The following is a 111,652-nucleotide window of genomic DNA, read 5'->3' as shown; positions in this document are numbered from 1 at the left end:
CTGATGCTCGTGGCCCAGATGGTGCCCGGAATCATCATGGCGATGGGCTTCTACGCCATCTACCTGAACCTTGGGTTCATGGAGTCCGTGCCCGGCCTGATCGTGGCCGACTCCACCCTCGCGGTGCCGTTCGGCGTGCTGATCTTCACCGCGTTCATGAGCGGGATCCCCGGGGAACTCCTGCAAGCCGCCCAGATCGACGGCGCCGGCCCGGTGCGCACCTTCTGGTCGATCGTGCTGCCGATGAGCCGGAACGCCGTCGTCACCGTGTCGCTGTTCGCGTTCCTGTGGTCCTGGTCCGACTTCGTCTTCGCGAGCACCCTCGACAACGGCGGCACCAACCAGCCGATCACGCTCGGCATCTACCACTACATCGGCAACAACAACCAGCAGTGGAACGCCATCATGGCGACCGCCGTGGTGGCCTCCGTCCCCGCCGCCCTGATCCTGATCCTCGCCCAGCGCTACATCGCCGCGGGCGTCACCTCCGGAGCGGTCAAGGACTGACCGCCCGATGCCGCCCGCCGCCCGCCGCTGCCCGCGCGACCCCGACCCCGACCCCGACCCCGACCCCGACCCCGATCAAGAAGTGAGCTCTGCCTTGACCGACATCGCCCACGGCCCGACGTTCGCCCTTGAGGACATTCCCTTCAGCCACTACGGGTCCTGGTTCAACCTGTCGCCGGTCACCGCACTGCACACCCGCACCCGTGACCTGCACCTGGTCTCCCACAAGAACGGCATGCACGCCGTCCTGCGCCTGCTGCCGGTCGTTCCCGACACCGGCAGCCGGGCGCCGGCCGCCTGGCATCCCACGCCCGGCCTCCTCACCGTCGCCGCCGCAGAAGGCCACATCGAGTTCGCCTACGAGACCGCGGACGTCCTTCGCGTACGCGGCCGCAACCTGTCCCTCGTCATCACCCCGGCCGAGGGCAAGCTCACCCCGTTCACGGGCACCTATCTCTACCGCGACCCGGTCGACGGCTCCTACCAGTTCAGTTCCTACGAAACCGGACGCCGCTACCGCATCACCCTTCTGTCCGGCGCCTTCGCGGACGTTGCCGGAGCCGAGGCGCTCGCCGAGGCCGACCGACGCCTGACCCTCCACGGCGCGCCCGAGTGGGAAGCCGTCATCGAGGAGATGGACAGCGCCCGCGTCCCCTACGCCACCACCGGCGACTTCGACACGGTCACCGACCGCGCCCGGACCGGCTTCCGCTCCTTCGCGCGGCCGTTCACCGGCCCCCTCACCGGCACCGCGCCGGCCGCCAACCTCGCTGCCTACGTCCTGTGGTCCGCCACGGTCCGCCCCGAGGGCTTGCTGAAGCGCCCCGGCATCCTGATGTCGAAGCACTGGATGGACAAGGTCTGGAGCTGGGACCACTGCTTCAACGCCCTGGCAGTGGCGGCCAGCTCCCCCGAACTCGCTTGGGACCAGTTCCAGTTGCCGTTCGACCACCAGGACGAACGCGGAGCCCTGCCGGATTCGGTCACGCACTCCGAAGTCCTCTACAACTTCGTCAAGCCGCCCATCCACGGCTGGGCCCTGAACCGCCTGCGCGCACGCCTGCCACAACCGCTGGCCGGACAGCAACTCACTACGGCGTACGAGCGGTTGAGGAACTGGACCCGGTTCTGGCTGGACGCTCGCCGCGTCCCGGGCTCAGCCCTGCCGCACTACCAGCACGGCAACGACAGCGGCTGGGACAACGCGACCACCTTCGACTCCCGTCGCCTCGTCGAGGCTCCCGATCTGGCGGCGTTCCTCGTCCTGCAGCTCAAGGAGCTCGCGAGGATGGCCGTCGAGCTCAACCGACCGGACGAGGCCGACGAGTTCGCGGTCCTCGCCGACGCCGTCCTTGCCGCCCTGCTCGACCAGTTGTGGGACGGTGACCGGTTTCTCGCCCGTTCCCCGCACACCGGCACCACCACCCGCAGCCGCAGCCTGCTGGACCTGATGCCGATCGTGCTCGGGGAGCAGCTGCCCCCGTCCATCAGCGCCAAGCTCGCGGACCGCATCCGTGGCCACCTCACCGACCACGGCCTGGCGACCGAGCACCCCGACTCCCCCTGCTACGAGGCGGACGGCTACTGGCGCGGCCCGATCTGGGCGCCGTCGACCGTCCTGATCGAGGACGGACTGCGTCGCGCCGGCCACACCGACCTCGCTGACGAGGTCAGCGCCCGCTTCCGGGTGCTGTGCGAGACCTCAGGCTTCGCCGAGAACTTCGACGCCCGCACCGGCGCCGGACTGCGCGACCGCGCCTACACCTGGACCGCCGCCGCCTACCTCCTCCTGGCGGAGGCCCACACCCGTCGCAACTCAGCCCAGCCCGTGCTCGGCTGAGCCGTCCACGCCCCTCCCGGCGAGCCATCGCGTACGCCCGGACACCCCAGCTTCCCGAGCCGCCCGGCCCGGGGCCCTCCACCCACCTTGGGAGAGCACCATGCGCCTGAGTCCCCCCGTGCGTGCCCGTGCCAGGATCAAGAGCTGGCTCGCGGTCGGCGCGAGCGCGGCCTTGCTCCTGATGGCGGCACCACCCGCAGCCCACGCCGCCACCGAGACGCTCAGCGTGGATCTGTCATCAACGGCCGGACCCATGACCGGCGTCGGCCAAGGCTTCCTGTACGGCCTGAGCCAGGACGGGACCTCCCCGGGCGACAACTACCTACAGCCGCTGAACCCCACCATGATGCGCGGCGGCGGGGCCCGCATCGCCGGCGATGGCTGGATCGGCGACGGCTACAAGCCCGGAGCGGGCTACCAGGCGCGCATCAACTCGATCCTCGCCCAGGTCAGGCGCACGACGCAGGCGCCGTACCACGCCGAGTACGTCCTGATGCTCAGCGACCTGTGGGGCGCCGACCTGACGCAGCCGAGCAACGCCCTCTACCCGTGCGACAACGGCGACTGCTCGAACTGGATCACCTTCGTCGACGACACCGTGGCCGCCATGCAGAACGCCGGGGTCACGGTGACGTACGAGCCCTACAACGAGCCGAACGGCTCCGGCTTCTTCCCGCCGGGGATCGGCACGCAGTACTGGCAGATGTGGAACAGCGCCGTCAAGGAGATCCGGCGACTCGCGCCTTCCGCCCGCATCGAGGGCCCCGCGTTCGCCGGCGGCGTGACCAGTTACTACCAGACGTGGATCCAGACCGCGCAGGCGGCGGGCACCCTCCCGAACGTGATCAGCTACCACTACGGCGATCCGGTGCCCCAGGCCGCCCAGGTCAACAGCTACCTCGCGGCCGCCGGCATCACCGGTATCACCCAGTCGCAGAACGAGTACATCCCGCTCGGTGCCGAGAACGCCGCCTACACGGCCTGGAACCTCGACCGCCTCGCCCAGTCCGGCATCGCCTCCGCGGCTCGCGGGGAGTGGGACAACTGCTGCGCCTCCGGCGACCTCGGCACCGTCCTCACCCACAGTGGCGGGAGCCTGGTGCCCAGCGGGCAGTACTGGGCCTACCGCGCGTACGCCGACCTGACCGGGACTCGGGTCTCCGCCACGGGCAGCGGGAACACGGCCGTGACCGCGGCCGTCGACAGCAACAAGAAGCAGGTGGCGGCGCTGATCGGCGACTCCGGCGGCTTCGTCGGACAGGCGAACGTGTCCATCAGCGGATTCGGCGCTGACCCGTGGCTGATCTCCGGCGGCACCACGCACGTCGAGCTCGACCGGATCCCGAACGTCGCCTCGCTCAACAGCCCCGAAACCGTGTACAGCGGCAACGTCACCGTCTCCGGCGGCTCCGTCACCGTTCCCGTCACGCTCGGCGACGCCGACGGCGCCTACGTCCTGTTCGTGACGCCGCCCGGCTCGGTGTCCTCCGACACGACGACCGACGACACCGCCACCTCGGGCACGGACCACTTCGGCTACGACTCGACCTGGGGCACCGCCGCCGGCGTGCCGGACCTGCACCAGGGCACCGCCCACTGGAGCAACACCACCGGCGGCGCCGCGACCTACACCTTCACCGGCAGCGGTGCGACCATCTGGGGCGTCAAGGACGTGGACCAGGGCATCGCGGGCTTCTCCGTCGACGGGGGCCCGGTGACCTACGCCGACGACTACGCCTCGACCCGCACCGCGCAGGCACCGCTCTTCTCCACCACGGGGCTGGGCGCGGGAACACACACCGTCACGATCACCAACGCGGGCACGAAGAACGCCTCCAGTGCCAACGACACCGTGGCGATCGACTACGCCACCGTCACGCCGAACATCACCACCGCTGATGACGGCACGACCTCCGGCACCAACGCCTTCGCCTACGGCGGCACCTGGGGGACGGCCACCGGCGTCGGCGACCTGTTCGAGGGAACGGCCCACTGGAGCAACACGGCTGGATCAACCGCGACGCTGACGTTCAACGGCACGGGAGCCGTCGTCTACGGCGTCAAGGACGTCGACCAGGGCATCGCCACCTACTCCGTCGACGGCGGCCCTGCTCACAGCGTCGACGACTACAGCGCGGCCCGCGTTCCCGGGGCGAGCCTGTTCAGCGTCTCGGGTCTGACCTCCGGCACCCACACCATCACGGTCACGGTCACCGGGACCAAGAACGGCGCCAGCTCGAACGACATCGTCGCGCTGGACTCCGCGACCGTCTTCTGACACGGGATCAGCGAGACGTCCACCCCTGGTCGGGGCGGCCCACCGCACCGGCGGCCCCGACCGGCTTCCTGAGCCCCGGGGACGATCAGGCCCGGGCACCGTCACCGCACCCCGAGGAGCCGCACGATGAGCCCACTCACCGCACCTCCCCGTCCGACGACCGGCACCGGACGACGAACGGTCTCGATCGCCGTCGTCCTGCTGGCCACGCTGGCCACGACCCTGCTGCCCGCCGGCCCGTCACAGGCCGCCGACACAGGCGTCACGGTCGACTTCGCCACCACCGCAGGCACCCCGACCTACCGCGCCTCGGGCACCCTGTACGGGATGACCCCTGACGGGTCACTGCCGCCGGACCACTTCTACACGGACATCAAGTGGCACTCCGAGCGGGCCGGCGGCGCCCAGCTCAACAGCGGCGGCTACGCCACCAGCCTCGCCGACTACCAGACCCGCTGGAACGCCACCCTCGCCCAGTACAAGCGCACCACCGCCCTCGGCGGCACCTTCATCCTGCTCCCCCACGACCTGTGGGGCGCCGACGGCACCACCAACCAGGCCTTTCCCGGCGACAACGGCGACTGGACGACGTTCGACGCCTTCGTCAACCAGCTCTTCTCCGATGTCAAGGCCAACAACATGACGGTCCAGTGGGACCTCTGGAACGAGCCCAACGGCCAGAACTTCTGGGGGCGGCCGGAGAGCCAGTACCTCCAGATGTGGTCCCGCTTCTACGCCGACGTCCGTGCCAGCTTCCCCGGCCAGCTCATCGTCGGCCCCAGCTACTCCCAGAACCCCGCGAACAACACCTGGTGGCAGGCCTACCTCCCCTACGTCAAGACCCACAACGCCGTCCCCGACATCTGGAGCTGGCACGCCGAGGCCGGTGACCCCGTCGCCGACGCCGCCGCCATGGACGGCCTGCTTGCCTCCTACGGCCTCACCAACCAACGGCCGTACCAGATCAACGAGTACGCCACCCGCGCCCAGCAGAGCCCCGGCGGCGGCGCCTGGTACATCAGCCGCCTTGAGCGGGCCGGCGTCGACGGCCTGCGCGGCAACTGGGGCTCCGGCCTGGCTCTGCACGACTACGAGGCCAACCTGCTCACCAAGAACAGCGCCGGCCAGTACCTGCCGCGCGGCGAGTGGTTCATGTACCGCTACTACGGCTCCCAGACGGGCAACGTCGTCAACCTCGTCCCCGGCGCCAACACCGACGGCTTCGCCACCAAGGACAACACCGCCAGGAACGCCAAGGTCCTCATAGGCAGCAACGGCAACACCGGCAACATCACCGTCGCCCTCAACCGACTCGACACCACCTCGGTCGTGGAGAACGGCCAGGTCCGCGCCGTCATCCAGCGTCTCCCCGACGCCAACGGCGTCGCCGGACCCACCACCGTCTCCGACACGGACCTGACCGTCAGCAACAACGCCGCGTCGGTGACGCTCCCCTACACCAACGCCACGGACGGCTACACCATCACCCTCCTACCGCCCTCCAACACCACGATCTCCACCGCCGCCCTCAGCGAGAACAGCCTCCAGTGCCTGGACGACACCAACCTCAGCACCGCCAACGGGACCCAGTACCAGCAGTACTACTGCGAGGGCGGCTACCAGCAGATGCTCGACCTCAAGCCGGTCGCCGGACGGGCGAACACCTACACCGTCGTCAACGAGCACAGCGGCAAGTGCCTTGACGTCTCCGGCGCCTCCACCGCCGACGGCGCCGCCGTCATCCAGTACAGCTGCAACGGTGGCACGAACCAGGAGTTCACGCTCAACCCGGTCACCGCGCTCGGCAACAGCCAGGACTACCAGCTGGTCGCCGTCCACAGCGGCAAGTGCGTCGACGTCAGCAACGTCTCGAAGACGGCCGGAGCCACGATCCACCAGTGGACCTGTGACCCGGCGAGCAACCTGAGCACCAAGAAGAACCAGGTCTGGCGCCTGACCGGCAAGGCGTGAACCAACCACCCGTAACCGTCTACTGACGGCGCATCACGCCTCCGGGCCGGACACGTGCCCCCGGCCCGGAGGCGCACTGCGAGGGTGTCACACCGCCGTGAAGGTCCACCGCAGGTTGGTGCTGCCGTTCCCGGACCACTGCTTGGTGGGAGAGCCGGAGGGAACGCTGCCGCCGCCGTCCAGGACGAGTCCGGTGGTGCGGTTGGCGACGCTGTACCGGCCGTCACCTTGGTGGATGATCTGCCACTGCTGGTTGGTGCCGCCGTTCCACGGCGCTTCCATGGCCGCGGCGCCGTTGCTCGTGGCGCCCCACCCGTCGACGGCCATGCCGTTGGTGCGGTTCACCAGCTTGTAGTAGCCGTTGCCGAGTTCGACGGCCTGCCATTGCAGGTTGGTGCTGCCGTTCCAGGTCCACTGCTTCAGAGCGGAGCCCGAGGCGACGTTCCCGCCGCTGTCCAGCACCAGCCCGTCGGTGACGTTGGTGATCCGGAACCAGGTGCCCGGGTTGAACTGCACCTTCATCGAGGCGACCGCGTCGTTGTTGCCCGTCGTGCGCAGGTCGGCGTTGTCCGCGGTGAAGGTCCAGGCCGTGCCGGTGTAGTCGTCCCCGGAGTAGCCGATGATCTGGTACCCGGGAGTCAGCCGCAGCGAGGACAGGCTCATGGCGGGCAGGCCGGCGAGCGCCAGCTGGTCTGCGGTGTAGTTCCCGATCGCGAGCACGGCGCTGGGACCCGAGTAGTCGACGTCCTGGTAGACCACCGCCCCGGCGAGGGGCTGGAGGGAGGGGATCTGGCCGGAGAAGGTGAGCTTCAGCACGTACGCCAGGGCGGTGAACGGCGCGGAGGCGGACGGCAGGGTCACGTGCAGACCGGCGGAGTCCTGCGTCGGTGCCGGCAGACCGGTGTAGGTGCCGGCGGTGGAGTCGAGCAGTTGCACGGAGGTGAGTGAGCCGAGGTTGATCCGCGAGGAGCTGAGCGTCGACACCGTCAGCGAGCTGCCCGGCCAGCCCAGCACGGTCGCGTACAGGACGGTGTCGTCCTTGCTGCGGGTGAAGCGGATGTCCTGGGCGGTGCCGGCCTGCGGGCCGGTGAACGCGCCGCCGCCCATCTTCGTCGGGCCCTCCCCGTAGGCGGTCCAGGCCCGTGTCGCGTAGATCGACTCGCCGAAGCGGCCCAGGTAGTCGCCGATCCCGAGCAGGACGTCCTTCTGGGCCAGGGGGATGGTGCCGTCGGCCATCGGGGCGATGTTGAGCAGCATGTTGCCGTTCTTGCTGACCCGGTCGATCAGCGAGTGCAGCATCTGCTGGGTGCTGTAGTAGCCGATGCCCGTGGTGTAGCACCAGCTGGAGCTGGAGATGCTGTCGTCGGTGAGCCAGTAGGGCGCGGTGATGTCGGCCGGCCCGCCGCGCTCGAAGTCGAAGACCTCGCCGTGGCTGTCGTAGCCGTCCTTGTAGGTCGCCACGACCTCGCGGCCCCAGGACTCGGCCTGGTTGTAGTAGTAGGACAGGAAGTTCAGCCGCTGCGTCTCGTCGACCTTGCTCAGGTCGAAGTCCTCCCACAGGATGTCGGGTTGGGCGAGGTCCACGACCTCCTTCAGCTTGTCGTACCAGAGCTGGTTCTCCGCCGTGCTGCCGAGCTGACCGTAGAGCTTCTGCAGGCTCGGGTCCGACTGGGCCGGCACGTGGTCGTAGTAGCCGTTGAAGTTGAAGGCGTGGTGCATGGCCACCAGCAGCTTCAGGCCCTTGGCCCGGATGGCGTCGGCGAACAGCTTCAGCAGGTTGAGTTGGGGACCCTTGGCCGCCGAGTTCCACTCGTTGACCGTGCTGTTCCACATGGAGAAGCCGTCGTGGTGCTCGCTGACCGGGCCGGCGAACCGGGCTCCGGCGTCGACGAACAGCTGCGCCCACTCGTCGGGGTCGAAGTTGCCTCCGGCCGACTTCAGCTTCGGCGCGAACTTCGTGAAGGTGCCGTGCAGGTCGTTCGCACCGTTGATGAAGTTCTGGTACGGCCACACCGACGGGTCGCCGTACGTGGCGATGTGGTGCTGGTTGGCGTTGCTTCCGCTGATGAACATGTTGCGCGGGTACCACTCGCTGTCGTAGGCGGGGACGCTGAAGACACCCCAGTGGTGGTAGATGCCGAACTTGGCGTCCTGGAACCACTCAGGGGCCGCCGGATGCTGGTCCACCGAGGCCCAGGACGGGGTGTACGTGGTCGGCGCGGCCTGGGCGTCGGGGGCACCGAACGCACTGCTCGCGACCGCGGCAGCGACCACTCCGGTGGCGCCCATCAGGAACTGCCGTCTGCCCAACATGGAGAACCTCCATCAACTGCGGCCCTGGCGTTCAGCGTCGGCACGCCGGGCGGCCGGGCTGCCCGGCCGGCGGGGGGATCAGAACGCGGCGAGCACGGGGGTGGGAGCACGCGTTTCGCCGATGCGGGACGAGGCGTCCCTGGTGTCGCCGCATCGGACGTCACGGACGAATCTCGGGCACATGACTCGCCCGCGTCAACAGGTGTGCAGAGATATTGATGGGATGGATCTGCGCGCCGTGAGCCACTCGGCACCCACTCCCGGGGGACGTTCCTGCACTGTCCAGGAAACTTCGTCCTGACTCTGGACAGCCCTTCTCGCCGCCCTCTATAAACATCCCATCTCTTTGATGATGACGTACAGCTGACGCACCGTCGAAACCGTCTCCCGCTTCGGGACCAGCGAGGAAGCAGATCGATGAGACTCAAGCCCGTCCTGTGCAGCACTGCCTCCGCGCTCTGCGCACTGGCACTGCTCAGCGCCTGCAGCAGCGGCTCCACCCCCGCTTCGTCCAGCAGCGCGCCCCTGGTCGGCGTCGACTACCCCCGCTCCGACACCGACTTCTGGAACGCCTACATCAAGTACACGCCCCAGTACGCCGGACAGCTGGGCCTGTCGCTGAAGACCACCAACTCGCAGAACGACGTCGCGACTCTGGCCGCCAACGCGCAGACGCTCATCAGCGAGGGTGTGAAGGGCATCGCGATGGCGCCCCAGGACACCGCCGCCATCGCGCCGACCCTGGCGCAACTGGAGGCGAGGAAGATCCCCGTCGTCACCATCGACACCCGCCCGGACAGCGGCAACGTGTTCATGGTGGTGCGGGCCGACAACCGCGCCTACGGCGAGAAGGCCTGTCAGTTCCTCGGCACGAAACTGGGCGGCAAGGGCAAGGTCGTCATGTTGGAGGGCGGCCTCGACTCCATCAACGGCCGCGACCGCACCGAGGCGTTCAACGACTGCATGAAGACGAGCTACCCCGGCGTCCAGGTGCTCGGGGAGGCCACCAACTGGGACGGCGCCGTCGCCGCGCAGAAGCTGCAGACGGACCTGATCGCCAACCCGGACATCAAGGGCATCTACATGGAGTCGAGCTTCGCCCTGTCCGGCACGCTCCAGGTGCTCAAGCAGAAGGGGCTGCTCGTGGCTCCCACGGATCCGAAGCACGTCTTCATCGTGTCCAACGACGGCATCCCCGAGGAGCTCAAGGACATCGCGGCCGGCGACATCGACGCCACCGTCTCCCAGCCCGCCGACCTGTACGCCAAGTACGCCCTGTACTACCTGAAGGCGGCGATCGCCGGGAAGACGTTCACACCCGGCAGGACCGACCATGACAGCACCATCGTCCAGGTCCGTCCCGGTCTGCTGGAGGACCAGCTCTCGGCTCCCCTGGTCACCGCCGACGGCGGCACCTACGGCGGCCTGCCCAGCGTGAAGAGCACCGACCCCTCCCTGTGGGGCGACAACCTCGGCTGACTGGCCGATCAGGAATCCAACGGCTCACGAGGACAAGGCGGTTGTGATGAGCGACAGGGAGCGGGACGCGAGCCCCGCGCCCGTCGTCGAGGCGACGGGCATCGTCAGACGATTCGGTCCCACCGTCGCCCTCGACGGCGCCCGGATCACCATCAGGCCCGGTGAGACCCACGCACTCGTCGGCCGCAACGGCGCCGGCAAGTCGACACTCGTGTCGGTCCTCACCGGTCTGCAGGCGCCCGACGAGGGTGAGGTCAGCTTCGGCGGCGCCCCCGCCCCGCGCCTCGCGGACCGCGACGCCTGGCGACAACGCGTGGCCTGCGTCTACCAGAAGTCGACGATCATCCCCACCCTGACCGTCGCCGAGAACCTCTTCCTGAACCGGCACGAGCGCGGCCGTGGTCGGCTGATCAACTGGCAGGGCCTGCGGAAGCAGGCCCAGGAGTTGCTGTCGACCTGGTCGGTGGAGGTCGACCCGCAGACCCTGGCCGGCGATCTGAGCGTGGAGCGGCGTCAGTTCGTGGAGATCGCGCGGGCGCTGTCCTTCGGAGCGCGGTTCATCATCCTCGACGAGCCGACCGCCCAGCTCGACGGCGCCGCGATCAACCGGCTCTTCGACCGGATCCGCGACCTGCAGGCGCAGGGCGTGACCTTTCTGTTCATCAGCCACCATCTCCAAGAGGTCTACGAGATCTGCGACATGGTGACGGTGTTCCGCGATGCCAGGCACATCGTGACCGCGCCGGTCACGGATCTGCCCCGCGCCGATCTGGTCGCCGCGATGACCGGCGAGGCGGCGGTGGACCGGCTGCAGGTGCGGTCGAACACCCCCGACCGCAGCGCCACATCCGCGCTGTCCGTGCAGGCGCTGGGGCGTGACGGCGCCTACCGTGACGTGACGTTGGAGGTGGGCGCCGGGGAGATCGTCGGACTCGCGGGCTCCGCAGGCAGCGGTCGCACCGAGGTCGCAGAGACAGTCGTGGGTCTGCGGACCGCCCACACGGGCGAGGTGGCGATCGCCGGGAGCCGCCCGCGGCCGGGCAGCGTGCCGGCCGCGCTCGCCGCGGGCGCCGGTTTCGTCCCGCAGGACCGGCATCACCAGGGGTTCGTGCCGGACATGTCGATCGCCGACAACACCACCCTGTCCGTTCCTCACCGGCTCGGCAGCAAAGGCTTCCTCAGCCGTCGCCGACGGGACCGGCTCGCCGACAGCATGATCGAGAACCTGGCGATCAAGGCGCCCGGACCCCAGCTGCCCGTGTCCGCGCTGTCGGGCGGCAACCAGCAGAAGGTGGTCATGGCTCGCGCTCTGGCGGACGATCCGCGCCTGCTGGTGCTGATCAACCCGACCGCGGGCGTGGACGTGCGGTCCAAGGAGTTCCTCCTCCACAAGGTCGAGGAGACCGCCGAGTCCGGTGCCGGAGTGCTCGTCGCCTCCGACGAGCTCGACGACCTGCGCATGTGCGACCGGGTCCTGGTGATGTTCCAGGGCCGGGTGACTTCGGAGCTGGCCCGCGGCTGGCACGACCACGAACTCGTGGCCGCGATGGAAGGAGTGGACCTCGATGCCTGAAACCGTCCTGACGGACCCAGCCGCCACGACCCGGGAACCGGGGCCCAGGCGCGTCGCGCTGCTCGGCGGCCGGATACCGCTGGCCCGTCTGCGCGATCTGGCCCTCGTCCCCGCGATCGTCGTCATCGCGATCGTCGGCCAGATCGTCAACCCAGTGTTCCTGCAGGCCGACAACCTCATCAACGTCCTGCAGGCCATGTCCGAGATGGCCCTGCTGGTCCTCGCCCAGACGATGATCCTCATCGTCAAGAAGATGGACCTCTCATTGGAGTCCACCATGGGCCTCGCGCCAGGTGTGGCGGCCTGGCTCGTCGTCCCGGTCGGCGCGGGACACGGACTCGGCCTGCTGCCCGGCGCCTGGGCCATCCCGGTCACCCTCGCCGTCGGCGCGCTCGTCGGCGTGATCAACGCCCTGCTGATCATCCGCTTCGGCCTCAACGGATTCATCGTCACCCTCGGCATGCTGATCGTGCTGCGCGGCGTCCTCACCGGCATCTCCGGCGGCCAGACCTTCTTCCAGCTGCCGAACTCCATGCTCTACATCGGCACGGCGGAGTGGTTCGGGATGCCCGCCTCCATCTGGATCTGCCTGGTCCTGTTCGCGTTCGCGATCGTGGTGCTCGGCTGGACCGGCTTCGGCCGCTCCCTGTACGCCATCGGCGGCAACATCGACGCGGCGAAGGCGGCCGGCATCCGGACCGAGCGGGTGCTGTGGATCGTGATCGTCACCGGCAGCGTGCTCGCGGCCCTCGCGGGCCTGATGTTGTCGGGACGGCTGGCCTCGGTCGCCTCCGCGCAGGGCAACGGCTACATCTTCACCGTCTTCGCCGCCGCCGTCATCGGCGGGATCAGCCTGAACGGCGGCAAGGGCACCATGTTCGGCGCGTTCTGCGGCGTGCTGCTGCTCTTCATGATCCAGAACGTGCTCACCCTGGCGGGTGTCCCCGCGCAGTGGATCGGCGCGCTCAACGGCCTGATCATCCTGGTCGCCCTCGCCATCTCCCGCATCACCGGCGGCAAGGTCCAGGAGTGACCAGGGCGGGCCACCCACCGCCGACCTCCGCCGCGTTCCCGTCCCGTGGCCAGGGACCGACTGCCCTTGCCCCTCACGGAAGTTGCCGCCGTTGCCCTCACCTGTGCCCTCCTCCGCCCGCATCACCGCCCTGGACGTCCTGGACGTGCGGTTCCCCACTTCCGAACACCTCGACGGCTCGGACGCGATGAACCCCGAGCCCGACTACTCCGCCGCCTACGTGGTCCTGCGCACCGATGCCGGCGACGGACTGGAGGGCCACGCCCTCGCCTTCACCACCGGACGCGGCAACGACGTCCAGGCCGCCGCCATCGCGGCCCTCGCGCCGCACGTGGTCAGCCTGTCGGTGGCGGAGATCTGCGGCGACCTCGGGGCGTTCTCCCGCTCCCTCGTCCACGACCCTCAACTGCGTTGGCTGGGCCCCGAGAAGGGCGCCATCCACATGGCCACCGGGGCGGTCGTGAACGCCGCCTGGGACCTGGCGGCCAAGCGCGCGGGTCGGCCCGTGTGGCGCTTCCTCGCCGAGATGTCGCCCGAGGACCTGGTCGCCCAGGTCGACTTCCGGTGGCTGAGCGACGCGCTCACCCCCGAGGAGGCTCTGGAGATCCTGCGGCGCGCCGAACCGGGCCGCGAGGAGCGCGTCGCGGAGCTGCTGGAGCGCGGCTACCCCGCCTACACCACCACCCCGGGCTGGCTCGGCTACTCCGACGAGAAGCTGGCCCGCCTCGCCCGTGAGGCCGTCGCCGACGGCTTCACCCAGATCAAGCTGAAGGTCGGCGCGTCCCTGGAGGACGACGTACGGCGGATGCGTGTCGCCCGCGAGGCGGTCGGCCCGGACATCCGCATCGCCGTCGACGCCAACCAGAGATGGGACGTCGCACCGGCGATCGAGTGGATGCGGGCACTGGCCCCGTACGACCCGTACTGGATCGAGGAGCCCACCTCCCCCGACGACATCCTCGGCCACGCGGCCGTCCGCAAGGCACTGAGTCCCATCAAGGTCGCCACCGGCGAGCACATCGCCAACCGGGTGGTCTTCAAGCAGCTCCTGCAGGCGGGCGCGGTGGACATCGTCCAGATCGACTCCGCGCGGGTCGGCGGCGTCAACGAGAACATCGCGATCCTGCTGCTGGCGGCGAAGTTCGGCGTGCCGGTCTGCCCCCACGCCGGCGGCGTGGGGCTGTGCGAGATGGTCCAGCACCTGTCGATGTTCGACTACGTCGCCCTCTCCGGCACCGTCGAGGACCGGGTCATCGAGTACGTCGACCACCTGCACGAGCACTTCGTCGACCCTGTCCGCATCGCCGACGGCCACTATCTCGCCCCGGGCCTGCCGGGGTTGAGCGCGCAGATGCACCCGGGCTCACTCAAGGAGTACGCCTACCCCGACGGCCCGGTCTGGAGCGCCCGTGTCTGACGGCAAGGCCTTCGTCGAAGCCCACCGCCACGTGTGGGATCCTCAAGGGCTGATCAGGTCGGACGTGCCCGCGGCGAACGGGCCCGGAAGGAGCGCGCGGTGTCTCTGACGGACAAGGCCATCGTGCAGATCCGGGAGCTGATCCGCACCGGGGCTCTGCCGCCGGGCTCGAAGCTCCCGCCGGAGCAGGAGCTGGCGGCCCAGCTCGGCCTTTCCCGCAACCTCGCGCGGGAGGCCGTGAAGGCGCTGGCGGTCGCCCGGATCCTGGAGGTCCGCCGGGGCGACGGCACCTACGTGACCAGCCTGCAGCCGAGCCTGCTCCTGGAGGGGCTCGGCGGCGCCGTGGAACTGCTGCAGGGCGACTCCGCCGCGCTGCTGGACCTCATGGAGGTTCGGCGGCTCCTGGAGCCGGTCGCCACCGCCCTGGCCGCCACCCGGATCTCCGACGAGCAGCTGGCCGAGATCCAACGGCACCTGGACGCGATGCGCGAGGCCCGTGACGACGTGGAGGGGCTCAACGCCCACGACGCCGCGTTCCACCGCGCCGTCATCGCGGCGACAGGGAACGAGACCCTGCTCACTCTCCTTGAGGGCATCTCCGGCCGTACCTTGCGCGCCCGGATCTGGCGTGGCCTGGTCGACACCGAGGCCTCGGACCGCACCCTGGCCGAACACGAGGCGATCTTCAACGCCCTGTCCGTCCGCGACGCCTCCCTCAGCCAGGCCGCCGCACTGCTGCACGTCAGCAATACCCAGCTGTGGCTGAAGGAGCACCTGCGGTCGGGAGAACCCCTCCCGTGGGGCTCGACGGCGGAGAAGTGACAGGAAGGTCCGCCCGGCGAGGCCTGCCGCGCGCTACGTGTTTCCGGGTGGAGTCCCGCCCGCGTGGGCTGGCGAACGCACGGCGACGCGCTCGTCGTGGACGAACAGCGCCAGTCCCAGCGTGAGGAGGCCGACAAGGGCCCACAGTGCAAGGACACCCCCGGTCGCTGTCAGCAGGCCGCCTCCCAGCGCGCCGGCGAGAAAGGCAGTGATCACGAGGGCCAACTGGCGCGCTCGGCGCGCCGCTTCCCGGTCGCGATCGACGACCGCCGTGCAGGCGCTCTGGATCGCGGTCCGGAGGTTTCCCGTCGTCATCGTGGTGTTGTACGCGGTGTCCACCAGCTTTCGGAAGGTGGAGACCTGCACCGAGGCGACGAAGGCGATCACGACCGTGACGACCAGGTCCGGGGTGTCCACCGGCATCAAGGCGACGGCGGCGAGCACCACGATCTCCAGGGCGAGGGCCGCGCGGGCCGGCCAGCGCACGAAAGCGGCCACGCCGGGCCGCTTCAGCGTCTCCGCGACGACCACGCCCAGGACGAAGGCCAGGATCGCGGGCAGGTGACGGAGGGCCTGTGTCCACTGCCCCCGCGCGACCGCGACGCCCAGCAGGACGACGTTCCCGGTCTGCGCGTTGGCGAACACTCCGCCGTGGCCGACGAAGGTGTAGGCGTCGAGCGCCCCGCCCACCAGTGCCAGCAGAACGCCCAGTCGCACGGACTGCGATGTGGGGAGCGCCGGCTCCGGAGCAGTGCGCCGCACTTCACGGATCATCTCGCCCTGAAGACGCAACTCGACTGGCTCCTCGTGCAATCCCGACGGCTTCTCCGTGCGGTGCCTTCCACAGTGAGTGACGACAACGTGAAGTACAATCTCGGAAATCTATACGGGTATTAAGCTGAACTGAACGACGGAGGTGGCCGCGTGCTCGACGTCCGGCGCCTCCTGCTCTTCGCGGAGGTCGCCCGTCGTGGCTCGGTGACCGCGACCGCGCGTGCGCTCAACTACACCCCATCAGCGGTGTCGCAGCAGGTCAGCCGCCTGGAGGCGGAGGCCGGCCAGCCTCTGCTGGAGCGCCGTGCGCGGGGCGTGACCCTCACCGACGCCGGGCGCGCCCTGGCCGAGCGCGCAGAGCGGATCGAACGGGAGCTGCGGGCCGCGGACAACGAACTCGCCGACTTCGCGGGACTGCGCGCGGGCACTCTCCGTGTCGGCACGTTCCCCACGGTGGCCGCCTCCCTCCTCCCGGCCGCCGTGATCGCCTTCCGCGAGGCACACCCTGACGTGCGGCTGACGGTGCGCAGTGACCGCATGGCCGGACTGTGGTCGATGCTGGAAAGCCGGGAGATCGAGCTCTCCCTGATGTGGGACTACGACTGGTGCCGCATCGACCGCGAGGACGCCGTCGTCACGCCGCTCCTCGACGACCCTCCAGCCCTCCTCGTCAGCGACCGGCACCCGCTGGCGGGTCGACCCTCAGCGGCTCTCGCGGAAGTCGCGGGCGATCCGTGGATCACGCGCGCCGAACAACACCCGGTCGCGGAGGCCCTGGACCGCAGCTGTCGTGCCGCCGGCTTCGAGCCCCGGATCGCCTACGAGGCCCACGACTACCAGGAGGCCCAGGCCATGGTCGCCGCCGGTGTCGGCGTCGCGCTCGCCCCGGCGCTGGCCCTGGAGGGCATCCGCCCCGGCGTCAGCGTCCTGCCGCTGGAGCCGCCCGCACCGGTGCGCCGCATCCTGCTGGTCCGCATGTCCGACCACTCGCTCACCCCCGCCGCACAGGCCTTCGCCGCTCTCCTGCGCGACCACGCCGCCACCCGCGCGCTCTGAACAAGACCTCGGAGGTTCGCGAGGTCAGGCTGGGGGAAGCTGCGGCAGGGGACGGGAGGCGATCTCCGTCGCCTCGTCACCCGGCAGTCCGAACATGCGCAGCAGGCGGGCGGCGAGCTGGTCGGTGACGTTCACGACATCCAGGTCGGGGCGGTTCTCCAGGAGGTGGAGCACACCGAGAAGCGCGCCACCGGTCATGGCCACGGCGGTCTGCGGGTCGTCGATGTCCAGGCGCTCGCTGTCGGAAGCCGCCTGCAGGTCACGCATCGCCTGCGGGGCCAAGCCACCCTCGGCGGTCAGGTAGGACATGCCGGTGCGCACCAGGATCCTGGCCATCTGGCGATGGGTGTGCTGCAGCCGTCCGGTGAGGCGGACGCTCGCGGCGAAGACCTCCGCCGGATCCCCGAGGTCGCCGACGACGGAGTCCAGCAGGGCGCCGTACTCGTCCAGGGTGAGCGCGACGGCCTCGTCGAACAGCTCTTCCTTGCTGGTGAAGTGGTTGTAGAAGGAGCCGAAGCCGACGTCGGCCGCGTCGGTGATCTCCTGGATGCTCACGTCCGCCCGTCCCTGTTCCGCGAGGAGGCGCTGCGCGGCAGCGACCAGCGCGGCCCGCGTGCGCGCCTTGCGTCGGTCCAGTCGATTGAGGGACTGCCCACCGGCAGCGCCCTGTCCGTCGGTGCTCATGCCGCCCATGATAGCGGTCGACTCACTTCTGATTATTTCATCAGCATTGACGACTCTTGACGAATAGGGTTGCCTGGAGTGATGATTTCATCAGAACTGACCCAAGCCATCACTCTTCCACCCTGCAAAGGCGCACCGGTGACCCTGACGCCCGCAACGGACCTGCTCTGGCCCGCCTGCACGAGCCCTGCGGATCTGACCGCCATCGAGGCCGTCCCGTTGGACGAGCGCGGTCTGCCCGCCACCACGTACGACGCCGTGCTGCGGGCCGCACGGCTGTGGCCCGACCGCCCGGCTCTGACGGTGTTGCCGGACGCCGCGCGCTTCCTGGAACCGGTCACGGTCACCTTCACCCAGCTGCGCGACCAGGTGCACCGCACGGCCAACCTGCTGCGCTCGCTCGGCGTCACCCGCCAGACCGCCGTGGGCCTGCTCTCGCCCAACACCGCGGAACTGCCCGCGGCCCTCCTGGCCGCCCAGGCCGTGGGAGTCGCCGCCCCCGTCAACCCGGACCTGGCCCCCGAGCACGTCGAGGAGCTGCTGCGACGCGGTGGCGCGCGGGTGCTGATCGCGGCGGGGCCGCAACTGGATCCTCGGGCCTGGGCCACGGCCCGTCATGTCGCCGCCGCGCTGCGCCTGGAGGCGCTGCTCGCCCTCACTCCCACCGCCGCCGACGCTCCCCGTCCCCAGCTGGATCCGGTCGACGGCGTGCGGGTGGGTTACCTGTCCGAGTCGTCCGCGGCGCATCCGGCCGACCGGCCCGCCGACGTCGAGGCGCCGACGGCCGGGGACCTCGCGGCGTACTTCCACACCGGCGGCACCACCGGCACGCCCAAACTCGCCGCTCACACACACGCCAACGAGATCGCGGACGCGTGGATGGTGACCGTGAGCGCGCCGCTGGACGCCGACGCGGTGATGTTCGCCGCGCTGCCGCTGTTCCACGTCAACGCCCTGGTCGTCACCCTGCTGGGCCCGCTGCTGCGCGGCCGCCCGGTGGTGTGGGCGGGGCCGCTCGGCTACCGCGATCCCGAGTTGTACGGCGTGTTCTGGAAACTGGTCGAGCGCTACCGCATCGCCGCCATGTCGGGCGTGCCGACGGTGTACTCCGTTCTCGCGACGGTGGCGGTCGACGCGGACATCTCCAGCCTCCGGTTCGCCGCCGTCGGCGCCTCGCCACTGCCGCCCGCCGTACGCGACGCCTTCGAGCGGCACACCGGCGTCCAACTGTGCGAGGGCTACGGGCTGACCGAGGCGACCTGCGCCTCGGCCGTCAGCCTGCCCGGCCAACTGCGATCCGGCACGGTCGGCCGGCGCCTGCCGTACCAGCAGATCAAGGCGGTGCGGATCGATCCGGACACCGGCGACTGGCAGGACCTGCCGCCGGGCGCCAGCGGGAATCTGGCCGTCAGCGGCCCCACCGTCTTCGCCGGCTACGTGGCCGAGCACACCTCCGGCGGGCCCCGCCTGGACACCGGCGGGAAGGTCCGCGACGGCTGGCTGGACACCGGCGACGTGGGGCGCGTCGACTCCGACGGATTCGTCAGCCTCACCGGACGCGCCAAGGACCTGATCATCCGCGGCGGCCACAACATCGACCCGGCCGGGATCGAGGACGCCCTGCTCGACCACCCCGAGGTCACCGCGGCCGCGGCGGTCGGGAGTCCCGACCCGCACGCCGGCGAGGTGCCCGTCGCCTACGTCGCCCTCGTCCCCGGCGCCCGCGTCGGGCCGGCTGAACTGCTCGCCTGGGCCACCGACCGGGTTCCGGAGCGTGCCGCCGCCCCGCGCGAGGTGCACGTGATCGACGCGATCCCGCTCACCGCGGTCGGCAAGCCCTACAAGCTCGACCTGCGCCTGGACGCCGTCCGCCGCGCGGTCCATACCGAGCTGGCAGCCCAAGGAGCCTCCTGCGAACCGGAACTGATCGTGTGTCGGCCGGACGACGGTGCGGTCCGCGTGGTGGTGCCCTCCCCCGCAGAAGACCCGGTCCGGCGCAGGGTCGCCGAAGCACTCGACCGCTACGCCCTGACCTGGCAGTACGCAGACGACCGCTCACACGTGGGGAGAACACCGTGAGCCGCATCGACGTCCACCAGCATCTCCTGCCCCCTGCCTACACCCGGTGGCTCCGGTCGAAGGGCGTCCACGCGCCGGGCGGCCGCGAACTGCCGCGGTGGACCCCGCAGCAGGCCGTCGCCCTGATGGACAGCTACGCCGTCGACACGGCGGTGCTGTCCCTGTCCACCCCCGGCACCTGGCTCGGTGACGGCGCCGAGGCGGCCGCCATGGCCCGGCAGGTCAACGAGTTCGGGGCGGAACTGGTGAAGGACCGCCCCGACCGCTTCGGGTACTTCGCGACCGTCCCGCTGCCCGACCCGGACACCGCCCTGAACGAGGCCGCCCACGCGCTGGACGAGCTGGCGGCCGACGGCGTCGTCCTACTCGCCAACACCGACGGCGTCTACCTGGGGCACCCCGACCACGATCCGCTGCTGGCGGAGCTGGACCGCCGCTCGGCCGTCGTGTTCGTCCACCCCTCCGAACTTCCCGCGCCCCCGGTCCCCGGCCTGCCGCCCTTCGCCGCCGACTTCCTTCTCGACACCACCCGCGCCGCGGCCAGCCTGGTACTGCACGGCGTCCCGCGCCGCTACCCGAACCTGAGGATCATCCTGTCCCACGCGGGCGGTTTCCTGCCCTACGCCGCCCACCGCATCGCCGCCGCCCTGATCGCCGAAACGGGCCGCGGCCACGAGGAGATCCTCGAGGACCTGCGCAGTTCCTGGTTCGACACCGCGCTGTCCGGCAGCCCCACGGCGCTCCCGAGCCTGCCGGCCTTCGCCCGCCCCGAGCGGGTGCTCTTCGGATCCGACTGGCCCTTCGCGCCGGAGCTCGCCGTCGCCCATTTCACGGGTGAACTGGACCGCTACCCCGGACTCGACGCGGCCGGCCACGACGCGATCGACCGGGACAACCCCCCCCCCTTGTTCCCCCGCCACACCTGAGCCGTCCCCACCCGTGAGCCGCCCCCCACCCGCCGGCCGCGAGCCGCCGCACCCCTGGAGCTCTCTCGTGAACGACATCGACGTCCCCGTCCTCATCGTCGGCGGAGGCGGCGCGGGGCTGACCGCCTCCATGCTGCTCAGCCGCCTCGGTATCGAGTCCCTGCTGGTCAGCGCCTGGCCCACCACGTCCATGCTGCCCAAGGCCCACGTCCTCAACCAACGCGCCATGGAGATCATGCGCGACGCGGGCGTGGCCGAGACGATCTACGCCGCCTCCGCTCCGGCCGAGCAGATGTCCCACACCGCCTGGTACGTCGGCCTGACCGGCGACAGCGAGGACCACGGGCGCAGGGTCGCCAAGATGGAGGCGTGGGGCGCCGGCGGGCACTCCCCCGCGTGGCTCGCGGCAAGCCCCGAACGTCAGGCCAACCTGCCGCAGATCCGTCTGGAACCCCTCCTGCGGGCGCGGGCCGAGGAACTCGCGCCCGACCGGGTCCGCTTCCACCACGAGCTGACCGCTCTCACCCAGGACGACGACGGCGTCACCGCCGTCGTCACGGACCGCGACACCGGCGAGAGCTACCGGGTGCGCGCCCACTACCTGCTGGGGTGCGACGGCGGCCGGACCGTCGGCCCCGCCGTGGACATCGCGCAGGAGGGCGTTCGCGACCTCGCCCGCGTGGTCTCCTGCCACCTCTCCGCAGACCTGTCCCGCGCGGCCGGTGACCCGGACGTGCTGATCCGCTGGCTGTGGCTGCCCGACCTCGGCATCCCCGGCGTCCTGGTGCCCATGGGCCCCGACCACTGGGGGCCCGACTCCGAGGAGTGGGTGTTCCACCTCAACTACGGGGCCGAGGACACCCGCGCGCTCGACGACGCGTCCGTGCTCGCCGACCTGCGCAAGGCCCTCGGACTGACCGAGGACCAGGTCACGGTCCACATGATTTCGCGCTGGTCCCTGGAGGGAGTCGTCGCCGACGGCTTCCGCCGCGGCCGCGTCCTCATTGCCGGCGACGCCGCCCACCGCCACCCGCCCACCGGCGGCCTGGGCCTGACCTCCGCCATGCACGACGTCCAGAACCTCGTCTGGAAGCTCGCCGCCGTCCTGAACGGCCACGCCGGTGACGCACTGCTCGACACCTACGAGGCCGAACGGCGCCCGGTCGACGCCACCAACGTCCAGCGCTCGCTGGAGAACGCCATGAACCACATCGCCGTCAACGCGCTCTTCGGCGGCGGTCCGCAGGCGGACACCGAGGAGAACTGGAAGCAGGCCCGTCGCCTGTGGAGCGAGGACCCGGCCGACGCCGCGTTCCGCCGCGCCTTCCTGGCCGCCGTGGCCGCCCAGTCCATGGAGTTCAACGAGCTCGGCATCGAGTTCGGCTACATCTACGACTCCGCGGCCGTCGTGCCCGACGGCACCCGGCCCCCGGACAACCCCGACCCGGTGCGCATCTACACGCCCGCCGCCCGCCCGGGCCACCCGCTGCCCCACGCCTGGCTGGAGGACCTCGACGGCCAGCGCATCGCTCTGGCCCGTCTGGTCCGTCCCGGCCGCTTCCTGCTGATCGCCGGTGAGGAGGGCCACGCCTGGTGCGAGGCCGCCGAGAAGGTCGCCGCACAGGACGGGCCGCCGATCGACGCGGTCCGCGTCGGGCACCTCGACGGCGACTTCCGCGACCCGCGCTCCACCTGGACGGCGGCGCGGGGGCACACCCCCGGCGGCGCCGTCCTGGTGCGCCCCGACCGCTTCGTCGCCTGGCGCGCCCACGGCCACGGCACCGACCCGGTCGCCGAGCTCACCACCGCTCTGGACGCCCTCCTCGCCCGATAGGACCGACCCGACGGCACAGTCTGCCCCGGTCCCCCACCGAGCCAGACCTCTCACCCACGAGGGACACCCGCCATGGACCACACCCCTTCCCCCACCGCCACGAACGACGTCCACCAGGGCCTGCACAGCGAACGGGGCGCTCTGCGCGGTGAGCACCACGGCCGCAGTCGCGATCCGTTGATCAAAGTCGCGGACCTCGCCTGGCTGGAGTTCGAGAAGCCGGACCTGGACCGGGCCGAGGCGTTCGCCCGCGACTTCGGCTTCGCCGTCGCCGCACGCACCCCCGACACGCTCTACCTGCGGGCCACATTCCCCGGATCCGCCTGCGTGGTCATCCGCGCGGGGCGCGCGTCCCGGTTCGTCGGCCCGGCGTTCCGCGCCGCCGAGGCCCGCGATCTGGACCGACTCGCGAGCGCCACCGGCCGGTCGGTGCGCGAGCTGCGCGACCTCACCGGCGGGCGGGTGGTGGACCTGCTCGACCCGTCCGGCATCCCGGTCCGCGTCGTGCACGGCCTGGAACAGCTGCCCGCGCTGCCCGAACAGCGGCCGCTGATTCTGAACTTCGGTACCGCGCAGCCCAGGACCGACACCACCCAGCGTCCTCCCCGCGAGCCGGCCAGGGTCCAGCGACTTGGCCACGTGGTGCTGTCCACCCCGGTGTTCGTCCGTGCGCTGGACTGGTACCTGGACACCCTCGGGCTGATCGTCAGCGACTTCCTGTTCCTCGACGGCCAACGCGACCGTGGGCCGACGATGGCGTTCCTCCGCTGCGACCAGGGCAGCGTCGCCGTCGACCACCACACCCTGGCCATGCATCTGGGCCCGGGCACCGGCTACGTCCACTCCGCCTACCAGGTCACCGACCTCGACGCCCTCGCCGCCGGCGGGGAGTACCTGGCCGAACGCGGCTACAGGCGCAGTTGGGGCATCGGCCGGCACATCCAGGGCAGCCAGCTCTTCGACTACTGGCGCGACCCGGACCGCCTGATGGTCGAGCACTTCGCCGACGGCGACCTGTTCTCCTGCGACGTCGAACCCGGCTGGGCCGCGATGTCCGCGTCCGGCCTGGCCCAGTGGGGGCCGCCGGCCACCCGCGACTTCCTCGGCTCCAACCCCACTCCCGCCCTGCTGCGCGAGGCCCTGTCGGCCCTGCGCGCGGACAACGAGATCGACCCCGCCCGCCTGCTGGGCCTGATGAAAGCGATGAACTCGTGAGCACCAACATCCTGCGGACCGCCGACGGCTGGTTCGTCGTGCGCGGTGACAGCGCCGTGGCGATCGACACCAAGGCCGCGACGACCGCCGAACTGCTCGCCGACCGCGTCGCCGTCGCCCAGGCGGCCGACTCCCACGACATCGGCACACCGGTGGCGGACCTGGTGCCGCTGGCGCCGGTCACCACCCCCTGCCGGGTCGTCGCCCAGATGGTCAACTACCGCAGCCACGCCCGCGAGTCGGGGTTCACCGGCGAGATCCCGCCGACGTTCTTCCGCAAGGCATCCGGCTCCGTGTGCGGGCCGAGCGAGGCCACCGTGCGGCCCCCGCACGTGCAGTTCTTGGACTACGAGGTGGAACTGGGCTTGGTCATCGGCGCGCCGCTGCCGGTCGGCACCGTCGTCGAGGAGCAGGACCTGCCCCGCTTCGTCGCCGGCCTGGTGCTGTGCAACGACGTCAGCGCCCGCGACGTGCAACTGACCAAGGGCCAGTTCTACGAGAGCAAGTCCTACCCCACCTTCACGCCCGTCGGCCCCTACCTCGTACTGCTGGACGAGCAGGACTTCGCGCATCTCCAGGACATCCGGCTGCGCCTGTGTGTCAACGGTGAGATGCGGCAGGACCGGACCCTGGCGGACATGATCACCCGCCCGGCCCGGGCCCTGACCGTGCTGTCCCGCTTCCAGGCCCTCGAACCGGGCGACCTGCTGCTGACCGGTACCCCCGGCGGCACCGCCCTGCAGGCCCCGCCGAAGCCGGTCGAGAAGCTCGCCGCCCTGCTGCCCCCGCGGATCAAGTGGAAGGCGTTCTTCAACAGCCAGCGCAAGAACCCCCGCTACCTGCGCACCGGCGACCAGGTCACCGCCACCGCCGCCACCGCCGACGGGCGGATCGACCTCGGCGAGCAGCGCACGCCCGTCACCGAGGGGCAGGGACACGGCCGATGACCACCGTGCGAGCCGCCGCCGCGGCACCCGTGGTGATCGTCGGCGCCGGCCCCGTCGGGGTCACCGCCGCGATCCTGCTCGCCCGCCGGGGCGTGCACACGGTGCTGCTGGAGCGCCACCGCGACGTCTACCCCCTGCCGCGCGCGGTCGCGATGGACGACGAGGTCCGCCGCATCCTGCAAGCCGTGGGCGTCGCCGAGCCGTTCGCGACCATCACCCGACCCGCCAACGGCCTGCGCCTGCTCGATGCCCGCCACCGCGTGTTCGCCACCTTCCGGCGCGACGGACTCGGCCGCCACGGATACCCGCAGACCAGCCTGTTCGACCAGCCCGAACTCGAACGGCTGCTGCGCCAGGCCCTGGCCGACCACCCGGAATGCGAACTGCGCGGAGGCGTCGAGGTCACCGGTGTGGAGCAAGCCCCCGACCAGGCGTCCGGGGCTGGGCTGGTGCGGGTGACGGTGCGGCCCGTCGACGGCGGCCAGAGCCAGGTGGTAGGGGCGCGCGCCGTACTGGGCTGCGACGGAGCCAACAGCATCGTCCGGCAGGCCATCGGTGCGAACTGGCAGGACCTGCGCTTCGAAGAGCGGTGGATGGTCGTGGACGCGCGCACCGACCTGCCGGTGCGCTCCTGGGAGGGCGTCGACCAAGTATGCGACCCGGCCCGCGCGGCGACCTTCATGCGCATCGGCGAGGACCGGTACCGCTGGGAGTTCCGCCTGCTCGACGGGGAGCACCCCGGCGAGACGGTGGACGCCGAGCGCGTCCATAGCCTGGTACGCCCTTGGGTGCACGTCACCGACCCCGACTCGTTCGAGATCCTCCGGGCGACCGGCTACACCTTCCGAGCCAGGATCGCAGACCGCTGGCGTCTCGGACGCGTCTTCCTGCTCGGCGACGCCGCCCACCTGACTCCGCCGTTCATCGGCCAGGGCCTGTGCGCGGGCCTGCGCGACGCCCACAACCTCGCCTGGAAACTCGCCCTCGTCCTCGACGGCCGCGCCGACGAACGCCTGCTGGAAAGCTACGAAGCCGAACGCAAGCCCCACGCCCGGCAGTTGATCCGGCTCGCCGTCGCCATGGGCTGGGCCATGACCGGCGGCCAGGACAGGGCCGCCGCCCTGCGCCGCCGCGCGGTCGCCGCCGTCTGCCGCATCCCGGGTCTGACCAACAAGATCAGCCGCGACATGAGCCCCGCCCTCACGCCCGGTCCCCTGGTCAGGCGCGGCGCATGGGAGTTCCGCTCCCTGGTGGGGCGGCCGTGTCCCCAACCCGAAGTGACCGTCGAGGGACTCCCGACACGACTGGACGACGTGCTCGGCGAGGGCTTCGCTCTGCTCTGCTCAGCACCCCCCGGGGCCTCCGTCAGAGCCCTCGCTGACTCACTCGGCGCCCGCACCGTCCGCCTGAACGGCTACCCGCTCCCCGGCGAGACCGGTGTGCTGGATGACGGCACGCTGACCGCCTGGCTGAACCGGTCCCGCGCCGACGCCGTCCTGCTGCGCCCCGACCGGGTGGTGCTCGACGTCGTACCGCGATGCGGCGGTGCGCTGCGCGACGCACCGACCTGGGCCGCGCTGCTGGGCACGACCCGAGTCGCTCCGCATCGCCTCGCCGAACCAGGAGCGGCGCGACGCGGACCGAATACTCCATCAACGACACCCACAGCCGCACCTCACTCACCGCCATCAAACTGCAGCGCCCGGACGGAACCGGCGGCTGGCTGCGCCACTTCATGCACTACTACCGCCTGCCGGAGATCACGACCATGATGGAAGGAGCCCGGCGGTTTCCCGTAGCCATCCGCGAAGAACGCGGCGGACGCGTGACCGACACGTTCGACGAGCACGAATCCGAAGGCATGGTGATCATCGCTACCCGTGCCTGACCGCATGACCGCCCCCTGGAGCCCGTCCATGCTCGCCGCGCCGAACGTCAGTTCCCGGCTGTTCTTCGGTGCGGTGTCCGGCGCGTCAGGGGACTGTGACCGCGACGCCCGGCAGGGCCAGGCGGACGTCGATGTCGGGGGCGATGCGGGCGACGGCGTCGGCGTAGTGGCGGGGGTCCTGGTCGCCCTTGGTGATCATCCGGTCGCCGAGCCGGCCGCTGTGGAACGCGTAGTGGTGCGGCACGGCCAGGGTGGGCCGGAGCACGGCGGTGAGTGCGGCGGCGTCCTCGGCGTTCATGACGACCTGAGCCAGGTTCATCGGCCGGATGCAGAGGCCGTTGACCGGGAGAATCGCCAGGTCGATGGGGCCGAATCGCTGTGGGATCGCGTCCATTTCGGGCACGCGCAGGGAGTCGCCGCCGAAGAAGACGGTGCGGCCGTCGGCCTGGATCACGAAAGTCACCTCGTGGACGCCGTGCGCGCCCGGGGTGGCCGTCACGGTGAGACCGGCGACCGTGGTCGACTCCCAGGCCTCGATGGCCCGGATGTCACGGAAGCCCTTTCCCCGGGCGAGGGTCGCGACGGTGCCTGGCCCGATCAGGGGTGTGGCCAGGTCGAAGCCCGCGGCGACGAGAGCGTCGAGGTCGCAGTGGTCGTAGTGCTCGTGGCTGACCACGAGCGCGTCGATCGGGCCCAGCGCGTCGGCGGCCAGGTGGAGGGGCTCGCCCGGGTAGTAGGTCTCGGTCTGGGTGAACCACGGGTCGGTGAGGATCCGGATGTTCCCGATCTCGATCAGCTGGCAGGCGTGAGCGATCCGGGTCACGGTCAAGGGGGTGCGCATGGTGGACTTTTCCCTTCCTGGGGTGGAGGTCATCGGCCGAGGTCGAGCAGGGCGCCGAGGAGTTCCTCGGGCGTCTCGACCTGCGGCAGGTGTCCGGTGCGGGGGAGCAGGGTGAACGTCGCCATCGGGATGGCCGCGGCGTAGGCGCGGCCGTAGGCGGGGGTGACGATCCGGTCGCTTTCGCCCCACAGCACAAGGACCGGCACGTGCAGGTCGCCGAGCCGTCCCGCGAGCGTCGGGTCGGACATCGTGGGACCGGTGTAGCCGATCAGGGCGCGCACGTCCGGACTGGGACCGCTGTCGTTGCCGCTCTCGTTGCCGTCGGCCTTCGGCGGCACGGGCGCCTTGCTCGGGTCGTGGAAGGAGTGGGCCTTGAGCTGCGCCGGGGTCAGGCCGGTGACGTCGGTCGGCGGGTGGCCTTCCACCTCGATGCCGACGCCGTCGATGATCACGGCGCCGCTGACGCGGGGGCTGCCCAGCAGGGCGATCTCCGCGGCGAGCCAGCCTCCGAAGGAGTTGCCGACCAGCGTCACGTCCTGCAGGTCGAGTTGGTCCAGCAGCGCGACATAGGCGCGGGCCAGTGCGGTGACGTCGGTCAGCGCGTCCGGCTTCGGCGTGCCGGCGAAGCCGGGGTGGGTGGGCAGCAGGACCCGGGAGTGGGTCCGCTCGGCCAGCAGGTCGGCGAAGCCCGCCATGGTCGCCGGCCCGCCGCCGCCGTGCAGGAGCAGGAACGGCCGGGTGCGGTCGCGGTCCTGGAGCGTGATCTCGGCCGGGCCGCCGGATTCGACGTCGACGGTGCGGGTGCGGGTGGGCCGGAGAGTGCCAGCCGGTACGGGAGTGCTCATCGTTCCAACTCTCTTCAAGGGGTTCGCGGGGTCCACAGCGAGCTATATAAGGAACCTTAGATCAGGTTCCTTATATACGCAAGCTGATTGTTTCTGGGTTACGATCTCCCCCATGAAGCACCGCCGCCCCGCAGAGGTCGCCCTGGCCGTCAAGCGCCTGCAGTACCGCCACCACCGCGCGTTCAGCCGCGCCCTGGCCCCGCTCGGACTCTCCCTCGTGCAGTGGGACACCCTCCGGCACCTGCACCGGCAGCCGGACGCCTCACTGCACGACCTGGCGGTGCTGACCTTCCAGACCGACCAGTCCTTCGGCTCCCTCGCCGCCCGAATGGCCGACCGCGGCCTGATCGAACGCGTCCCGGGCCCCGGGCGGGCGGTCAGGCACCGGCTCACCCAGGAGGGCGAGCGCCTGCGCGCAGCAGGACAGGACGTGGCCGACGCCGTCCTCGAGTCCTCGTTCAGCGCCCTCACGCCCGCCCAGATCGACCAGCTCGGCGACCTGCTCGACGCCGCCCTCGGCCCCGACCCCACCGCGTAGCCACACCCCGGCACACAGCCGGCCGATCCCCGCACGCGAACAGGCAACGCACCGAACACAGGCTGGTCGCGATCGTCTCAGTTGTCACGAAGCATGTCGGTCAGCTTCCCGGGAGGTTGTCCTCGCCGGTCCGCCGAGCGGTTCGTACAACTTCCTGACGATGTCGGCGAGTTGGCCGGTCCACCCGAGTTCCCGCGCAGACCGTCACCGGCTGCTCCAACCGCACCAACGCCGACGTCTCCGCCGTCGCCAACCCGCCACCGGCGTCGCGGTCTACGACACCTACCAGGCCATCGGCTGGAACGTCTGCGGCGGCGGGGGTGGCCGTGGGCGCTGGGTTAGAGCGTCCGCCAGTAGGCGTTGAGCTGGGCTATCGGATGCGGGGCTGCGCGGGCGGGTGTCTTACCGGTGGGTATGCCAGGTCGTCGGACCAGGCTACGACGGTGATGACGTCCGTGCCTCAGGTAGAGGACCGCATCGCCGCCGCTCACCGGGGGCCGTGCCGCTCTGCCTCAATGCGACGATGAGCCTGAGGAACTGCACTGAGGAACTGCACAGGGAGCGGGACCCGGCCAGAGCCGTCGGATGGCGCGCGGAGGCGGCCCTGGTGGCCTTGCGACGCATCGTTCAGCGGCCCATGGCGGAGTACAGCCGGCTACCGGTCTTCGAGTCTCAAGTCCGGATGGCAAGGGCGAGAACGGTATCGATTGCGACTTCGAAAGGACGCGTACTCCGTTGCACCTGGGCGAGGAGCAGTCCCCCTTGCAGGGCGGCGAGCATAGTGGTGGCGAGGGCGTCCGGGTCGATGCCGGGTGCGAGCTTCCCGTCGGCGTGAAGCGACCTGAGTCCTTCGCTGATGGCAGCTGACCATCGCTCGAATCCGGCGGCGATGAGGGCTCGGGCCTCGGGGTCGCTCTCGGCGAGTTGGCCGCCGAGCGAACCGAGTGGGCAGCCGCCCTTTGCCTGGCTGTGCTTCACCCCGGCGATCAGCATGTCCCGCCAGGCTGCGACTCCGTCTTCACTGCTGAGCGCCTGCCGATTGTGATTGACCAGGGTGTCGGCCTGGTGGTCGATGACCGCCTGCAGGAGCTCGTTCTTGTCGGGAAAGTAGTGGTAGAGCTGCGAGCCGCTGACCTCCGCTGCCCCTTTGACGTCTTCCAGGGTGGTGCCCGCGACTCCGCGCTCGTGGATCAAGGCCGCAGCCCCCTCCACGATTCGGCCGCGGACGCGCTCGCCCTTCGCGGTGAGTCGCGGCCGGTCGCTCGTCTTGTTCGCCATGCATCCATGGTAGCGATTCTGAGTTTGACAGCCCAGTCTGGCCAGGGTCAGACTGAGTTGCACAACCCACTTTGAGGGCTGTGGGACTCGCCAACGCAGCACCGGTCCCGCGAATCAGCATGAGCCGTTCCACCTGATCAGCCCTGCAGAAGATGAGAGGGAATCCCGATGAGCACACTCACGGGAAAGACCGTGATGATTACGGGCGCCAACGTCGGGATCGGCAAGGAGGTGGCCCGGCAGCTGGCTCTGCGACCGGAGACGGCCCGCATCTACTTGGCCTGCCGCAACCGAGACCGGGCGACAACGGCAAAGGCCGACCTCGAAGCCGTCACCGGCCGGCGCATCTTCGACATCGTCGTCATGGATGTCGCCGATCTGGGCTCGGTGCGAGCCGGCCTTGCTGCCGTCGACGGATCCGTCGACGCGTTGGTCATGAACGCCGGCGTCATCGGCCCGCGGTCGATGGAGTTGACCGCTGACGGGGTCACCAACGTCTTCGCGACGAATGTTCTTGGCCACGTCGTCCTCCTCGAAGGACTCCTGACCGAGCGGCGGCTCGGCCAGGTCGCGGTCCTCGCCGGAAGCGAAGCAGCCAGGGGGCTTCCGATGTTGCGGATGAAGCGGCCGTCTTTCGCCTCAACCTCTGCCGATGAACTCGCCGCCGTCATCGACGGCAGCTACTTCGCCGACGGAAAGACCGACTTCAACCTCGCCTTCGGGCAGGCCAAGTACATCGGGGCCCTCTGGATGGCCTACCTGGCCCGCAAGCACCCCGACCGCCGCTTCCTCACCGTGAGCCCCGGCGCCACCACCGGCACCCAGGCCTCCAACGACATCGCCCTACCGCTGCGCCTGGCGTCCAAGTACGTCCTGCCCGCCCTGGGGATCTCCCACAAGCTTGAGGTCGGCGCGAAGCGACTGGTCGACGGCGTCACCGACCCGACCCTGTCCAGCGGCGTGTTCTACGCCAGCGCGGCCAACAAGCTGAAGGGCCCCCTGGTCGACCAAGCGAACATCTTCCCCGACTTGGCCAACCCGTCGTTTCAGGACCACGCCAACGAGGCCATCCACCGCTTCATCGTGTAGAGCGTCGGCCAGTACGCCAGAACGGAGAGGATGGCACGACGGAGACGGGTTTGATGATCATGGAGTTGCCTGCGCTACGTGACCATCTGGGGGGTTCGTGTCCGTCGTGCCCGCGTCCATCATCGACCCGATCCGTGAGGAGTTCCTGAGGCAGATCCCTGCCCGGCCCGATTCGCACCCGCTGGGGTGCCACAACCCGCGGATCGCGGACGCGGTCGTGTTCGACCGGCTTGTCCTGGCGCTGGTCTCGGGGATGGGCTACGAGCGGGTCGCTGACCGGGCCTGTTCGGCGACCACGATCCGCCGGCGGCGGGACGGGTGGATCGAGGCCGGCGTCATCGGCCACCTGCTCCTCGCGGTACTGCGAGCCTACGACCAGTGGCGGACGCTCTTACAGGGCGTCGATCCAGTCGCCGATACGGGCGGCCGCTCGGGTGAGGAGATCGGAGTCGTGCAGGGTGTTGGCCAGCAGGGCGCTGCCCTCGTAGGCGGCGAGGAGGTCGACGGCGAGGTCGTGTGCGTCCGGGCGCCCGAGTGCGTGGAATTGCCGCTCGGCCCATTCGATGGGCAGGCGCATCAACTCGGCGGCCAGGCTCGGCTCGCCTGGTCGTTTGTCCAGTTCGGAGCAGAGGCTACCCAGCGGGCACCCGAACCGGGCAACCGCCTCGCCCTGGGCGACGAACGCCGCGACGAGGGCCTTGAGTCGGCTCTTCGGGGAACTGTGCCGGGATTCGATCTGACCGAGGGTGGTCCGGATCTGCTGGGAGTGAGCGTCGATGACGGCCGCGACGACGTCGTCCTTGGTCTTGAAGTAGTAGTAGACGCCGCCGACGGGGACGTCGGCGGCCTTGGCGATGTCCGCGAGCGTCGTGGCTTCGACTCCCTGTTCGTGCACCGTCTGGACGGCGGCGGCTACGAGTCGTTCGCGCTTGCCAGGCCGCCGGTCGGGTGTGGCTGCGCGGCGGGGGAATGTCTGATCAGTCATGCTGGCTCTTGAACTGGGGGGCGTGGTCGGTTCGAGCGGTGACTGGGGCGTCGGCGGCGGTGGCTTCCACCCTACGGGAATGGGCGGACGCGTTCCGAGGGGCGGCCAACCCTGAGGCCGGCGCGTCCAGCCGGGCCGGCTGGGCGTTGACCATGACCAGCGGGGCGGCCTCGCGGGTGTTGCCGACGCGCAGGGCCAGCAGGGCCGCGGCCGCCATGAGGATGCTGCCGACGACGAGGGCGCGGTGGTATCCGGCGTCCGCCGCCACCAGGTGGTCCATGTGAGCGGCCGTCAACTGGTTGGTGCGGGTGACGGCGACGGCGGAGAGGATCGCGAGGCCCAGGGCGCTGCCGATCTGTTGTGAGGAGTTCAGCAGTCCTGCCGCGAGGCCCGCCTTGTCGGCGGGGACGCCGGCATTGGCGGCCGCGGTGATGGAGACGAAGACGGCGCCCGCCCCCAGCGACATCACCAGCAGTCCGGGGAGCAGGTCGCTGGTGTAGGTGCCGTGCAGGGGCAGCCGCGAGACGTAGGCGATCCCGGCCGCGGCGATCAGGCAGCCGGCGACCACCACGGGACGGGTTCCGATGCGCCTGATCAGTTGCGAGGCGACGGCTCCCGACACGGCGAATCCCGCGGTGATGGGCAGGTAGGCCGCACCTGCTCGAAGCGGCGAGTAGTGCAGGACCTCCTGCATGTACAGCGTGGCGTAGAACAACAGGGAGAAGAACCCGGCGAAGGCGATCAGCTGGGTGAGGTCCGCGGCAACCAATCCCTTCACGCGCAGGATCGCGAAGGGCACCACCGGGTTGCGGCTACGCAACTCGTTGAGGACGAAGGCCGCGACCAGCACGGCGGACCCGGTCAAGATGGCCACGGTCTGGACCGACCCCCAGCCGACGACCGGGGCCCGCACGAGCCCGTAGACGAGCATCAGCATGCTCCCGGTGACCAGCACGGCCCCGGTCGAGTCGAAGGCAGGTCTCTTGCCCCTGGCGGCGGGGTCCTTGGCCAGCAGGACGATCGCCCCGATGACGACGACCGCGCAGATCGGCGGGTTCACGAAGAACACCCAGCGCCACCCCGGCCCCTGCGCGATCACTCCTCCGAGGAACACTCCGGCCGCGGCCGCCATGCCGCTGACGGCACCCCAGACGCCGAGCGCGGTGTCGCGGTCCTTGCCCTCGCGGAAGCTCGTCGTCAGCTGCGACAACGCTGCCGGGGCCATCAGCGCCGCGCCGACACCTTGGGTGAGACGGGCGGCCACCAGGAGGCCGGCGTTGTCGGCTCCTCCTGCGGCCAGTGACGCGAGGGCGAAGACGGCCAGGCCCCACAACAGCAGCCTGCGGCGCCCGAGCAGGTCGCCGAGGCGTCCCCCGAGGAGGAGGAACCCGCCGTAGGTGAGGATGTAGCCGCTGGCCACCCACTGCAGGTTCTGCTGGGTGAAGTTCAGGCTGTGCTGGATGGACGGCAGGGCGACGTTGACGATCGCGGTGTCGACGATGTCGAGGAACTGCACCGCGCACAGCAGCAGCAACGTGATCAGGCCGAGTCTTGAGCGAAGTGCAAGGCGCGAATCGGCGGGCGCGGGGGTGATTCCGTGGACGGTCTCCATATCCGGATGCGCCTTCAATGAGACTGAGTGAGTTGACTCACTCAGTCTGCTCGCAGAAGACGCCTTGGTCAAGGAAGCGTCGAGCTGCCCGCTGCGGAGCTCGGGGCGGTCGATGGCCCTCAGGGCGTCGTCGGCGCGCCATTGAGCCGTTGTTCGGCCCAGACGGTCTTGCCGCACTCGGCGTAGCGGATGCCGTCTGCCGCTGCTCGCGAGCAGCCCGGCTGCGCAGCAAGTCCTCGAAGGGCGTTGTACCGCCGGACGGCGCGCGCTCCCCCGGCACGGCGGGGACCCTCTTCGGCCGGGCCCCCTCCAGCGGCGGAGCCAGGCGGGCTCGGGGCATGGATCGCGGGCGCCGTCCGCGCCCCGACCACGACGCATCGCCCCCCTTCGGGCAGGCGGCAGGCCCGTGCGGGGGCGAGCAGGTCCGCCAGCAGGTCCATCCCCGGACCCGGGTCAAGGTCCACCACCAGCCGGTCCGCCACCTTCGGTGCAGCCGCACGCCACAGCACCGTGTGGAACTTGCCAGTCAGGTTCGCCGCCCACACCAACGCGGCCTGCGAAGGCGCTTGGCGACGACGAAGGCTGGGGGCTCGAATTTCGCTGAGCCGTCTTCCGCACCTACGGCGATAGAATCGGGGCGTCTTGTGATGTCGCGGCAGGGTTCGCCCGCCCGGCGCCCTGCCGTCCCGCGCCACGCGTGGCGACCAGACGGCGCCACGGACCCGTCGAGCCCGTGGTCGCCCAGTGGGTTCCGACGAAAGGGGCGCTGATGTACGCCCGGACCGTGTACGCGGTCGGAGACCCGACCAAGATCGACGACGCACTCGAAACCTTCTGCAACGAGGCTCCCAAGCTCCTCGCGGACTCGCCCGGATTCCGGTCCTACGGCCTGTTCGCCGACCGGGACCTCGGCAAGATCGCAATGGCCTCCTGGTGGGAGACCGAGCAGGACCGCAGCAACAGCGACGACCACCTGGCCGAACGGCGCGCCGCCATGCTGACGCCGTTCGCGGACAGCGTCCTGGTGAACAACTCCGAAGTCGCGGCCTTCCGGCAGAGCCCGAAGATCGCCGAGGCCCGTGCTTTCCAGCTGGGCCGGTTCATGATCGAGCCGTCCCGCATCGACGACCTGATCGCCCTCTTCACGAACGCAGGCCTGCCCCGGTTCGAGGCACTGCCCAATTTCTGCGGCTCGGCCCTGTTCGTCGACCGCGACCGGGGGGCCGGTGCAGTCGGCGTGCTGTTCACTGACAGCGCGAGCCTGAAGGCCGCCCGACCCCAGCAGAGCGTCGCCCGCCGTCAGGCCGTCCAAGAGACCGGCCTGCAGGCGGTCGCCCTTGAGGAATTCGAGGTGGTCCTGCTGGAGAACAACCCCGAGAACCCCCAGTAGCTCCGGACAACCCCCGTGGTGCAGGCCCCAGGGTCGGCACCACGACCAGGGGTGGATCCCGACTCGGCAAATCAGGACGTGACGAACCGTTGTCGCTGTCGCGGCCCTGCCAGGCGGCGACCCGGCCGGTGCCGGCTTCGCCTGCCGTCAGCCTCTGCGGCCCGGGCCCTCACGCGTCCCGGCCCGGTTCGACCAGAAGGTAGCGCGACCCCCGCGCCCGATAAAGCAGGGCATCCCACCCCGCGCGGTCGAGCACGCTGGCGGCTTCGCCGAGCCGGGCTTCCCCCGCGTCGACAGGCCGCTCGCCGCGGCGGTGCCGCCACACGACCCGGACCAGGACCGGGTCGTCCTGGCTCAGCTGAACACCCTCGTGCGCAACGGCTCCCTGGTCGTCGACTTCGCAGAACGAGATGCCGGCGGCCTCAAGCGCCAGAGCGACGGCCTGCAAAGGACGGCTCCTCTCCCACGGAGCTGGCAGCTCTGGATGGTCGGGCTGCAGCATCCGGCGGATCTGGACCAGCGAGGCCCAGGCCGCGTCGACCTGCCGCGCACGGTCCGTCGCGGCCGGGTCACCGGGATGCTCGTGGCCGGTGCGGGCGGCGAACCCGGAATCAGTCATAGGGCTCCAGGACCGAGTACATTGCTGACGGCCCGCTCATCGATGGGCCTGTTTCCGTCAGGTGATCGCGCCCACGCGGGTCGTGGCCGCCTCCGCCCTCGCGTAGGCCCAGGCCATCTCCACCGGCTCCGCCTCACCCCGGACCGCGTCCAGTCGCCGCACGAAGTATGCCTCCTCCCCCACGCACAACACCTCCAGGCGCCGCCCAGGAGCCCCGCTCTCCAGTAGGACGTCGCCCTCGGAGTAGCGGGGCGACTCGGTCCGTCCTTCCGCGGTCACTGTCGGCGGCGTGGGCCGGATCGTGATGACGAACTCCCGCTCGTCCACGCTCACGACGATCCGCCCCGGCTCCGCGACGTCGGCCTCCGTGCGCGCCCCGCGCAGCAGGTCGTCGTCGATGATCGCGTCCGCGACCAGCATGCTCAGCGCGCGTACGTCCTCCAAGATGGTGGTGCTCATCGCCCGCTCCCAGAAAATTGACGGTCCTGCCCGCATCCATCCTCCACCGTCATGCCGCAGACGTCTCAGACGAGGGCAAGGACGCGCCGAACACCCCAACCCACTCGGCTTCGGGAACCTCACCCGCGCCTGCTCGCTTTGTACACCGCCGCCCAGCCCGCCAGGGCGGTCACCTCAGCCACGCCCCCGGGGCGGAATCGACCTCGCCCAGGCCGTGGCCTTCGCCGCCCTCACCGTGGACCAGGTGGCCGAGCACGTCGACGTCCTGGTCGCCGCCGACTGACTCACCGACACCGCCGTCGGCGACGGCCAGCCTGTCCGGCCTGCTCACCGACCGCGCCCTGCCACGCGGCAGCCGGCCGTAGGCCTTCACCCCCGGCGCGACATCAGAAGCGGGAGCCGAGTGGCCCCGGGGGACTGGAGTGGTGACGCGCAGTGCGCTTGTTCCGAGGAGCTCCCGGTCGGGGCGGCGGGAGATCCGCAACAGCATGGTGCTGTCGGCGCTGGCCGCGGGGGCCGGCGCCGTCGATGCCCTCACTCTCCTGGCGATCGGTCATGTCTTCTTTGGCGACGGCAAACTTGGATGTGATCGCTCTGCCTGAAGTCTGGAACGGACTGCCTGAACTGGGTCATCCCCGCAGCCCTGCTGGTCCCAGCGGCGCGCATCACTCGCTGGTATCCCCTACGCGAGGGCGCAGGACAGCCAGGCGCGCACGGTCTGATGATCGGATGAGCTGGATCGGAACACCCGGTCGGCCGATGGGCCCCGGGCCCTGCGGGACAGCTCGTTTCGCTGCAGTCAGCGTGGGCGGCGGTGGCGTCCGGTGACGCTGCGGCGTGTGGCGGTCAAGGTGGCGGCCAGGAGCAGCGGGACCAGGAGCAGGATCTCGGCGGGGGTCATCGCCGGCTCCGCTGCTTGTTCGTTCGCAGGCGGCATGGGGCGGTCGGTCGCGTCATTGGGGCCAGGTTCCGGTCAGCCGTTTGACGGTGGTGGCGCCCGCACGGCCAACGGCGGCCTTGGCCAAGGCGAATACCGCGCCCTGCAGGGCCGCGGCCGCCAGCACTTCGCCCCAGGAGCGGTCGGGTTCCGTCGCGACGGGCGGCTCGCTCCCGCCGGATGCCGCGCGCCACACGCGCTTGGTCACCGCTCCCGCGGCAGCGCCGGCGGCGAGGCTCAGCAGCAGCCCGACGGGCTTGTACGCCAGCTTGACCGCGTTCATCGCCTGCTCCCATTCCTCGCCCGCCGTGACACCGGTGGTGGGCGGGAGCCGCACACGTGTCCGGCTCCCACCCCGCACCGGGGTTGCGCTGAATCGTGCTACCAGCGGTACCAGCGGCCGCGGGATTCACCCGCGCCGCGGAAGAAGAACCCGGCAACCCACAGCACCAGCACCACGATCGCCACCCACCAAAGGATGTGCACCGCGAAGCCGACCCCGCCCAGCAGCAGGGCGAGCAGCAGAACCAACAGCAAGGGACCCATGTCGTATCCCACCTCCTTGAAGCCGCATCTGCCCCCGGACCGCCCGGGCATGCGCGCCGTGTCGCAGCCGGTCGTGACCCGTTCGGCCCAGCCGGGTGCGTGCACTGCGCCTCGGCGGGTTAGACGAGAGGGGACCGAGCACCCGCGCACCGACGGAGAGGGGACTCGTGGGCAGGAACACCAGAAGGCAGCCGAGGGCCGAGACGCTCGCGAACGCGGCTGCCAGCGGCGTCGACACCCTCGTGGCGCACTCCGATCAGGCGGCGCACACGGCCCGTGCGGTCGCGGCCATCGGTATTCACAAGGCCCAGGGCGCCGCGGGATTCCAGGATGTGGCCTCGCCCCCGGCGTCGGCCTCGTCGACCGCGCCCGCAACCTGCTCACCGCCCGCGGACTCTAGCCGCCCCGGCCCGTCAAGGGCTCCCCGGGCCGGGGCGGACGAGGCCGAGACGGCTTTGCGAAGATCGACGGCACCCGCACACCGCCTGGACGCCGTTGGCCGCCAGGCGGCCCTGGAGCCGGCGGCCTGACCGGCTTCGATTCCCGGCGCGGCACCGCACCGTCCGGCGCGCTGGTGCGATCCACAATCGGTTGAGGGTGCTTCGCAGGAAAGTGGGTGCGGTGGCGTGAACGTGTTTGAGCGGGCGCTACGGGCGGTGGACGGCTGGCAGCAGCGCCGCCGGACTCCGGGGCTGGTATTCGGGGTGATCAAGAAGTTCGGTGACGACCGCGGTGGGCAGCTGGCCGCTCTGATCACCTACTACGGCTTCGCCGCCCTGTTTCCCCTCCTGCTGCTGCTGACCACATCCCTGGGCTTCTTCCTGCGCGGGAATCCTCAGCTTCAGCAGCGAGTACTGAACTCCGCCCTCGCGGACTTCCCCGTCATCGGCGACCAGCTGCGGACCAACGTGCACTCCCTGCACGGCAGCACCTGGGCCGTGGTCATCGGGGTGCTGGGGCTGCTCTACGGCTCTCTCGGCATCGCCCAGACCCTGCAGTTCGCCATGGCGCAGGTGTGGAACATCCCCGGCGTCAAACGGCCCGGCTACTTTCCGCGCCTGGGCCGCTCGCTCGCCCTGGTCGCCGTGCTCGGAGTCGGGCTGCTGGCCTCCTCTGCAGCCACCGGCGTGGTCGCGTCCATCGGCGCGGGCCCTGCCGTCACCGTCGGCGGCCTGGCAGCCTCGGTGGTGGTGAACACCGGCCTGTACCTCGCCTGCTTCCGCATCCTGACCCCCAAGCAGATCCACTGGCGCTGCCTCGTACCCGGCTGTCTCTTCGCCGGACCGGCCTGGACGGTCCTGCAGGCCTTCGGCGGCGTCCTGGTCGCCCACCAGCTGCGGCACGCCACCGCCGTCTACGGCCTGTTCGGCACCGTGCTCGGCCTGCTGTGGTGGATCTACCTCGGCGCCCAGCTGACCGTCTACGCCGCCGAAGCCAACGTCGTCGTCAAGCGACGCCTGTGGCCCCGCGCCATCGTGCAGCCCCCGCTCACCGAAGCCGACCAACGCGTCCTGGACGACATCGCCGAACAGGAAGAACGCCGCCCCGAACAACACGTCGACAGCCGCTTCCCAAGCGAATCGCCGGACTCCGACACCTGACTCGCCCCAGGGGCGCCGCCCCCCGGCCCGGCAGCGGCTGATCCGGCTCACCCCACCACAGCGACGCCCACTCCAAACGGACGCGCGGGGCTGGCACGGCTGAGAACGGACATGAGGCCGACGTGAGCCGGCCCGCGCCCCAAGCCCGACGACCACACCAGGAAAGCCGGTGTGACCCGGAACCCGGGCCACACCGGCGACGGGGCCGCGCCCCAGGAGGTGGAGCCGAGCGCGGCCCCCAGCCCGGCGTCCCTCACACCAGACCACAAGCGCCTAACCTCCCCCGCCCCACCCAAACGCCGAATCCCTGCTCGTGCACCATCCGGGCAGATGTGCCTACCTGTTGGACGTCTTGAAGACGGGGGCCGGCTGCCGTTGGGGTCGCCCGGCTTGCCGGTCTCTGGTCAGCGGGGGACGCGGTGACGAGGTCGGGGTGCTCCTCGACGGCCACCGGCTGGGAGTACTCATGCAGGGAGGCGGACGTCACTGGGGGGCTGGTGGCGCAGGACCAGGTAGCGGCCGGCTTCGGAGCCGGGGCAGATGCACTTCTTCGGCTGTGTCTCGGCAGGGCCTTCGTCCACGCAGACCCACCCGGGACGCTGATCGCGTCCGGTGACCCGCCGTCTGGTGGGTGAGAGTCCACTCACCCACCAGTGGGTCAGCCCTGGCCGTCAGCCACAGTCGTCATTGTGGTCGCCCCGCTGCTCCTGCCGCCCGGCCTGGTCCTGGCCGCCCATGTGCTGGTGCCAGGCCGAGCCGTCCGTGTCCAGGCCGTGGTGCTGCTCGCCGTGCTCGACACCCTCCTCGCCGTTGGAGCAGCGGTTGCCGAACGCCGGGTTCAGCGCGCCGACCACGTTCACGGAGTTGCCGCAGAGGTTGATCGGGATGTCGACCGGGACCTGGATGAGGTTGCCGGACAGGAAGCCGGGCGAGTTAGCCGCTACCCCGTTGGCGACCGCCCCGTCAGCGGAGGCGACGCCCGAGGCGCCGAACAGCGCTGCCCCGGAGACTGCCATCAGAGCCAGTGCCTTGCGGATGCTGTGCACGTTTCGTCCTTCGAATCGAATACGTCGGATACCGGTGCTGGTGTTCCCGGCAACCCATGACGTGGACCATTCGCCGCCGAGCGGGCGTTGGCCGTCTCCTGCTCGCTGACTTCACCCGCGCGGTCCATGACCATCGCTCACCTGCCCCAATCTCTCTCGCACGCCCAGCATCTGCGCCGAAAGCTTGTGTGAAGGTGCGCCTGGTCCTCGCTGAGCGAGTCTCTCGGGCGGCCGACTGCGGGCCCCCGGCACCCACACCTGGAGGGGTCCCGTATGCCTTCCCGAGGCAGCGGTCACGGAGTGTGGGGTGACTTGCCACGGAGCCCGGGGCGTCACGAGACCGGGGCTGGCTCCCATCAGCCGTCAGTCACCGGGCGTTGCCTCACTCCCACGGGTGGCCTCTGGACACTGTCGGGGGATCTGACCCATCCGCCCCGGCGCCGGTGCCGAAGGAGGGTCAGATGCCCGTGACGAGCGGGCAGCGAAGGAAGAGAGATGGGGCGTGATGGGCGAGGAGCACATCGACACCCGGTTGCTCGCGGAGCTGACCGAGCAGTCGCAGGACCTGAACAGCGATGCGGTGCGGATCACCCGTGAGGCGCTGGACGACTTCGCGCAGGGGCAGGAGCCGCGGCGGTGGTGGCAGCGGCGGGGCACGACGGCCGCCGTCGCCGGTGGCGCGGTGCTGCTCGGTGCCGGGCGCGCGGCGGCCGCGAGCGGCAGCGGTGATGACGTGATGGCGCTCCAGACCGCCGCGTCGATCGAGAACCTGGCGGTGAGCGTCTACACCACCGCCGCCGGTCTGCCGTTCATCAAGGACGGCAACAAGACGGTCGCCGCGTTCATCGCGAAGACGACGAGCCAGCACCAGGCCCACGCGCAGGCGTTCAACGCCGCGGCGACGCAGGCGGGCGGGAAGGCGCAGAACAGCCCGGACCCGAAGTACGCGGCGATCGTGAAGCAGATGCTGCCTTCGATCAAGGGCCCGGCGGACGTGGTGAAGCTGGCTATCACGCTGGAGGACGTGGCGGCGCAGACCTACACCAAGAACGTGGCGCTGGTCTCGGACCCGCAGTTGCGTAAGCTGTTCGCCTCCGTCGCCCCGGTCGAGGCGCAGCACCGTGCCACGCTGCTGGCCGTGCAGGCCCTGCTTGCCGGCGGCGCACCGCAGTTGATCACCATCCCGGTGGATCCGGCCAAGCTGCCGGCGGCGGCTGGCAGCGTCGGGTTCCCCGACGCCTTCTACCCGACCAAGGACGCGTCGCCGATCAACGAAGGAGCCGTTGCGTGAGCGACAGCCGTGGCGGCTGGGAGCTGCCCATCAGCGAGCGCGAGCTCACCCGACTCACCCGGGACCTGGCCGAGGCCCACCAGACCTACCTGCCGGCCATGCATGCCTCCGCAGCCGAGCTGACCGAGCAGATCCGCGACCAGCGGGCCGCCGAGACCCGCGGGGAGGCGCCGCTGCCCGGCACCGCGTCGCGGCGCCGGTTCCTGCTCGGAGCCGGCGGCGTCGCGGCCGCGTTCGCACTGGCCGCCTGCTCCAGCTCCGGAAAGACCACGTCCGCGGCGGGCGCGAGCGGTGCCGCGGGCGGAGCCGGATCCGGCTCGCCGGGGAGCATGTACACCGGAGACCTGCAGGTCGTCGCGCTCGCCACCGCGCTGGAGAACCAGGCCGTCGGTGCCTACACCGCCGCGCTGGCCGCGGCGAGGGCGGGCAAGCTCGGCACCGTCCCGCCGGCGGTGGGCACCTTCGCCCAGACGGCGATGAGCCAGCACGCCGACCACGCCAAGGCCTGGAACGCGGTCCTGACCGGCGCGGGCAAACCAGCCATCAACGACGTCCCGCTGTCGAACCAGCCTGCCACCTTGCAGGCCCTCGGTGCGGTCACGGACGTCGGCGGGGTCGCGAAGCTGGCGCTGATGCTGGAACAGCAGGCCGCGGAGACGTACCTGTTCGCGACGTACAACGTCACCAGCCCGGGCGGGATCGCCACGGCCGCGTCCATCGCGCCGGTCGAGGCGATGCACGCCGCGATCCTCAACTACGTCCTGGGCCAGTACCCGGTCCCGGATGACTTCCTGCCCGTCGACGAGGCCGCCTCCCCGAGCCTGCTCACGGTCTAACCCCCAGATCGGGCCGGACTCCTGTGGGCAGAGCCGGCCTCCGGTGGCTGCCGCCTTCCTGTAGTGCGGCAGCCCACCACCCCCCTCGGCCCCCTTTCCACCACCCGATTTGGGAGTGCTCCCCATGGCGCAGCGCCATGCTCGCACCTGCACGCTTCGCACCGTCTGTGCGGTCACCGCGACGGTTCTCGTTCTTGTGCTCAGCGCCTGTTCCGGCAGCGGGCACGCCGCCGCGTCCCCTTCGCCTCCCGCGGCTGGCACCACCGAAGGGACGGGCGGAGTGACGGCGACGGGCAGCGCGCGGATCGTCGTCGACAACTTCGCGTACCAGCCGATGGCACTGACCGTCGCACCTGGGCAGACGGTCACGGTCGTCAACCACGACTCCACCGCCCACACCCTGACGGCCACCAGCAACCACGCCTTCGACACCGGGCGCATCGACGCAGGTGCGACCGGCAGCTTCACCGCCCCGACGACGCCCGGAAGCTACTCCTACATCTGCACGATCCACCAGTTCATGCACGGCACCGTGACGGTCCGCTGATGATCACCGGCCGGTCCCTGAACGGCGCCGTGCGGCCACGATGAAAGCACGGATGCGCGACGGTCTGATCCGGATGCGCGACTGCCTGGGGGTGACCGCATGACCAGCGCCGACCTGCACATGCTCGCCGGAGCGCACGCGCTCGGCGCGCTCGAGGACCACGAGCGCAGCGCGTTCGAGGACCACCTGACCAACTGCGAGGCGTGCTCGGCGGAGGTGGGCGAGTTCCTGGCCACTAGCGCCCGCCTGGCCCTCGCCTCCGCGGAGCCTCCGCCCGCGGCGATGAAGCATCAGGTGCTGCACCGCATCGCCCAGGTACGGCAGGAGCCGCCCAAGGTCGACCTGCCCGCACCGCGCCCCCACCGCTCCGCGTCCGTGGTCAGCCGCGGCACCGCTTTCGCGCTCGCCGCGAGCATCGCCGCCGCCGTCGGGCTGGGCTGCGTCGCCGCCTGGCAGTACACGCAGGCGCAAGACGCCCGCCACCACGCCGCGCAGACAGACGCCCAAGCGGCGCAGATCGCGGCCGTGCTGTCGGCGTCCGACGCCGAAACCGTGGTCGGCAACGTCGGCGGCGCCGGCCAGGGCGCCCGGGCCGCCGTGGTCGCCTCGCGCAGCCAGAACAGGGCCGTGTTCCTCACCACCGGCCTGCCGGCCCTTCCCTCGGGCAAGACCTACCAGCTGTGGTTCAACGACGCGGGAGCGATGCGCCCCGCCGGCCTGGTCGCCCCCGGAGCCGCCAACCAGACGGTCCTGCTCAAGGGCCCGATCGGCCCGGCCCAGGGCATGGGCATCACCGTCGAACCCGTAGGCGGATCGGTCCACCCCACCACCGCCCCCATCGCACTGATGACCTTCCCCACCTGACCCCTCAAGCGCCCGCGGCGGTTCGACCGCGGCGTTGGCACCGCCTCCTGAACCCGCCACCGAACCGGGGCCCCAGTTCACCCCCCGCGCTGGGATGCCCGACCACGTCCGCCCCTCCGCCCCTCCCGCGGTGCCGGACTATCCGAAGGGGCGAATCCCCCTCCCGCCGCCGGGACCCACCGCGACCCATCCAGACACGGATTCGCACCGAATCATCCGTGACGGACTCTCGAGGAGGCCTCCCAATCATGTGGAGCCGGAGCAAAGACCTACTGACGTGCCAAATCACCGCCGTGCAGATCGACGACCATTGCGTGCCCGCCCGGATCGAACTCGACTACACCAGCAGCAACGCCTACGCGGTGAGCCTGCACCTGGTGTCTCCGCGCCCGTGTACCGCCCCGGAGTGCTGGGAATTCGCCCGCGATCTGCTGGCCGAGGGCATCACTCAACCGGCCGGCCTCGGCGCCGTACGCGTACGCCCGCTGACCCAGGACTGGATCACCCTCGACTTGGTCGACGCCCACGGTTCCGCGATCCTCGTCATCGCCACCGATGACATGCGGGCCTTCCTCGGACAGACGTACCGACTGGTTCCCCCAGGACAAGAATCCTTCACCCTGGACTGGGACGACGCGCTACGGCAGCTCACCCGCTAGCACCCGCGGCCACACCGCGCCCCGGTCTACGACGGCCGCGAACTCAACGCCGCGTGCTCCAGGCCCAGCCCGACTGCTTGCAGCGGCCGGGCCGCTCCCGTGACGTTCGACGTCGAGCAGGGCCAGAAGGGTCCGCAGGCCGCGAACGTCGTCCGTGGCTGACAAAACGTCGCGACAGGCTCCGGCGTCACCACGGTGAGGTCGGAGCCTCCTGCCCTGTCTGCGCTGCCGGTCAGCCCCAGTAGCCCGCCGTGCCCCCGCATCTGTGGTAAGTGCCGGAGCTCCACAGGGCATTGCCGGAACCGTCGTAGATGACGAAGTTGCCATCCACCTGCACGATGGCCTCGTAGGCGTTCGGAGTGTTGGTGTTCCACGCCGGGGTCTGGGACCCCGTGGACTCGTTGAAGTTCCAGATGGTCATGTTGCCGTTCCTCTGGAACTGCACCTTCCTGTAGTTGGACGACTGCTGGCTCCAGCTCAGGTTGGTGCCTGTGGCCCAGACAGCGCTGCCATCCGCGACGCAGTACAGGACAAGGTTGCCGTCCGTCTGCATCTTGAGCGTGATGGTGGGGCTGTGCCACTCCATCGTGGAGGGGGTATTCGAGTTCGGGTAGAAGGTGTCGTTGAAGTAGATGGTGGTCTGGTTGTTGCAGCCGCTGCCGCCGGTGCAGCCGATGGTGGCGCTGGCGGTCCCTGCCGCGGCGAACATGGCGCCGCCGGCGAGCGTGAGTGTGGCGGCGGCCATCGCGGCGGCCCGCCGGGTACGGAGCTTGAGCATCGTCGAGTCCCCTTCACGTTGAGCGAACGCGTGTCCGCGTGCGCCTTGCCCGAGAACGATCCGCCGCCGGCTGGTGTTGGGGCCAACGATTCGGGTCTGCCCGAAACGAGCCTGCTTGCGATGCGGTCCCCCGGTTATGGGCCAGGACGCGGTGCGCGTCGGCCCCGAACTCGACGGTGCCTTCCAGCGCGGTCCACACGGTCACGTAGCGCTCGATCTCGGCGGCGCCGACCGGGCGCAGCTCGGCGCCGATCGACTCGACCATCACGAGCGCGTCGTCGTAGATCCAGAAGCCGTGAGACGGCACGACGGGCGCCCCGCGACGGTACTCAGCCCCTTGCGGTCCAGCCGCTGGAGGTGCTCCCCCTCGCCGCCGTATTCGGCGGCGGTTCCCGGACGACCGGTTGTCGCGACGCCCGCCTCCTGTGGCGCGGCGGGGTGAGCAAACCCCTGCTGGGTTCGATCACCGATCACCTGGGACGCCGCCCGGAGCGGAACTCCCCGCCGTGCGGCCGGTGCCGCGCCGGGCGACGGCCGCACGGCTCCCGATGCCCACTGTCTACCGGTTGACGGGCCGTCGGCGGAGTTTCGCCCCGGCAGCCGCCCCGCCCGACGGCGTGATCGCGGGCCGGCGCGAGGCACCCGAAAAAATCTTCGCGGTCGGGGCAACCTTTCCGGGGGCGGTGACAACTGGGTGGTGTCCGGACAAGCGGTCTGGTCACAGGCACGGCTGAAAGAGAGCATCGACATGGCCCCTCGCCCATCCACGTCGCCGGAGGCGTCGCCCGGCGGCCGCGCCCGCCATGGTCGCGCGTCGTTCCGCTCGCTCCTTCCTGGGCAGCGGCAGACGCGTCGCGGCCTTCGGCTGTACCGGCGTCGGAGTTTCTGGGCGGCCGTCAGCCTGGCGGTCGTGGGCGGCTCCGTGGTCGCGATCAACACGGCCTCAGCGGACACCGTGGACACGAACGCCTGGTACGTGCTGGTCAACCACAACACCGGCGAGGCCCTGGACGACCTCGGCTACGCCACGAACGACGGTGCTTCGGTGGTGCAGTGGAGCCGTACCGGCGGGACCAATCAGCAGTGGAAGTTCATCGACTCGGGTGACGGGAACTACCGCCTGCAGAACCGGAACTCCGGCAAGGTGCTGGACGATTACCAATGGTCGAAGACCGAAGGCTCCCAGCTGGTGCAGTGGCGAGATCTGAACGGCGCCAACCAGCAGTTCCACCTGGAGAAGTCGCCGGACGGCTACGTGCGTCTGATCAACCACTTCAGCGGCAAGGCGGTCGAGGTCCCGCTCGGCTCCAAGGCCGATGGGGGCCACATCGCCCAGTACCACGACTGGAACGGCGCCAACCAGCAGTGGCAGCTCGTCCCGGCCGACAGCGTCAGCGGCACCGGGACCCCGGGGAACTCCGGCAGCAGCGCCACACCCACCGCGCCCGCCACGCCGAGCGGTACCCGCCCGACGTCGGCGCCGCCGACCTCCGCGGGCGGCGGCAGCTCGGCGAAGCGTTTCATGGGCAGCAGCACGGTGCTCATCGGCGGCTCGATGTCCGACGCCTCGGCGGCCGCCGCGCCGTTCGACGTGCGGTACGCCTATGTGCACAGCCAGCCCGCACCCTCGTCGGACTACTACTCGGCAGCACGCTGCCACGACGGTTGGTCGGGCTGGTGGGGCTGCTGGAACGGCAGCACCACGGCGCCCGGCACCTACGTGACCTGGCGGGACAGCGTGGCGGCCCAGGCGACGTACAAGGGCAGCCCGCGTCCGCAGAAGATGCTCTGGACGTGGTACTCGCTGCGCGACCTCGGGGACGCGGCGGGCCAGGGCGACGGCCCGGGCGAGGTTCAGGCCATCAACAGGGCCGACCTGCTCACCCGGTACCTGAACGACTACCGCTTCTTCCTCCAGAAGATCGGCACCTCGCACGACATGATCGACCTCGAGCCCGACTTCTGGGGCTACGTCCGGTCGCTCGGCGACCCGCGCCAGGTGGCCGCGCAGGTCACGGCCGCGGACCCGACGGACTGCGGATCGCAGCAGAACAGCGCCGCCGGCCTGGCCCAGTGCCTGATCTCGATGGCGCACAAGTACGCGCCGAACACCGCCGTGGGTATGCACCTGTCCTGCTTCGACTGGCAGCAGAACACCCCGCAGTGCGTCAAGGACTACGCCCACCTCGGCGCCCAGAACGCCGACTTCCTGGCCACGGACGTGTCGGACCGTGACGCGGGCTGGTACGCGCAGCCCGCCCACGGTGGCCTCGACAAGTTCTGGAACGACCAGAAGGCCGCCGCCCAGCTGGCGTTCTACAAGACGATGGCCGAGTCCGTGGGCAAGCCGGTGGTCCTGTGGCAGATCCCCGTGGGCAACATGGCGCAGAACAACACTCTCAACCACTACCAGGACGACAAGGTGGACTGGTTCTTCGCGCACATGGACCAGGTGGCCAACGCGCACATCGCCGGTCTGCTGTTCGGTCCAGGACAGCAGGAACAGACCTCGGTCGAGACCGACGGCGGAAACCTGATCAGGAAGACGATCGCCTACGACAACTCGGGCGGTGTGGCCCTCAAGTAGGGGTGCGGTGCGGACCCGGCCTCGCCCGCTTTGACGGGGCCGGGTCCGTTCACTTCGTCAGGCCGAGGACTGCTCGGCCGGTGTCCAGCGCTGTCGTCAGTGGACCACGGCCGGAGCGGACGTGACGCAGCAGACCACTGTGCTCGCCCCCATTTCCCACCCGACAACGGGTTTCTCCCAGAACTCGGCAACCTTGACGGCCCCGGCGGCAACTGAGGGGTAACCGGGGCCGAGACCAAAGCCCACTGAGTCAGAAGGACAAGTCCTTGCCAGATCAGAACCGCTCTCATCGCCGCCGTCCGGCAACCCGCCGTGCGCTCACTGCCGCCGTGGTCCTCGCCGCGGCAGCTGCTGCCGTGCCGCTGGTCGCCCAGGCCTCACACACGTCGAACCCCGGCACGCTGGGTGCGGCGGCGGCCGGCAGCGACCGCTACTTCGGCACGGCCGTGGCGTCGGGCAGGCTCGGCGACTCGACGTACTCCACCATCCTCGACCGGGAATTCAACATGATCACCCCGGAGAACGAGATGAAGTGGGACACCACCGAACCCTCCCGCGGGTCGTTCAACTTCGCCCCCGCCGACGCGATCGTCAGCCACGCCGCCGCCCACGGCCAGCGCATGCGCGGACACACACTGGTCTGGCACTCCCAACTGCCGAGCTGGGTCAGCTCCATCACCGACGCCACCACCCTGCGCAGCGTGATGGACCAGCACATCACCACCGAGATGACCCACTTCAAGGGGAAGATCTACGCCTGGGACGTGGTCAACGAGGCCTTCGCCGACGACGGCAGCGGCTGGCACCGCAGCTCGGTGTTCCAGAACGTGCTGGGCGACGGCTTCATCGAGGAGGCCTTCCGTACCGCCCGCAAGGCCGATCCCTCGGCCAAGCTCTGCTACAACGACTACAACATCGAGAACTGGTCCGACGCCAAAACCCAGGGCGTCTACCGCATGGTCAAGGACTTCAAGTCCCGTGGCGTGCCCATCGACTGCGTCGGCTTCCAGAGCCACTTCGGCGCGAGCGGCCCACCGGCCAGCTTCCAGACCACCCTGTCCTCCTTCGCCGCGCTCGGCGTGGACGTCCAGATCACCGAACTCGACATCGCCCAGGCCTCCCCCACCGCTTACACCGACACCGTCCAGGACTGCCTGGGCGTCGCCCGCTGCGCCGGCATCACCGTGTGGGGCATCCGCGACAGCGACTCCTGGCGCACCGGTGAGAACCCGCTGCTGTTCGACGGCAGCGGCAACAAGAAGCCCGCCTACACGGCGGCGCTCAGCGCCTTGGACAGCAGCAGCGGCACCGGCGGCGCCACACCGGGCGGGGACATTGCCTCCGGCGCCGTCTACACGCTCTCCAACCAGGCCGCCGCCGGACGCGTTCTCGACGAGTACCTGGGACAGAACGGCAACGGCACCCCGCTCCAGGTGTGGGACGCCAGCGGCGCCTCCAACCAGCAGTGGCGAGCCACCAAGATCGCCGACGGCTCCTACACCCTCACCAACGTCGCCAGCGGTCGGGTCCTGGACGAGCCGGGCAACCAGACGGGCAACGGCACCAGGATGGAGGTCTGGGATTCCAACGGTGGTGCCAACCAGCACTGGAAGGCGGCCCGGAACAGCGACGGCTCCTACACTCTGACCAACGTCGCCAGCGGCCGGGCCCTGGAGACCCCCGGCAACCAGACCGCCAACGGCGCCACCGTCCAGGTCTGGGACTCCAACGGTGGTGCCAACCAGCACTGGACCTTCAGCCCCTCCGGGTCGTCCATCCCGACGACGCCCGCACCGACCGGCGGCACGTGCGCCCTGCCGTCGACGTACCACTGGACCTCGACGGGTGCGTTGGCCCAGCCGGCGAACGGATGGGCCTCGGTGAAGGACTTCACCGACGTCGTCTACAACGGCAAGCACCTCGTCTACGCGTCGAACGTGTCGGGCTCGTCGTACGGCTCGATGATGTTCAGCCCCTTCACCACCTGGTCGGACATGGCGTCCGCGCGCCAAACCGGGATGGGCCAGGCCGCGGTCGCGCCCACGCTGTTCTACTTCGCCCCCAAGCACCTCTGGGTGCTGGCGTCCCAGTGGGGTGCGTCGCCCTTCGTCTACCGCACGTCGAGCGACCCCACCAACCCGAACGGCTGGTCCGCGCCGCAGCCTCTGTTCACCGGCAGCCTCCCCGGTTCCGGCACCGGCCCGATCGACCAGACCCTGATCGCCGACGGCCAGAACATGTACCTGTTCTTCGCCGGTGACAACGGCCACATCTACCGGGCGAGCATGCCGATCGGGAACTTCCCGGGCAACTTCGGCTCGTCCTACACGACGGTCCTGAGTGACTCCACGAAGAACCTGTTCGAGGCGCCCCAGGTCTACAAGGTCCAGGGCCAGAACCAGTACCTCATGATCGTCGAGGCCCGGGGGGCGAACGAGCAGCGCTACTTCCGCTCCTTCACCGCCTCCAGCCTGAGCGGCTCATGGACCCCGCAGGCCGCCTCCGAGAGCAACCCCTTCGCGGGCAAGGCCAACAGCGGCGCCACCTGGACCAACGACATCAGCCACGGTGACCTGGTCCGCAACAACCCCGACCAGACCATGACCATCGACCCCTGCCACCTGCAGTTCCTCTACCAGGGCAAGGCCCCCACAGCGAGCGGCCCCTACGACCAGCTGCCGTGGGAGCCCGGCGTCCTGACCCTGCAGCCCTGACGGTCCCGACAGCTTTCTGCTGTCATCATGCCGCGCCGAGGGCCCCGGCCGCGCGGTGGTCGGGGCCCTGGCCGGCCGGCACCGCGGTGACCGCCGACCGCCTCCTGGACATCCTCCTCGACGGCCTTCGTCCCCGAAGGGAAGGGGGCTGAGCCGGCCGCGCTGGCCCTGGAACGTAGTGAGTTGGCAGCGACTCCGGAGGCTGAACTGGAAGAGCTCACCGGCCTCTACGTGGCAAAGCGACTGACTGGTGAGCTCGCGCGCGCAGTCGCAGTGCAGCTGACGAAGCACGACGCGCTGGCCGCGCACGCGGAAACGGTACTCGGCATCGACCCGGAGGAACTGACCGATCCGTGGCATGCCGCCGGCGCCTCGTTCCTCGCTTTCACCGTGGGGGCGTTGCTGCCGCTCCTGGCGATCGTCCTGCCGCCCTCGTCCGTGCGGGTGCAGGTGACGATGGCCGCAGTGATTGCCGCACTCGTGCTGCCGGGGTGGCTCAGCGCGCGGCTGGGCGGGGCCAAAGTGGGGCCGGCGGTGGGCCGGAACGTGCTCGGCGAGGCCATCGCGATGGGCATCACCTATGCGGGCGGGGCGCTCCTTCACGCCGCACGATGACCCGATCGCCCCGCACAGGGGCGAACGGTGGACCGAGACAGGGAGGCGATGCGGGGACGTTGCAGGTGAGGCCTTGGCCGCCGGTGAGGGTTGGGCTGCGGTCACGGGTTAGACGCTTGTCGCTGGCATTCCGCTCGTGTGACTTTGACGGTGAGGTGCATCCGCATGGTGATCAAGAAGCTGCACGAGATGGGGTTGAAGTCCGAACGCGCCTACAACGCGGGCCTGGCCTCGATCGGCTTGTCGTTCACGTCCGTCCTGGATGGCGTCGGTCAAGGCCGAGGCCGCCGGGACGGATCGGGCCGACAGGTGGGAGATCTTCGTGGGCGAGTAGGAACCCACAGTCCTGTGCCTGGACCTGGCGCTGTTCCCGTACGAGCAGGCCACTCCGACAGCGCCTGACCGGTGCGGCCTGACACAGAGTCCGGAACGCGTTGCGCCGCGCCGCCCGTGCGGGCCCGAGCCCGCGTTCTGGGCGGCCGACCGACCCAAGCCGAAAAGGGTGATCATCATGACGGACAAGGCAACGGACGCTGGCGCCCGTCAGCGGCCGGCCGTGAGGCATCAGCGGCCCGAGGGAGTCAACGACACGCAGGTGAGCGCCCTGGGCAAGGTGTCCGAAGCCCTGGAAACCACGATCCGGGCCCGGGGGCACCTTTACTCGTTCCATCAGCTGACCGGTCATGCCGACCTGCTGCTGGACCAGGCCGTGAGCGAGCTGCGCGAGGCCGGCCACCAGGACCTGGCCGACCTGCTGGAAGAAGAGATCATCGGGCGCAACGTCCTCGACGGGCGCTGGACCTTCCAGATCGTCGAAGAGTACGACCAGACCTACTACGAGCCCTTCGTCCAGGCCGAACGCACCATCCGCGAAGAGATCGCCCCGGGCCGCACCCACGTGTACGAAGCCGAGATGAAAGAGGGCCGGCGCACCGCCGGCCATCCCCAGCACACTGCCCGCCCCCTGTGAGCCCGCGACTTGATGCTGGACGATCACGGCCTGGCAGCCGCGCAGCGCGGCGGCGGGCAGGATGGCCGATGCGTCCGTGCGGGATCTGCGCGCAGCCTTGCCGTTGACGGCCAAGCGGGTCAGTGCCTCGCCGGGTTCGTCCACCGGGTCGGCGGAGTACCGGCCGAGCCAGGCGCCCACGGCGTGGCCGCCCGGACGTGCGAGGAAGTCGTCCCAGCGTGGAGGCGTTCGGCGAGCTGGAGGCCAGCCCGAGCTGTCCGCGCAGGCTCGAGTCGGTATCGGCGGCGTAGCGGGCGATGGTGGGCTGATATGCCGGCTATCCGACCGGTCTCAGCGCCCGCGCGAGCGCGTCGACGGTCACACCGACGATCGCCCGGAGTTGCTCCGGGCTCGATCCGGCCCTGCCCATCACCGCGAGAGACTGGTTCACGGCCGCTACATGTACGGCGAAGTCCTCGGCGTTCTCGTCGGACATTCCGCCGGCCTTCAGTGCGGTGCGCAGGCGCGGGCGCTGGAGGCCGAACAACTCTTTGACGCGCTCTGCGACGCTCGGGCTCAGCGCCGGACTCGCCATGACCGACTGGGCCATCAGGCATCCGTCGGGAACGGCGGGGTCGGCGATGCGCCCCAGGGTGACGTCGAAAAACGCACGGACGGCGGCGACGGGGTCCTCGGCCGCGCACGAGAGGGCGGCATCGAACTTGTCGCCGTAGCGCGTGGCGTAGCGATCCAGGCAACGAAGGAAAAGCGCGTCCTTGTCGCCGAGCGAGGAGTAGATCGAGCTGCGGTTCAGGCCGGTCGCCCGGGACAGGTCGTCGAGCGAGGTGTCAGCGTAGCCGGAGCGCCAGAACTGGATCATCGCGGCGTCGAGCACCGTGTCCATGTCGAACTGCTTCTTGCCTGCCATGCGACCCATCCTCCCATCTTGGACTGATCAGTTCAAGACGTGCTAGCGTCGAATCACGGTCCAGCCGCCTCGATGGAGGATTCCCATGACCAACCCCGTCCCCGCCCTGCCCCTGCAAGACCTGGCCGGATTCACGCACCGCTGGGTCGACGCCGACGGCGTCCGCCTGCACGCCGTCGAAGGCGGCCGGCCGGATGGACCGGCCGTCGTCCTGCTCACCGGGTTCCCGCAGACGTGGTGGGCCTGGAGAAAGGTCATGCCTGCTCTCGCCGATCGGTTTCGGGTCATTGCGATCGACCGGCCGGGCCAGGGCAATTCCGAGCACCCAGAGCTCAGCTACGACACGCACAAGGTCGCCGCGCTCATCCAGGCCGCCGTGCACGCTCTCGGCGTGCGGGACTACTGGCTCGCCGGGCATGACATCGGCGCCTGGGTGGCCTTCTCCCTCGCCCTGAACTACGAGAGCCGACTGCACGGGGTCGCGCTGCTCGACGCCGGAATTCCCGGTATCACCATGCCGGAAGCGATCCCTCTCGACCCGACCGTGGCGTTCAAGACCTGGCACTTCGCGTTCCACGCGGTGCCCGATCTTCCCGAGACGCTGATAGCCGGCCGCGAGCGGGAGTACATCAGCTGGTTCCTGAAGACCAAGTCCCTCGCGCCCGACGCGTTCGAGGAAGCAGAGCTCGACCACTACGGCGCAGCCCTGGCCGTCGATGGCGGCCTGCGCGCCGGCCTCGCCTACTACCGCGACGCCGCCGAGTCCGCGCGCAAGAACCGCGCGGCACTCGAGCAACGGCGACTGACCGCGCCCGTCCTCGGAATCTCCAGCAGCCACGGTTCGATCCCGGACATGGCGGCGTCCATCAGCCCGTGGGCCGAGAACGTGACCGGCGTCATCGTGCCCGACGCCGGTCACTACATCCCCGAAGAGCAGCCCGAGGCCGTCGTCGCCGCCCTCACCGACTTCTTCAGCAACCCCTCGCCGCGTTCACCGAGTTGACCGACCGCCTCGACCACGCCCGCAGAACCCGGCGCTGACAGCGCACCCCGCACCCCGCACCCCGCACCCGGAGGGTCCGCGTCTACCAGGCGAGCGGCGCGGTGTCGCGGAAGAAGCCGCCGCGTGGTCCGTTGTCGGGGAGGGTGGCGGCCCAAACGACCCCCTGGGCGCTGTCCTGGACCGACCGGGCGCCCATGGTTTCCGCCCCCGGCCAGGTGGCGGTCAGGTCGGGGCAGACCGCGTTGACCACCACAGAGGTGTCGGCCAACTCGGCGGCGAGTGTGGCGGTGAGAGCATTGACTGCGGCCTTGCTGATGCCGTACGAGGCCGCAGCGCCCTTGCGTGCAGTGAGACCGAACTGCGGATCGGCGTGGGAGCCGGCGCCGCTGGAGATGTTCACGATGCGCGGGTGGGGACTTCGGCGCAGCAGGGGCAGGAGGGCCTGGGTGAGGCGCCAGGTTCCGAACAGGTTGACGTCGAACACTCTTCGGGCGGCGTCCAGGTCGGCGCTGGTGGCCTGTTCGGTCCAGTCGACGTAGGCGGCGGCGTTGTTGACCAGGATGTCGAGGCGGCCTGGATTGTCGGCGAGAGCCGCAGCGCAGACGTCAACGGTGTCGGGGGCGGTCAGGTCCAGGCCGTGGGGCAGCGCGTGCAGCCCGGGGTGGTGTTGGGCGGCTTCGGTCGCGTGCTCGGGTTTGCGTGAGGCGATCCAGACCTGGGCACCGGTGTCGGCCAGCTGGCAGGCGACTTCGAGGCCGAGGCCTCGGGCTGCCCCGGTGATCAGGGCGACGGGTGCGTCGGCATCGTCAGGGTTCATGACCGGCTCCCTTTGGTACGGTACGGTCCGTATCATTAGCTTCATGGTCACACAGACGCGGGTCCGGCGCAGCCGGGAGGAGCGCGAGCAGATGGTGCTCGACGCTGCGCAGCGGTTGTTCTACGAGCGCGGCGTGCACGAGGTCGGGATGGACGAGTTGATCGGCTCCAGCGGTGTGGGCAAGGCGAGTGTGTACCGGCTTTACCCGACCAAGGCGGAGCTGATCGGCGCCTACCTGGACCGCCTGTCCGACACGATCCTCGCGTTGATCGACGACGAAGCGGCCCGCCACGACCCCGCGGCGGCCTTGCACGCGGTCGTCGACGCGATCGCACAGGACCTCGGACAGCCCGGGTTTCGCGGGTGCCCATTCAACAACGCGAGTATCGAGTTCCCCGAGCCGGGCCATCCGGCTCGGCGGGCCGCCCGCGACTACCGTGCCCGGCTTCGCGAGCGGCTTCAGAGCCTGGCCGCCCGCTGCACGGACGACGAAACGGGGCGGGCACTGGGCGACGAGCTGGCCGTCCTCATCGACGGTTGCTACACCAGCGCGGCCCACCTCGGCCCCGACGGGCCGGCCGCGGCCGGCCTGCGTCTGGCGCACCGGCTCATCGACGACCACGCGAGCGGACCGACGACACCATGAGCGACAGCTACGAGCACCTGACCGTGACCTCCCGTCAGGAACTTCGGTCCTGGCTCGCGGCCCACCACGCCACCTCACCGGGCGTGTGGCTGGTCACCTGGAAAGCCGGCAGCGGCCACCCTCGGGTCCCCTACGCCGACATCGTGGAGGAAGCCCTGTGCCAGGGCTGGGTCGACAGCCGCCCGCGAGCTCTCGACGACCAGCGCTCCCAGCTGCTGCTGACCCCGCGAAGGGCGGGCAGCAACTGGTCGCGCGTCAACAAGCGCCGCATCGAACTCCTGAGTGCGCAGGGGCTGATGCAGCCCGCAGGGACCGCGGCGGTCGACCGCGCCAAAAAGGACGGAACCTGGACCGCCCTCGACGCGGTCGAAAACCTCCTCGAACCCGACGACCTGCGCACTCTCCTCGACGCCGAGGCCGCCGCACGCGCCAACTGGAACAGCTTCCCGCGCTCCACCAGACGCGCCATCCTCGAATGGATCACGGCGGCCAAGACACCGGCGACCCGCGAACGCCGCATCCAGCAGACCGTCGCCGAAGCCGCCGTCGGACGACGCGCGAACCAATGGCGCCAGCCCAAGGGCACTTGATCCAACGGAGTCCCCCGCCGACAAGCGCGTATCCAGCGGCTCGTCACGTGCTGACCTTGTTCTCGCTTGCAGCCTCTTGGCGACCGCACCAGGCCCCAAAAGCTCGCCTGCATGAGGGGCGATGGCCGGAGAAGCGGCCACCGCACCCCGGCAGGTCAGGCCCTCACCGGCAGCGCCTCAGCGGTGGGCGGGTCCAGAGCGACCCCGCCGGCCGTCGGCCCGAGCGTGGCTGCGTCTACAGGTCCTCTTCCGCGCGGATGGCCTCTTCCAAGGCCGTGCGTGCGTCGCGGTCTCTTCCTTCCTTCTCTTCAAGCATCGCCGTGGCGAGCGCGTCGAGCTTGCGTTGGATCGCGTACTCGGCCCGGCGTTCGGAATTCTTCAGCAGCGCGAGGAGCAGCAGGGTGACAGCGGTCATGACGTCGCCCGCGGCGAGTTGCGCCGCGAGCGACATGCCCAGCGCGTGGACGGCGACGAACGCCGCGACCAGCAGTACGCAGAATGCGGAGAACAGGCGAGAGGCAGTGAAGTTGGAGGCGTGTTCCGCGAATTTCTCGAAGCCGGCTCCGTTCCGGCCGTCCCGGTCCGATGGATGTTTGACATACATGGCACGCCGTTACCCCGGTGTCGTGGTCCCACGCGGACGGCACAGACGTGTGACGTTGTTCATGATCACGACTACCGGCTCGTGAAGGTCCTTACCGGGCACTCGTTCCATACCCCCCGCGCACACCCGGTGCATCAGCTCATTCCGAAAAACTGCGCGTTCAGGTGACCGCTCAGCCGCCCGTCGGTGGCTGGCCCGGTCACACGGCCGTCGCCTCAGATCGCGCTCCAAGCCCGTGCGGCGACTGCTCGGCGCACAGCCTCCCAGGACAAGTCGCAGCACCGGGGCGTCCGCCGTCGCTTCGAGCCGTCCGCGGTCCAGACGTAACGCGGTGAACGCCATGCCCCCAGCGTCTCGAAGGAGACGACGGCACGGAGGTCCGACAGTGAACCGTCAGGAGTGGTCGGCCTCCAGGAGCGCGCTCGACTGCGAGGTCGGGCGGCTCCTGGTCAGTCAGAGCTGCCCCGGAGCCGCTGCCGTGTGTCAGCGATCCGCCGCCGCACGGCAGTGTTGGGTGACACCGCAGGTCGAATCCCAAATGCTCGGCCACGGCGGGGACTTGGGGTGTGACCTATGGCGATCCTCACGTCCCCGGCCTTGCGGTGGCCCGGTAGGGGGCGTTGGATCCAACGGGTCCCTCAGTTGATGAACATCGCGACGTCTTCGTTGTGCGCGGCGCTGGGCAGGCTGCCGGCGTATCCCGGGGCGATGGGTATCCCGCAGTTCATGTTGTCCGGCGGGGGCGCGGGGACACAGATGTTCCACGATAGGGAGGTGTTGTTCACGACCGAGGCCGCGTTCTTGTAGACGGTCTGGCCGTAGCCCGAGCCGTTGCCCCAGTCCCGGAAGAAGTACTGGCTCAGGTCGCTGAACGAGCCAGGGCTCCAGTGCTCGAACGATCCCCAGCCCACGCCGGGAGAGTTGTAGTACAGGCAGAACGATCCGGACGGGCAGGCCTCTGCGCCGCCTGGCCCGGCGGCGTAGGCGGGCGTGGTCGTGCCGAGCAGCGTCACGGCCGCCGCGACGGCGAGGGCCGAGGCAAACCCGGTGGTGCGGCGGCTCAGTTTGATGGTGCGCATGTCTCCTCCGGTTCTGTGGCATTGCGCGGGTGGCAGCAGTCGTGCTGATTCACGAGCTGTACATCGACCACTCGGCGTTGGCGATGCCGCTCGGGAGGACGCCCGCGTAGCCCGAAGCAACGGTGTCAAGGACGGTTCCGTGGGCGCTTGTGGCGTTGTAGATGGTGAGTGTGGTGGCGGTGTTGTTGACAACGGACGCGGCGTTGCCGCCGACCCGGACGCCGTACCCGGATCCGTTGCCCCAGTTGCTGAAGGCGAACTGGCCCAGGTCGTCGTATCGGCCGGGGCTCCAATGCTCGAAGGAGCCCCAGCCGTACTGGGGGGAGTTGAAGTACAGGCAGATGCTGCCGCTGGGGCAGGACTCGGCACCGCCGGGGCCGGCGGCGTAGGCCGCACCCGACGTTGCGAGGAGCACGGCCGCCGCCACACCGGTTGAGGCGATGCCGATCGAGAACGTTCGTTTCATGGGGTCTCCCGTGGTCGGTGCTGATGACCTGCTGGACCGCGTGTGAGAGCGCGTCAGCCCCAGAGGTGCGTATCGTGGTTCGCTGCCTCGTTGAGCGATCCCGCATAGCCCGGGACGAAGTTGACGTGCCCGCCCGTGTCCGTGGTGACCTGCACGTATTGGCCGGTGTTGTTGACGATCGAAGCGGCGTTGTCGGCGACCACCTGGCCGTAGCCCGAACCGTTGGCCCAGTGAGCGAACAACTTGCCGGACAGGTCGGTGTCGACAGGAAGCGTCCAGTTCTCGAACGAGCCCCAGCCGTTTCCCGGCGAGTTGTAGTACAGGCACACGCTCCCGCTCGGGCACGTCTCAACGCCACCTGGGCCGGCGGCGAATGCGCCCCCCGTCGCCATGCCCATCGCACCGAGAGCCAGTGCACCTACCGTCGCGAGCCTCGCCGAAAGACGTCCGATCCTTGCGCGCATAGAGCTTCCCCTCGGAGATTACGGTGCGTGAGTGCACAGGGGCCGAGCCGCGATCGCGCCCCTGCCGGGGCCCGACGACCAGCAACTGACGCCGTGGTTCCACGATCGACTGAGGGCACCCCGGCGACCAGGCTTTTGCGTGAGCATGCAAAAGGTCTGAGGTTGGGCAGCACCGGCAGAGGTGAGGGTGAGCGGGCGTCAGTCGGAGTCGAGTGCGAGTGCCACGGCGACGGCGACGGCGACGGCGACCGGGAAGGTGAGCACATACGGCTGCGGCTCTTCTCCATCCGCGGCCCAGGTGGTCACCACCTGGCCGGCGTCGCGCCTCCGCCCGGCTCGCCACTGGCCCTGTGCAGGGTGATCATCACCGCGTTCGAGCGGTTTCAGGCGCTGGCGAATCCGGGCCGACCAGCGACGACGCCCCACCGCGACGGCACACCCCGTGCCGGACCCCGACGCCCGGCGGCACGTCGGCCACGCCGGTGGGCATCGACCCGCGCGGGGACCGCCGCCCTGCACGCCGTCGTCCGAGAGGGGGCGAGTCGCGCTCAGGGCAGGGCAGAAGCTCCTGGGGCGGCCGGGCCGGGAGCACCGCCTCGGTACACGCCGCACGGGAGGAGCGAGGGATGCAGTTCCGTATGGTCGAGGAAAAGGCGGGGCCGGGCGAGCACGGCGACTGGCACATGGTCCGCGGCGACGATGTGCGGCCGCCCGATCGACGCGACCGGCCGCGAGCTGCCGCCGGACGACTGGGGAAGCCCGGAAGCGACCCCGTTCTGCCGCCGTTGCGGCTCGACCTACCTGCACGAGGTGAGCTGACTTCCCGTGAGCCGGGACAGCCCGAGCGTCACGCGCCCCTCTCGCCACCCGCGTCGGCGAGAGGCACGGTCTGGTTGAACCTGAGCCCCGCGCGGTCGCCGAGGGTCGAGGGTGGTGAGCCGGTCCAAGAAGTCTGTGCCCAACCGCAGTCGGGCTTCGGCCCCCGCTGCTCCAGCGGGGCTGTGCCGGGTCCGGGGTGTCGGGCAGGAGGCGACTGACCAGGGACAGGGCACGGCCCGTCGTGACGGGCGGAGGCCGTGCAGCCGGACCAGTGTTTCGCGGCCGGGGTCAGCACCGGCTCGGGGCGCCGTGCCAGTGCGGCGTCGACGATCGCTGTCGACGATCGCTGGCGCGGGCGCGTTCGGCGCTCATCGACCGAGCCGACAGGCACGCGGAGGCAGCGAACCAGGCGTCCTCGCGTCGTCGGTGGTCGCCGCGGAACCGGGCCGCTTGGTGCGATCCGGTGCGCATCAGGCCTGCTTCGCTCCGCCGAGTCCATCGTCGCCAGCGGGCCGACCCGGATGCTGCCCGCATTGTTGACGACCACGTCCAGGCGTCCGAACCGCCCTTCGCCGTGGGGCAAGCGATGCGGGGCGGAAGCCGCACCGGTGTCGGCTTCCGCCCCGCTCCTGGGTTCCGTCGGCTACCAGCGATACCAGCGGCCGCGGGATTCACCCGCGCCGCGGAAGAAGAAACCGGCGACCCACAGCACCAGCACCACGATCGCGACCCACCAAAGGATGTGCACCGCGAACCCGACTCCGCCCAGCAGCAGGGCGAGCAGAAGAACCAACAGCAAGGGACCCATGGTTTATCCCACCTCCTTGAAGCGCGTGTGCCCCCGGAGCCGCCCGGCATGCGCCTCGTTCCCCGGCACGCGGATGACCCGTTCGGCCCAGCCGGACGCGTGACCTCCGCCGGCCGGGGTTAGACGAGCAGGAGGACCGATCAGGTCCTCGCATCACATGAGTGCCTAACGACAGGAGCGTGACCGTGGGACACGGTGGGAACGTGATCGACGAACTTCTGGTGGACCACCGCGAGGTCGAGGAGATGTTCGACCGCTTCAACGCGCTGCCGCCCGGCCACCCCGGGCGCAAGGACATCGCGGACGAGTTCACCATCGAGCTTGTGCGCCATTCGGTGGCTGAGGAGATGCACCTGTACCCGGCGGTGCGTGAGCACGTCGCCGGGGGCGACCAGCTTGCGGACCGGGAGATCGCCGACCACGCCAGGGTCGAGGAGCTGCTGAAGAAACTTGAGGACCTGGACATCCACCAGCCGGAGTTCGACGCCACGGCCGCGCAGCTCATGACCGAGGTGAGCGCGCACGTCGCCGACGAGGAGGAGAACCTCTTCCCGGCGCTTGCCGCCGCCTGCACCGGCCCGGAGCTGGCCGAGCTCGGGGACAAGGTCCGCTCCGCGAAGGACAAGGCGCCCACCCGGCCCCACCCAAGCGCTCCGGACACCCCGCCCATGAACAAGATCCTCGCTCCCGGCGCGGGTCTGGTCGACCGTGCCCGCGACCTGCTCAGCGGCCGCGGGCGCCACTGAAGCCGGCACCAGTCGTCCGGGCGGACGCTGCGGGGTGCCCGTCGCCGCGGGAATCGTGGCCGTCCGCCCGGGGCCGGTCCCCATCGCGGGGCCGGTCACCGTCGCGGGGCGGGTCACCTTCGCCGGGGCCGGTCATGAGGCGGCCGCGGCCGCCGTCGGTGTCCCCGCCGCGACGGCGGGGCTGTACGCCAGGGCCTCTGCCGTGTCCTGCAGGGCGTTCCACAGATCGATCGCGTGGCCTCGCTCCACCGCCAGGCCGGCGTACTCGGGGTGGCTCTCGGAGAGGGCCAGGTAGGCGTCCAGCGCCTTCAGTGCCTGCTCGATCCCCCGCGGCGCCCCGCCCGGGTGCGCGTGCAGCCGCGCGGCCAGCGCGTTCAGTTCATCGCGGGTCACAGCGCCACCTCCCGCGCGGCGGGGATCGGGGCCGGGGGCGTCCACGGCCTGCCTGCGTTTGTCACCCAAAGGATCGCCCGCACGCCCGTAGGTGTCAAGCGTGACATGAAATCAGCGTCATGTTTGCGCTGTCACGACAGCAGCGTCATGCTGGACCCATGGACCACGCTCCCGCCTCGACCGGATGGACCTTTCTGACCAACCACGCCCGGGTGCTCGTCCAGATCGCCCGTGACCCCGGCATGCGGGTTCGCGACATCGCCACGCACTGCCTGCTCACCGAGCGCGCGGTCATGCGGATCATCGCCGACCTGGAGCGGGCCGGGTACCTGACCCACACCCGCGAAGGACGCACCAACCAGTACCGGCTCCTGCCGGGCACCCAGTTGCGGCACCCCGCCGACACCGGCCCGAGCGTCGCCGATCTCCTCGCCGTCCTCACCACGCCGAACGGATCCGCGCCTGGGCCGGCAGTGCAACGAGACGCAGGAGACGCGGCCGGGCAGTGAGGCCGGCCGTCCGTTCCCACGAGAGGCCACAGACCAGCCGCCGGGGGCCGGTCAGGTCGCCGTGACGGCTTGTGGTGCGCGCAGACGACAAGGCGGGACCGCCGCCCGGTCCAGCCGTCATACCCGCATCGCGGGGCGAACGCGGTAGGGGTGGCAGGGAGAGATTTGACCGGTCGTCATCGCGCCGGTCCCGGTAGCTGCCTCAGGAGGGCGAAGCGGCGTCCTGGTCTCGCCCGTCGCGGGGAGCAGGCGAACGCCGGCCACGGCCAGCGCCCTGGGGCCGAAGGACGTCCGGGCGAAGGAGCGCAGGGTGGCATCGAGTCCCTTGGCCCGCGCCGGGTTGTCCGTCAGCGCGGCCACCAGGGCGAGGAGGCCAGTCGCGGTGACGATCACCCCTCGGGCGGGGTGGCCGATCTGCCCCAGCCGCAGGACGGCCTCGCGGGTGGCCCGCGTCATCCAGCCGGTGCGCAGGCGCTCGGCGAATCGACGGCTCGCCGCACGGGCGATCATGGCCAGCCCGAGGCCGATCACCACGAGGGCCAGCGCGATCAGCAGGACGCGCCCGCCCGACGTGCCCAGCAGGCGGGCGGTGACGTCGTGGGCGCTGCTGTCGGACGAGGCGGGAGCGCGTCAGCGCTCCTGCAGTTGGGTCACCACCGCGTCCCAGTCCACATGGTCCGCTTCGCGGCCGCCGGGGACCAGCGCGTAGGTGTCGTTCAGAAATTCCCGCAGCGCGGCTGCACGCACGGTCAGCACCGCCGAACCTGTGCGGGTGCGCAGTTCGAGCACCGTCGACCGTCCCTGTGGCCACACGCGCACGTCGCCCTCACCGCAGGGAGCAGCCAGACCGTCGAGTAGGAGCTCGCGGCCGACCACCCAGCGAGCAGGTCGTCGGTCCGTCACCGCTTCGCGAGGGAAGTCGATCGCCACCTGCCAGGGGGTCTCGCTACTGTACGTCAACTGCAGCGGGTAAGGGGATGTGTGGCCGGCGAGGGAGAACGGCGCAGAGTGGCTGATTCTCGCGGGGAGCTGCGGCATCGGAGGGTTCCTTCCCAGGCTCGTCCGTCCGGGAGAAGCCGGCGGCTTCATCCGTCTACCCCGCATTCCGTGATCCACGCCGCGCTGTTGGGCGGCACGCGGTCCCCATCCACAGCAAGGTGGCGCGCTGGGCGCTGGGCGGTCACGTACGTCCTGCTGGCCGGTCAGCACGCTGGGCTTGTCCGATGGAACGAGGCACCTTGCAGGAGGTACCTTCCAGCCAGTTCCCCACCCGCCGAATGCCTGTGCCGAACTGCGCCGCCACGTCCCGGGCCTGGTTCTCGACGCGGAACCGCAGCGCGCTCACCAATCCGACCCGTGCCAACGGCACGAGCGGGCAGGCGCTCCCGGCGCGGTGGCTATCGGGGTTCGGCATCGGGCCGCGAGCGCTGTCGCGCGTCCTACGACGGAAGCGGCCCGGAGACCGCGGAGGGCGGGTGGAAACAGGCGGTGACCGTCTTGCCGTCCGGCTCCGGGGAGGTGTGCCAGTGGTCGGCCACCGCCTCCACCAATGCCAAACCCCGCCCCCCGAGCTCCTCCGGACCCGACTCACGTGGCCGCGGCAAACCAGGATCGTGGTCATGCACGCTCAGGTGCAGGCACTGCCCGTCCCAGGTCAGGACCAGTTCCGCGTCGCTGCGCGCGTGCACGTGCGCGTTCGTGAGCAGCTCTGACACCGCCAGCACCACCGCGTCCACGATCTGCGGAGCGCTCTGGTCCCAGCCCAAGGCCGACAGGTGGTCGCCCGCCCACGCCCGCCCGGCGCGGATCCCGCCTCGCACGGGGAACCTACGCGCCCATCCCACGGCCCCGACCTCGGCCACCTGGTCTCCTTCCGCCCGCCGCTGCGCTCGGCGGGCGTCTGCCCCCGCGGCTCCGAACACATGCGGGCACTCGGACAAGAGCCGATGCGCCATCATTCGGTCCGCCCAGGTGGCACGGTGATCTCGGGGCCGGCATCTCCTTCAGGCGCCGCTGTCCGCGGGTCGGGGTGGGTGAGGACGCGGCCGAACAGGGCGCCGGCGTAGATCGTGTAGCCGACGCCGACGAGCCAGGACACCACGACCAGGACCGTGCCGATGGTGCCGTAGGAGACGGCGTTGGCGACCAGCAAAGGGGCCAGCACCCAGGTGGAGAAGAACCACAAGCCGACCTGAGCCAGCACGGTCGCGACCGCTCCGGCCAACAGCAGTCGCCACTCCACGCGTGAGGCGAGGAGGAGCCACTGCAACCACCAGAACACCAGCACCCCGCCCACCACGGTGACCGCGATCCGCAGCCCCGGCTGCAACGCCGTGCCCCGGCCCGGGCTGCCGCTCCACGCCGCCGCGAGGAGGTAGCCCACAAGGCCTGCCAGTGCGACGGCCTGACGAGCGGCGCTGTGCCACGGCCCGCGGGCCAGGTCCCAGATGCGCTCGAACGCGCCCTGGACCGCGGCCATCAGCGACACCCCGAACACCGTCACCGCCGCCACACTGCCCGCGGTAGTCGTGCTCAAGGTGCGGCCGCTGCTGGTGAACAACTGCCGCACCGCCTGCGCGCCCTGCCCGGTCAGTCCCATCGCGTCGGTGATCCACTGCGCCAGCCCCGCGCCGCGAGTGGCCGACGCCGCCGCGATGATCACCAGCAGCGGCATCAACGTCACCAGGAACAGCGCGCCGAACGCCATTGACCGCTCCAGCAACTCCACCTCCCGCCCCCGACGCCACACCTCACCCAGCCGGGCCACCACCGTACGCACCCCCGCTCCTCCCCTCGGGCCGCCGACGGACCGTCAGTCGCCACTCATGTAGCAGCGCCGACGAGCACACAGGGCGCTGACACCCCTGTACACAGCGCGATCTCTCGTACGTTTGCCCGAGCGTCATCCCGGTCAAGCGCACCCTGTCGGCGGTTTCGCGGACAGCCCGCCGACGCCGAGGGCCGGGCCGGCCCCTCCCCCGAGGCCGCGCCCGCCCTCCCGGGTCGGGCCCCGTGCCAACCCCTGTGGCACGGGGCCAGACCGTTGTGCTCGTCGCGACGAGGCGGGCCGGGCAAGGAAGGCCGGTCACCCTCCGCATGTCAGCCCCTACGCCGTCCTGCTCACCAGTCCCCCTACGTGAGAGGCCGCGACCGCCCCGCGCCCGGACCGCCCACGCCAGCGGGGCCGCCGGAAGGGCGGCGACGAACCACAGCCGGACCCGTGGCGCCTCCCAATGCAGGGGCCGATTCAGCTGCCGGCGGTGTAGCCCACCTTCTGGCCACGGCGCAACCGGGAGATACCGAACGCCGCGTCACTGCCTCAGCCCGAAGGCGGAGCGACAGGCGGCTGGTGGCAGTCGGCTGCCCGCCGCGTCAGACGCGGCGAGCAGCCGGGCCCGTCAGTAGTTCTCACGGCTGACGCCCCCATGAGATGCGATCCCCTCGGTTGCCTTGTCAGTCATGAGATGCGATCCCCTCGGTTGCCTTGTCAGTGCAGGGGGAGGGCGCGGTAGTAGGCGCCGATCTGCCGGTGGTACTCCGGGTCGTTCTCGTGGCGGTCGCGGTGGAACTCAGGGGCGTTCTTGATCTCGTCCTGGCGCCGGGTCACGTGCACGACCTTCTCGTCCGCGTCGATGGAGGCGATGGTGCCGGCCGGCAGCAGGACGTGCTTGCCGAAGATCCACACGCCGGTGTCGACCACGATCTGCCCGGCCTCCGCCTCATCCTCATCCGTGTGCTTGTCGACTTTCCCGATCCGGCCGTCGACGGCCTCGACCGCGAACCCGGACAGGTCCATGCCCGCCTCATAGCCGCAGTCCTGTCGGTAGGCCCAGATGCCCGTCGCTTCCACGAGGTGATCCTCCTGCTCCAGTGCTGTGCGTTGATCGGGCGTCAGGGGCGCCCACCGCGCGCCTGCCCGGCCACCCGGCACTCCACACGCAACCGTGAGGTGTCCAGGACCGCACCAAGTCCTCAGTGTTGGTGCGCATGCGCAGCACCGGCCCGGGGCACACGGCCGTTCGGGCGGTGATCCGAACCGCCGCGCAGGCTGAGCAATCGGAGGGGTTGGTCCACGTGCTGATGGCGCATCCGTCGGTGCTGAACACGCTGGTCGAGAAGTACGCGGCGCTTGCCGCTCTGGGTGCTGAGCTCGGCGATGAGCAGACACGCCGGCGCCTGGAGGACGTCACCTACACGCTGTGCGTGGCCACCGGCACCCGCGACATCGACAGCGCCCTGGCTGCCGCCCGCCACCGCCTCCCGGACGCCCGCACGCTGGACGACTCCCCACTGACCACCCGGCAGCAGGAGACCGTCCTGCCCGTCGGCTCCTGACCTCTCGCCTTGGCGGCGGGGCTTCGATCTGCCCCGGTAGGGCGCACAGCAGGGCGGGGGCTTCATCGGCTTCGGCAACCCGCTGGGGTCGGGGCTAGGCCGCCCCACCCCGCACCCGTTGCGTCGCGATCAGTGCTTGAAGGTGTCCTTGACCGCGTCCTTACCGCATCCTTGGCGTGCTCGCCGACCTGCTGACCAGGGCTTCGGCGTAGTGGGCTTCGGCGTAGTCGGATTGCGTCCGGTCTGTGATCGCCGGAGGGTCGAGGTGTGCACCATGAGCAGCCGAACACGGGGTGGAGAATCCGGTCAGCCTCAGAGCGGTTGGGCGACTGAGACGGTGACCCAGTGGCCGAAGCGGGCACGCAGGTCGTCCTGGGCGCGGGCCAGGTTTCCGCTGACGCCTACCTCCACCACGCCGCGGGCGAAGCTCACCGCTGATCCGTCGCCCACCATGACGATGCTGTAGCCACTCGTGTGCCCCATCAGTGCCACGACACGGTGGCGGGTGGCCGCCAGCTCGCTGATCGAACGCGGCGCGTCGCGCAGGGCCACGCGGACGCTCAGACCCAGGTGTGCGAGGGCGGCGTCGAAGCCGCCACCCCCCGGCTTCCGTTAGACGATGACGCGACCGTCCGGAACGTCCACCATCAGGCCCGTAAAGACGTCCTGGTAGGAGCCGCCCAGGCGTGAGACCGCGTCCGCTGCCGTGTCCAACTGCTGCTGGTTCGGTCGACCCGGGCTCGGAGGAGGGCTTGCGGGGACGGCGGACCCGGCGGCACTCGTCGGCGCGGGAGCGGACGGCACGACACTGGTCTGTTCAGCGCAGGCTGCGCAAGCCAGCAAAGCGGTCAAGGCCAGACTGACAGCAGTCAGGTGTATCCGCGTTGGGGTACGGGGCATCGATCCAGCCTCACTTCATCGGCGACGGCTGGTGATCGTACGCGGGCGCGAATCGGGGTGCGCAAGAAGGCGGCCAGCGCTCAGCCCGGCTGAGTCAGCCAGCGTCCGCCGTGAGCCGCGTCGCCGTCGGCCTCGCCGCACCCGACCCAGCACGGGGTGATCAATTCCAAGGGGTAGCGGACCTAGGCTCAGATCTCACTCAAGTGCTTCACCTGGATCGCTCGCTCGCGGCAGGCTGAACACGCGAGATGCGACGAGCCCTCGTTGACACTCCCCGGCGAGGGCCAATCACTACGCCCCACGGGGCGTTGATCAGTACGCTGGCTCACCGACCATCAGATCGTTTTGCCACGGCGAGGGCGGGGGCTCCGTGTCGGATGCAATGCTGAATGTCGTGATCGGGCTGATCACGAGCGTCGTCAGCGGCGGGTCCGTATGGGCCTGGAAGCGTGTGAGCACCGCTCGCATCCTGCATCGGAGGCAGGCACTGCTCGGCCTGCGGCCCGGTGCACCGTGCGTCATCATCCTGAACAGCCACTGGGAGATGCCCACCGTCACCGAGCACGGTGACGTCTACGCGATCATCGAACTTGCGATGCTCGCCGAGGAGTCAGGGTGCGGATTCTCCCTCGTTGCCGCAGAAGCGCCTGAGCTGAACGGGGATCGCACCGAACTCAGCATCGGTGGCCTGGGATCGAACCGGCGCAACGTCGAGTACTTGGCGAGGCACCTGCCTGGTGTGAAGGTCAACCAGCGTGGCGACTTCACGGTTGATGGTCAGCGCTTCATCCACAAACAGGGACGAACGGACCATGCACTGGTCGCGAAATTCACCCCTCCCCAGTCGGAACGGCCGGTCCTCATGATCATGGGGCAGTCGGCGATCGCCAACCGCGCGGCGGTGCACCTGCTCAAGCGCGACTACAAGAGTCTCGCAAGGGAGGTCGAGTCCCTCGATCGATTCTGTCTCATGCTGCGCGTCGATGCGGCGGATACCTACGGCTACCAGGCCGTCGAAGTCGCTACCGACCTGTCGGCTGTCGCGTTCTAGCGCAGTCACGCTCCTGCAGAGGCCGGTTCGGCCAGCCAGCGCCCTCGCGGGGCTGACCATGCCTTTCACGGAACTCGCGCCAGAACCAAAAGTTGCTGACCGCTGACAGCCCCGCCCCCGGCACCCCCGACCGAGCAGGCGGCTTGACCTCCAGCCCCTGAGATGATTGGCAACCGCGCCGTGCGGACCGGACTCCCCCGGCCCGGGGATCTCCGCGTAGAGACACGGTGCGCCTCGCACATGACCCCGCCCCACCCCCTGGAACGCCACATGCCCGCCGCACGACTGCGGGGGGCACGAAGACGGAGCGGTCGACCTGTTCAGCCGGCGGGGTCCCGGGGGCCGGGTCTACGGCGAATGCAGCGGAGCCGGAGATGTCGAGGGTCTTCGATCGCGAGGGGCTGATCTGCTGGGTGTTCCGGATGCCTTCCGGTTCAGCGTGCGGCTCGCGTCGGACTGGCAGGTCCTTGCTGTGTGAGGGAAGGCCGTCGGCGGTCCTGGGTCGGCTGTGGTGTGGGCCGGGTACCCAGCGGGACGGAGGGCAGGGCGAGGGCGCACAGTGAACCTGCTGCGCAGATTGCTGCGGCTACCACGCAGGCGGTGTGGAATCCGGTCATGAAGGCGCTCTGCACCGAGCCGAGCAGCGTCTGTGCGCCGACGCCTGCGGACCGGGCGGTGGCCAGGGCCGTGGCAACGGACTCCTTCGCGCCGTGCAGTTGCTGCGGGGGAAGGTGACCGGTCAGCAGGGTGCTGAGGCGGCTCGCGTACAGGGAGGTGAAGATGCTCCCCAGGACGGCGACGCCGAGAGTGCCGCCGGTTTCGCGGGTGGCGTCGTTGACCGCCGAGCCCAGGCCTGCCTTGGCCGGGGGCAGCACGCTGAGGATCGACTCCGTCGCCGGCGCGGTGGTCATGCCCAGTCCCAGGCCCATGAGCACCATCTGACCGACCACGGCGGTGTAGGGGGTGAACGTCGGTGACGCGGCGATCCAGGCGAACGACGACGCGAGCAGCAGCAGTCCGGTGACCACCACCGCGCGGGTTCCCAGGCGGCCGGCCAGCAGCACGCCGCCGACCGATCCCGCGGCGATGGTGACGGCCACGGGCAGGATCCGCACGCCGGTGGACAGGGGTCCGTAACCGCGGATGAACTGGAAGTACTGGGTGACCAGGAAGATGAAGCCGAACAGGGCGAAGAACGCGACCGTCACCGAGCCGCTCGCCGCCGAGAAGGCGGGTGTTCTGAACAGCCTCAGGTCGATCATGGGCCGGGCGCGGTGGCGTTCGATGGCCACGAACACCGCGGTGAGCAGCGTCGCGCTCGCGAAGCCCGCGAACGTGGCGGGCGAGGTCCATCCCCGGCCGGGGGCTTCGATCAGGGTGTAGACGAGGATGCCGATCGCCGCCGAGGAGGCGAGGAGGCCGGGTGGGTCAAGTCGCGCCTGGCTTGGGCTGCTCGACTCCGGAACCCAGCGCCAGGTCGCGGCCAGCGCTACCGCGCTGGCCGGCACCAGGGCGAGGAAGACCGATTGCCAGCCGAAGTGGGCCAGCAGCAGGCCGCCGCACACCGGGCCGACTGCGACGCCAAGGCCGGTGACGGCGCCCCACACCCCGATCGCGCGGGCCCGTTCCCGGCGGTCCGGGAAGCTGTTGGTGATGACGGAGAGCGTGGTGGGGAAGATCAGCGCCGCGCATGCGCCCATCGCGAAGCGCAGTGTCACCAGGGCGCCGGGGGTGTCGACGAGGGAGGCCGCGGCGGCGGTCAGGCCGAATCCGGCCAGGCCGGTCAGCAGCGCGGGACGGCGCCCGAATCGGTCCCCAAGGGAGCCGGCAGCGAGCACCAGGGTGGCGAAGGCGAGGTTGTAGCCGTCGACGACCCACTGCAGATCGCTGGTGCCTGCGTGGAGTTGCCGAGCCAGGCCCGGTAGGGCCACGTTGACGATCGTGGTGTCGAGGTTGATCGAGAAGGCCGCGAGGCACGCCGTGATCAGGACCAGGTACCGACGGGAGGGGTGGATCGAGAGCATCGCTGCCCCCTGTCGCTCAGGCGAAATGTTGACAGTGGGTACATGTGCGACTATCCGCCTCAAAGTGGACACTGTCAACAGAAGGAGGCCGCATGCCCACCCGCCCCGCCGACCGATACCACCACGGCGACCTGCGCAACGCCCTGATCGAGACCGGCCTGGAGATGGCCCGCACCGGCGGTCCCGACGCCGTGGTCTTGCGCGCGGTCAGCCGCTCGGCCGGGGTGTCCCACAATGCCGCGTACCGGCACTTCGCCGACCACGAGGACCTCCTGGCGGCCGTGTCGGCCCGCTGCCTGGACCGCCTCGGGGCACTCATGCGCGAACGCGCGCAGGCCGAACGCCACGAGGACCCGGTCGAGCGCGCCTGGGCCCGCCTGGGGGCCATCGGCCGGGCCTACGTGGATTTCGCCCGCGCCGAGCCAGGATGGTTCCGCACCGCATTCCGGCCCGCCGCCGTCCCCGCGCCCAACGCACGGGGGAGGTCCGCCGACGATCTGGCCGCCGACCATCCCTTCGCCCAACTCGCCGCATGCCTGGACGACCTCGTCGCCGTCGGCGCCCTGAGCGCAGAGCGGCGCCCGGACGCGGAGTACGCCGCATGGTCCGCGGTGCACGGCCTCTCGGTCCTCCTGGTCGAAGGCCCCCTGGCCGAGCTCGCCGATTCACGCGCCCTCGACATCACCGAAACCGTCCTGACCGTCGTCAGCCGAGGCCTGTGACACACGTCCACACGGCCGCCCATGCGCAGCGCACCCGACGGATCCGCCCCTGCGCACAGTGAGCCACGTCCGCACCGTCCCCGGCCAGCGCAGCGCCACCGCCGCCCCGATCCCCCTGCTTCCTCCGGTTACCAGCGCCACCCTGCCGTCGAGGGCTGCCGCCCCGCCGCTCGTCGTCATCTGCGGAGAACTCCTGACTCCTGACTCCTGACTCCTGCCTCGGGCCTCGGGCCTCGGGCCTCGGGCCTCGGGCCTCGGGCACATCCTCAACCGGAACGCCTCCGGGTCCGGCGGAATTAGACGTCGCGTTCGGCCGCCGGAGCCGGTCCGGCCGCAGCGCAGCCGGTTGCCACCGCCACGGATCCCCGGCCGGCACGCCGAACGCGCCGCGGGTCCGGTGCGGCTCGCACGGCATCCGATGTCCCACGGCCGACAAGCAGGTGGAATCGGTGGACGGCTCGCCCCGGACATCAGCCTCGAACAGCCGGATCGTGGCCGCGCGACTGATCCGGCTGGTCGTCCTGGAGGAGCTCGATTTGAGGGCCGGCGACAGGGTCGAGTGGCTCGACTGCGGCTCCGACGTTTGGGGGGACCCCCGACGTAGTGATGGCCCTGCCGGACGGGGGGATGCCGACAGGACCATCGCTCGGATCTTGGCGGAGCGGATGCCTCCAATCAAGGCCGACACGCGGTGGCCCGCAGAAAGCCGTGTCGCCGACGCTCCGCGACGGGCCCGCAGCTGCGAGCCCACGAACCCATCGGCACGGAGTCGAGTGCCCGGCCTGGAAGGAGGGGCCGGAAGCTCGACCGAATTGGAACGTACACGACACGCTGCTGCTGGAGTAATCCCGGCCGCCCGGCGGCCCGCAGCCTCAGGCTGAGGTGACCCGGACAAGGGCTCCGGAGAATAGGAGATTCGACATGCGTGCTTCCCTCAGGGCCGGTTGGCGCTGCCTGACCGTGCTAGCGCTTGCCCTGGGCGCCGGGGCGGGGGTGCCAGGCACCGGCGTGGCCGCGTCCGCCAACGGAACGGTCCACATCGTGACCTTTGCCGACAGGTGCTTCGACGTGGCCAGCGGCAGTCTCGCCAATGGGGCTGCGATCCAGCAGTGGATCTGCACCGGTGCGGCCAACCAGCAGTTCCGGATCGAGGACGTCGGTGATGGCCAGTACGAGATCATGACCTTCGCGAACAAGTGCCTCGACGTACCCAACGGGAACAGCGGGAACGGGGTGCCGATCCAGCAGTGGACATGTACCGGCGGGTACAACCAGCGCTTCACCATCAACCCGCTGCCCGACGGGCAGGTCGAGTTCCGGACCTTCTCCGACAAGTGCCTCGACGTGACGGGCTTCAACAGCCAAAACGGCGCACGGATCCAGCAGTATGCGTGCACCGACGCGTACAACCAGCGCTTCTGGATCAAGTAACCGCCCGGTCGGCCTGAACCTGTCCCAAGCCCCCGGACCGGGGACTCGACAGCCTCGCATCAGGTGCGCCCCCAGGACAAGTTGGTGGCCACGTACTTGAGAACGATCAAGGCCGAGTCGGGCCGCCGACCGAGTTCGTCGGCCTCGGCATGAGGGCCTCCCTCGAGGCCCCCACGTCCCACCCACCCCAGCAGTTCCGTTCGGCGAACGGTCACCGTGACCGTTCGCCGAACGCCTCCGCCACACTCCGATTTCGGACATCCATGGATCGGCGTGCGGCTCCTGGGACTGGAAACAGGCAGTCAGTGAGTGGCGCCGGCCCGGCAAACGAGGGTCAGGCCGGAGGCGACGAGGAACTCCGGCCACAGATGGGTGTCGGTGACCTCGGCGTCGCTGGACAGGCACACGGTGGGGCTGGTCGACACTCCTCAGCCCCGCACCGAGCCCGGCGGGCATCCGGGCCCGGTCGCGGACGTCACGCCGGGGCGCTGGGGAGGATCGTGAAGACCCGGTCCAAGCCGACGATGCCCAGGATGCGGGCGGTGTTCTCGGGAACCGAAGCCAGGACCATTCCGGTGCCTTGCTCGCTGGTCAGGTTCCGGGCCGCCAGCAGCGCGGTGATGCCGCTCGAGTCGCAGAAGTCGAGACCGGCCAGATCCACCACCAGGACCTGCCCTGCCGTCAGACCGAGGGCCTCGACGGCCCGGCGCAGGGCGGGGGCCGTGGCATGGTCGAGGTCGCCGGCGACCTCCAGGACGGGCCCTGTGGCTGCCTGACGAGTGGTGATCGTCAGCGGAATCATCGGGTCCCGCCGCCGGGGACGCGATCGCAGACCTCCGGCACCGCCGGCACGCCCAGGGCGAGCAGTGCGGTGTCGTCGTCGAGCCCGTCGCCGAAACCGGTGAGGAGCGCAGTCAAGGCTTTGATCAGAGCCTTGGGACCTGTCGGGGGGTGGCTGGCGACGAAGGCGCGCAGGGCGTCCTCGCCGTACAGCTCGCGCTGGGGCCCGGTGCGGGCCTCGGTCAGGCCGTCGGTGTACAGGAGCAGGGTGTCGCCGGGATGCAGTCGGGTGTGGGCGGCGGTGAACTGTACCTGGGGCAGGACGCCGATCAGCATGCCCCCGGGGGTGGGGAGGAAGTCGGCGGTGCCGTCGCCGCGGTGGATCAGAGCGGACGGGTGGCCACCGGAGGCCATGTGCACGTCGACGTGGCCGGCAACGGGTTCCAGGACGCCGAAGATCGCGGTGCAGTAGCGGGTGTCGCCGCTGGAGTAGCGGTCGTGCAGCACGGTGTTCAAGGTGGTCAGCACGGTGGTCGGATCCGGGTCGTGCAAGGCGGCCGCGCGCAGGGTGTAGCGGGTGAGCGAGGTGACCGCCGCGGCCTGGGGGCCCTTGCCGCACACGTCGCCCAGGAAGAACGCCCACCGGCCGGCGTCCAGGGGGAAGAGGTCGTAGAAGTCTCCGCCGAGCAGATCCGGGGAGGCCGTGTGGTAGTGGGCCTGACCCTCCATGCCCGCGATGGTGGGCAGTTGCGGGGGCAGCAGGTTCTGTTGCAGGACGGCAAGGGCCTCCTGGAGGCGCTCACGGTCCGCCTCGGCCCGGCGACGGGCTTCCTCGGCCTCGCGTCGTCGGCGCAGCAGCTCGGTCTCGTAGGCGCGTCGGTCGCGCGCGTCGAACACGGTGGTGCGGATCAGCAGCGGCTGCCCGTCCTCAGTGGTCTTCACTTTCGAGGTGACGAGCACCGGCAGCCGGCCCTCGGCGGCTTTGAGGTCCAGGGCGATGCCGCTCACGTCGCCCTTCATCTGCAGCAGCGGAGCGAAGTGCGTTTCGTGGTAGAGCTTGCCGCCGACGGTGAGCAGGTCGGTGAACCGCATCCGCCCCACCACCTGGGGGCGCGACAGGCCCAGCCAGTCGAGCAGGGTGGTGTTGATCTTCGCTATGGTGCCGTCCATCAGCGTCGACAGGTATCCGCACGGAGCGTGCTCGTAGAGTTCCTCGGCGCTGTCTTCCAGCAGCGAGGTGAACACGGCGTCGGTGGCGTCCGTCTCCGGTTCGTTCTCCGACTCCTCGGCGGCACGGCACATCATTGGGTCGTTCCGAGGAAGTCGAGGATGGCGCCGGCGGTGGCCTGCGGGGCGCTCAGTTGGGGGCAGTGCCCGGTCGCCTGAAGCGTCACCAGGCGGCTGCCGGGGATCGCGGCGTGGACGTAGGCGCCGACCTCACGGGGAGCGATCGCATCGTGTGCGCATTCCAGCACCAGCGTCGGGAGCGTGACCGTCTTGAGGTCCTCACGGCTGTCGGACAGGAACGTCGTCCGGGCGAAGACACGGGCCATGTCCGGGTCGGTCGCGCAGAACGAGGCGGTCAGTTCCTGACCGAGTTCCGGCCGGTCCGCGTTGCCCATGATGACCGGGGCCATCGCCGCAGACCAGCCCAGGTAGTTCGACTCCAGTGACTCCAGCAGCTCGTCGATGTCGTCGGCGCTGAAGCCGCCCCGGTACCCGACGTCGTCGATGTAGCGGGGCGAGGGGGCGACCATGACCAGGCGGGAGAGGCGCTGTGGCGCCTTCGCCGCCGCGAGCACGCCGACCATCGCGCTGACCGAATGCCCGACGAAGGTCACCTCCCGCAGGTCCAGTTCCTCGCAGACCTCCGCCGCGTCCAGTGCGTAGCCCTCGAGCGAGCTGTAGCGCTTTTCGTCCCAGGCCGAAGGGTCCGCGCGGCCCGAGCCGACGTAGTCGAAGAGCACCACCCGGCATGCCTCGGCCAGGGCGGGGAGCACCAGCCGCCACATGTTCTGGTCACAGCCGAAGCCGTGGGCCAGCAGCACCACCGGACCGTCCGCACGACCGGTGACCGTGACGTTGTTCCTCCGCCGTATATCCATGCCGGCCAGTCTTACATCAACCGGCGGAGTTTCCCGTGCTGGACCCCGCCGCCGGCCTCCGGCGGGGCACCAGCCACGCGTGGTCGCCGAGGGTGCCTTGGACCTCACTGCCAAAGCGCCAAGACCCGGCAGGGCGACAGCCCAGGGAGGCTCACAGCAGGTCTGAGTCTCAAAGCGTCGTGAGTGCCTCTGCCACGGTGGGGGTGGTGTCGAGGGCCGCGTCCGCACCGGTGATCTGCAGGAGCCGGAGCATGGCGCGGCTGGGGGCCGCCAGGGTCAGTGGGCGTTGCTGTTCGTGTGCCCGGTGGCGTGTTCTCAACAGGGTGTTGAGGCCGCTGGAGTCGCAGAAGGCGATGGCGGCACAGTCGATGACGAGATGCCCGCCACCGCGCCGCTCCAGGACCTGGCCCAGGGCTTCCTGGAGTTCCTCGGTGGTGTCGTGGTCGAGTTCGCCGAGGACGTGAACGACGGTGCCGCCCGGATGCTCGGTCACGTCAATGGTGAGCCGCTGAGGATCAGCGAAGACGGGGGTGTCCATAGGGGCCTTCCGCAGCGTGGCAACAGTTCCTGAATCCGACTCGGCCCCTCACTGTACGCGGGGGACCGCCCACGGAAGCCAGACCCGATTTCGGCCTTCTGGCTGCTCAGCGGCCAGCGACCGGGGAGCCGAGCGTCAGTCGATTCTGATCGAATCGGGTGTGCATGGATGGCGGGAGGCCGGGTATACGCGGCTTCTGTCGTGTGCGGTTTTGGATCTTGGAGGGGAAGTACCGTGCCTGTCGAAGCCACCCGGCGGACCCGACCCGACGCCCGCGAGACCCTCGAGGATCGGATCACGACCTCGCAGCGGCCGACGCCGAAGGAGCCGTCGAGCCCGACGGTGGGCGAGGTCCGGGAGATGACGGACCTGTTGTTCGTCCGGCTGCGAAGCCTGGAGGAGGGCACCAGCGAGTACTCCTACGTACGCAACACGCTGGTCGAGCTGAACATGGCCCTGGTCCGGCACGCGGCCGCGCGGTTCGCGCACCGCAGCGAGTCGCTGGACGACATCGTGCAGGTCGGCGTGATCGGCCTGATCAAGGCGATCAACCGCTTCGAACCCGAACGGGGACTGGAGTTCGTCACCTACGCGCTGCCGACGATCACCGGCGAGATCAAGCGCCACTTCCGCGACACCAGCTGGGCCGTGCACGTGCCGCGCCGACTGCAGGAACTGCGCATCGAACTGGCCCGCGCCGGCGAGGCACTGCACAGCGAACTCGGACGCGAGCCCACCACCGCGGAGCTCGCCGACCGCATGGGCGTCACCCCCGCCGACGTCGTCCAAGCCCAGATCGCCGCGAACGCCTACACCGCCGGCACCCTGGAGACCCCAGGCACCGACGAGGACGACCACTCCCTGCACGAGCGCCTCGGCGAGGTCGAACCCGCACTGGAGACGATCGAGAACGTCCTGTCCCTCAAGGAGGCCGTCAACAGCCTGTCCGAGCGCGAGCGCACCATCCTGCGCCTGAGGTTCGTCGAGGAACTGACCCAGGCCCAGATCGGCAAGCAGATCGGCGTCTCCCAGATGCAGGTCTCCCGACTCCTCACCGGCATCCTGGCCACCCTCCGCCACGCCCTCACCACCGCCTGAAAGCCACAGCGGTGATGCCTCCCGGAGTTCCAGCGGACCTGCACGCCCCGGTGACGGTCACGGTCGCCGGTGGAGGGTGGGCCCGGCCGCGGCTGCGCTGCACCCTGCGCTACACGGCCGCGGACCCCTACGCGGTGCAACTGTGCTTCCCCGAACTGGGGGCGCAGGGCGACCCGCCGATGTGGTCGTTGTCGCGGGAGCTGCTGGCCGCGGGCCTGTCCCGCCCGGCGGGAGAGGGAGACGTCGTGTGGTCTCCGCGCGGTCGCCGCCGCAGCGCGTTGACGCTGCGCGGACGCCACGACCACGTGACCCTGGTGTTCCGCACCGAACAGTTGCGCCAGTTCCTGGAGCGCACCTGGCAGTGCGTTCCAGCCGGAGCGGAGGCGTGGCTGGTCGACTGGGACCTCCTCGCCCGCAGGCTGTGCAGCCCCACCCGCTGACACGTCCACCGTCCAACCCCCGGCTGTCCGAAGCCCGGCTACCCCTGGAGGCATGGGGCTATGCTCCCGTTGCTGACGAATGACCGCCCGACCGCAAGGGGAGACGCTGCCCATGAACGAGCGGACAGCCGACACCACCCGGCCCTCGACGACAGGTGTCCGAAAGCCGACCGCGCCTGCCGCCGCACTGCCGACCTCGGCCACCGGCGACACGCGGTCTTCCTCCTGCACCGGAGGGAGGCCGCTATGAGCGCGCCGGAGACGGACCGGCCCGTCGTGCCCGCGCAGCAGGTTCGCCGCCTGTCGCTCCGCGAGGTCCGGCGGCCGGTCGGGCGGGCACGGGACTTCATCCGCGAGGTCCTCGCCGACTGGCACTGGCGGGCGGACGACGCGGCGGGTGACGAGGCCGTCGAGGACGTGCTGCTGGTGGTGTCCGAGCTCGTCGCCAACGCCAGCTCCCACGGTGGGGGCGCTGCCGAGATCGCTGTCGTGATCAACGGCCTGCGGTTGACGGTGTCGGTCGCCGATGCCGAATCGCGGCTGCCTCGGGTTCGCCCGGTCGAGCCGTCTCAACCGGGCGGTCACGGACTGCACGTCGTCGAACTCCTCGCCACCGTCTGGGGGACGACGCCAGGACCCCACGGCAAGACGGTCTGGGCCACTTTCTGACGGTCGGCCCGGGCCCCCACCGGACCGGCACACCGGCTGAGCCGTCCGCGGCGTTGCGCGCCCAACAGCGAAGCCGACGCGCGGCCGGCCCGGTGAACCCAGAACGCGCACCCCACCCCGCAGGAACGGGCCGAGCGGGGTCGGGGGCCCGCCCTCCCCCGCGGGTCCCCGGAGCAGCGCGGCTTCCGCTGTCCGGCGTGGCCCAGATGAGTGATCACCTGTCAGTCCGGGCGGGTAGAGTGCGCGCCGGTGACGGTCAGGCGACCGTCGGGGAGGCGGTCCCGTCGGGCGCTTGGGTGAGGACGGCGAGGAGGTCGGAAACGGGCGGCCCGGCGTCGGCGGGGTGCCGCAGGTGGGTACCGGGCAGCACGCGGTAGTGGTTGGTGCGTCCTTCGCGGGTGTGGGTGAGGTAGCCGTCCTGCTCCAGGTCGGCGATGATCCGCATGACCGCGCGCTCGGTCAGCAGGCAGTGCGCGGCGATGTCGCGAACCCGGATGCCGGGGTCGCGGGCGACCTGGACCAGCACCCGGGCGTGGTTGGTCAGGAAGGTCCATCCGGGCGAGGCGGGAGCGTGGTCCATTCCTCCAGCATGACGGTACTGTCGTGACAGCACAAACATGACGTTGGTTTCATGTCATGGTTGACACGCTCGGCCGGGTGGGTGAGTCTTAGGGGGACAGACGCCAGCAGGCCGCCCTCGCGGCCCCGGCCCTCCGCACCGCGGGAGGTAGCACTGTGACCCGCGATGAACTGAACGCGCTGGCCGCGCGGCTGCACGCGCACCCGGGCGGGGTGCCGCGCGCGGTCGAACAGGCGTTGACGGCGCTGGACGCCTACGTGGCCCTTGCGGAGAGCCATCCCGAGGACGCGGGCCTGGCGATGGAGCGCAGTCGCGTGGCGGATCTGTGGGACGCGCTGCAGGCCGCGGCCCTGGCCTACAGCCCCCTCGCCGTGACGCCGGCACCGACGGAGGCCGCCTGATGTCCGGCTCAGCCGACTTGTCCTCCTGGCGGGCGCGCTGCACCGCCGAGTCCGTGGACGACGTGCTGGTCTACCGCCTCTTCGGAGACCTGGACCACGGCGCGAAGGACACGCTCGCGTTCGACAAGCCGCTGGCGGACTTCCACGCCGTCGTGGTCGACCTCACGGACGTCACCTTCTTCACCTCCACCGGCCTCAACGCCCTGCTCGGGCTGCGGCTCCGCGCCGAACCCCTGGGCATGCCGGTCCACCTGTGCAAACTGCCCGCGGCCACCGCCCGGGTGCTGGAGGTCACCGAAGCCACCTGCCTCTTCCAGATCCACCCGGATCTGGAGGCCGCACTCGCTGCGGCCCAGCCACCACCGGCCCAGCGCTTGTGACACCGAGGGTGGAGCACGCTGGGAGGTTTGCCCGCTTCGACCTTCCGGACCTCGACTGCGTGGTCATCGCGCTCGATTGCGTCGCCCGGACGAGCCACCGACCCGGTACCGAGATCCGGTCTACCGCCAAGACTCGTTGCTCCCATGGGCCCACATCGGCCGCGCGCCGAGGTGGGCCCGGGCTCAAACTCGAAAGAGGAGCCCAGACGGCGAGAGGGCCGGTGCGCGATGGCGGAGGAGCTGGGGGCCGCACTGGCCCGGTTTCTGGAGCGAACGCATACCGCGGCCCCGCTGCAAGTGGCGCAGCTGGTCGACGAGGCGGCCCGCCATCTGGGGATGGCGTCGGCGACCGTATACCTGGCGGACGTGCAGGAGGACCAGCTGGTGCCCCTGCTCGGCCCTGGCGAGGGCGATGACGGGGACGCGCTGGCGATCGAGGGGACGGTGGCGGGGTGGGCGTACCGGACGATGTCGCTGCGGCTGTCGCGCCGCCGGCCGCTGGCGGTGTGGCTACCCCTGGTCGACGGCATCGCCCGGATCGGCGTCCTGCACATCACCGCCGACCAGATCACGCCCGCGATGCTGGACAGCGCCACCCAGCTCGCGGCGGTGACCGCGCTGACGATCGTGTCCAAGAGCGGATTCAGCGACCTGTTCAGCCGGGTCTCGCGCCAGCGCCCGATGACCACCGCGGCGGAAATGGTGTGGGCGTTCCTGCCGCCGCGCACGCTGGGCACCAGCCGGGTCACCTCCACGGCCGCCCTGGAGCCCGCCTACGAGATCGGCGGCGACGCCTTCGACCACGGCCTGGACGACGGGCGTCTGCACCTGACCGTCGTCGACGCCATGGGGCACGACCTGGCCGCCGGGCTGGCCTCCGCGGTCGCGCTGGCCGGCTGCCGCTCCACCCGCCGGGCGGGCGGCACCCTCACCGACATCGCCGACCGGATCGACCACGACCTGCACCGTTGGCAGCCCGGCGGCCTGCTCACCGGCGTCTTCGCGCACCTGGACCTTGTCACCGGGCGCCTGGCCTGGGTCAACGCCGGGCATCCGCCGCCGCTGCTGATCCGCGCCCACCACGTCGTGCCGGGGGCCCTGGAGGCCCCGGGCGAGCTCCCCTTGGGACTCGGCCCGGGCTACACGCCCTCCCGCACGATGCACGAGGGCCAGTTGGAACCCGGCGACCGCGTCCTGATCCACACCGACGGCGTCACCGAAGCCCGCTCCGCCGACGGAGGGCAGTTCGGCGAGGACCAGCTCGTCGACTTCGTCACCCGAGCCCTCGCCGCCGGCGAACCCGCCCCCGAAGCCCTGCGCCGCCTCATCCACGCCATCCTCGACCATCACCACGGCCGCCTGCAGGACGACGCCACCATCGTCTTGGCCGAATGGCACCCCGAGGCCGGAGAGGCCTGGTCCTGACGGCCTTGAGCCCCACTCCGCGGCGGACACCACGCCCGCGGCTCCTTGTTCCCTTCACCGCCTGGACGCATCGGACGATGTCGCTTCCCCGGCGCGGAGCACCGGAAGATCCGCACCGGGGACCTGCTGACTGCGAGCGCGGCGACGGTCAGCGGGTGCGGCGGTGGCGTCCCGCGGCGCTCCTGTGCGTTACGGCGAGCAGGGCGGCGAGCACCGGTGGGGCCAGGAGCAGGATCTCGGCGACGGTCATCGGCAACTCCTGTTCTTTTGGGGCGCGGGGCAGACCCGGGTCGGCGAAGCTATTCGGGCCAGGCGCCGGTCAGCTTCTTGACGGTGGCGGCTCCGGCGCGGTCAACGGTTGCCTTGGCCAGGGCGAACACCGCGCCTTGCAAGGCCGCGGCAGCCAGCACCTCGCCCCAGGAACGGTCGCGTTCCGTTGCCTTCGGCGGCTCCGCCTCGCCGGAGGCGGCGCGCCACACCTGCCTGGTCACCGCGCCCGCAGCGGCACCGGCGGCGGCGCTCAGGAGCACCCCGACCGGCTTGTAGGCCAGCTTGGTCGCGTTCACACCCCTCTCCTCCTCTCCTTCGGGCCGGATTCGGGCCGGATTCGGGCCGGATTCGGGCCGGAGCGGACGGGACGGAAAACCGCGCCGTCCCGCCCCTGCCCCTCCCCGCGGCTCTGCTGCTACCAGCGGCCGCGGGACTCGCCCGCGCCGGGGAAGAAGAAACCGGCGACATGACAGCCAACTCCCTGAGACCGCATGTGCCCCCGAACACCCCCGCCATGCGCACGATGTCGCGGCACGAGGCGACACATCCGGCCCAGCCCGGGTGCGTGCACTCCGGCGGAACGGTTAGACGACAAGGGACCGACACCAAGCTCCGATGGAAAGGAAAGGGGACCTCGTGGGCAGGGACACAGCTCGCACAGGGCGCGCGACCGCCGTCGCTGGGATCCGGACCTTCCAGGAGCGTGTGCACGACACACGGCAGGAACGCTCACAGCCCGCGCCGGGGCCGGCTGAGCCGCGCCACCGTGCACGGACAGGCCGGACGTGCTGTCCTGACACAACGAAACCAATCCCCTGACGCAGAAGGGAAGTCCCGTGTCGACCGACGCGATCGTGCTGCTCAAAGAGGACCACAAGAACGTGCGGAAGCTGTTCCGCGAGTTCCACACCAAGGGCGCCGACCAGAGCCAGATCGTCTCTAAGATCCTCGAGGAGCTGACCGTCCACACCTACATCGAGAACGAGGTCATGTACCCGCGGGTGCGCGAGCTCGTTCCGGACCTGGAGCAGGACATCCTGGAGTCGTTCGAGGAGCACCACGTCGCCGACGTGCTGTGCGCGGAGCTCGCCGCCATGGACCCGGACGACGAGCACTTCACCGCCAAGGCCACCGTCCTGATCGAGAACGTCGACCACCACATCGACGAAGAGGAAGGCGAGTGGTTCCCCAAGGTCCGCGAGGCCCTGGGCCGCAAGGAACTGCAGGAGATCGGTGAGCAGCTGCTGGCGGCCAAGGAGAAGGCGCCGCGCGAGCCCTCCCAGCCCAGTGCGCTGCGCAAGGCAGCCGACGCGGTCCTCAGCTGACCGGCAATCCCGGCGCTGCGCCCGTCCCTCTGAACCGCGAGGCCCGGGGTACACGCTCGAACGAGCAGACGACCGGAAGGCCGGGACGAAAACCGGTCATCGGATGGAAAAGGGAGGTGATGGGCCGTGTCGAGCATGCAGCCGCAATCCAGCGCCGCCAACCGCCAGGCGGGCGGTGCCGGTCAGGAACCAGTAGCTGAGCTGGTGCAGCGCGCCTCGCAGCAGATGACGGAGCTGGTGCGCGGTGAGCTTGCCCTGGCGCAGGCGGAGATGAGACAGAAGGGCAAGCGTTACGGCCTGGGCGGCGGGCTGGTGGGCGGCGCCGGGGTCGTCGCCTTCCTTATGCTGCAGGCCCTGGTGGCCGCCGTGATCGCTGCGCTGGCGGTGGTCCTGCCGGTATGGGCGGCCGCGCTGGTCGCCGCCGCGGTGCTGGGTGTGGTCGCTGCAGTGCTGGCCCTGGGCGGGAAGAAGCAGGTCAACCGGGCTGGATCGCCCACACCCGAGCAGACGATCGAGAACGTGAAGGCCGACGTGGCCGAGATCAAGGAGAGCGCGCAACGATGACCCAGCCGCCCCACGACGAGCCGTTTGCCTCAAGCCCCGAGGAACTGCGCGAACAGGTCGAGCAGACCCGCGCCGAACTCGGCGAGACGATCGAGGCGCTCACGGCCAAGACCGACGTCAAGGCCCGTGCACGGGAAAAGGCCGCCACCGTCAAGGAACAGGCCGCCGCCAAGGCCGGCGAGTTGAAGGAGAAGGCCACCGACCTGGCGCACCAGGCTCAGGGCAAGCTGCCCGACCCCGTCAAGGAAACGGCTCACCAGGCCGCCGGACAGGCACGGGCCAAGGCTACCGAGGCCGGCCGGCTGTGGGAGGCGAAGACACCCGAGCCGGTGCGGCACACCACTGCCAGGGCCGCGCGGACGGCGCGGGACAACCGCGGACTCCTCCTGGCTGCCGCGGGCGTCTGCGTCGTGATGTGGCTCGCCTGCCGCCGTCGAAAGGACTGACGGTAGAAAGACCGAAGGGCCCCGGCAAGCGCCGGGGCCCTTCGCACGTCTGCACCCGTGCGTCACAGGTGGCCGCGGTAGCCGCCGGTCTCCATGCCGCGCTCCTCGATGAAGTGCTTGAAGCGCTTGAGGTCGCCCTTGACCTGACGGTCCAGCATGCCGGTCAGGTCTGCGGCCTTCTCGGTGATGCCCTCGGGCTGGAAGTCCATGGCCAGCATGACGCGGGTGTGGGTGGCGTCGATCGGCTGGAAGGACACCATGCCGGTCTGCTTCACGTCCCCGCTGGTGGTGCGCCAGGTGACGTGGTCGTCCGGGACCTGGTCGACGATCTCGGTGTCGAACTCACGAGTGGCGCCGGCGACCTTCGTCCTCCAGTGGTTGTGCCGGTCGTCGATCTGGGTGATCTCCTCGACGCCGTCCATGAAGTTCGGGAAGTCCTCGAACTGCGTCCACTGGTTGTACGCGGTGGTGATCGGCACGTCGACGTCGATCGACTCCTGGACCTTGCTCATGGTGTGCTCCTTCCATGGCGGGAACCTCTCTGCCGGTTCGCCTGCCCGCGATGGCAGAAAGCACACGGACCGTTTGAAGGCCGATAGGGTGCCCGCCTGCCGGGCGCGGGCGGCGGGGCGGGCACGACGCCGGGCCGGCGGTCGTCCGGGACGTCGTACCGGGAGGCCTGGGTCACGCGGACACACCGGCGGCAGCAGCGGTGGCGTACTGGTTCACCGGGCGGGGCAGGCCGTAGTGCTCGCGCAGGGTGGCGCCCTGGTACTCCGTGCGGAACAGGCCGCGCTCGCGCAGGATCGGCAGCACCTCGGCGACGAAGACCTCCAGCCCGGAGGGCAGCACCGCGGGCATCACGTTGAAGCCGTCGGCCGCGCCGTGCTCGAACCAGTGCTGGATCGTGTCGGCCACCTGGACGGGCGTCCCGGTGAAGGTGCGGTGGCCGCGGCCGCCGCCGAGTCGGCCGATGAGCTGCCGGACCGTCAGGTGTTCCCGCCGGGCCAGTTCGACGATGAGGGTGTAGCGGCTCTTGGAGCCCTCGACCTCGTCCTCGGTCGGCAGGTCGTCGGGGAGCTCCTGGTCGAACGGCAGCCGCTCCGGCTCCACCCTGAGCAGCGTGGCCAGCTGCTCCCGTGCGTACTCCGGCCGGATCAGTCGGTCCAGTTCGGCTTCGAGCTCGCGAGCCTCCGCCTCGGTCGCGCCGATGACGGGGACGATGCCAGGCAGAATCTTGACGTGGTCGGGATCGCGTCCGGCGGCCGCGGCGCGGCGCTTGACGTCGGTGTAGAAGGCCCGCCCCTCCTCCAGCGTCGGCTGAGCGGTGAAGACGGCCTCGGCCCAGCGGGCGGCGAACTCCCGGCCGTTCTGAGACGAGCCGGCCTGGACGAGCAGCGGGTGTCCCTGCGGGGACCGGCGCACGTTCAGCGCGCCCTCCACCCGGAAGAAGCGGCCCAGGTGGTCGGCGGGGCGGACCTTGTCGGCGAGCGCGTGCACGCCGGACTCCTTGTCGGCCACCAGCGCGTCGTCGGCCCAGCTGTCCCACAGCTTGGTGGAGACCTCCAGGAACTCCGCGGCCCGCTCGTAGCGGACGCGGTGCAGCGGCTGGCCCTCCAGGCCGAAGTTGCGCGCCGCCGCGTCACCGGCCGTGGTGACGATGTTCCAGCCGGCGCGGCCACCGGAGAGGTGGTCGAGGGAGGCGAACCGGCGGGCCAGGTTGTACGGCTCGTTGTAACTGGTGGACGCGGTGGCGATGAGCCCGATGTGCGTGGTCCCGGCCGCAAGGGCGGCCAGCAGCACCGTCGGTTCCAACCTGGCGGAGGGCCGGCGGGCCGGGTCGCCCCACAGCACCGGGCTGTCGGCGAGGAAGACCGAGTCGAACTTCGCGTCCTCCGCGATGCGGGCCAACCGCTGGTGGAAGGCGAGGTCCAGGTCGGCAGAAGGGTCGGACTCCGGCAGCCGCCAGGAGGCCTCATGATGCCCGGTGTCGTGGATGAACAGGTTGAAGTGCAGTTGCTTGCCCATGGGTGTGTGGTTCCTTCGTGGTCTCAGCGGATGGGGCGCAGGGCGCCGGGGTTGAGCGAGCGGAACACGCTCGCGTGGAAGACCAGCGGCTCCACGGCCGGTTCGGCGTGCAGGTCGTGGACGCGCAGGACGACGATGTCGTGGTCTCCGGCGCGGACCACCTGTTCGAGTGAGCAGTCGAACCAGGCGCTCGCGCCGTCCAGCAGCACGGCGCCGTCGGGTGTGGCTCGCCAGGCGACGCCGGTGAACCGCTCGCCGCTCGGCCCCGCGAGGCGTCGGCACACGGCCGCGTGGTCCGTGCCGAGGACGCTGATGCCCAGGCGTTCGGCTCGGCGCAGCGCCGGCCAGGTGCTGGAGCTGTGAGCCATGCAGACGGAGACGAGCGGGGGCGTGAGCGACACCGAGGTGAACGAACTGGCCGCGACCCCGGCGGGTTTTCCGTCGACGAGGGCGGCGAGGGCCGTGACGCCGGTGGGGAACGCGGCGAAGACAGCCCGCAGTGAGGTGCTGTCGTGGGCGAGGGCGGTCATGCTGGGACCTCCGTGCGAGTGATCGGCTGCGTGGTGCCCGGTTCGGTCTGTCGCAGCAGTGGGAGGAGCCGGTCGCCGACGCGGGCGATCTCCTCGCGGTACGGGGTGTCGGACAGCACGAAGTGCGTCACCCCGAGCGCGCGGTACCGGTTCAGGGCGTCGGCGACGTCCTGCGCGGAGCCGACCAGCCACGTGGTTCCGGCTCCTCCGCCCCCGTAACGGCCCGGCGTCGTGTAGAGGCAGCTGTCCAGGACCTCGCCGCGCTCCTGCAGGTCGAGCAGGCGGCGCTGACCGACGGCGGTCCGGCGTTGGCGCGCCTCGGGGTCGTGGGCACCCTGCCGGGCCATGTGGGCGACCTTCTCCTCGGCGGCGAGCCACGCCTCCTCGGTCGTGTCCCGCACGACGGTGGTCACGCGCAGACCGAACTCCAGCGGCCGATGGCCGCGTTCGACGCCCGCGCTGAGCCCGCGCAGCCGCTCGATCCGCTCGGCGACGCCGTCCAGGGGTTCGCCCCAGAACAGTTGGACGTCGGCCTCCTGCGCGGCGACCTTCTCGGCGGCCTCGCTCGCGCCGCCGAAGTACAGCCGTGGGTGCCGTCCCTCCTCGGCGCCCCACGGCCGGGGCCGGACGGTGGAGTCGTCCACCCGGTAGTGCTCGCCGTGGAAGGTCACCTGCTCCTCGCTCCACAGGCGTCGCACCAGACGGAGGAACTCCAGGGTGCGGTCGTAGCGGCGGGAGGGGTCGAACTCGCCGTCGCCGTAGGCGCCGGGGTCGTCCAGGCCGCTGACGATGTTGACCAGGACCCGGCCCCGGCTGAGCTGGTCGAGCGTGGCGGCGGCGGAGGCGAAGTTCGCCGGGTGCCAGTAGCCGGGCCTGATCGCGATGAGCGGCTTGAAGGTCGTGGTGCGGGCCGCGAGAGAGGCCGCGACGGTGAAGGTGTCCGGTCGACCCCAACCGGTGCCCAGGAGCGCTCCGGCCCAGCCGTGGTCCTCGACCGCGTGGGCGAGTTCGGTGGAGTGTTCGAGGGTGCCCCAGCCTTCGTGGGCGTCGTCGCCGCGATGCCCGGGTTCGACGGTGTTCGGGATGTACCAGAGGTACTCGCCCACTTCAGTCCTCCTGCGGGCCGGCGCCGGCCGGTCCGCCGTCGGGCCGCACCCCGAGGGCGGCCAGGAGCCGCTCGCGGTGCTCGCCCAGCTGCGGGTCACGGTAGACGCGGGGGTGGGGCAGGTCGACGCCCAGGTCGACGGCGAGCCGCCCGTGGTCGAGGACCAGCACGCGGTCGGCGAGGGCGACGGCCTCGTCGACGTCGTGGGTGACCAGCAGCACGGACGGGTGGTGGCGCTGCCACAGTTCGCGCAGCAGGGTGTGCATGCGGATCCGGGTGAGCGCGTCGAGTGCCCCGAACGGCTCGTCGGCGAGCAGGAGTTCGGGCTCGCGTACCAGGGCGCGGGCCAGCGCCGCGCGCTGCTGCTCGCCGCCGGAGAGCTCACCGGGCCAGGCGTTCTCCCGGCCTGCCAGGCCGACCTCGGCGAGCGCCGCCCGTGCGCGCTCGGCCGGGTCGCGACCGTCGGCCTCGCGTCCGGGCGCGCCGAGCAGGACGTTGTCCAGCACGCGCCGCCAGGGCAGCAGGCGGGAGTCCTGGAAGACCACCGAAACGCGTTCGGGGGTGGCGAGTTCACCGGTGCCGACGGTGTCGTGGTCGAGTCCGGCGACGGCACGCAACAGGGTGCTCTTGCCGGAGCCCGAGTGGCCCAGGAGGGCGACGAACTGACCGGGCGGGAACTCCAGGTCGATGCCGTCCAGCACGGTGCGCGCGCCGAAGGAGCGGGTCAGGCCGGTGAGGCTTACAGCGGACGCGGGCGGGACGGGCGACGGGGTCGACTGTTGGGCTGTCACCTGCTGAGCGTTCAGCTGCTGAGCGATCGGCGCCATGTCAGGACCCTCCTTTCCAGGAGACGGACGGCGGAGTCGGAGGCGAATCCGAAGACTCCGTAGATGAGCAGTCCGAGGACGATGACGTCGGTCTGGCCGTAGTTCTGCGCCTGGAACATCATGTAGCCGAGGCCGTCGGTGGCGTTGATCTGCTCCAGGACGACCAGGGAGAGCCAGGAGCCGGTGACGGCCAGGCGCAGTCCGACGAAGAAGCCGGGCAGGGCACCGGGGATGACGACCTGTCGGACGAACTGCCAGCGGCTCAGCCGAAGGGTCTCGGCGAGTTCGACGTAGCGGGCGTCGATCCCGGCCAGGGCGGCGTGCAGGTTGAGGTAGACCGGGATGTAGACGACGATCGCGATGATGACGATCTTGAACGTCTCGCCGATGCCCAGCCACAGGATGAACAGCGGGATCAGGCCGAGCGTCGGCACCGCGCGGTTGACCTGCACCGTGCCGTCGATCAGTGCCTCGCCGATCCGGCTCAGGCCGGCCAACAGTGCCAGCGCCACGCCCGCGACCAGGCCGATGGCGAAGCCCTGGGCCGCACGCCACAGGGAGGTGCCCAGATCGGTGCGCAGCGTTCCTGTTGTCCACAGATGCGCGCCCGTGTGCAGGACGGTCCAAGGCGCGGGCAGGACCCGCGGGTCCAGCAGCCCGGCCGCGCTGGCCACCGCCCACACGGCCAGCAGGAGCAGCGGGCCCAGCAGTCGGGCATAGGGACGGCGCTTGCCCGGGGAGAGCCGGCGCGTCCGGGGGCGTCCGGTCGCCGTCGCCCTCCGGACCGGCCCGGATTCGGGTACCGGGCCGGGAGCCGGCCGGGTGACGGTGCGCTCGGGCGCTGTCACCACGGCGGTGGAGGATACGTGGTCGGCCATGGTCAGCTCCGGTACTGGGCGGGGACGGCGGCAGCCGCCAGATGCTCGAACCTGCGGTCGAAGAGCGTCTCGGCCTGGAAGGACTTCACGTAGCCGCCCTGCGCCAACAGGTCGACGGTCTGCTGCTCCCAGGCGATCGCCTCATCCCAACTCGGGGGCAGCAGAGGCTTGTTGCTCAGCGCGGTCACCTGCTGGGCCTGAGTGAGGCTGATGTTCTGCGTCTTGACGTAGTACTCCTGCTCCCACACGGTGGGGTTCTCGTAGACCCAGACCAGGCCCTTGGCCCAGATGGGAATGAAGGCCGCGACCGCCGCCGCCTTGTCGGCGTCCGCCAGCACCTGGGCCGGGGCCCACAGCAGGTTGAGCAGGTCCACCACATCGGTGGTGATGGTGTGCGCGCCGTCGGAGCCGTAGCGGTTGAGATAGGCGGGGGCCTGGGAGATCGCCAGCGGCGCGATGTCCACCTGGCCGGCCTCCAGCGCGGTCAGGAACTGGTTGCTGGTCAGCGGAACGAGCTGCACGTCGGAGTCCTTGAGCCCGGCCTCGCGCAGCGCCCGCAGCAGCACCACGCCCTGAGCCTGTCCCTGGGAGAAGGCCAGCTTCTTGCCCGCGAACTGCGCCACCGACTGGATGTCGCTGTGCGGTTTGGTCGCGAACAGGTAGTTCGGCTTGCGGGTCAGGTCGAGGGCCACGATGCGGGCGTCGTAGCCCTGGAAGTGCGCCTGGATCGGCGGGATGCCGGCGTTGTTGGCCAGGTCGAGCGAGTTGGCCCGGAAGGCGTTGATGACGTCCGGTCCGGCGGCGATGTTCGGCCAGGAGGAGACGGTGAACGGGATCTGCTTGATCAGACCCGAGAGCTGGAGCTGGAGCTGCTCGGCGCCGAGTGCGGAGGCGATGCGCAGGCCGGTGCCGGTGGGCACCGCCGTGGGCAGTGCGGCGCTGCTCGCCAGCGCCGGACCACTGGCGGCCGCACTGGTGCAGGCGCTCAGGCCGAGCGCCGCACCGGCGCCGAGGAGGGTCTGCAGGAACAGTCTTCGGTTCGGGGCGGAGACGCCCTGGGGTGTGGACACGGACGTACTGATCCTTCCGGTCGGACGCGCGGGTCGGTTGCGCTCTGGTGCGCGGCGCGATGTCGGTGGGGTGGTGTCAGGAGGCGACGGCGACGCGGTGGTCGGCCGTGAAGGGGCGTCCGGCGAGGAGCTCGGACTCACGTCCGTCCGGTCCGACGGGCACCTCGCCGATCAGGGTGACCCGGTGCAGGCGGCGCTCCACGTCGAGGTGCTCCAGGTCGCGCGGGGCCAGGTGCGCAGTGGCGCGGTTGTCCCAGAAGGCGACGTGTCCGGTCTCCCAGCGGAAGCGCACCGTGTACTCGGGCCGGGTGATCTCCGCGTAGAGCAGGTCGAGGATGCGCTTGCTCTCGGTCGGGGTGACGTCGACGATGTGGCTGGTGAAGACCGGGTTCACGAACAGCGCGCGCTCCCCGGTCTCGGGGTGCACCCGCACCACGGGGTGGACGGCCACCAGCAGGTTGTCGTTGATCCGGCGGGCGTACTCGCTGTCCCCGTCGGCCGCCCGACCGCCGCCGTAGCGGTGCTCGGCCCGCAGGGTGTCCACGAAGGCACGGACGGGAGCGGACAGCCCCTCGTACGCGGCGACGAGGTTGGTCCACTGGGTGTCGCCACCGACCTCGGGAACGGTCTCGGCGCGCAGGATGGACCCGGACGGCGGGTTCACCGCGGCCGTGACGTCGGTGTGCCAGCCGTCGGTGTAGCTGTACTGACGCTTGCGGTACTCGTCGCGGAAGCCCTTGCCGTAGCGCTCCTCGAAGCGGCGCGGGTCGACCGTGAAGATCTCCGGGTGGTCCGCCGGCGGGGCGTCGTCGTGCGGGTGGGCGTAGGTCAGCTCGCCGAACTGGCGCGCGAAGGCGATCTGGGTGCCGTGGTCGAGGCTCTGGCCCCGGAAGAAGACGACCTTGTGGCGGTGCAGGGCCTGCTTGACGATGTCGACGGCCTCGGCCGACAGCGGCTGCGCGAGATCGACGCCGTCGATGTCGGCGCCGATGTGACCGGCGACGGGACGGACGGTGGGCGTGCTGCTCATGGGGGCGGTTTCCTTCCGGTGACGGACGGTGTGCACGGGCGGCGACGAGGCGGCACGCCAGGCGGAGCAACGGCATGACGGCGCCAGGAGACGACGAACGTGCGCATGACGGACGAGAGGCGTGGCGATGGCGAGGCCTGGCGTTACGTCAGGGCATGACGCGGTGACGCCCGTGGCTCGCGGATGTGGAAGGCGCCGGCCGGCGTCAACGCGAAGAAGGCAGGCGCGGAAGCGCGGCAGTCAGCGCCGCGTGGCGCGTGCGCAGGAGTGCGTCTGCGGCAGGCCGGTCAGCAGGCGCGACAGCGCAGGCCGGCGAAGTGGTGCGCGCGGAAGGCGTTCACGGGGAGCCGCTGTGCGGCTGCCCGGATCGTGGCCTTGTGCTGCGCGTCCATGGATCCAGTCTGCCGCCGCGACGCCGCCTGGGGCAACGGTTTCTGGCGGCGTGGAAGAAATGCCGCGGGATCGTGACTCACCCCGCCGCTCCAGCCGTACGCAGCCCCAACGGGTCCCGATAGACGGACGCGAGCACGGGCACAGCGGCCGCCACCGCGAGCGTGTCCGTCCCGAAAGAGCCGGCCCGCACCATGTCGGCGGCGCCGGTCAGTTCGCGGCTCAGTTCGGGCAGCAGGTGCGGGAGATGGAGGGTGACCGCCTCGGTAAGGACCACGACGTCCGGCTGGATCACGTCGAGGACCGGCCGAACGGCGCGGGCCACCATGCGAAGCCGGGTACGGCAAAGATCCAGGGCGCGCGCGTCGCCCGTGCGCGCGGCCTGGAGCAGCAGGGGCAGATCGGGTTGCGCAATGATGCCGTCAGCGACGGCGTGTGCGGCGATCGTGCGGTCGGCCACGGTGGCCTGCAGGCAGCCGGTACGACCGCACGGGCACGGCTGGGTCGATCCGGGAACGGCCAGGTGGGCGATACCGCCCGCGCCGTGCCGACGGCCCCGCAGCAGGGTTCCGCCGGTGGCGATCGCCGCGTCCACGGCGTTGCCCACGAACAGGTGCAGCAGGACGCCGTCGCCCACGGTGCCGAAGAGCAGCTCCGCTCGGGCCAAGGCCCGCGCATGGCCTTCCACATGGACGGGCAGCCGGACCGCTTGGCGCAGCGCGCGCCGAAACGGCACGTCGCGCCAGCCGAGCGCGGTGTTCTCGACGAGGACCCCCTTCTCGGGGTCCACCCAGCCGCCGGTGACCAGGCCCAACCCCAGGACGGAGAATCCGTTCGCGTGTCGCCGCAGGAATCGGGGCACCTGCACGGCGACCTCGTCCAGTACCGTGCCTGGATGCTCCGCTCGCGGCATGTGCTCGGACGCGATGACGCGGCCGCGCAGATCCGTGAGCGAGAAGGTGAGCCGTGGTACGGCGATGTGCACGCCGGCCGCTACGTGGTGCGAAGTGTCGATGTCGAGCGGGATGCGCGGGCGTCCCGGGCGGGGCTGCTGCCCGGGGTCCGGGGGTTGCCAGACCAGTCCCATGGCGAGCAGGTCCGCCGCGTGCCGCGACACGGCGGCAGCACTCAGTCGCGTCTCGCTGACGATGGCGGTGCGGGCCAGCGGTCCCCGATCCAGGACGGTCCGCAGGACGGCGGCCGCGCCGTCCGTCCGGTCGGGGCCGGGCTCCCGCGGGACCGGAGTCGGCGCGAACAGTGTTGGCAGCATGAGATCCCCTTGTTCGGGGTCGGCACGGAGCGGCGTGGTGGCCCGCGTGTCACGAGCTCCCGCCAGCGCGAGCGTTCGACGACGTGGTGTGTCGAACGCTCGAGACCGCGACGACCCGAGCCGCCTCCGTGCTCGGCCGGTACGTGTGGCCGACCCGGCGAACCCTCACGATGCTTTCTCGGTACCTCGGTCCGAGCTTGCGGCGCAAGCGGGCGATGTGGACGTCGACGGTCCGACCGTCACCGATGTGGCCGCAGATCGTCCACGGCGGCTTGACGCCCTGTCAGGCACGGTCCGCGTGGCGGACGGATTCGGATGCTCCCTGCGGCTGCGGCGCGCGGACGAGGAGGAAAGAGGTGCGGCGCCGCAGGGTGAAGCCGATGGACTCGTAGAGGCGGATGGCGCTGGTGTTCGCGGCGGCGGCATGCAGGAACGGCGTCTCCCCTCGTTGCCTGATTCCGGCGGCGACGGCGCGGACCAAGCGGGTCGCCAGTCCCTGGCCGCGGTGGTCCGGGTCGGTGCACACGGCGCTGATCTCGGTCCAGCCGGGCGGGTGCAGGCGTTCGCCGGCCATGGCGACAAGGCGGCCGTCGCGTCGGATGCCGAGGTAGGTGCCCAGTTCGACGGTGCGGGGCAGGAACGGCCCCGGCTTGGTACGGGCCACGAGAGCGAGCATCTCGGGCACGTCGTCGGGGCCGAGGCGGATCGCCTCGGGGGCCGGTTCCACCCGGAGCGCGGTGTCCACGAGTTGCACGCCCTGCCCGGACTCCACGATCTCCCAGCCCTCGGGGGGTGCGGTGATCGCCCCGTTCACGGCGGTCACGTTCCCCTGCCCGACCAGGGTGGCGAGGTCGCGCCAGGCGCTGGGGTCGGCCGGGTCGGCAAGGGCGGTGAACGGGGAGACGTCGACGGGGTAGCGGGCGGCGCGGCCGAGGCGTTCGGCGAGGTGGGCGTGCGGGCCGGTGAGGGCGGCCCAGGCGGGGTTGTCGAGGGGATGCGGTGGCGCGCCGAGGCGCTCCGGTGACTGCGGCGAGTGGACGCTGGTGGACACGATGGTGCGGTTCTCCCTCACGCAAGGGGTCGAGGGGCGGACCCCGGCGGGTGCCGGGGTCCGCCTGTCGGAGTCGGCGCGCAGCGGGGCGCGGACGATCAGGAGTTGGTGAGCGGCAGGCCGGGCGGGTTGATCTCGGAGGTGGGGACGGCCTCGTTGGACAGGTTCCAGGCGGCGAGCCACTTGGCGTACTGGCCGTTCTTGATGAGGTAGTTGATGGCGTCGGCGATCGGCTTGACGAGCCCGCTGTCCTTCTTCGTCGTCGCCGCGATGAGCCCCTGCAAGGAGGCGCCCGCGCCGGAGTAGGTGCCGGCGTTGCGGGTGGGGTTGGGAGTCTTGGCGTCCTGGGCGATCTGGTAGGCGATGCCGGGGTTCGGGCCGAAGTAGGCGTCGATCTTGCCGCCGACCAGCGCGAGGTGGGTGGCGTTGTTGTCGGGGAAGTACTTGACCGTGAGCTGCTTGCCGGCGGCCTTCAGCTTGGCCTGCCACTCCAGGAGGATCTTCTCCTGGTTGGTGCCGGCGCTGACCGCGACGGTCCTGCCCGCGAGGGTGGTGTAGTCGCCGTTGAAGTTCCAGGTGCTGGACTTGGTGACCTCGAAGGCGAGGTTGTCCTCGCGGTAGGAGGCGAAGTCGTACTTCTTCTTGCGCTCCTCGGTGTCGGTGATGTTGGAGAAGCCGACATCGGTGCGGCCGCTGTCGATGCCGACGAAGAGGTTCTCCCACGTGGAGTTCTGCACGACGGGCTTGAGGCCGAGGGCGGCGGCGACCAGGCGGCCGAAGTCGGGTTCGGCGCCGGTGAGGGTCTGCTGGTCGCTGCCGACGAAGGCGAGGGGCGGGAAGCCGGCGGGCAACGCGCCGACGCCGATGACCAGCTGGCCGCTCTTGGCGATCGAGGCCGGCAGCTCGGCGTGCAGGGAGGTGACTTCGGCGACCTTGATGTCGGTCTCGGTGCCCGCGCCGTTGGCGAGGGCGGCGACGGTGACCGCGCCGGTCGATGCGTGGTCCGCGGAGGTGGCGGCAGAGGAAGAGGCGGCGCTTCCGCAGGCGGCGAGGCCGACGGTGAGCGTGGCGGCGGCAGTGCCTGCGGACAGGCTGCGGAGGACTCTGCTGGTGCGGATGCCGGTCATGGCTGTTCCTTGCTTGTTCGGTGCCGGTGATGGGTTGGTCGGGTCGCAGTGGACGGGGCTCAGAGGACGCGGCTCAGGAACTCCCTGGTGCGCGGATGCCGCGGCTGGTCCAGCACTTCGGCCGGGCTGCCTTGTTCGAGAATCCGACCGCCGTCCATGAAGACGACGCGGTCGGCGACCTCGCGGGCGAAGCCGATCTCGTGGGTGACGATGACGAGGGTGGTGCCACTCGCGGCCAGGTCCTTGATGACGGCGAGCACCTCGCCGACCAGTTCCGGGTCGAGGGCGGAGGTGGGTTCGTCGAAGAGGATGACGCCCGGCCGCAGCGCGAGCGCGCGGGCGATCGCGACCCGCTGCTGCTGACCGCCGGACAGCTGCCGCGGGTAGGCGGCGGCCTTCTCCCCCATCCCTACCCGGTCCAGCAGCTCGCGTGCCCAGCGCTGGGCCTCGGGCTTGCGCAGTTGGCCGGTCGCGACGGGCGCGGCGGCCACGTTGTCCAGGACGGTCAGGTGCGGAAAGAGGTTGAAGTTCTGGAAGACGAAACCGATCCGGCCGCGCTGGGCCAGGATCTGGCGCTCGCTCAACTCCTTCAGCCTGCCCCGGTGCCACCGGACACCGACCGGTTCGCCGCCCAGGCTCACGTGGCCGAGCTGCGGCTGCTCCAGGTGGTTGATCACCCGAAGCAGGGTCGACTTGCCTGAGCCGGACGGGCCGATGATGGCCGTCACCTCGCCCGGAGCCACGGTCAGGTCGATTCCGTCCAGGACCCGGTGGGCCCCGTACCACTTGTGGACATCGTGGACCTCGACCGCGACGGGTACGGTGTCCGCATCCACGGGGCTGTCCAGCTCGGGGTTCAGGACGCTCATGACGCGGTCTCCTTCCGGACGCGGACGATGAGGGTGGACAGTCCGTGGCGCAGGCGTTGCACCGGGGTCGGCGGCAGGGTCCTCAGGGCGCCGCGCGAGTAGTGGCGTTCGACGTAGAACTGGACCACGGAGACGACGCTGGTGAGGATCACGTACCAGACGGTGGCGACCAGCAGCAGCGGCACGATGTCGCCCGGGTAGGTGCTGCCCATGCTCTGGACCGAGCCGAACAGGTCCAGCAGCGACACGTAGAAGACCAGCGAGGTGCCCTTCACCAGGCCGATCAGCTGGTTGACGTAGGAAGGGACGATGGCGCGCAGCGCCTGCGGGAAGACGATCCGGGCGAACTGGTAGCGCCTGGGCAGTCCGAGCGCCGCTGCGGCCTCGTGCTGGCCCTGGTCGACCGAGAGGATGCCGGCGCGCACGACCTCGGCGGCGTAGGCGGCCTCGTTGAGGCTCAGCCCGACGACCGCGATCACCATGTCGGTCGCCAGTTTCGACTCGTCGAAGTGCCAGAACGCCGGCCCGAACGGCACGCCGACGCTGAGCGTTCGGTACAGGGCGCTGAAGTTGTAGAGGAAGAGAAGCACCACGATCAGCGGCACCGAGCGGAACAGCCAGACGTAGACCCAGCTGATCGCGCGCAGCACCGGGCTGCGGGAGAGCCTGGCCAGGGCGAGGACGATGCCGCCCGCGAGCCCGAGCAGGGCGCTGTAGGCGGTGACCTCCAGGGTGATGACCAGCCCGTTCATCAGGACGGGTCGGGCGAACCAGTACTGGAACCGGTCCCACTGGTAGAAGGGGTTGGTCGCGAGCCCGTGGACGATCTGGGCGACCAGGACCAGCACGCCCACGCTGACGATCCAGCGGCCCGGGTGGCGCAGCGGGATCACCCGCTGCGCGGACCGCGCGTCGGCGGTGGAGGTGGTCTCGGCCGGCGCCGCGGCGGCTTGGGGCGGCGGGTCGGTGTCCCGGGGGCGCGCCGTGTCCGGGGGAACGGCGGGGACGAGAGCGTCGCTCATGGGTGAACTCCGGCGAAGGCGGGTGCCGGCGCCCGTGCCGACGGGCACCGCCACACGGCGGGGGATGCCGCCCCGGGGCGCGCCGCAGCGCGCCACGCGAGGGCGGGAGGCAGGGGTGCACGCCGCGCCGGGCGTGCGAGATGTACGTCCCGGCCGAAGGCCGGGGGAGGCTGTCAGCTCTGCTGAAGAGGACAGTCGGCGCCCGTACACAGGGCGCTGTTGACCCGCAGCAGGTCGACGGCACGGTTCAGGAACGCGGCAGCACGACCGCGGTGGCGGCCTGCGGCCGTCCCCGGAGCTGCGTGCATCGCCGTCACCTGTGCCATTCCGCCCCGAGGGGCATCGCGCTTACCGAGAGTTCGGTCCGGTCCTCACCTGGGGCACCCCGCCGCGTGGGGAGGGTTGCCGGTCAGCAAGCCAGGGCTTGTCGCTGACGCTCATGACCGTTCTGGTCGGCAAAGCTAGAAGCCTGGTCCGGCAGATGTCAACGCCGGACCGAGGCGTGAGATCCGGTTGGGATACGCGACAGGTGCGTCAAACACCCGCGCATGGCCGCCGGTTGGGGGCGCCCCGGGATCCGGCAAGCTCCGGCGGCGCCGGTGATCGTTGGGATTTCAACGGGATTGTGTCGGGGGCCGCTGTCGGGTTACGGTTCTGCCAGGTCACGAGTGTCAGCATCAAGCCCTGGCTTGCTGACCGGCAACCCTCCCACGCGGCGGGGTGCCCCAGGTGATGACCCGGCGACGCCGAAGACGGCGCCGTAAGCGCGAGTTCGAACCGGTGCCAGCCGACGGGGACGGAGGTGACGAGAGTGCGACAGACCCGTATGCCGTTCGCTGCCGTCACCGTCAAGGCCCGTTGCCGCGTCACCACCACGTTCGCACGGCTCCACATCGATCTGCAGCGCGTGACCACCGCGCTGTGTCCGGCCTCCTAGGACGCCTCGTGCCGCGCACCGTCGCGCCGCACGCCTCCTCCGCCTGATCCGCGCTTGCCATTCGGCGCCCGCCCCGTTCGTGCCGTCCGTCCCCAGCTGTCCGCCGCGGGGCCGGTTCCGCTCAGCGGGCCGCCTGCCGTGGCGCGGTGCGCGTCTCGGCAGGCGTCACCTTCGGACCACACCTCCCTTTCGAACCGGAAGCGGTCTCCCATGCCCGAATCCCCCCAGCCCGACGCTCCCCTGCCCGACGAGCGCGGTCTCCTGCACCTGGCCGTCGCCCTCGACGGCGCCGGCTGGCACCCCGCCGCCTGGCGCGAGCACGACGCCCGGCCCGAGGAACTGTTCACCGCCCGCTACTGGGCCGACCTGGTCGCCGAGGCCGAGCGCGGCCTGCTGGACCTGGTCACCATCGAGGACTCGCTCAGCCTGCAGTCCGCCCATCCCTTCGAGCCCGACGAACGGACCGACCAGGTGCGCGGCCGACTCGACGCGGTCCTGATCGCCGCGCGGATCGCGCCGCTGACCCGCCACATCGGGCTGGTGCCGACCGCCGTGGTGACCCACACCGAGCCGTTCCACCTGTCCAAGGCGATCGCCACCCTCGACTACGTGAGCAACGGCCGCGCCGGCATCCGGGTGAAGGTCTCCGGGCGCGCCGACGAGTTCGCGCACTTCGGGCGGCGCGAGGCGCCCCGGGTGAGTGCGGAGGACTTCGACTCGCCGTCAGGGCAGGCGGCGTTGGAGGAGCTCTTCGGCGAGGCGGAGGACTACGTCGAGGTGCTGCGGCGCCTGTGGGACAGCTGGGAGGACGACGCGGAGATCCGCGATGTCGCCACGGGCCGGTTCATCGACCGCAAGAAGCTGCACTACATCGACTTCGAGGGCAGCCGGTTCAGCGTGCGCGGGCCCTCCATCACCCCGCGTCCGCCGCAGGGCCAGCCGGTCGTCGCCGCCCTCGCCCACCGTGGCGAGCCCTACCGTCTGGTCGGCCGGTCGGGCGATCTGGGGTTCGTCACTCCGCACGACAGCGAGCACGCGCGGCAGCTCGTCGCCGAGATCCGTGCGGCCCAGGCGGCCGCGGGCCGCGCGGACGAGACCGTGCACATCTTCGGGGACCTGGTGGTCTTCCTCGACGAGGACCCCGGTGCCGCAGCCGACTGCAAGGCACGCCTGGACCGGAAGGCCGGCGCCGCGCTCACCAGCGACGCCGCCGTCTTCACCGGAACCCCGGCGGAGCTCGCCGACCTGCTGCAGGAGTGGCAGCGCGCCGGGCTCACCGGCTTCCGGCTGCGGCCCGGAACGCTCCCCTACGACCTGGAACAGATCACCCGCGGCCTGGTGCCCGAACTGCAGCGCCGGGGAATCTTCCGCACCGCCTACGAGGCGTCGACCCTGCGCGGCCTGCTCGGCCTGCCGCGCCCCGCCAACCGCTACGCGGCGGGCGCCGTTGACGCCACCGCAGCGCTCGTCTGAGCCGGAAGGACCCCACGCACCATGAGCAGCAAGCCGCTCAAGCAGATCCACCTCGCCGCGCACTTCCCCGGCGTCAACAACACCACCGTCTGGAGCGACCCGGCCGCCGGCAGCCAGATCGACTTCAGCTCCTTCGTCCACCTCGCGCGGACCGCCGAGCGCGCCAAGTTCGACTTCCTCTTCCTGGCCGAGGGGTTGCGACTGCGCGAGCAGAACGGCGAGATCTACGACCTCGACGTGGTGGGACGACCCGACACCTTCACCGTACTGGCCGCACTCGCCGCCGTCACCGACCGGCTCGGCCTGGCCGGGACCATCAACTCCACCTTCAACGAACCCTACGAGGTGGCACGGCAGTTCGCCTCGCTCGACCACCTCTCCGCCGGGCGTGCCGCCTGGAATGTGGTCACCTCCTGGGACGCGTTCACCGGCGAGAACTTCCGCCGCGGCGGGTTCCTGGCACAGGAGGACCGCTACGAGCGCGCCCGGCAGTTCCTGAACGCTACCTGGGAGCTGTTCGACTCCTGGCGCGGCAACGAGATCGTCGCGGACAAGGAGTCCGGGGTCTTCCTGCGCGACCCGAATCCGGGCCGGTTCGACCACCACGTCGGCGAGTTCGACATCTCCGGCCGCTTCGACGTCCCGCGCAGCCCGCAGGGGCGCCCGGTGATCTTCCAGGCCGGAGACTCCGAGGCCGGCCGCGAGTTCGCCGCCTCCGCCGCCGACGCGATCTTCACCCGCCACGGCACCCTGGAGGCGGGTCGCGCCTTCTACGGCGACGTCAAGGGACGCCTCGCCCGCTACGGCCGCTCCCCCGACGAGCTGAAGATCCTGCCCGGCGTCACCTTCGTCCTCGGCGAAACCGACGCCGAGGCCCAGGAGAGAGCGCTGGTGATCCGCCGTCAGCAGGTGAGCGGCCAGACCGCGATCAAGCTGTTGGAGCAGCTGTGGAACCGTGACCTGTCCGCCTACGACCCGGACGGTCCTCTCCCCGAGGTGGACCCGCTGGTCGGCGAACACACCGTGGCCCAGGGCCGGGCTTCGGTGCGGATGCACCGCGACCCGCTGACCGTGGCTTCCGAGTGGCGCGCCCTGGCGGACGCCAAGAAGCTCTCCATCCGTGACCTGATCGTGGAGGTGACCGGACGTCAGTCGTTCATCGGGACCCCCGCCCATGTCGCCGAGCAACTGAACGAGTTCGTGCAGACCGATGCGAGCGACGGGTTCATCTTGGTGCCGCACCTGACCCCGGGCGGCCTGGACGAGTTCGCCGACCGAGTCGTCCCGCTGCTCCAAGAGCGCGGCGTGTTCCGCACCGAGTACGCGGGCGAGACGCTGCGCGACCACCTGGGCCTGGCCCCTCTCTCCGTCCGAGCGGCGGCGGCCTCATGAAGTTCCTCGCCATCACGCTGATCGTGCACGCGCCCGACCCGGTCACCGGGGCGCGGACGTCGACGCAGGAGCGCTTCCAGGAGGTCGTGGAGAACGCGCTGTTCGCCGAGGAGCTGGGCTTCGACGGGTTCGGGGTCGGCGAGCGCCACGAGCGGCCGTTCATCTCCTCCTCGCCGCCGGTGGTGCTGAGCCACATCGCCGCGCTCACGCACCGGATCCGGCTGTTCACGGCGGTCACCACGCTGAGCCTGCTCGACCCGGTGCGCGCCTACGAGGACTACGCCACCCTCGACCATCTCTCCGGCGGTCGCCTGGAGCTGATCATCGGCAAGGGCAACGGCTCGGCCCAGCGGGATCTGTTCCAGGTCACGCCCGAGGACCAGTGGGATCGAAACGCCGAGTCCTACGAACTGTTCCGGCGCATCTGGCGGCAGGACAAGGTGTCGTTCAAGGCGCGATTCCGGCCCGAGCTGACGGAGGCCGAGGTGTGGCCGCGCCCGTTCCAGCAGCCCGTCCGGGTGTGGCACGGCAGCGCGACCAGCCGCGAGTCGGTCGACCTGGCCGCCCGCTACGGTGACCCGCTGTTCTCCGCCAACGTCACCAACCCGGTGGAGCCCTACGCCGAACTCGTGCGCCACTACCGCGAGCGGTGGGAGCACTACGGCCACGACCCGGCGTCGGCCACCGTGGGGGCGGGGACGGCGGGCTACTACGCCGCACGGACCTCTCAGGAGGCACTGGCCGCCTACCGGCCGGTCTTCGAGGGCCGGTTGGCCTTCCAGAAGCGGCTCGGCCTGGAGCCGGTCTTCTCCACCCTGGAGGACTTCGTCGAGCGCAGCTCCGCGCTGATCGGCAGCCCGCAGCAGGTGATCGAGAAGGTGCACCGCTACCACGAGCAGCTCGGCCACAGCGTGCTGCACCTGCACGCCGACGCCGACGGCCTCACACGCGCCCAGCATCGGGACAGCCTGGAGCTGTTCCAGTCCGACATCGCTCCTACGCTGCGCCGCGAGATCCCCGACCCGCCATGGCCCTGGGGCCCGGTGACCGGCGCACCCGGAACCGATGCGCCGGTCCCGGCCGCCGCCACGACGCCCTGACCCACGAAGGATCACCAACATGGCCAACACCCCGCTCACTGTCCTGGACCTCGTGCCGATCTCCTCCGGCTCCGACGCGAAGCAGGCCCTGCGCAACAGCATCGACCTGGCGCAGCACGCCGAGGACCTCGGCTACGCGCGCTACTGGTTCGCCGAGCACCACCTCAACCCAGGCGTCGCGGGCACCTCCCCAGCCGTGGTCCTGGCGCTGACAGCCGCGGCGACCTCGACGATCCGCCTCGGCGCCGGAGCCGTGCAGCTCGGCCACCGCACCGCGCTCGCCACCGTCGAGGAGTTCGGGCTGCTCGACGCGCTGCATCCGGGCCGGCTCGACCTCGGGCTGGGTCGCTCCGGCGGCAGGGCCGTGCCGTCGGCCGCTCGCGAGCCCGCCCTGCTCGGAGCGGCGGCCGTGGTCGGCGGCTACACGCCGAACGGGCTGCGGATACCGGGCCGGTTCTCCTACGAGCACCTGCTGCGCCACCCGCGCTTCGCCCTCCACCGGCAGCTGCTGCAGCTGCCGGGCGCCGAGTCCCAGCCCTACGACGAGCAGATCGCCGACATCCTCGCCCTGCTGTCGGGGACGTACGTCACCGGGGACGGCGTCGAGGCGCACGTCGTGCCCGGCGAGGGCGCGGACCTGCAGGTGTGGATCCTCGGCAGCAGCGCCGGGATCAGCGCCGAGATCGCGGGCGAGCACGGGCTGCGGTTCGCCGCCAACTACCACGTCAGCCCGGCCACCGTGCTGGAGGCCGCGGACGCCTACCGCGCCGCGTTCAAGCCCTCGGACGAGCTGGACCGTCCGTATGTCAGCGTCTCCGCCGACGTCGTGGTCGCCGAGGACGAGGCCACCGCCCGCGAGCTGGCCACCGGCTACGGCCTGTGGGTGCGCAGCATCCGCAGCGGCGATGGCGCCATCCCCTTCCCCACCCCTGATGAGGCCCGCGAGTACACCTGGACCGAGGCCGACCGGGCACTGGTCGCAGACCGCGTCGAGACCCAGTTCGTCGGCTCGCCCCGCCAGGTCGCCGATCAGCTGGAGACGTTGCGCGACGCCACCGGCGCGGACGAGCTGATCATCACCACCATCACGCACCAGCACGACGACCGGCTCCGCTCCTACGAGCTGCTCGCCGAGGAATGGGACAACCGATGACCGCGGCACCGGCGGAGCTCCGGCCCCTGGGGCAGCAGGAACTGCGGCACGCCTTCGGCGCCTTCCCCTCCGGGGTCACCGCCCTCGCCGCGCTCGCCGACGACGGCACGCCGGTCGGTATGGCCGCCAGCTCCTTCACCTCCGTGTCGCTCGACCCGCCCCTGGTCTCCGTCTGCGTCGCCCACACCTCGACCACCTGGCCGCTGCTGCGCGATCGCGCCAGGATCGGCGTCAGCGTGCTCGGCGCGCACCAGGCCGACGCCTGCCGCCGGCTCGCCTCCCGGGACGGCGACCGGTTTGCCGGCCTGAATTGGATCGCCGCCCCGGACGGGGCCGTGCTGATCGACGGCGCGAGCGCCCGATTCGACTGCGGCATCGAACGCCTGGTTCGGGCGGGCGACCACGACATCGTGCTGCTGCGCGTCCACGAACTCGACGCGGACCATGCGGTGGCGCCGCTGGTCTTCCACGCCAGCCGGTTCCACCGGCTCGCCACCACCGACACCCTTCCGGAGACACCATGACCGTCCAGGAGACCGAGACCGACGCGTTCGCCCATGCTTGGGAGCAGTGGCACGCCGAACGTGAGCGCGCCCTGACGGACCCGCACGGGTTCCTCGCCGTCACCAGCCTGCGCTGGCTGGACGCCGAACCCACCCGCTTCCCCGACGCCCCCGGTACCTGGTCCGCTGACGAAGACGGCGTCAGCGTCCGACTCGACGACGGCGAGGAGCTCGTCGTCGACGGCACCGTGGTGCGCGGCCAACACCGGTTCGGCGTCCTCGCGGAGCGGGCGAGCGTGTACGCGACCGCGGGCGAGGCGGTGATCGAGATCGCCAAACGCGGCGGACATGACATCCTTCGCCCGCGCCACCCCGACCACAAGCTGCGCGTCGAACACGCCCCCACCCCGGCCTACGCCCCGGATCCGCGCTGGTCGCTGACGGGCCGATACCTGGCGTTCGATGCGCCGCGCCCGGTGACCGTCGGCGCGGCCGTCGAAGGCCTGGAGCACGTCTACGACGCCCCCGGCGAGATCGAGTTCAAAACCCCCGACGACTCCACGCACCGCCTCACCGCGTTCGAAGGCGGTCGGCCGGGAAGTCTGCTGGTGCTCTTCACCGACGCCACCTCCGGCGTGACCACCTACGCCGCCAACCGCGCTCTCGCCGTGCCGGCCCCGGACGAGCAGGGCCGGGTCGTGCTCGACTTCAACCGGGCGACCAACCTGCCCTGCGCCTACACCGACCTGGCCACCTGCCCGCTGCCTCCCGCCGAGAACCGCCTCCCGACCGCGGTCGAGGCCGGAGAGAAGATCCCGCACGAGCGCGCCTGACGAACCCGATGAAGAGCGCATGCGTGTGCCCGAGCCGATACGACGGCTCGGGCACACGCATTCTCGCGCACGGTCAGCGGAGCACGAGACCCCGTGCCTTCAGGATGGCGCGCTCGCCCGCCGGAACAGGGAACGGCAGCGCGTTGCCCACGGTCGGCAGCGGGCAGAGGTAGTGCTCGGCGAACGCCGAAGGCGGCAACTGCGCGCGGTTGAAGTCCAGGACCGTTCGGCCCGTGCGGTCGGGTTCGGGGATGTCGACGACGCGGAAGCCGCACGGCTCCGCATCACGGCTCGGATCGCCCACGCTCACGCTCAGTCCGCCCTGGACCGTGCGCTGCACATCGAGCCGGTAGATCGCGCTCTCCCGGCCGAACGTCAGCGTCCCGGCCAGCTGGACCGGGCGCCTGTGCCCGTCGCTGTGGGAAACCGTGACCGTGCGGTCAGCCGGGAACGGGACGAACGTGGCGGGCCGGGCCCAGTCCGGGTCGTAGGGGTACGCGTCGATGCCCGCGAACGCGGTCCTCGCCGGCGCTGACGGGTCGAAGACCCGCACAGCGTAGCGGTCCTCGCGCACGATCAGCTGGAGTCGGCGGCCCCCGTGGGTGATCCGGAGTACGTTCGGACAGTCGGGACAGTCGTCCGGACAGAGCCGGACGGTGGCGCAGAGCGGCACGTCGTCCACGGAGACACCGTCGTGCCGGGCGGCCGTCAGGCTGACCTTCCCGGCCGCCCGGTCGACGGTCCAGCGTCCGGGCAGAGCCCAGCCGTCCCGTGCGGGTTCGTCCAGCCAGTGGGTGCCGGTGAGCGACAGCGGCCCGTAGAGGGCGCGGGCGCTCACCACGCGCTCGTCCCGCCAGTGCTTCCATGCCTCGGTTGCGGCGTCCATGGGTTACTCCTCGTCTCAGCAGCGGTTGGAGGCTGACAGGGCCTGGTGCGTCACGAACGGGCATGAATGATCAGTTGGGGCGGTATCGCCCGGGCGGGCCGGGCGGTGGTCCGGCGCCCCCGGACCACCGCCCCGCGAGCGGTCTCAGAACGTCGCGGTCGGGTTCACCACCGAGGTGCTGACCTCGGTGCCCGGCACGCCCCACTTGGCGAAGATCTTCGCATAGTCGCCGGTGGCGATGAGCTTGTTGACCGCGTCACTGATCGCCTTGGCGAGGGGCGAGCCCTTCGCGGTCACGAAGCCGACCGGTGTGCTGCTGATCTGGCCGAGGTACTTGGTGCCCGGCAGGTGCAGCGCGTCGTATTTCAGGCTCAGTGTCGGGCCGAAGTAGATGTCCACTTTCCCGTTGGCCAGGCCCAGGAAGATCGGCGCGGTGTCGGCGAAGTACTGCACGTGGTAGGGGCTCTTTCCGGCGACCGCGCATGTCGAGGCGCCGGCGGTCAGGATCTGCTGGAAGGTCGAGCCCGGGCTCGTCGCGACGTTGAAGCCGCACAGGCCGGTCAGCGAGGTCACCGAATCCGTCGCGAGCTCCTTGGAGCCGAGGAAGGACTGGCCGTCGTTGAGGTAGGTCGCGAAGTCGACCACCTGCTCGCGGGCCTTGGTGGCGCCGAAGTTGTCCTGACCGACGTCGAACTTTCCGTTCTGCACGCCGGGGATGACGGTCGGGAAGGTGCCGTACTGGATGTCCCAGCTGACGCCGAGCACCTTGGCGACCGCGTTGCGCAGGTCCACGTCGAGGCCGACGGTACTGCCGTCGGGCGCCTGCCCGGCGTGCGGCAGGCCGGAGGTGCCGATCGCCTGGCTGGTTCCGAGGACGAGGGTGCCGCGGCTCTGGACCGCCTTGGGCAGTTCGGCGTGCAGGGCGGGGTCCGTCTGGACGGACGAGACGACGTCCTGGGTCGGGAACACCGTATTCGTCGTGGAGGGTGCTGCTTCACCCGGTGCCGCCGCCGCTGTCGTGGCTGCGGTGGAACCGGACCCGCAGGCGGTGAGCAGGGTCAGGGCGAGAGCGCCAACGGCGGCTGCCGTGGCGACAGGGACGCGCGGGAAGACGCGGCGCGAACGCGCTTCGGTCAACACAGAGGAACCTTTCAATCGGGGAAGAGCGTCAAAGAACGGCGGCGAGGAACGCGCGGGAGCGCTCGTGGCGGGGCCGGGTCAGCACGTCCGCCGGGGTCCCGGATTCGACGATCCGGCCGCCGTCGAGGAAGACGACGGTGTCGGCGACCTCACGGGCGAAGCCGATCTCGTGGGTGACCACGAGCATCGTCATGCCGCTGTGGGCCAGGTCCTTCATCACAGCGAGGACCTCGCCGACCAGTTCGGGGTCCAGAGCGCTGGTGGGCTCGTCGAAGAGCAGCAGCCGTGGCTCCATCGCGAGCGCCCTCGCGATCGCGACGCGCTGCTGCTGTCCACCCGACAGCCGGCCCGGGTACTCGCCTTCGCGTCCGGCGAGTCCCACCAGCTCCAGCAGCTCCCGCGCCTTCGACACGGCCTGGTTGCGCGGGACCCGGTGCACGGCGACAGGTGCCTCCACGAGGTTGTCGAGCACGGTCAGGTGCGGGAAGAGGTTGAACTGCTGGAAGACCATGCCGACCCCGGCCCGCTGCCGGGTGATCGCGCGCGGGCCCAACTCGCGCAGCTTGCTCCCGTCGTAGCGGTAGCCGACGAGCTCACCGGCCACCTCGACGAATCCGGAGTCGGGCCGTTCCAGGTGGTTGATGGACCGCAGCAAGGTGGACTTGCCCGAACCCGAGGGCCCGAGCAGCACGGTCACCTCTCCCTCGCGCACGTCCAGGTCCACACCGTCCAGGACCACGTGGGGGCCGAAGCTCTTGCGCAGCCCCCTGATCCGCACCAGAGGCTCCATCGGCGTGCGTCCGCTCATGACAGGCCCACCAGTCCGTTGCGCAGCGAACCGCCCAGCAGCGGAACGTTGCCGCGCAGCAGGTCCCAGAATCCCCTGCCGCCACCACGGCGCCTGCTGCCGCGGGCGAAACGGCGCTCGACGAAGAACTGGCCGACCGACAGCAGCGTGGTCAGCAGGACGTACCAGAGGGTGGCGACCAACAGCAGCGGGACGATCAGGAAGTTCTGGTTGTAGATCAGCTGCGCCGAGTAGAGCAGGTCCTGGACGGCGATGACGCTGACGATCGAGGTCGCCTTGAGCATCCCGATCAGCAGGTTGCCGGAGGCCGGCACGATCGCGGGCATCGCCTGCGGCAGCACGATCCTGCGGAAGATCTTTGCGCGGCCCAGCCCAAGCGCCTGCGCCGCCTCGGTCTGGCCCTGGTCGACGGAGAGCAGACCGCCTCGGACGATCTCCGAGGAGAACGCGGCCACATCCAGACTGAGCCCGACGTAGGCGGCGAGGACCCCGCTGAACAAGTGCGCGGTCCGCACCGTCACGAACTCGCGCCCGAAGGGGATGCCGAGCGACAACTGCGGGTACAGCGAGGCGAGTTCATACCAGAAGAGCAACTGCACCAGGGGAGGGACGGAGCGCAGCAGCCACACGAAGCCGAAACTGAGGGAGACCAGAACCGGGTTGCGCGAAAGCCGCATCGCGGCGACGCCGATGCCGAGCAGGTAGCCGGTGGCCATGACCGCGGCCGTCAGCCACAGCGTCAAGGCCAGTCCGCGCAGGATCGCACCGTCCAGGAAGTAGTCGGCGACCACGGACCACTGGAAGCGGGGGTTGGTGAGCACACTGTGGACGAGCATCGCGAGCAGCACCAGCAGGACCAGGGCGGAGACCCACCGCCCCGGGCGGCGCAGCGGAACCAGTCGTGCAGCGAGCAACTCCTGGTCGCTGGGACCCTCACGGGCGGTCAGAACGGCGGTGGAAGGGCGGACGGATGTGTCGGAACTGCTCATGGCGAAGGTGTCCCATCCTGTGGAGGCACGCCGAAAGTCGCCGCTGGACAGGACGTTCAGGGGCGAGCGCGTGCGGGCGGTGAGAACTGGAGGTGTCGAACAGGTCTCGTCAGCAGCAGAGGGCTGCGCCGCCCGAACACAGCGCGCTGCTCACCCGCAACAGGTCGACATGCCTGCGGGCCACGCCGAACTCGAAGGCTCCGCGGGGCCGCGTCGAGCTGACCCCGCGGTACCGCCGTGCCTGCACCGTCCGGATCACGCGGGTCACCTCGCAGTCCTCAGGGCCCCAGCCTGGGCCTCGCGCTTACAGGAGGGCGACGGCGCCGTCCTGTCGGGTCATCACCTGGGGCACCCCACCGCGGCGGAGGGTTGCCGGCCAGCAAGCCAGGGCTTGACGCTGACACTCATGACCTGCGACTTACGCTAACTCTTCAACGCGCTTTGGACAATGGCGTCCGCCATCCGAAACACTGCGCGTGTTCGGTCCTGTCGATGCCGTTCACGCCCCGCAGCCACGCCGCGTTCATGCGGCTGTCTCGGCTGACCGGTCACCTATCGCCACATCCGCCGGATGCGGCCGGCCTGGGTGGGACAGCCGGACCGGTCGCATCCGTGAGGCCCCGGCCCTCACCCGCCCGTCACGTCTGCACAGGCAGGAGCAGTGGCTGTCCCCAGGTGGTCGAGAAGAAGGTCTCCTCACGCGGGCGCCGTTCGCGACTGGCGAGCTCCCGGTCCCGCAGCGGCTGCGGCAACAACTCGGCGGGGGCCACCTGGCCGACCGCGGTGACGGAGACCGGGATGTGGCCCTCGGGGATCGCGAACGCCTCTCGGATCCGGTCCGCGTGGAAGCCACCCATCTGGTGAGCGTGCAGACCCAGCGCGTGGGCCTGCACCGAGAGCTGGGCGACGGCGAGGCCGGTGTCGTAGCCACTCCCCGTCAGTGACTGCCCCTCGGCATCACGCTCTGCAGCGACGGCGACGACCAGCAGAGAGCTGCGTCCGGCCCACAGCTGGTTTGCGTCCATGAGCGAGGCGAAGATCTTCCTGAATGCCTCGCTGCCACGCTGCCCGGCCAGGAACCGCCACGGCTGGCGGTTCCTGGCCGAGGGCGCCCACCGGGCGGCCTCGACCAGCGAGGCGAGCTCGGCCTCGGACAGGACGTGCTCGGGGTCGAACGACCGCGGACTCCAGCGCTCGGCCAGGAGGGGATGAACGAGGGTGACGGACGCGTCTCCCTCGGCAACGGGTACGGACAAGGGTCACTCTCCTGGGAAGGCGGGGCGATTGGGGTAAGCCGGGGGCAAGTCGGTGTCCTGCGGGACCGGGCGTCCTGCCGCGCGCCTGCTCGGTGCGCGCCGGGACGACTGGGCTCCGGTCACGCGGACTGCGGAGGCCGCCGGGCGGGCGACGACGTGGTGCGTGCTGGTGCCGGATTCAGCGGGCGACTGCGGGAGACTGGCCGGCTGCGGCGATCCCACTCGCGCGCCGGCCACGCTCCGCTTCCCGGCGGGCGACCTCCGCGCGGACCAGAGGGATGACGTGGCGGCCGAAGTCGATCGCGTCGCCGAGCAGGTCGTAGCCGCGCGCGGAGAAGATCTCCACCCCCAGGTCGTAGTAGTCGAGCAGTGCCTGGGCCACCGTCTCCGGGGTGCCGACCAGCGCGGTGGAGTTGCCTGCGCCGCCCGTGGCCGCCGCTGTCGGGGTCCACAGCGCGCGGTCGTAGCGCTCACCCTGTTCCGCGACGGCGATCAGGCGCTGAGAGCCCGCGTTCTCCGGCTGCCCGCTCCCACGTCGGCGCGTGGAGGGCTTGGTCGCGCGCAGCTCGCGGATCGCTGCGACCGTGCGATGCGCCTTCTCCCAGGCCAGTGCCTCGGTGGGCGCGATGATCGGGCGGAAGGCGACCTGGATACGCGGTGGGGCCGTGCGGCCCGCAGCCCGGGCGGCGTCGTGGATCGCCTCGATCTGTCCGCGGGTCTGCTCCAGTGGCTCGCCCCACAACGCGTAGACGTCCGCGACCGCGCCGCCGGCGGCGTAGGCCGCGGGCGAGGATCCGCCGAAGGACACGGTCGGGTGCGGCTGCCGAACCGGGAAAACGTCGCTGAGGTAGTCCTGGAACGCGTAGTGGTCACCGGCGTGGTCGAAGGGGTCGTGGCTGGTCCAGACACGCTTCACGACCTCGATGTACTCGCGAGTCCGCCCGTAGCGCTCGTCCTTGGGGAGCCGGTCCCCCTCGCGCTGCTGCTCGTGGTCGTTGCCGCCGGTGATGAAGTGCACGCCCAGCCGCCCGTCGCTGATCTGGTCCAGCGTGGCGAACTCCCGCGCGGCGAAGGTGGGGTAGGACACGTTGGGGCGGTGGGCGAGCAGCAGTTGCAGGCTGCTGGTGTGAGCGGCGACCCAGGCCGCAGCGACGCCGGGCTCCGGCGATCCGGAGCCGTAGGCGAACAGGACCCGGTCCCAGCCGTGGTCCTCGTGGGCGCGGGCCAGCCGCAGGGTGTACTGCTTGTCGAACGAGGAGCCGCTGCGCGCGGCCGTCTCGCTTCCGTCGTTGGTTGCGGCGATGCCGAGGAACTCGACGGGCATGGCGAGGCCTTTCAGGCATGAGGGTGAACACGACGACACGTCACTGGCACGGCCACGCAGGCCTGCTGACGTGCTGGGCGCGCGCCGCTGCAAGGCGGACTCAACGGTCCGAGGTGCTGCGGCGGAGGCGAAAAGGGGAACGAGCAGCGGCGGCCGCAGGCCGACTCCTACCGGGGACACGCGGCGGACCACACCCGACCGAAGTCGATGTGGCCGCGGATGACCAGGAACTGCTCAGTGCTCACGCCGCCAGTTGACCATCCGGCCTTCGTCGCGTCAACAGGCCTGCGCCGAGCGCCGAGGTCTCCCGCCGGCTTCGCGCAGCACCCCCACCACGGCCATGGAAAGCGAGGGCGGCACCCTGTGTAGCCCCGGTCTTTCGAGCTGGTGGGATGTGTGGTCGTGGAGCCGGACGGCGTGCCTTGCTTCCGTTTCACCGTTCTGACTGGTCTGCGGTCAGCTCGTCCAGTCGACCTCGCCGCCCTGGCAGCAACGGCCCGTCATGCCCCGAGGCCGACCCTGCCGCGTGCCTGGAGCAACTGCTGGTTCCGCGCTCCGCCCAGCTTCCGGATAGTGGACACTCTCGTCTTGCATATCGAGCAAAGGCAGCCGCACCGAGCGCTGCGGGTTCCATGACCGGCTCGGAGAGAAGCAGCATTCCCATATTTCAGGACGATTTTTCCCGCATCCTGGACGATGCTGGACGGTGAAAGGTTCCAGCTGCGACGCTCCTGCCATGTCTGGTGCCGGAACAGCCCTGGTCGGTCGACTCCACGTCGACCTCGGACGCATGTGCAGCGCCATCTGTCCGACGAGCTGACCTCAGGACCCTGAGCAGCCGGACATCCCTGAGCCGGCCGCACAGTGTTGAGCGCCAACAGCCGCCTCTGGCCTCGAACGACGACGACAAGCACTCACGTCGACGCGGGCTCATGCCTGCCTCCTGCACCGCTGCCTCTTCCCTGGACCCCTCCACCTCACAGTCAGGACCCCACCCATGTCCCTCCGCTCCACCTCCCTCCGCTCTGCGAACACCCCCCGCT

Annotated in this window: 112 protein-coding genes, 5 pseudogenes and 3 riboswitches (1 of these 120 cut by a window edge); of the genes and pseudogenes, 56 read left to right on the top strand and 61 right to left on the bottom strand. The window is 70.5% G+C overall.

Translation table 11 applies throughout. From position 1 onward, the window contains the following. From TR48_RS13495 to TR48_RS13480, 4 genes are all read left to right on the top strand, one after another. Positions 1–507 carry the 3' portion of a carbohydrate ABC transporter permease gene (locus TR48_RS13495; RefSeq protein ID WP_236652129.1) on the top strand. It extends 255 nt beyond the left edge of the window, so only the last 507 of its 762 coding nucleotides appear in the window; the start codon falls outside the window, past its left edge; its stop codon occupies positions 505–507. A 94-nt stretch (positions 508–601) separates the two neighbouring features. Then, positions 602–2,347 carry an amylo-alpha-1,6-glucosidase gene (locus TR48_RS13490; RefSeq protein WP_042366560.1) on the top strand — a complete coding sequence of 582 codons (1,746 nt, stop codon included), beginning with the start codon at positions 602–604 and terminating at the stop codon, positions 2,345–2,347. 100 nt (positions 2,348–2,447) lie between these two features. Then, complete coding sequence (locus TR48_RS13485; RefSeq protein ID WP_152627949.1) at positions 2,448–4,625, top strand: autotransporter outer membrane beta-barrel domain-containing protein; 2,178 nt, start codon at positions 2,448–2,450, stop codon at positions 4,623–4,625. A 126-nt stretch (positions 4,626–4,751) separates the two neighbouring features. Then, the gene (locus TR48_RS13480; protein WP_042366494.1) at positions 4,752–6,596 is read left to right on the top strand and encodes an RICIN domain-containing protein; all 1,845 of its coding nucleotides are present in this window, start codon (positions 4,752–4,754) and stop codon (positions 6,594–6,596) included. 87 nt (positions 6,597–6,683) lie between these two features. On the opposite strand, the gene TR48_RS13475 is transcribed toward TR48_RS13480, so the two are convergent. Beyond that, positions 6,684–8,909, bottom strand: a complete 2,226-nt coding sequence (locus tag TR48_RS13475) for an alpha-L-fucosidase (RefSeq protein ID WP_042366492.1) — start codon at positions 8,907–8,909, stop codon at positions 6,684–6,686. A 417-nt stretch (positions 8,910–9,326) separates the two neighbouring features. On the opposite strand from TR48_RS13475, the gene TR48_RS13470 reads away from it, so the two are divergent. The 5 genes from TR48_RS13470 to TR48_RS13450 all read left to right on the top strand — a co-directional run bounded on the left by TR48_RS13470 (position 9,327) and on the right by TR48_RS13450 (position 15,233). After that, positions 9,327–10,388 (top strand): sugar ABC transporter substrate-binding protein, encoded by a 1,062-nt coding sequence (locus TR48_RS13470; protein WP_042366490.1) that lies wholly within the window; start codon positions 9,327–9,329, stop codon positions 10,386–10,388. A 46-nt stretch (positions 10,389–10,434) separates the two neighbouring features. Next, positions 10,435–11,961 (top strand): sugar ABC transporter ATP-binding protein, encoded by a 1,527-nt coding sequence (locus TR48_RS13465; protein ID WP_042366488.1) that lies wholly within the window; start codon positions 10,435–10,437, stop codon positions 11,959–11,961. Then, complete coding sequence (locus TR48_RS13460; protein WP_042366486.1) at positions 11,954–12,994, top strand: ABC transporter permease; 1,041 nt, start codon at positions 11,954–11,956, stop codon at positions 12,992–12,994. The genes TR48_RS13465 and TR48_RS13460 overlap by 8 nt, the downstream gene beginning before the upstream one ends. A 91-nt stretch (positions 12,995–13,085) precedes the next feature. Beyond that, positions 13,086–14,411 (top strand): L-fuconate dehydratase, encoded by a 1,326-nt coding sequence (locus TR48_RS13455; RefSeq protein ID WP_042366484.1) that lies wholly within the window; start codon positions 13,086–13,088, stop codon positions 14,409–14,411. A gap of 99 nt (positions 14,412–14,510) precedes the next feature. Further along, on the top strand, positions 14,511–15,233 hold the full coding sequence (locus TR48_RS13450) for a FadR/GntR family transcriptional regulator (protein WP_042366482.1): 723 nt from the start codon (positions 14,511–14,513) through the stop codon (positions 15,231–15,233). Positions 15,234–15,266: 33 nt separating this feature from the next. Here TR48_RS13450 and TR48_RS13445 read toward each other — a convergent pair whose 3' ends face one another. Beyond that, positions 15,267–15,950: a YoaK family protein gene (locus TR48_RS13445; protein ID WP_201777118.1), complete on the bottom strand. Its 684-nt coding sequence runs from the start codon at positions 15,948–15,950 to the stop codon at positions 15,267–15,269. 207 nt (positions 15,951–16,157) lie between these two features. Here TR48_RS13445 and TR48_RS13440 point away from each other — a divergent pair, with 207 nt between their 5' ends. Then, entirely contained in the window at positions 16,158–17,063 is a 906-nt protein-coding gene (locus TR48_RS13440; RefSeq protein ID WP_042366477.1) for a LysR family transcriptional regulator, read from the top strand. A gap of 24 nt (positions 17,064–17,087) precedes the next feature. Here TR48_RS13440 and TR48_RS13435 read toward each other — a convergent pair whose 3' ends face one another. Further along, positions 17,088–17,747: a TetR/AcrR family transcriptional regulator gene (locus tag TR48_RS13435; RefSeq protein ID WP_042366557.1), complete on the bottom strand. Its 660-nt coding sequence runs from the start codon at positions 17,745–17,747 to the stop codon at positions 17,088–17,090. Between the two features lie 138 nt (positions 17,748–17,885). Here TR48_RS13435 and TR48_RS13430 point away from each other — a divergent pair, with 138 nt between their 5' ends. The 7 genes from TR48_RS13430 (at position 17,886) to TR48_RS43185 (ending at position 26,636) form a co-directional block, all read left to right on the top strand. Continuing rightward, positions 17,886–19,826 (top strand): acyl-CoA synthetase, encoded by a 1,941-nt coding sequence (locus tag TR48_RS13430; RefSeq protein WP_042366469.1) that lies wholly within the window; start codon positions 17,886–17,888, stop codon positions 19,824–19,826. Then, positions 19,823–20,752, top strand: a complete 930-nt coding sequence (locus TR48_RS13425) for an amidohydrolase family protein (RefSeq protein ID WP_042366467.1) — start codon at positions 19,823–19,825, stop codon at positions 20,750–20,752. The genes TR48_RS13430 and TR48_RS13425 overlap by 4 nt, the downstream gene beginning before the upstream one ends. Before the next feature lie 67 nt (positions 20,753–20,819). Then, positions 20,820–22,586 (top strand): FAD-dependent monooxygenase, encoded by a 1,767-nt coding sequence (locus tag TR48_RS13420; protein ID WP_042366465.1) that lies wholly within the window; start codon positions 20,820–20,822, stop codon positions 22,584–22,586. 72 nt (positions 22,587–22,658) lie between these two features. Next, the gene (locus tag TR48_RS13415; RefSeq protein ID WP_042366464.1) at positions 22,659–23,801 is read left to right on the top strand and encodes a VOC family protein; all 1,143 of its coding nucleotides are present in this window, start codon (positions 22,659–22,661) and stop codon (positions 23,799–23,801) included. Beyond that, positions 23,798–24,748, top strand: coding sequence for a fumarylacetoacetate hydrolase family protein (locus TR48_RS13410; RefSeq protein WP_042366462.1), 951 nt, complete (start codon positions 23,798–23,800; stop codon positions 24,746–24,748). The genes TR48_RS13415 and TR48_RS13410 overlap by 4 nt, the downstream gene beginning before the upstream one ends. Continuing rightward, positions 24,745–26,520, top strand: coding sequence for a bifunctional 3-(3-hydroxy-phenyl)propionate/3-hydroxycinnamic acid hydroxylase MhpA (mhpA, locus tag TR48_RS13405; RefSeq protein WP_063770980.1), 1,776 nt, complete (start codon positions 24,745–24,747; stop codon positions 26,518–26,520). The genes TR48_RS13410 and mhpA overlap by 4 nt, the downstream gene beginning before the upstream one ends. Beyond that, on the top strand, positions 26,484–26,636 hold the full coding sequence (locus TR48_RS43185; RefSeq protein ID WP_161789822.1) for a hypothetical protein: 153 nt from the start codon (positions 26,484–26,486) through the stop codon (positions 26,634–26,636). The genes mhpA and TR48_RS43185 overlap by 37 nt, the downstream gene beginning before the upstream one ends. 85 nt (positions 26,637–26,721) lie before the next feature. Here TR48_RS43185 and TR48_RS13400 read toward each other — a convergent pair whose 3' ends face one another. Continuing rightward, entirely contained in the window at positions 26,722–27,477 is a 756-nt protein-coding gene (locus tag TR48_RS13400; RefSeq protein ID WP_042366460.1) for an MBL fold metallo-hydrolase, read from the bottom strand. A 29-nt stretch (positions 27,478–27,506) separates the two neighbouring features. Beyond that, positions 27,507–28,322, bottom strand: a complete 816-nt coding sequence (locus TR48_RS13395; protein ID WP_042366458.1) for an alpha/beta fold hydrolase — start codon at positions 28,320–28,322, stop codon at positions 27,507–27,509. Positions 28,323–28,434: 112 nt separating this feature from the next. Between TR48_RS13395 and TR48_RS13390 the strand changes: the two genes are divergently transcribed. After that, positions 28,435–28,860, top strand: coding sequence for a MarR family winged helix-turn-helix transcriptional regulator (locus TR48_RS13390; protein ID WP_042366456.1), 426 nt, complete (start codon positions 28,435–28,437; stop codon positions 28,858–28,860). 672 nt (positions 28,861–29,532) lie between these two features. Here the strand turns inward: TR48_RS13390 and TR48_RS13385 are convergent. Further along, complete coding sequence (locus tag TR48_RS13385; protein WP_042366453.1) at positions 29,533–30,138, bottom strand: TetR/AcrR family transcriptional regulator; 606 nt, start codon at positions 30,136–30,138, stop codon at positions 29,533–29,535. Positions 30,139–30,306: 168 nt separating this feature from the next. Here TR48_RS13385 and TR48_RS46330 point away from each other — a divergent pair, with 168 nt between their 5' ends. Both TR48_RS46330 and TR48_RS45470 read left to right on the top strand, forming a co-directional pair. After that, positions 30,307–31,227, top strand: a complete 921-nt coding sequence (locus tag TR48_RS46330; RefSeq protein WP_042366451.1) for an SDR family NAD(P)-dependent oxidoreductase — start codon at positions 30,307–30,309, stop codon at positions 31,225–31,227. 97 nt (positions 31,228–31,324) lie between these two features. Then, a pseudogene (locus tag TR48_RS45470) lies at positions 31,325–31,606 on the top strand (IS5/IS1182 family transposase); the annotation flags it as partial. 12 nt (positions 31,607–31,618) lie between these two features. Here TR48_RS45470 and TR48_RS13375 read toward each other — a convergent pair. From TR48_RS13375 to TR48_RS45465, 3 genes and pseudogenes are all read right to left on the bottom strand, one after another. Further along, the gene (locus TR48_RS13375) at positions 31,619–32,212 is read right to left on the bottom strand and encodes a TetR/AcrR family transcriptional regulator (protein ID WP_042366449.1); all 594 of its coding nucleotides are present in this window, start codon (positions 32,210–32,212) and stop codon (positions 31,619–31,621) included. Continuing rightward, complete coding sequence (locus tag TR48_RS13370; protein ID WP_063770979.1) at positions 32,205–33,824, bottom strand: MFS transporter; 1,620 nt, start codon at positions 33,822–33,824, stop codon at positions 32,205–32,207. Before TR48_RS13370 ends, TR48_RS13375 begins: the two co-directional genes overlap by 8 nt. Positions 33,825–34,267: 443 nt before the next feature. Then, positions 34,268–34,375, bottom strand: a pseudogene (locus tag TR48_RS45465) (non-homologous end-joining DNA ligase); the annotation flags it as partial. Between the two features lie 218 nt (positions 34,376–34,593). Between TR48_RS45465 and TR48_RS13365 the strand changes: the two are divergent. Beyond that, positions 34,594–35,214 carry a hypothetical protein gene (locus TR48_RS13365; protein WP_042366447.1) on the top strand — a complete coding sequence of 207 codons (621 nt, stop codon included), beginning with the start codon at positions 34,594–34,596 and terminating at the stop codon, positions 35,212–35,214. Positions 35,215–35,383: 169 nt separating this feature from the next. Here the strand turns inward: TR48_RS13365 and TR48_RS45460 are convergent, their stop codons facing one another. The 5 genes from TR48_RS45460 to TR48_RS13340 form a co-directional block, all read right to left on the bottom strand. Further along, positions 35,384–35,662 (bottom strand): hypothetical protein, encoded by a 279-nt coding sequence (locus tag TR48_RS45460; RefSeq protein WP_236652126.1) that lies wholly within the window; start codon positions 35,660–35,662, stop codon positions 35,384–35,386. A gap of 228 nt (positions 35,663–35,890) precedes the next feature. Continuing rightward, positions 35,891–36,292, bottom strand: a complete 402-nt coding sequence (locus TR48_RS13355) for a hypothetical protein (protein WP_042366443.1) — start codon at positions 36,290–36,292, stop codon at positions 35,891–35,893. A gap of 169 nt (positions 36,293–36,461) precedes the next feature. Further along, on the bottom strand, positions 36,462–36,623 hold the full coding sequence (locus tag TR48_RS43180) for a hypothetical protein (RefSeq protein ID WP_161789821.1): 162 nt from the start codon (positions 36,621–36,623) through the stop codon (positions 36,462–36,464). Positions 36,624–37,245: 622 nt separating this feature from the next. Beyond that, positions 37,246–37,512, bottom strand: coding sequence for a DUF4235 domain-containing protein (locus TR48_RS13345; protein WP_042366551.1), 267 nt, complete (start codon positions 37,510–37,512; stop codon positions 37,246–37,248). A 98-nt stretch (positions 37,513–37,610) separates the two neighbouring features. Beyond that, on the bottom strand, positions 37,611–37,775 hold the full coding sequence (locus tag TR48_RS13340; protein ID WP_042366415.1) for a hypothetical protein: 165 nt from the start codon (positions 37,773–37,775) through the stop codon (positions 37,611–37,613). Between the two features lie 626 nt (positions 37,776–38,401). On the opposite strand from TR48_RS13340, the gene TR48_RS13330 reads away from it, so the two are divergent. Continuing rightward, positions 38,402–39,376 (top strand): YihY/virulence factor BrkB family protein, encoded by a 975-nt coding sequence (locus TR48_RS13330; protein WP_161789820.1) that lies wholly within the window; start codon positions 38,402–38,404, stop codon positions 39,374–39,376. A 671-nt stretch (positions 39,377–40,047) separates the two neighbouring features. On the opposite strand, the gene TR48_RS46805 is transcribed toward TR48_RS13330, so the two are convergent. Then, positions 40,048–40,422, bottom strand: a complete 375-nt coding sequence (locus TR48_RS46805) for a chaplin (protein ID WP_063770977.1) — start codon at positions 40,420–40,422, stop codon at positions 40,048–40,050. A gap of 505 nt (positions 40,423–40,927) precedes the next feature. Here TR48_RS46805 and TR48_RS13320 point away from each other — a divergent pair. The 5 genes from TR48_RS13320 to TR48_RS13300 all read left to right on the top strand — a co-directional run bounded on the left by TR48_RS13320 (position 40,928) and on the right by TR48_RS13300 (position 44,619). After that, on the top strand, positions 40,928–41,713 hold the full coding sequence (locus TR48_RS13320; RefSeq protein WP_042366437.1) for a ferritin-like domain-containing protein: 786 nt from the start codon (positions 40,928–40,930) through the stop codon (positions 41,711–41,713). Continuing rightward, positions 41,710–42,549: a ferritin-like domain-containing protein gene (locus TR48_RS13315; protein ID WP_042366435.1), complete on the top strand. Its 840-nt coding sequence runs from the start codon at positions 41,710–41,712 to the stop codon at positions 42,547–42,549. Before TR48_RS13320 ends, TR48_RS13315 begins: the two co-directional genes overlap by 4 nt. 280 nt (positions 42,550–42,829) lie before the next feature. Further along, positions 42,830–43,096 carry a cupredoxin domain-containing protein gene (locus TR48_RS45450; RefSeq protein ID WP_236652125.1) on the top strand — a complete coding sequence of 89 codons (267 nt, stop codon included), beginning with the start codon at positions 42,830–42,832 and terminating at the stop codon, positions 43,094–43,096. A 99-nt stretch (positions 43,097–43,195) separates the two neighbouring features. Continuing rightward, positions 43,196–43,960 carry an anti-sigma factor gene (locus TR48_RS13305; RefSeq protein ID WP_042366433.1) on the top strand — a complete coding sequence of 255 codons (765 nt, stop codon included), beginning with the start codon at positions 43,196–43,198 and terminating at the stop codon, positions 43,958–43,960. Between the two features lie 293 nt (positions 43,961–44,253). Beyond that, the gene (locus TR48_RS13300) at positions 44,254–44,619 is read left to right on the top strand and encodes an SsgA family sporulation/cell division regulator (protein WP_161789819.1); all 366 of its coding nucleotides are present in this window, start codon (positions 44,254–44,256) and stop codon (positions 44,617–44,619) included. A 232-nt stretch (positions 44,620–44,851) separates the two neighbouring features. On the opposite strand, the gene TR48_RS13295 is transcribed toward TR48_RS13300, so the two are convergent. Both TR48_RS13295 and TR48_RS44305 read right to left on the bottom strand, forming a co-directional pair. Then, a complete protein-coding gene (locus tag TR48_RS13295) occupies positions 44,852–45,397 on the bottom strand; it encodes a hypothetical protein (protein ID WP_042366431.1) in 546 nt (181 codons plus the stop codon). A gap of 13 nt (positions 45,398–45,410) precedes the next feature. After that, entirely contained in the window at positions 45,411–45,704 is a 294-nt protein-coding gene (locus TR48_RS44305; protein ID WP_042366429.1) for a hypothetical protein, read from the bottom strand. A gap of 603 nt (positions 45,705–46,307) precedes the next feature. On the opposite strand from TR48_RS44305, the gene TR48_RS13285 reads away from it, so the two are divergent. The 4 genes and pseudogenes from TR48_RS13285 to TR48_RS13270 all read left to right on the top strand — a co-directional run bounded on the left by TR48_RS13285 (position 46,308) and on the right by TR48_RS13270 (position 52,283). Then, the gene (locus tag TR48_RS13285) at positions 46,308–47,984 is read left to right on the top strand and encodes an RICIN domain-containing protein (RefSeq protein WP_369405574.1); all 1,677 of its coding nucleotides are present in this window, start codon (positions 46,308–46,310) and stop codon (positions 47,982–47,984) included. Positions 47,985–48,250: 266 nt separating this feature from the next. Further along, a complete protein-coding gene (locus TR48_RS13280) occupies positions 48,251–50,698 on the top strand; it encodes a non-reducing end alpha-L-arabinofuranosidase family hydrolase (protein WP_369405573.1) in 2,448 nt (815 codons plus the stop codon). A gap of 141 nt (positions 50,699–50,839) precedes the next feature. After that, positions 50,840–51,313: pseudogene (locus TR48_RS13275) on the top strand (VIT1/CCC1 transporter family protein); the annotation flags it as partial. A 511-nt stretch (positions 51,314–51,824) separates the two neighbouring features. Then, the gene (locus TR48_RS13270; protein ID WP_042366536.1) at positions 51,825–52,283 is read left to right on the top strand and encodes a hypothetical protein; all 459 of its coding nucleotides are present in this window, start codon (positions 51,825–51,827) and stop codon (positions 52,281–52,283) included. Between the two features lie 316 nt (positions 52,284–52,599). On the opposite strand, the gene TR48_RS13265 is transcribed toward TR48_RS13270, so the two are convergent. After that, positions 52,600–53,190, bottom strand: coding sequence for a TetR/AcrR family transcriptional regulator (locus tag TR48_RS13265; RefSeq protein ID WP_042366426.1), 591 nt, complete (start codon positions 53,188–53,190; stop codon positions 52,600–52,602). An 85-nt stretch (positions 53,191–53,275) separates the two neighbouring features. On the opposite strand from TR48_RS13265, the gene TR48_RS13260 reads away from it, so the two are divergent. Then, positions 53,276–54,193 (top strand): alpha/beta fold hydrolase, encoded by a 918-nt coding sequence (locus TR48_RS13260; protein WP_042366424.1) that lies wholly within the window; start codon positions 53,276–53,278, stop codon positions 54,191–54,193. Positions 54,194–54,275: 82 nt separating this feature from the next. On the opposite strand, the gene TR48_RS13255 is transcribed toward TR48_RS13260, so the two are convergent. Further along, entirely contained in the window at positions 54,276–55,010 is a 735-nt protein-coding gene (locus tag TR48_RS13255) for an SDR family NAD(P)-dependent oxidoreductase (protein ID WP_042366422.1), read from the bottom strand. Here TR48_RS13255 and TR48_RS13250 point away from each other — a divergent pair. Further along, entirely contained in the window at positions 55,009–55,656 is a 648-nt protein-coding gene (locus tag TR48_RS13250; RefSeq protein WP_201777116.1) for a TetR/AcrR family transcriptional regulator, read from the top strand. The two genes, TR48_RS13255 and TR48_RS13250, sit on opposite strands and share 2 nt — an antisense overlap. Further along, positions 55,653–56,246 carry a YdeI/OmpD-associated family protein gene (locus TR48_RS13245; RefSeq protein WP_042366421.1) on the top strand — a complete coding sequence of 198 codons (594 nt, stop codon included), beginning with the start codon at positions 55,653–55,655 and terminating at the stop codon, positions 56,244–56,246. The genes TR48_RS13250 and TR48_RS13245 overlap by 4 nt, the downstream gene beginning before the upstream one ends. A 235-nt stretch (positions 56,247–56,481) precedes the next feature. Here the strand turns inward: TR48_RS13245 and TR48_RS13240 are convergent, their stop codons facing one another. The 5 genes from TR48_RS13240 to TR48_RS13220 all read right to left on the bottom strand — a co-directional run bounded on the left by TR48_RS13240 (position 56,482) and on the right by TR48_RS13220 (position 60,486). Further along, a complete protein-coding gene (locus TR48_RS13240) occupies positions 56,482–56,850 on the bottom strand; it encodes a low affinity iron permease family protein (protein ID WP_042366419.1) in 369 nt (122 codons plus the stop codon). Between the two features lie 638 nt (positions 56,851–57,488). Further along, positions 57,489–57,929, bottom strand: a complete 441-nt coding sequence (locus TR48_RS13235; protein ID WP_052442644.1) for a peptidase inhibitor family I36 protein — start codon at positions 57,927–57,929, stop codon at positions 57,489–57,491. Positions 57,930–57,978: 49 nt separating this feature from the next. After that, entirely contained in the window at positions 57,979–58,395 is a 417-nt protein-coding gene (locus TR48_RS13230) for a peptidase inhibitor family I36 protein (protein ID WP_052442643.1), read from the bottom strand. Between the two features lie 53 nt (positions 58,396–58,448). After that, positions 58,449–58,787, bottom strand: a complete 339-nt coding sequence (locus tag TR48_RS13225) for a peptidase inhibitor family I36 protein (protein ID WP_268873577.1) — start codon at positions 58,785–58,787, stop codon at positions 58,449–58,451. A gap of 1,534 nt (positions 58,788–60,321) precedes the next feature. Beyond that, positions 60,322–60,486, bottom strand: coding sequence for a hypothetical protein (locus TR48_RS13220; RefSeq protein WP_042366415.1), 165 nt, complete (start codon positions 60,484–60,486; stop codon positions 60,322–60,324). A 185-nt stretch (positions 60,487–60,671) separates the two neighbouring features. Here TR48_RS13220 and TR48_RS13215 point away from each other — a divergent pair, with 185 nt between their 5' ends. Beyond that, on the top strand, positions 60,672–61,232 hold the full coding sequence (locus TR48_RS13215) for a hemerythrin domain-containing protein (protein WP_042366414.1): 561 nt from the start codon (positions 60,672–60,674) through the stop codon (positions 61,230–61,232). A gap of 132 nt (positions 61,233–61,364) precedes the next feature. Here the strand turns inward: TR48_RS13215 and TR48_RS13210 are convergent, their stop codons facing one another. Continuing rightward, positions 61,365–61,625, bottom strand: a complete 261-nt coding sequence (locus TR48_RS13210; RefSeq protein WP_042366412.1) for a hypothetical protein — start codon at positions 61,623–61,625, stop codon at positions 61,365–61,367. A 158-nt stretch (positions 61,626–61,783) separates the two neighbouring features. Between TR48_RS13210 and TR48_RS13205 the strand changes: the two genes are divergently transcribed. After that, on the top strand, positions 61,784–62,134 hold the full coding sequence (locus TR48_RS13205; RefSeq protein WP_042366409.1) for a helix-turn-helix transcriptional regulator: 351 nt from the start codon (positions 61,784–61,786) through the stop codon (positions 62,132–62,134). A 117-nt stretch (positions 62,135–62,251) separates the two neighbouring features. Here TR48_RS13205 and TR48_RS44950 read toward each other — a convergent pair whose 3' ends face one another. The 6 genes and pseudogenes from TR48_RS44950 to TR48_RS13180 form a co-directional block, all read right to left on the bottom strand. Beyond that, the gene (locus tag TR48_RS44950) at positions 62,252–62,644 is read right to left on the bottom strand and encodes a DUF1206 domain-containing protein (protein ID WP_369405576.1); all 393 of its coding nucleotides are present in this window, start codon (positions 62,642–62,644) and stop codon (positions 62,252–62,254) included. Then, positions 62,636–62,740: pseudogene (locus TR48_RS46325) on the bottom strand (DUF1206 domain-containing protein); the annotation flags it as partial. The gene TR48_RS44950 and the pseudogene TR48_RS46325, both read right to left, overlap by 9 nt. A gap of 24 nt (positions 62,741–62,764) precedes the next feature. Next, positions 62,765–63,172 carry an SsgA family sporulation/cell division regulator gene (locus TR48_RS43175; protein ID WP_052442641.1) on the bottom strand — a complete coding sequence of 136 codons (408 nt, stop codon included), beginning with the start codon at positions 63,170–63,172 and terminating at the stop codon, positions 62,765–62,767. A 401-nt stretch (positions 63,173–63,573) separates the two neighbouring features. Next, positions 63,574–63,996: an ATP-binding protein gene (locus TR48_RS13190; protein WP_042366407.1), complete on the bottom strand. Its 423-nt coding sequence runs from the start codon at positions 63,994–63,996 to the stop codon at positions 63,574–63,576. Between the two features lie 92 nt (positions 63,997–64,088). Further along, positions 64,089–64,913, bottom strand: coding sequence for a YhjD/YihY/BrkB family envelope integrity protein (locus TR48_RS13185; protein WP_052442640.1), 825 nt, complete (start codon positions 64,911–64,913; stop codon positions 64,089–64,091). Positions 64,914–65,621: 708 nt separating this feature from the next. After that, positions 65,622–65,930 (bottom strand): hypothetical protein, encoded by a 309-nt coding sequence (locus TR48_RS13180; RefSeq protein ID WP_042366522.1) that lies wholly within the window; start codon positions 65,928–65,930, stop codon positions 65,622–65,624. Positions 65,931–66,208: 278 nt separating this feature from the next. Between TR48_RS13180 and TR48_RS13175 the strand changes: the two genes are divergently transcribed. Beyond that, complete coding sequence (locus TR48_RS13175) at positions 66,209–66,469, top strand: DUF5133 domain-containing protein (protein WP_042366520.1); 261 nt, start codon at positions 66,209–66,211, stop codon at positions 66,467–66,469. A 312-nt stretch (positions 66,470–66,781) separates the two neighbouring features. Here the strand turns inward: TR48_RS13175 and TR48_RS43170 are convergent, their stop codons facing one another. Then, the gene (locus tag TR48_RS43170) at positions 66,782–66,952 is read right to left on the bottom strand and encodes a hypothetical protein (protein WP_161789817.1); all 171 of its coding nucleotides are present in this window, start codon (positions 66,950–66,952) and stop codon (positions 66,782–66,784) included. Between the two features lie 811 nt (positions 66,953–67,763). On the opposite strand from TR48_RS43170, the gene TR48_RS13165 reads away from it, so the two are divergent. Continuing rightward, positions 67,764–68,420 (top strand): hypothetical protein, encoded by a 657-nt coding sequence (locus tag TR48_RS13165; RefSeq protein WP_201777115.1) that lies wholly within the window; start codon positions 67,764–67,766, stop codon positions 68,418–68,420. A 434-nt stretch (positions 68,421–68,854) separates the two neighbouring features. Here the strand turns inward: TR48_RS13165 and TR48_RS13160 are convergent, their stop codons facing one another. Beyond that, positions 68,855–70,444, bottom strand: a complete 1,590-nt coding sequence (locus tag TR48_RS13160; RefSeq protein ID WP_042366401.1) for an MFS transporter — start codon at positions 70,442–70,444, stop codon at positions 68,855–68,857. Between the two features lie 92 nt (positions 70,445–70,536). On the opposite strand from TR48_RS13160, the gene TR48_RS13155 reads away from it, so the two are divergent. Together TR48_RS13155 and TR48_RS13150 are read left to right on the top strand one after the other, a co-directional pair. Beyond that, a complete protein-coding gene (locus TR48_RS13155) occupies positions 70,537–71,166 on the top strand; it encodes a TetR/AcrR family transcriptional regulator (protein WP_042366399.1) in 630 nt (209 codons plus the stop codon). A 921-nt stretch (positions 71,167–72,087) separates the two neighbouring features. Continuing rightward, on the top strand, positions 72,088–72,597 hold the full coding sequence (locus tag TR48_RS13150) for an RICIN domain-containing protein (protein WP_084729322.1): 510 nt from the start codon (positions 72,088–72,090) through the stop codon (positions 72,595–72,597). Positions 72,598–72,899: 302 nt separating this feature from the next. Here the strand turns inward: TR48_RS13150 and TR48_RS46320 are convergent, their stop codons facing one another. The 5 genes from TR48_RS46320 to TR48_RS13130 form a co-directional block, all read right to left on the bottom strand. Beyond that, positions 72,900–73,022: a hypothetical protein gene (locus TR48_RS46320; protein WP_268873575.1), complete on the bottom strand. Its 123-nt coding sequence runs from the start codon at positions 73,020–73,022 to the stop codon at positions 72,900–72,902. 50 nt (positions 73,023–73,072) lie between these two features. Continuing rightward, complete coding sequence (locus TR48_RS13145; RefSeq protein ID WP_042366396.1) at positions 73,073–73,399, bottom strand: STAS domain-containing protein; 327 nt, start codon at positions 73,397–73,399, stop codon at positions 73,073–73,075. Further along, positions 73,396–74,682 (bottom strand): PP2C family protein-serine/threonine phosphatase, encoded by a 1,287-nt coding sequence (locus tag TR48_RS13140; protein WP_042366393.1) that lies wholly within the window; start codon positions 74,680–74,682, stop codon positions 73,396–73,398. Before TR48_RS13140 ends, TR48_RS13145 begins: the two co-directional genes overlap by 4 nt. Further along, entirely contained in the window at positions 74,679–75,482 is an 804-nt protein-coding gene (locus TR48_RS13135) for an alpha/beta fold hydrolase (protein WP_042366391.1), read from the bottom strand. The genes TR48_RS13140 and TR48_RS13135 overlap by 4 nt, the downstream gene beginning before the upstream one ends. A 169-nt stretch (positions 75,483–75,651) precedes the next feature. Continuing rightward, on the bottom strand, positions 75,652–76,020 hold the full coding sequence (locus TR48_RS13130; protein ID WP_042366389.1) for an STAS domain-containing protein: 369 nt from the start codon (positions 76,018–76,020) through the stop codon (positions 75,652–75,654). Positions 76,021–76,254: 234 nt separating this feature from the next. Here TR48_RS13130 and TR48_RS13125 point away from each other — a divergent pair, with 234 nt between their 5' ends. The 3 genes from TR48_RS13125 (at position 76,255) to TR48_RS41875 (ending at position 78,227) form a co-directional block, all read left to right on the top strand. Beyond that, positions 76,255–77,118 (top strand): SigB/SigF/SigG family RNA polymerase sigma factor, encoded by an 864-nt coding sequence (locus TR48_RS13125; RefSeq protein WP_042366387.1) that lies wholly within the window; start codon positions 76,255–76,257, stop codon positions 77,116–77,118. Between the two features lie 50 nt (positions 77,119–77,168). Further along, complete coding sequence (locus TR48_RS13120; protein WP_042366385.1) at positions 77,169–77,558, top strand: SsgA family sporulation/cell division regulator; 390 nt, start codon at positions 77,169–77,171, stop codon at positions 77,556–77,558. A 246-nt stretch (positions 77,559–77,804) separates the two neighbouring features. Continuing rightward, positions 77,805–78,227 carry an ATP-binding protein gene (locus TR48_RS41875; protein WP_042366383.1) on the top strand — a complete coding sequence of 141 codons (423 nt, stop codon included), beginning with the start codon at positions 77,805–77,807 and terminating at the stop codon, positions 78,225–78,227. 256 nt (positions 78,228–78,483) lie between these two features. On the opposite strand, the gene TR48_RS13110 is transcribed toward TR48_RS41875, so the two are convergent. Next, positions 78,484–78,807, bottom strand: a complete 324-nt coding sequence (locus tag TR48_RS13110; protein ID WP_042366381.1) for a helix-turn-helix transcriptional regulator — start codon at positions 78,805–78,807, stop codon at positions 78,484–78,486. A 155-nt stretch (positions 78,808–78,962) separates the two neighbouring features. On the opposite strand from TR48_RS13110, the gene TR48_RS13105 reads away from it, so the two are divergent. The 3 genes from TR48_RS13105 to TR48_RS13095 all read left to right on the top strand — a co-directional run bounded on the left by TR48_RS13105 (position 78,963) and on the right by TR48_RS13095 (position 81,013). Continuing rightward, positions 78,963–79,208 (top strand): hypothetical protein, encoded by a 246-nt coding sequence (locus TR48_RS13105; RefSeq protein ID WP_042366378.1) that lies wholly within the window; start codon positions 78,963–78,965, stop codon positions 79,206–79,208. Next, positions 79,208–79,588, top strand: a complete 381-nt coding sequence (locus TR48_RS13100) for an STAS domain-containing protein (RefSeq protein ID WP_052442638.1) — start codon at positions 79,208–79,210, stop codon at positions 79,586–79,588. Before TR48_RS13105 ends, TR48_RS13100 begins: the two co-directional genes overlap by 1 nt. Positions 79,589–79,816: 228 nt before the next feature. Beyond that, a complete protein-coding gene (locus TR48_RS13095; RefSeq protein WP_042366377.1) occupies positions 79,817–81,013 on the top strand; it encodes a PP2C family protein-serine/threonine phosphatase in 1,197 nt (398 codons plus the stop codon). 299 nt (positions 81,014–81,312) lie between these two features. Here the strand turns inward: TR48_RS13095 and TR48_RS13090 are convergent, their stop codons facing one another. Next, positions 81,313–81,579, bottom strand: coding sequence for a DUF4235 domain-containing protein (locus TR48_RS13090; protein WP_152627946.1), 267 nt, complete (start codon positions 81,577–81,579; stop codon positions 81,313–81,315). Positions 81,580–82,119: 540 nt separating this feature from the next. On the opposite strand from TR48_RS13090, the gene TR48_RS13085 reads away from it, so the two are divergent. The 3 genes from TR48_RS13085 to TR48_RS13075 all read left to right on the top strand — a co-directional run bounded on the left by TR48_RS13085 (position 82,120) and on the right by TR48_RS13075 (position 83,618). Beyond that, on the top strand, positions 82,120–82,608 hold the full coding sequence (locus TR48_RS13085) for a hemerythrin domain-containing protein (protein ID WP_042366375.1): 489 nt from the start codon (positions 82,120–82,122) through the stop codon (positions 82,606–82,608). A 135-nt stretch (positions 82,609–82,743) separates the two neighbouring features. Continuing rightward, the gene (locus tag TR48_RS13080; protein WP_042366373.1) at positions 82,744–83,172 is read left to right on the top strand and encodes a phage holin family protein; all 429 of its coding nucleotides are present in this window, start codon (positions 82,744–82,746) and stop codon (positions 83,170–83,172) included. Further along, positions 83,169–83,618: a DUF3618 domain-containing protein gene (locus TR48_RS13075; RefSeq protein ID WP_042366370.1), complete on the top strand. Its 450-nt coding sequence runs from the start codon at positions 83,169–83,171 to the stop codon at positions 83,616–83,618. The genes TR48_RS13080 and TR48_RS13075 overlap by 4 nt, the downstream gene beginning before the upstream one ends. 62 nt (positions 83,619–83,680) lie before the next feature. On the opposite strand, the gene TR48_RS13070 is transcribed toward TR48_RS13075, so the two are convergent. From TR48_RS13070 to TR48_RS13010, 14 genes and pseudogenes are all read right to left on the bottom strand, one after another. Beyond that, a complete protein-coding gene (locus TR48_RS13070; protein ID WP_042366368.1) occupies positions 83,681–84,130 on the bottom strand; it encodes an SRPBCC family protein in 450 nt (149 codons plus the stop codon). A gap of 172 nt (positions 84,131–84,302) precedes the next feature. Next, positions 84,303–85,646: an LLM class flavin-dependent oxidoreductase gene (locus TR48_RS13065; protein ID WP_042366367.1), complete on the bottom strand. Its 1,344-nt coding sequence runs from the start codon at positions 85,644–85,646 to the stop codon at positions 84,303–84,305. Between the two features lie 23 nt (positions 85,647–85,669). After that, positions 85,670–86,176: a flavin reductase family protein gene (locus TR48_RS13060; protein WP_042366365.1), complete on the bottom strand. Its 507-nt coding sequence runs from the start codon at positions 86,174–86,176 to the stop codon at positions 85,670–85,672. Then, positions 86,173–87,282, bottom strand: coding sequence for an LLM class flavin-dependent oxidoreductase (locus TR48_RS13055; RefSeq protein ID WP_042366363.1), 1,110 nt, complete (start codon positions 87,280–87,282; stop codon positions 86,173–86,175). Before TR48_RS13055 ends, TR48_RS13060 begins: the two co-directional genes overlap by 4 nt. Before the next feature lies 1 nt (position 87,283). Further along, complete coding sequence (locus tag TR48_RS13050) at positions 87,284–88,108, bottom strand: ABC transporter ATP-binding protein (RefSeq protein ID WP_084729312.1); 825 nt, start codon at positions 88,106–88,108, stop codon at positions 87,284–87,286. Continuing rightward, entirely contained in the window at positions 88,084–88,986 is a 903-nt protein-coding gene (locus tag TR48_RS13045; protein ID WP_084729310.1) for an ABC transporter permease, read from the bottom strand. Before TR48_RS13045 ends, TR48_RS13050 begins: the two co-directional genes overlap by 25 nt. 2 nt (positions 88,987–88,988) lie before the next feature. Continuing rightward, positions 88,989–90,056 (bottom strand): ABC transporter substrate-binding protein, encoded by a 1,068-nt coding sequence (locus tag TR48_RS13040; protein WP_042366361.1) that lies wholly within the window; start codon positions 90,054–90,056, stop codon positions 88,989–88,991. A 76-nt stretch (positions 90,057–90,132) separates the two neighbouring features. Further along, positions 90,133–91,086, bottom strand: a complete 954-nt coding sequence (locus tag TR48_RS13035; RefSeq protein ID WP_042366359.1) for a TauD/TfdA dioxygenase family protein — start codon at positions 91,084–91,086, stop codon at positions 90,133–90,135. Between the two features lie 469 nt (positions 91,087–91,555). Next, on the bottom strand, positions 91,556–92,746 hold the full coding sequence (locus tag TR48_RS13030) for an ROK family protein (protein ID WP_042366357.1): 1,191 nt from the start codon (positions 92,744–92,746) through the stop codon (positions 91,556–91,558). A gap of 127 nt (positions 92,747–92,873) precedes the next feature. Further along, a pseudogene (locus TR48_RS45445) lies at positions 92,874–92,999 on the bottom strand (winged helix-turn-helix domain-containing protein); the annotation flags it as partial. 30 nt (positions 93,000–93,029) lie between these two features. After that, a complete protein-coding gene (locus TR48_RS13025) occupies positions 93,030–93,797 on the bottom strand; it encodes a GNAT family N-acetyltransferase (RefSeq protein ID WP_042366355.1) in 768 nt (255 codons plus the stop codon). 98 nt (positions 93,798–93,895) lie between these two features. Continuing rightward, positions 93,896–94,924: an ABC transporter substrate-binding protein gene (locus TR48_RS13020; RefSeq protein ID WP_042366353.1), complete on the bottom strand. Its 1,029-nt coding sequence runs from the start codon at positions 94,922–94,924 to the stop codon at positions 93,896–93,898. A 59-nt stretch (positions 94,925–94,983) separates the two neighbouring features. Then, the gene (locus TR48_RS13015) at positions 94,984–95,793 is read right to left on the bottom strand and encodes an amino acid ABC transporter ATP-binding protein (RefSeq protein ID WP_152627945.1); all 810 of its coding nucleotides are present in this window, start codon (positions 95,791–95,793) and stop codon (positions 94,984–94,986) included. Further along, a complete protein-coding gene (locus TR48_RS13010) occupies positions 95,790–96,815 on the bottom strand; it encodes an amino acid ABC transporter permease (protein WP_042366351.1) in 1,026 nt (341 codons plus the stop codon). The genes TR48_RS13015 and TR48_RS13010 overlap by 4 nt, the downstream gene beginning before the upstream one ends. A 339-nt stretch (positions 96,816–97,154) precedes the next feature. Next, positions 97,155–97,260: riboswitch (SAM riboswitch) on the bottom strand. A gap of 215 nt (positions 97,261–97,475) precedes the next feature. Beyond that, a riboswitch (SAM riboswitch) is annotated at positions 97,476–97,588 on the top strand. Between the two features lie 38 nt (positions 97,589–97,626). On the opposite strand from TR48_RS13010, the gene TR48_RS46315 reads away from it, so the two are divergent. The 7 genes from TR48_RS46315 to TR48_RS12980 all read left to right on the top strand — a co-directional run bounded on the left by TR48_RS46315 (position 97,627) and on the right by TR48_RS12980 (position 104,206). Then, a complete protein-coding gene (locus TR48_RS46315; RefSeq protein WP_268873574.1) occupies positions 97,627–97,752 on the top strand; it encodes a putative leader peptide in 126 nt (41 codons plus the stop codon). Between the two features lie 210 nt (positions 97,753–97,962). Next, entirely contained in the window at positions 97,963–99,225 is a 1,263-nt protein-coding gene (locus TR48_RS13005) for an LLM class flavin-dependent oxidoreductase (protein WP_042366349.1), read from the top strand. Positions 99,226–99,246: 21 nt separating this feature from the next. Then, positions 99,247–100,617 carry an NtaA/DmoA family FMN-dependent monooxygenase gene (locus TR48_RS13000; protein WP_042366347.1) on the top strand — a complete coding sequence of 457 codons (1,371 nt, stop codon included), beginning with the start codon at positions 99,247–99,249 and terminating at the stop codon, positions 100,615–100,617. Beyond that, positions 100,614–101,717 (top strand): LLM class flavin-dependent oxidoreductase, encoded by a 1,104-nt coding sequence (locus TR48_RS12995; RefSeq protein ID WP_042366340.1) that lies wholly within the window; start codon positions 100,614–100,616, stop codon positions 101,715–101,717. Before TR48_RS13000 ends, TR48_RS12995 begins: the two co-directional genes overlap by 4 nt. A gap of 19 nt (positions 101,718–101,736) precedes the next feature. Next, positions 101,737–102,870 carry an LLM class flavin-dependent oxidoreductase gene (locus TR48_RS12990; protein ID WP_042366338.1) on the top strand — a complete coding sequence of 378 codons (1,134 nt, stop codon included), beginning with the start codon at positions 101,737–101,739 and terminating at the stop codon, positions 102,868–102,870. Then, the gene (locus TR48_RS12985) at positions 102,867–103,394 is read left to right on the top strand and encodes a flavin reductase family protein (protein ID WP_052442637.1); all 528 of its coding nucleotides are present in this window, start codon (positions 102,867–102,869) and stop codon (positions 103,392–103,394) included. Before TR48_RS12990 ends, TR48_RS12985 begins: the two co-directional genes overlap by 4 nt. Continuing rightward, positions 103,391–104,206: a DUF1684 domain-containing protein gene (locus tag TR48_RS12980; RefSeq protein ID WP_042366335.1), complete on the top strand. Its 816-nt coding sequence runs from the start codon at positions 103,391–103,393 to the stop codon at positions 104,204–104,206. The genes TR48_RS12985 and TR48_RS12980 overlap by 4 nt, the downstream gene beginning before the upstream one ends. Before the next feature lie 73 nt (positions 104,207–104,279). Here TR48_RS12980 and TR48_RS12975 read toward each other — a convergent pair whose 3' ends face one another. The 7 genes from TR48_RS12975 to TR48_RS12950 all read right to left on the bottom strand — a co-directional run bounded on the left by TR48_RS12975 (position 104,280) and on the right by TR48_RS12950 (position 110,609). Beyond that, the gene (locus tag TR48_RS12975; RefSeq protein ID WP_042366333.1) at positions 104,280–105,092 is read right to left on the bottom strand and encodes a DUF1684 domain-containing protein; all 813 of its coding nucleotides are present in this window, start codon (positions 105,090–105,092) and stop codon (positions 104,280–104,282) included. A gap of 144 nt (positions 105,093–105,236) precedes the next feature. Then, complete coding sequence (locus tag TR48_RS12970; RefSeq protein ID WP_201777114.1) at positions 105,237–106,061, bottom strand: transporter substrate-binding domain-containing protein; 825 nt, start codon at positions 106,059–106,061, stop codon at positions 105,237–105,239. A 199-nt stretch (positions 106,062–106,260) separates the two neighbouring features. Next, on the bottom strand, positions 106,261–107,040 hold the full coding sequence (locus tag TR48_RS12965) for an amino acid ABC transporter ATP-binding protein (RefSeq protein ID WP_042366329.1): 780 nt from the start codon (positions 107,038–107,040) through the stop codon (positions 106,261–106,263). Next, positions 107,037–108,029, bottom strand: a complete 993-nt coding sequence (locus tag TR48_RS12960) for an amino acid ABC transporter permease (protein ID WP_042366327.1) — start codon at positions 108,027–108,029, stop codon at positions 107,037–107,039. The genes TR48_RS12965 and TR48_RS12960 overlap by 4 nt, the downstream gene beginning before the upstream one ends. 109 nt (positions 108,030–108,138) lie before the next feature. After that, positions 108,139–108,213, bottom strand: coding sequence for a putative leader peptide (locus TR48_RS46580; RefSeq protein ID WP_369405575.1), 75 nt, complete (start codon positions 108,211–108,213; stop codon positions 108,139–108,141). A gap of 111 nt (positions 108,214–108,324) precedes the next feature. Next, positions 108,325–108,441, bottom strand: a riboswitch (SAM riboswitch). Positions 108,442–108,667: 226 nt separating this feature from the next. After that, positions 108,668–109,285, bottom strand: a complete 618-nt coding sequence (locus TR48_RS12955) for a nitroreductase family protein (protein WP_042366325.1) — start codon at positions 109,283–109,285, stop codon at positions 108,668–108,670. Positions 109,286–109,463: 178 nt separating this feature from the next. Then, positions 109,464–110,609: an LLM class flavin-dependent oxidoreductase gene (locus TR48_RS12950; protein WP_042366322.1), complete on the bottom strand. Its 1,146-nt coding sequence runs from the start codon at positions 110,607–110,609 to the stop codon at positions 109,464–109,466. Positions 110,610–111,652 lie beyond the last annotated feature (1,043 nt).

It is taken from the genome of Streptacidiphilus neutrinimicus, assembly GCF_000787815.1.
GTDB classification, from domain to species: domain Bacteria; phylum Actinomycetota; class Actinomycetes; order Streptomycetales; family Streptomycetaceae; genus Streptacidiphilus; species Streptacidiphilus neutrinimicus.
The sequence above is the reverse complement of the archived record's forward strand: the minus strand, read 5'-3'. Positions and strand labels throughout refer to the sequence as shown.

Excerpts from the sequence above, each read along its gene's own strand:
- TR48_RS13270 (WP_042366536.1), top strand. The coding sequence starts at position 51,825 with ATGACGGACAAGGCAACGGACGCTGGCGCCCGTCAGCGGCCGGCCGTG.
- TR48_RS12960 (WP_042366327.1), bottom strand. The coding sequence starts at position 108,029 with ATGAGCAGTTCCGACACATCCGTCCGCCCTTCCACCGCCGTTCTGACC.
- TR48_RS13485 (WP_152627949.1), top strand. The coding sequence starts at position 2,448 with ATGCGCCTGAGTCCCCCCGTGCGTGCCCGTGCCAGGATCAAGAGCTGG.
- TR48_RS13005 (WP_042366349.1), top strand. The coding sequence starts at position 97,963 with ATGCCCGAATCCCCCCAGCCCGACGCTCCCCTGCCCGACGAGCGCGGT.
- TR48_RS13345 (WP_042366551.1), bottom strand. The coding sequence starts at position 37,512 with ATGAACGCGGTCAAGCTGGCGTACAAGCCCGTCGGGCTGCTGCTGAGC.
- TR48_RS13250 (WP_201777116.1), top strand. The coding sequence starts at position 55,009 with ATGACCGGCTCCCTTTGGTACGGTACGGTCCGTATCATTAGCTTCATG.
- TR48_RS13395 (WP_042366458.1), bottom strand. The coding sequence starts at position 28,322 with ATGAGCACTCCCGTACCGGCTGGCACTCTCCGGCCCACCCGCACCCGC.
- TR48_RS13230 (WP_052442643.1), bottom strand. The coding sequence starts at position 58,395 with ATGAAACGAACGTTCTCGATCGGCATCGCCTCAACCGGTGTGGCGGCG.
- TR48_RS13390 (WP_042366456.1), top strand. The coding sequence starts at position 28,435 with ATGAAGCACCGCCGCCCCGCAGAGGTCGCCCTGGCCGTCAAGCGCCTG.
- TR48_RS12950 (WP_042366322.1), bottom strand. The coding sequence starts at position 110,609 with ATGCCCGTCGAGTTCCTCGGCATCGCCGCAACCAACGACGGAAGCGAG.
- TR48_RS13460 (WP_042366486.1), top strand. The coding sequence starts at position 11,954 with ATGCCTGAAACCGTCCTGACGGACCCAGCCGCCACGACCCGGGAACCG.
- TR48_RS43170 (WP_161789817.1), bottom strand. The coding sequence starts at position 66,952 with ATGGGGCACACGAGTGGCTACAGCATCGTCATGGTGGGCGACGGATCA.
- TR48_RS13030 (WP_042366357.1), bottom strand. The coding sequence starts at position 92,746 with ATGCTGCCAACACTGTTCGCGCCGACTCCGGTCCCGCGGGAGCCCGGC.
- TR48_RS13385 (WP_042366453.1), bottom strand. The coding sequence starts at position 30,138 with ATGGCGAACAAGACGAGCGACCGGCCGCGACTCACCGCGAAGGGCGAG.
- TR48_RS13305 (WP_042366433.1), top strand. The coding sequence starts at position 43,196 with ATGACCAGCGCCGACCTGCACATGCTCGCCGGAGCGCACGCGCTCGGC.
- TR48_RS43185 (WP_161789822.1), top strand. The coding sequence starts at position 26,484 with ATGCACTACTACCGCCTGCCGGAGATCACGACCATGATGGAAGGAGCC.
- TR48_RS13370 (WP_063770979.1), bottom strand. The coding sequence starts at position 33,824 with ATGGAGACCGTCCACGGAATCACCCCCGCGCCCGCCGATTCGCGCCTT.
- TR48_RS13010 (WP_042366351.1), bottom strand. The coding sequence starts at position 96,815 with ATGAGCGACGCTCTCGTCCCCGCCGTTCCCCCGGACACGGCGCGCCCC.
- TR48_RS13035 (WP_042366359.1), bottom strand. The coding sequence starts at position 91,086 with ATGAGCAGCACGCCCACCGTCCGTCCCGTCGCCGGTCACATCGGCGCC.
- TR48_RS13475 (WP_042366492.1), bottom strand. The coding sequence starts at position 8,909 with ATGTTGGGCAGACGGCAGTTCCTGATGGGCGCCACCGGAGTGGTCGCT.
- TR48_RS13100 (WP_052442638.1), top strand. The coding sequence starts at position 79,208 with ATGTCCGGCTCAGCCGACTTGTCCTCCTGGCGGGCGCGCTGCACCGCC.
- TR48_RS13220 (WP_042366415.1), bottom strand. The coding sequence starts at position 60,486 with ATGGGTCCCTTGCTGTTGGTTCTTCTGCTCGCCCTGCTGCTGGGCGGA.
- TR48_RS13070 (WP_042366368.1), bottom strand. The coding sequence starts at position 84,130 with ATGAGCAAGGTCCAGGAGTCGATCGACGTCGACGTGCCGATCACCACC.
- TR48_RS13150 (WP_084729322.1), top strand. The coding sequence starts at position 72,088 with ATGCGTGCTTCCCTCAGGGCCGGTTGGCGCTGCCTGACCGTGCTAGCG.
- TR48_RS13375 (WP_042366449.1), bottom strand. The coding sequence starts at position 32,212 with ATGACTGATCAGACATTCCCCCGCCGCGCAGCCACACCCGACCGGCGG.
- TR48_RS13050 (WP_084729312.1), bottom strand. The coding sequence starts at position 88,108 with ATGGCGCCGATCGCTCAGCAGCTGAACGCTCAGCAGGTGACAGCCCAA.
- TR48_RS12980 (WP_042366335.1), top strand. The coding sequence starts at position 103,391 with ATGACCGTCCAGGAGACCGAGACCGACGCGTTCGCCCATGCTTGGGAG.
- TR48_RS12990 (WP_042366338.1), top strand. The coding sequence starts at position 101,737 with ATGGCCAACACCCCGCTCACTGTCCTGGACCTCGTGCCGATCTCCTCC.
- TR48_RS44950 (WP_369405576.1), bottom strand. The coding sequence starts at position 62,644 with ATGATCGCCCGTGCGGCGAGCCGTCGATTCGCCGAGCGCCTGCGCACC.
- TR48_RS13020 (WP_042366353.1), bottom strand. The coding sequence starts at position 94,924 with ATGACCGGCATCCGCACCAGCAGAGTCCTCCGCAGCCTGTCCGCAGGC.
- TR48_RS13180 (WP_042366522.1), bottom strand. The coding sequence starts at position 65,930 with ATGGACCTGTCCGGGTTCGCGGTCGAGGCCGTCGACGGCCGGATCGGG.
- TR48_RS13110 (WP_042366381.1), bottom strand. The coding sequence starts at position 78,807 with ATGGACCACGCTCCCGCCTCGCCCGGATGGACCTTCCTGACCAACCAC.
- TR48_RS12975 (WP_042366333.1), bottom strand. The coding sequence starts at position 105,092 with ATGGACGCCGCAACCGAGGCATGGAAGCACTGGCGGGACGAGCGCGTG.
- TR48_RS12965 (WP_042366329.1), bottom strand. The coding sequence starts at position 107,040 with ATGAGCGGACGCACGCCGATGGAGCCTCTGGTGCGGATCAGGGGGCTG.
- TR48_RS12995 (WP_042366340.1), top strand. The coding sequence starts at position 100,614 with ATGAAGTTCCTCGCCATCACGCTGATCGTGCACGCGCCCGACCCGGTC.
- TR48_RS13155 (WP_042366399.1), top strand. The coding sequence starts at position 70,537 with ATGCCCACCCGCCCCGCCGACCGATACCACCACGGCGACCTGCGCAAC.
- TR48_RS13465 (WP_042366488.1), top strand. The coding sequence starts at position 10,435 with ATGAGCGACAGGGAGCGGGACGCGAGCCCCGCGCCCGTCGTCGAGGCG.
- TR48_RS13225 (WP_268873577.1), bottom strand. The coding sequence starts at position 58,787 with ATGGCGACGGGGGGCGCATTCGCCGCCGGCCCAGGTGGCGTTGAGACG.
- TR48_RS13075 (WP_042366370.1), top strand. The coding sequence starts at position 83,169 with ATGACCCAGCCGCCCCACGACGAGCCGTTTGCCTCAAGCCCCGAGGAA.
- TR48_RS13235 (WP_052442644.1), bottom strand. The coding sequence starts at position 57,929 with ATGCGCACCATCAAACTGAGCCGCCGCACCACCGGGTTTGCCTCGGCC.
- TR48_RS13470 (WP_042366490.1), top strand. The coding sequence starts at position 9,327 with ATGAGACTCAAGCCCGTCCTGTGCAGCACTGCCTCCGCGCTCTGCGCA.
- TR48_RS43175 (WP_052442641.1), bottom strand. The coding sequence starts at position 63,172 with ATGCCGCAGCTCCCCGCGAGAATCAGCCACTCTGCGCCGTTCTCCCTC.
- TR48_RS46330 (WP_042366451.1), top strand. The coding sequence starts at position 30,307 with ATGAGCACACTCACGGGAAAGACCGTGATGATTACGGGCGCCAACGTC.
- TR48_RS13400 (WP_042366460.1), bottom strand. The coding sequence starts at position 27,477 with ATGCGCACCCCCTTGACCGTGACCCGGATCGCTCACGCCTGCCAGCTG.
- TR48_RS41875 (WP_042366383.1), top strand. The coding sequence starts at position 77,805 with ATGAGCGCGCCGGAGACGGACCGGCCCGTCGTGCCCGCGCAGCAGGTT.
- TR48_RS13095 (WP_042366377.1), top strand. The coding sequence starts at position 79,817 with ATGGCGGAGGAGCTGGGGGCCGCACTGGCCCGGTTTCTGGAGCGAACG.
- TR48_RS13065 (WP_042366367.1), bottom strand. The coding sequence starts at position 85,646 with ATGGGCAAGCAACTGCACTTCAACCTGTTCATCCACGACACCGGGCAT.
- TR48_RS13015 (WP_152627945.1), bottom strand. The coding sequence starts at position 95,793 with ATGAGCGTCCTGAACCCCGAGCTGGACAGCCCCGTGGATGCGGACACC.
- TR48_RS13130 (WP_042366389.1), bottom strand. The coding sequence starts at position 76,020 with ATGGACACCCCCGTCTTCGCTGATCCTCAGCGGCTCACCATTGACGTG.
- TR48_RS13365 (WP_042366447.1), top strand. The coding sequence starts at position 34,594 with ATGTACGCCCGGACCGTGTACGCGGTCGGAGACCCGACCAAGATCGAC.
- TR48_RS13435 (WP_042366557.1), bottom strand. The coding sequence starts at position 17,747 with ATGAGCACCGACGGACAGGGCGCTGCCGGTGGGCAGTCCCTCAATCGA.
- TR48_RS13295 (WP_042366431.1), bottom strand. The coding sequence starts at position 45,397 with ATGCTCAAGCTCCGTACCCGGCGGGCCGCCGCGATGGCCGCCGCCACA.
- TR48_RS13255 (WP_042366422.1), bottom strand. The coding sequence starts at position 55,010 with ATGAACCCTGACGATGCCGACGCACCCGTCGCCCTGATCACCGGGGCA.
- TR48_RS13260 (WP_042366424.1), top strand. The coding sequence starts at position 53,276 with ATGACCAACCCCGTCCCCGCCCTGCCCCTGCAAGACCTGGCCGGATTC.
- TR48_RS13045 (WP_084729310.1), bottom strand. The coding sequence starts at position 88,986 with ATGGCCGACCACGTATCCTCCACCGCCGTGGTGACAGCGCCCGAGCGC.
- TR48_RS13160 (WP_042366401.1), bottom strand. The coding sequence starts at position 70,444 with ATGCTCTCGATCCACCCCTCCCGTCGGTACCTGGTCCTGATCACGGCG.
- mhpA (WP_063770980.1), top strand. The coding sequence starts at position 24,745 with ATGACCACCGTGCGAGCCGCCGCCGCGGCACCCGTGGTGATCGTCGGC.
- TR48_RS13480 (WP_042366494.1), top strand. The coding sequence starts at position 4,752 with ATGAGCCCACTCACCGCACCTCCCCGTCCGACGACCGGCACCGGACGA.
- TR48_RS13265 (WP_042366426.1), bottom strand. The coding sequence starts at position 53,190 with ATGGCAGGCAAGAAGCAGTTCGACATGGACACGGTGCTCGACGCCGCG.
- TR48_RS13245 (WP_042366421.1), top strand. The coding sequence starts at position 55,653 with ATGAGCGACAGCTACGAGCACCTGACCGTGACCTCCCGTCAGGAACTT.
- TR48_RS13415 (WP_042366464.1), top strand. The coding sequence starts at position 22,659 with ATGGACCACACCCCTTCCCCCACCGCCACGAACGACGTCCACCAGGGC.
- TR48_RS13145 (WP_042366396.1), bottom strand. The coding sequence starts at position 73,399 with ATGATTCCGCTGACGATCACCACTCGTCAGGCAGCCACAGGGCCCGTC.
- TR48_RS13340 (WP_042366415.1), bottom strand. The coding sequence starts at position 37,775 with ATGGGTCCCTTGCTGTTGGTTCTGCTGCTCGCCCTGCTGCTGGGCGGG.
- TR48_RS13135 (WP_042366391.1), bottom strand. The coding sequence starts at position 75,482 with ATGGATATACGGCGGAGGAACAACGTCACGGTCACCGGTCGTGCGGAC.
- TR48_RS13205 (WP_042366409.1), top strand. The coding sequence starts at position 61,784 with ATGGACCACGCTCCCGCCTCGACCGGATGGACCTTTCTGACCAACCAC.
- TR48_RS13140 (WP_042366393.1), bottom strand. The coding sequence starts at position 74,682 with ATGATGTGCCGTGCCGCCGAGGAGTCGGAGAACGAACCGGAGACGGAC.
- TR48_RS13320 (WP_042366437.1), top strand. The coding sequence starts at position 40,928 with ATGGGCGAGGAGCACATCGACACCCGGTTGCTCGCGGAGCTGACCGAG.
- TR48_RS13000 (WP_042366347.1), top strand. The coding sequence starts at position 99,247 with ATGAGCAGCAAGCCGCTCAAGCAGATCCACCTCGCCGCGCACTTCCCC.
- TR48_RS13240 (WP_042366419.1), bottom strand. The coding sequence starts at position 56,850 with ATGTATGTCAAACATCCATCGGACCGGGACGGCCGGAACGGAGCCGGC.
- TR48_RS13060 (WP_042366365.1), bottom strand. The coding sequence starts at position 86,176 with ATGACCGCCCTCGCCCACGACAGCACCTCACTGCGGGCTGTCTTCGCC.
- TR48_RS13355 (WP_042366443.1), bottom strand. The coding sequence starts at position 36,292 with ATGAGCACCACCATCTTGGAGGACGTACGCGCGCTGAGCATGCTGGTC.
- TR48_RS13080 (WP_042366373.1), top strand. The coding sequence starts at position 82,744 with ATGCAGCCGCAATCCAGCGCCGCCAACCGCCAGGCGGGCGGTGCCGGT.
- TR48_RS12985 (WP_052442637.1), top strand. The coding sequence starts at position 102,867 with ATGACCGCGGCACCGGCGGAGCTCCGGCCCCTGGGGCAGCAGGAACTG.